At 55.3% G+C, this 115,343-nt stretch carries 93 protein-coding genes and 7 tRNA genes (2 of these 100 only partly in view); 74 read left to right on the top strand and 26 right to left on the bottom strand.

Annotated features, from left to right (window positions below):
• The 8 genes from A3224_RS08905 to A3224_RS08870 all read left to right on the top strand — a co-directional run.
• A protein-coding gene (locus A3224_RS08905) for a Wadjet anti-phage system protein JetA family protein (protein WP_067153549.1) crosses the window boundary here: on the top strand, positions 1-314 show its final stretch. The gene continues 1,111 nt to the left of window position 1, outside the view; 314 of the gene's 1,425 nt are visible here — the last part of the coding sequence; its start codon lies beyond the left edge, outside the window; the stop codon is at positions 312-314.
• Entirely contained in the window at positions 307-1,023 is a 717-nt protein-coding gene (locus tag A3224_RS08900; protein WP_067153547.1) for a DUF4194 domain-containing protein, read from the top strand. Before A3224_RS08905 ends, A3224_RS08900 begins: the two co-directional genes overlap by 8 nt.
• 160 nt (positions 1,024-1,183) lie before the next feature.
• A complete protein-coding gene (locus A3224_RS08895) occupies positions 1,184-4,810 on the top strand; it encodes an ATP-binding protein (protein WP_067153545.1) in 3,627 nt (1,208 codons plus the stop codon).
• A 77-nt stretch (positions 4,811-4,887) separates the two neighbouring features.
• Positions 4,888-6,105, top strand: coding sequence for a Wadjet anti-phage system protein JetD domain-containing protein (locus tag A3224_RS08890; RefSeq protein ID WP_175487750.1), 1,218 nt, complete (start codon positions 4,888-4,890; stop codon positions 6,103-6,105).
• 372 nt (positions 6,106-6,477) lie between these two features.
• Entirely contained in the window at positions 6,478-6,915 is a 438-nt protein-coding gene (locus tag A3224_RS08885; RefSeq protein WP_067153540.1) for a hypothetical protein, read from the top strand.
• A gap of 94 nt (positions 6,916-7,009) precedes the next feature.
• On the top strand, positions 7,010-7,489 hold the full coding sequence (locus A3224_RS08880) for a GAF domain-containing protein (protein ID WP_067153538.1): 480 nt from the start codon (positions 7,010-7,012) through the stop codon (positions 7,487-7,489).
• Positions 7,490-7,502: 13 nt separating this feature from the next.
• Positions 7,503-8,249 carry a spermine/spermidine synthase domain-containing protein gene (locus tag A3224_RS08875; RefSeq protein ID WP_067153536.1) on the top strand — a complete coding sequence of 249 codons (747 nt, stop codon included), beginning with the start codon at positions 7,503-7,505 and terminating at the stop codon, positions 8,247-8,249.
• Positions 8,250-8,353: 104 nt separating this feature from the next.
• The gene (locus A3224_RS08870; protein ID WP_067153534.1) at positions 8,354-8,809 is read left to right on the top strand and encodes a hypothetical protein; all 456 of its coding nucleotides are present in this window, start codon (positions 8,354-8,356) and stop codon (positions 8,807-8,809) included.
• A 10-nt stretch (positions 8,810-8,819) separates the two neighbouring features.
• Here A3224_RS08870 and A3224_RS08865 read toward each other — a convergent pair whose 3' ends face one another.
• The 3 genes from A3224_RS08865 to folD all read right to left on the bottom strand — a co-directional run bounded on the left by A3224_RS08865 (position 8,820) and on the right by folD (position 11,620).
• Entirely contained in the window at positions 8,820-9,842 is a 1,023-nt protein-coding gene (locus A3224_RS08865) for a class I SAM-dependent methyltransferase (RefSeq protein ID WP_067153532.1), read from the bottom strand.
• Between the two features lie 67 nt (positions 9,843-9,909).
• Positions 9,910-10,602 (bottom strand): 16S rRNA pseudouridine(516) synthase RsuA, encoded by a 693-nt coding sequence (gene rsuA, locus A3224_RS08860; protein ID WP_067153530.1) that lies wholly within the window; start codon positions 10,600-10,602, stop codon positions 9,910-9,912.
• Positions 10,603-10,771: 169 nt separating this feature from the next.
• The gene (gene folD, locus A3224_RS08855) at positions 10,772-11,620 is read right to left on the bottom strand and encodes a bifunctional methylenetetrahydrofolate dehydrogenase/methenyltetrahydrofolate cyclohydrolase FolD (protein ID WP_067153528.1); all 849 of its coding nucleotides are present in this window, start codon (positions 11,618-11,620) and stop codon (positions 10,772-10,774) included.
• A 392-nt stretch (positions 11,621-12,012) separates the two neighbouring features.
• Between folD and A3224_RS08850 the strand changes: the two genes are divergently transcribed.
• From A3224_RS08850 to A3224_RS08765, 19 genes are all read left to right on the top strand, one after another.
• Positions 12,013-12,089, top strand: a tRNA-Pro gene (locus A3224_RS08850).
• A gap of 21 nt (positions 12,090-12,110) precedes the next feature.
• Positions 12,111-12,187, top strand: a tRNA-Arg gene (locus A3224_RS08845).
• A gap of 294 nt (positions 12,188-12,481) precedes the next feature.
• Positions 12,482-12,557 (top strand) — tRNA-His (locus A3224_RS08840).
• A 237-nt stretch (positions 12,558-12,794) separates the two neighbouring features.
• Positions 12,795-13,418, top strand: coding sequence for an adenylyl-sulfate kinase (gene cysC, locus A3224_RS08835; protein WP_067153526.1), 624 nt, complete (start codon positions 12,795-12,797; stop codon positions 13,416-13,418).
• Between the two features lie 394 nt (positions 13,419-13,812).
• Entirely contained in the window at positions 13,813-15,936 is a 2,124-nt protein-coding gene (locus A3224_RS08830) for a DUF6351 family protein (protein ID WP_197462965.1), read from the top strand.
• 90 nt (positions 15,937-16,026) lie between these two features.
• Positions 16,027-16,102 (top strand) — tRNA-Val (locus A3224_RS08825).
• A gap of 27 nt (positions 16,103-16,129) precedes the next feature.
• Positions 16,130-16,206, top strand: a tRNA-Asp gene (locus A3224_RS08820).
• A 172-nt stretch (positions 16,207-16,378) separates the two neighbouring features.
• The gene (locus tag A3224_RS08815; protein ID WP_067153522.1) at positions 16,379-16,744 is read left to right on the top strand and encodes an antitoxin Xre/MbcA/ParS toxin-binding domain-containing protein; all 366 of its coding nucleotides are present in this window, start codon (positions 16,379-16,381) and stop codon (positions 16,742-16,744) included.
• On the top strand, positions 16,741-17,526 hold the full coding sequence (locus A3224_RS08810; protein ID WP_067153520.1) for an RES family NAD+ phosphorylase: 786 nt from the start codon (positions 16,741-16,743) through the stop codon (positions 17,524-17,526). Before A3224_RS08815 ends, A3224_RS08810 begins: the two co-directional genes overlap by 4 nt.
• Complete coding sequence (locus tag A3224_RS08805; protein ID WP_156481457.1) at positions 17,469-18,530, top strand: 1-aminocyclopropane-1-carboxylate deaminase/D-cysteine desulfhydrase; 1,062 nt, start codon at positions 17,469-17,471, stop codon at positions 18,528-18,530. Before A3224_RS08810 ends, A3224_RS08805 begins: the two co-directional genes overlap by 58 nt.
• Before the next feature lie 171 nt (positions 18,531-18,701).
• Positions 18,702-19,571 (top strand): NAD(+) kinase, encoded by an 870-nt coding sequence (locus A3224_RS08800; protein ID WP_067157736.1) that lies wholly within the window; start codon positions 18,702-18,704, stop codon positions 19,569-19,571.
• Positions 19,572-19,739: 168 nt separating this feature from the next.
• On the top strand, positions 19,740-20,609 hold the full coding sequence (locus A3224_RS08795; RefSeq protein WP_082817458.1) for an ABC transporter permease: 870 nt from the start codon (positions 19,740-19,742) through the stop codon (positions 20,607-20,609).
• Positions 20,606-21,250 (top strand): ABC transporter ATP-binding protein, encoded by a 645-nt coding sequence (locus A3224_RS08790; protein ID WP_067153516.1) that lies wholly within the window; start codon positions 20,606-20,608, stop codon positions 21,248-21,250. Before A3224_RS08795 ends, A3224_RS08790 begins: the two co-directional genes overlap by 4 nt.
• A gap of 12 nt (positions 21,251-21,262) precedes the next feature.
• Positions 21,263-22,249 (top strand): glycosyltransferase family A protein, encoded by a 987-nt coding sequence (locus tag A3224_RS08785; protein WP_067153514.1) that lies wholly within the window; start codon positions 21,263-21,265, stop codon positions 22,247-22,249.
• Positions 22,250-22,260: 11 nt separating this feature from the next.
• On the top strand, positions 22,261-23,610 hold the full coding sequence (locus tag A3224_RS08780) for a glycosyltransferase family 2 protein (protein ID WP_156481456.1): 1,350 nt from the start codon (positions 22,261-22,263) through the stop codon (positions 23,608-23,610).
• 127 nt (positions 23,611-23,737) lie between these two features.
• Positions 23,738-25,243: a DUF6395 domain-containing protein gene (locus A3224_RS08775; RefSeq protein ID WP_067153510.1), complete on the top strand. Its 1,506-nt coding sequence runs from the start codon at positions 23,738-23,740 to the stop codon at positions 25,241-25,243.
• A gap of 758 nt (positions 25,244-26,001) precedes the next feature.
• Complete coding sequence (gene glf, locus A3224_RS08770; RefSeq protein WP_067153508.1) at positions 26,002-27,150, top strand: UDP-galactopyranose mutase; 1,149 nt, start codon at positions 26,002-26,004, stop codon at positions 27,148-27,150.
• Complete coding sequence (locus A3224_RS16565; protein WP_082817456.1) at positions 27,147-28,034, top strand: glycosyltransferase; 888 nt, start codon at positions 27,147-27,149, stop codon at positions 28,032-28,034. The genes glf and A3224_RS16565 overlap by 4 nt, the downstream gene beginning before the upstream one ends.
• Before the next feature lie 20 nt (positions 28,035-28,054).
• Complete coding sequence (locus A3224_RS08765; RefSeq protein WP_067153506.1) at positions 28,055-29,236, top strand: glycosyltransferase family 4 protein; 1,182 nt, start codon at positions 28,055-28,057, stop codon at positions 29,234-29,236.
• 91 nt (positions 29,237-29,327) lie between these two features.
• On the opposite strand, the gene A3224_RS08760 is transcribed toward A3224_RS08765, so the two are convergent.
• The 6 genes from A3224_RS08760 to A3224_RS08735 all read right to left on the bottom strand — a co-directional run bounded on the left by A3224_RS08760 (position 29,328) and on the right by A3224_RS08735 (position 36,651).
• Entirely contained in the window at positions 29,328-31,097 is a 1,770-nt protein-coding gene (locus A3224_RS08760; RefSeq protein ID WP_231902330.1) for a BatD family protein, read from the bottom strand.
• Complete coding sequence (locus tag A3224_RS08755) at positions 31,091-32,947, bottom strand: vWA domain-containing protein (protein WP_067153504.1); 1,857 nt, start codon at positions 32,945-32,947, stop codon at positions 31,091-31,093. The genes A3224_RS08760 and A3224_RS08755 overlap by 7 nt, the downstream gene beginning before the upstream one ends.
• Entirely contained in the window at positions 32,947-33,978 is a 1,032-nt protein-coding gene (locus A3224_RS08750) for a vWA domain-containing protein (protein ID WP_067153502.1), read from the bottom strand. Before A3224_RS08750 ends, A3224_RS08755 begins: the two co-directional genes overlap by 1 nt.
• The gene (locus A3224_RS08745; RefSeq protein ID WP_067153499.1) at positions 33,971-34,588 is read right to left on the bottom strand and encodes a DUF4381 domain-containing protein; all 618 of its coding nucleotides are present in this window, start codon (positions 34,586-34,588) and stop codon (positions 33,971-33,973) included. The genes A3224_RS08750 and A3224_RS08745 overlap by 8 nt, the downstream gene beginning before the upstream one ends.
• Positions 34,585-35,541 carry a DUF58 domain-containing protein gene (locus tag A3224_RS08740; protein WP_231902329.1) on the bottom strand — a complete coding sequence of 319 codons (957 nt, stop codon included), beginning with the start codon at positions 35,539-35,541 and terminating at the stop codon, positions 34,585-34,587. The genes A3224_RS08745 and A3224_RS08740 overlap by 4 nt, the downstream gene beginning before the upstream one ends.
• A 141-nt stretch (positions 35,542-35,682) precedes the next feature.
• Positions 35,683-36,651 carry an AAA family ATPase gene (locus A3224_RS08735; RefSeq protein ID WP_067153495.1) on the bottom strand — a complete coding sequence of 323 codons (969 nt, stop codon included), beginning with the start codon at positions 36,649-36,651 and terminating at the stop codon, positions 35,683-35,685.
• A gap of 328 nt (positions 36,652-36,979) precedes the next feature.
• Here A3224_RS08735 and A3224_RS08730 point away from each other — a divergent pair, with 328 nt between their 5' ends.
• Together A3224_RS08730 and A3224_RS08725 are read left to right on the top strand one after the other, a co-directional pair.
• Positions 36,980-41,875 carry an NAD-glutamate dehydrogenase gene (locus A3224_RS08730; RefSeq protein WP_067153493.1) on the top strand — a complete coding sequence of 1,632 codons (4,896 nt, stop codon included), beginning with the start codon at positions 36,980-36,982 and terminating at the stop codon, positions 41,873-41,875.
• A 97-nt stretch (positions 41,876-41,972) separates the two neighbouring features.
• The gene (locus A3224_RS08725) at positions 41,973-43,007 is read left to right on the top strand and encodes a quinone-dependent dihydroorotate dehydrogenase (protein WP_067153491.1); all 1,035 of its coding nucleotides are present in this window, start codon (positions 41,973-41,975) and stop codon (positions 43,005-43,007) included.
• A 119-nt stretch (positions 43,008-43,126) separates the two neighbouring features.
• Here A3224_RS08725 and rmf read toward each other — a convergent pair whose 3' ends face one another.
• On the bottom strand, positions 43,127-43,378 hold the full coding sequence (gene rmf / locus A3224_RS08720; RefSeq protein ID WP_067153489.1) for a ribosome modulation factor: 252 nt from the start codon (positions 43,376-43,378) through the stop codon (positions 43,127-43,129).
• 669 nt (positions 43,379-44,047) lie between these two features.
• Here rmf and rlmKL point away from each other — a divergent pair.
• Entirely contained in the window at positions 44,048-46,240 is a 2,193-nt protein-coding gene (gene rlmKL / locus A3224_RS08715; protein WP_067153487.1) for a bifunctional 23S rRNA (guanine(2069)-N(7))-methyltransferase RlmK/23S rRNA (guanine(2445)-N(2))-methyltransferase RlmL, read from the top strand.
• 98 nt (positions 46,241-46,338) lie between these two features.
• Here rlmKL and A3224_RS08710 read toward each other — a convergent pair whose 3' ends face one another.
• The gene (locus A3224_RS08710) at positions 46,339-48,741 is read right to left on the bottom strand and encodes a bifunctional serine/threonine-protein kinase/formylglycine-generating enzyme family protein (RefSeq protein WP_067153484.1); all 2,403 of its coding nucleotides are present in this window, start codon (positions 48,739-48,741) and stop codon (positions 46,339-46,341) included.
• 17 nt (positions 48,742-48,758) lie between these two features.
• Positions 48,759-49,682, bottom strand: coding sequence for a PP2C family protein-serine/threonine phosphatase (locus A3224_RS08705; protein ID WP_067153483.1), 924 nt, complete (start codon positions 49,680-49,682; stop codon positions 48,759-48,761).
• 319 nt (positions 49,683-50,001) lie between these two features.
• Here A3224_RS08705 and A3224_RS08700 point away from each other — a divergent pair, with 319 nt between their 5' ends.
• The gene (locus A3224_RS08700; protein WP_067153481.1) at positions 50,002-50,859 is read left to right on the top strand and encodes an FHA domain-containing protein; all 858 of its coding nucleotides are present in this window, start codon (positions 50,002-50,004) and stop codon (positions 50,857-50,859) included.
• Positions 50,856-51,110, top strand: coding sequence for a glutaredoxin family protein (locus A3224_RS08695; RefSeq protein ID WP_067153479.1), 255 nt, complete (start codon positions 50,856-50,858; stop codon positions 51,108-51,110). The genes A3224_RS08700 and A3224_RS08695 overlap by 4 nt, the downstream gene beginning before the upstream one ends.
• Positions 51,111-51,338: 228 nt before the next feature.
• Here the strand turns inward: A3224_RS08695 and A3224_RS08690 are convergent, their stop codons facing one another.
• On the bottom strand, positions 51,339-53,315 hold the full coding sequence (locus A3224_RS08690) for a transglycosylase SLT domain-containing protein (protein WP_067153477.1): 1,977 nt from the start codon (positions 53,313-53,315) through the stop codon (positions 51,339-51,341).
• Between the two features lie 150 nt (positions 53,316-53,465).
• Between A3224_RS08690 and A3224_RS08685 the strand changes: the two genes are divergently transcribed.
• Positions 53,466-55,337 carry an ATP-binding cassette domain-containing protein gene (locus A3224_RS08685; protein WP_067153475.1) on the top strand — a complete coding sequence of 624 codons (1,872 nt, stop codon included), beginning with the start codon at positions 53,466-53,468 and terminating at the stop codon, positions 55,335-55,337.
• 144 nt (positions 55,338-55,481) lie between these two features.
• Here A3224_RS08685 and A3224_RS08680 read toward each other — a convergent pair whose 3' ends face one another.
• Positions 55,482-55,919: a universal stress protein gene (locus tag A3224_RS08680; RefSeq protein WP_067153473.1), complete on the bottom strand. Its 438-nt coding sequence runs from the start codon at positions 55,917-55,919 to the stop codon at positions 55,482-55,484.
• A gap of 212 nt (positions 55,920-56,131) precedes the next feature.
• On the opposite strand from A3224_RS08680, the gene A3224_RS08675 reads away from it, so the two are divergent.
• From A3224_RS08675 to A3224_RS08660, 4 genes are all read left to right on the top strand, one after another.
• Positions 56,132-56,590 (top strand): hypothetical protein, encoded by a 459-nt coding sequence (locus tag A3224_RS08675; protein WP_231902328.1) that lies wholly within the window; start codon positions 56,132-56,134, stop codon positions 56,588-56,590.
• Between the two features lie 230 nt (positions 56,591-56,820).
• Positions 56,821-59,490, top strand: a complete 2,670-nt coding sequence (gene topA, locus A3224_RS08670) for a type I DNA topoisomerase (protein WP_067153469.1) — start codon at positions 56,821-56,823, stop codon at positions 59,488-59,490.
• Positions 59,487-59,978, top strand: coding sequence for a DUF6586 family protein (locus A3224_RS08665; RefSeq protein WP_067153467.1), 492 nt, complete (start codon positions 59,487-59,489; stop codon positions 59,976-59,978). Before topA ends, A3224_RS08665 begins: the two co-directional genes overlap by 4 nt.
• A 95-nt stretch (positions 59,979-60,073) precedes the next feature.
• Positions 60,074-60,331 (top strand): hypothetical protein, encoded by a 258-nt coding sequence (locus A3224_RS08660; RefSeq protein ID WP_067153465.1) that lies wholly within the window; start codon positions 60,074-60,076, stop codon positions 60,329-60,331.
• Between the two features lie 162 nt (positions 60,332-60,493).
• On the opposite strand, the gene lexA is transcribed toward A3224_RS08660, so the two are convergent.
• Positions 60,494-61,099 carry a transcriptional repressor LexA gene (lexA, locus tag A3224_RS08655; RefSeq protein WP_067153463.1) on the bottom strand — a complete coding sequence of 202 codons (606 nt, stop codon included), beginning with the start codon at positions 61,097-61,099 and terminating at the stop codon, positions 60,494-60,496.
• 159 nt (positions 61,100-61,258) lie between these two features.
• Here lexA and A3224_RS08650 point away from each other — a divergent pair, with 159 nt between their 5' ends.
• Positions 61,259-61,897: an LOG family protein gene (locus tag A3224_RS08650; protein ID WP_067153461.1), complete on the top strand. Its 639-nt coding sequence runs from the start codon at positions 61,259-61,261 to the stop codon at positions 61,895-61,897.
• A gap of 36 nt (positions 61,898-61,933) precedes the next feature.
• On the opposite strand, the gene A3224_RS08645 is transcribed toward A3224_RS08650, so the two are convergent.
• Positions 61,934-62,242 carry a DUF6763 family protein gene (locus tag A3224_RS08645; RefSeq protein WP_067153459.1) on the bottom strand — a complete coding sequence of 103 codons (309 nt, stop codon included), beginning with the start codon at positions 62,240-62,242 and terminating at the stop codon, positions 61,934-61,936.
• Positions 62,243-62,372: 130 nt separating this feature from the next.
• Between A3224_RS08645 and A3224_RS08640 the strand changes: the two genes are divergently transcribed.
• From A3224_RS08640 to A3224_RS08625, 4 genes are all read left to right on the top strand, one after another.
• Positions 62,373-63,002: a TetR/AcrR family transcriptional regulator gene (locus A3224_RS08640; protein ID WP_067153457.1), complete on the top strand. Its 630-nt coding sequence runs from the start codon at positions 62,373-62,375 to the stop codon at positions 63,000-63,002.
• 168 nt (positions 63,003-63,170) lie between these two features.
• On the top strand, positions 63,171-64,175 hold the full coding sequence (nagZ, locus tag A3224_RS08635; protein WP_067153455.1) for a beta-N-acetylhexosaminidase: 1,005 nt from the start codon (positions 63,171-63,173) through the stop codon (positions 64,173-64,175).
• A gap of 134 nt (positions 64,176-64,309) precedes the next feature.
• Positions 64,310-65,425, top strand: a complete 1,116-nt coding sequence (locus A3224_RS08630) for a mechanosensitive ion channel family protein (protein ID WP_407939244.1) — start codon at positions 64,310-64,312, stop codon at positions 65,423-65,425.
• A gap of 291 nt (positions 65,426-65,716) precedes the next feature.
• On the top strand, positions 65,717-65,932 hold the full coding sequence (locus tag A3224_RS08625) for a cold-shock protein (protein WP_067153453.1): 216 nt from the start codon (positions 65,717-65,719) through the stop codon (positions 65,930-65,932).
• 200 nt (positions 65,933-66,132) lie between these two features.
• Here the strand turns inward: A3224_RS08625 and A3224_RS08620 are convergent, their stop codons facing one another.
• The 3 genes from A3224_RS08620 to mfd all read right to left on the bottom strand — a co-directional run bounded on the left by A3224_RS08620 (position 66,133) and on the right by mfd (position 72,506).
• Entirely contained in the window at positions 66,133-67,365 is a 1,233-nt protein-coding gene (locus tag A3224_RS08620) for a DUF819 family protein (protein WP_067153451.1), read from the bottom strand.
• Positions 67,366-68,164: 799 nt separating this feature from the next.
• Entirely contained in the window at positions 68,165-68,890 is a 726-nt protein-coding gene (locus A3224_RS08615; protein WP_067153449.1) for a CsiV family protein, read from the bottom strand.
• Positions 68,891-69,026: 136 nt separating this feature from the next.
• Positions 69,027-72,506 (bottom strand): transcription-repair coupling factor, encoded by a 3,480-nt coding sequence (gene mfd, locus A3224_RS08610; RefSeq protein ID WP_067153447.1) that lies wholly within the window; start codon positions 72,504-72,506, stop codon positions 69,027-69,029.
• A 382-nt stretch (positions 72,507-72,888) separates the two neighbouring features.
• On the opposite strand from mfd, the gene A3224_RS08605 reads away from it, so the two are divergent.
• The 11 genes from A3224_RS08605 to A3224_RS08555 all read left to right on the top strand — a co-directional run bounded on the left by A3224_RS08605 (position 72,889) and on the right by A3224_RS08555 (position 84,001).
• On the top strand, positions 72,889-74,274 hold the full coding sequence (locus A3224_RS08605) for a glyceraldehyde-3-phosphate dehydrogenase (protein WP_407939292.1): 1,386 nt from the start codon (positions 72,889-72,891) through the stop codon (positions 74,272-74,274).
• Positions 74,275-74,667: 393 nt separating this feature from the next.
• Complete coding sequence (locus tag A3224_RS08600) at positions 74,668-76,008, top strand: Na(+)-translocating NADH-quinone reductase subunit A (protein WP_067153445.1); 1,341 nt, start codon at positions 74,668-74,670, stop codon at positions 76,006-76,008.
• Between the two features lie 2 nt (positions 76,009-76,010).
• A complete protein-coding gene (locus A3224_RS08595; RefSeq protein ID WP_067153443.1) occupies positions 76,011-77,222 on the top strand; it encodes an NADH:ubiquinone reductase (Na(+)-transporting) subunit B in 1,212 nt (403 codons plus the stop codon).
• The gene (locus A3224_RS08590; RefSeq protein ID WP_067153440.1) at positions 77,215-77,997 is read left to right on the top strand and encodes a Na(+)-translocating NADH-quinone reductase subunit C; all 783 of its coding nucleotides are present in this window, start codon (positions 77,215-77,217) and stop codon (positions 77,995-77,997) included. The genes A3224_RS08595 and A3224_RS08590 overlap by 8 nt, the downstream gene beginning before the upstream one ends.
• 3 nt (positions 77,998-78,000) lie before the next feature.
• Complete coding sequence (locus tag A3224_RS08585; protein ID WP_067153439.1) at positions 78,001-78,672, top strand: NADH:ubiquinone reductase (Na(+)-transporting) subunit D; 672 nt, start codon at positions 78,001-78,003, stop codon at positions 78,670-78,672.
• A 2-nt stretch (positions 78,673-78,674) separates the two neighbouring features.
• Positions 78,675-79,283, top strand: coding sequence for an NADH:ubiquinone reductase (Na(+)-transporting) subunit E (nqrE, locus tag A3224_RS08580; RefSeq protein WP_067153436.1), 609 nt, complete (start codon positions 78,675-78,677; stop codon positions 79,281-79,283).
• A gap of 18 nt (positions 79,284-79,301) precedes the next feature.
• Positions 79,302-80,525: an NADH:ubiquinone reductase (Na(+)-transporting) subunit F gene (nqrF, locus tag A3224_RS08575; protein ID WP_067153434.1), complete on the top strand. Its 1,224-nt coding sequence runs from the start codon at positions 79,302-79,304 to the stop codon at positions 80,523-80,525.
• Positions 80,526-80,686: 161 nt separating this feature from the next.
• Positions 80,687-81,613, top strand: a complete 927-nt coding sequence (locus tag A3224_RS08570; protein ID WP_231902327.1) for an FAD:protein FMN transferase — start codon at positions 80,687-80,689, stop codon at positions 81,611-81,613.
• On the top strand, positions 81,610-81,858 hold the full coding sequence (gene nqrM, locus A3224_RS08565) for a (Na+)-NQR maturation NqrM (protein ID WP_067153433.1): 249 nt from the start codon (positions 81,610-81,612) through the stop codon (positions 81,856-81,858). Before A3224_RS08570 ends, nqrM begins: the two co-directional genes overlap by 4 nt.
• A gap of 284 nt (positions 81,859-82,142) precedes the next feature.
• Positions 82,143-83,540 (top strand): Si-specific NAD(P)(+) transhydrogenase, encoded by a 1,398-nt coding sequence (gene sthA / locus A3224_RS08560; protein WP_067153431.1) that lies wholly within the window; start codon positions 82,143-82,145, stop codon positions 83,538-83,540.
• Positions 83,537-84,001, top strand: a complete 465-nt coding sequence (locus tag A3224_RS08555) for a thioesterase family protein (RefSeq protein WP_067153429.1) — start codon at positions 83,537-83,539, stop codon at positions 83,999-84,001. The genes sthA and A3224_RS08555 overlap by 4 nt, the downstream gene beginning before the upstream one ends.
• 396 nt (positions 84,002-84,397) lie before the next feature.
• Here A3224_RS08555 and A3224_RS08550 read toward each other — a convergent pair whose 3' ends face one another.
• On the bottom strand, positions 84,398-84,694 hold the full coding sequence (locus tag A3224_RS08550; RefSeq protein WP_067153427.1) for a hypothetical protein: 297 nt from the start codon (positions 84,692-84,694) through the stop codon (positions 84,398-84,400).
• A 153-nt stretch (positions 84,695-84,847) separates the two neighbouring features.
• On the opposite strand from A3224_RS08550, the gene A3224_RS08545 reads away from it, so the two are divergent.
• The 4 genes from A3224_RS08545 to A3224_RS08530 all read left to right on the top strand — a co-directional run bounded on the left by A3224_RS08545 (position 84,848) and on the right by A3224_RS08530 (position 89,881).
• On the top strand, positions 84,848-86,479 hold the full coding sequence (locus A3224_RS08545; protein WP_067153425.1) for an alpha/beta hydrolase: 1,632 nt from the start codon (positions 84,848-84,850) through the stop codon (positions 86,477-86,479).
• 51 nt (positions 86,480-86,530) lie between these two features.
• The gene (locus tag A3224_RS08540; protein WP_067153423.1) at positions 86,531-87,772 is read left to right on the top strand and encodes a lipoprotein-releasing ABC transporter permease subunit; all 1,242 of its coding nucleotides are present in this window, start codon (positions 86,531-86,533) and stop codon (positions 87,770-87,772) included.
• Between the two features lie 95 nt (positions 87,773-87,867).
• Positions 87,868-88,617, top strand: coding sequence for a lipoprotein-releasing ABC transporter ATP-binding protein LolD (gene lolD, locus A3224_RS08535; RefSeq protein ID WP_067153421.1), 750 nt, complete (start codon positions 87,868-87,870; stop codon positions 88,615-88,617).
• On the top strand, positions 88,610-89,881 hold the full coding sequence (locus tag A3224_RS08530) for a lipoprotein-releasing ABC transporter permease subunit (RefSeq protein WP_067153419.1): 1,272 nt from the start codon (positions 88,610-88,612) through the stop codon (positions 89,879-89,881). The genes lolD and A3224_RS08530 overlap by 8 nt, the downstream gene beginning before the upstream one ends.
• A 29-nt stretch (positions 89,882-89,910) precedes the next feature.
• On the opposite strand, the gene A3224_RS08525 is transcribed toward A3224_RS08530, so the two are convergent.
• The gene (locus A3224_RS08525) at positions 89,911-90,435 is read right to left on the bottom strand and encodes a DUF2062 domain-containing protein (RefSeq protein WP_067153417.1); all 525 of its coding nucleotides are present in this window, start codon (positions 90,433-90,435) and stop codon (positions 89,911-89,913) included.
• A 299-nt stretch (positions 90,436-90,734) separates the two neighbouring features.
• On the opposite strand from A3224_RS08525, the gene A3224_RS08520 reads away from it, so the two are divergent.
• From A3224_RS08520 to A3224_RS08495, 6 genes are all read left to right on the top strand, one after another.
• A complete protein-coding gene (locus A3224_RS08520) occupies positions 90,735-91,418 on the top strand; it encodes a GntR family transcriptional regulator (protein WP_175487748.1) in 684 nt (227 codons plus the stop codon).
• Between the two features lie 9 nt (positions 91,419-91,427).
• Positions 91,428-92,306: a methylisocitrate lyase gene (gene prpB / locus A3224_RS08515; RefSeq protein WP_067153415.1), complete on the top strand. Its 879-nt coding sequence runs from the start codon at positions 91,428-91,430 to the stop codon at positions 92,304-92,306.
• Between the two features lie 103 nt (positions 92,307-92,409).
• Positions 92,410-93,537 carry a bifunctional 2-methylcitrate synthase/citrate synthase gene (gene prpC / locus A3224_RS08510; protein ID WP_067157721.1) on the top strand — a complete coding sequence of 376 codons (1,128 nt, stop codon included), beginning with the start codon at positions 92,410-92,412 and terminating at the stop codon, positions 93,535-93,537.
• A 190-nt stretch (positions 93,538-93,727) separates the two neighbouring features.
• Complete coding sequence (gene acnD / locus A3224_RS08505; RefSeq protein ID WP_067153413.1) at positions 93,728-96,334, top strand: Fe/S-dependent 2-methylisocitrate dehydratase AcnD; 2,607 nt, start codon at positions 93,728-93,730, stop codon at positions 96,332-96,334.
• The gene (prpF, locus tag A3224_RS08500) at positions 96,331-97,509 is read left to right on the top strand and encodes a 2-methylaconitate cis-trans isomerase PrpF (protein ID WP_067153411.1); all 1,179 of its coding nucleotides are present in this window, start codon (positions 96,331-96,333) and stop codon (positions 97,507-97,509) included. The genes acnD and prpF overlap by 4 nt, the downstream gene beginning before the upstream one ends.
• Before the next feature lie 135 nt (positions 97,510-97,644).
• Complete coding sequence (locus A3224_RS08495; protein WP_067153409.1) at positions 97,645-99,093, top strand: bifunctional 2-methylcitrate dehydratase/aconitate hydratase; 1,449 nt, start codon at positions 97,645-97,647, stop codon at positions 99,091-99,093.
• 175 nt (positions 99,094-99,268) lie between these two features.
• Here A3224_RS08495 and A3224_RS08490 read toward each other — a convergent pair whose 3' ends face one another.
• Positions 99,269-100,207: a porin gene (locus A3224_RS08490; protein ID WP_067153407.1), complete on the bottom strand. Its 939-nt coding sequence runs from the start codon at positions 100,205-100,207 to the stop codon at positions 99,269-99,271.
• Positions 100,208-100,558: 351 nt separating this feature from the next.
• Between A3224_RS08490 and A3224_RS08485 the strand changes: the two genes are divergently transcribed.
• The 11 genes from A3224_RS08485 (at position 100,559) to pgsA (ending at position 113,296) form a co-directional block, all read left to right on the top strand.
• Complete coding sequence (locus tag A3224_RS08485; RefSeq protein WP_067153405.1) at positions 100,559-103,003, top strand: DNA internalization-related competence protein ComEC/Rec2; 2,445 nt, start codon at positions 100,559-100,561, stop codon at positions 103,001-103,003.
• Between the two features lie 45 nt (positions 103,004-103,048).
• Complete coding sequence (locus tag A3224_RS08480) at positions 103,049-103,669, top strand: MotA/TolQ/ExbB proton channel family protein (protein ID WP_067153403.1); 621 nt, start codon at positions 103,049-103,051, stop codon at positions 103,667-103,669.
• Between the two features lie 6 nt (positions 103,670-103,675).
• Positions 103,676-104,095, top strand: coding sequence for an ExbD/TolR family protein (locus tag A3224_RS08475; protein ID WP_067153401.1), 420 nt, complete (start codon positions 103,676-103,678; stop codon positions 104,093-104,095).
• Positions 104,096-104,220: 125 nt separating this feature from the next.
• The gene (gene msbA / locus A3224_RS08470; protein WP_067153399.1) at positions 104,221-106,044 is read left to right on the top strand and encodes a lipid A export permease/ATP-binding protein MsbA; all 1,824 of its coding nucleotides are present in this window, start codon (positions 104,221-104,223) and stop codon (positions 106,042-106,044) included.
• A gap of 92 nt (positions 106,045-106,136) precedes the next feature.
• The gene (gene lpxK, locus A3224_RS08465; RefSeq protein ID WP_067153397.1) at positions 106,137-107,171 is read left to right on the top strand and encodes a tetraacyldisaccharide 4'-kinase; all 1,035 of its coding nucleotides are present in this window, start codon (positions 106,137-106,139) and stop codon (positions 107,169-107,171) included.
• The gene (gene kdsB / locus A3224_RS08460) at positions 107,161-107,928 is read left to right on the top strand and encodes a 3-deoxy-manno-octulosonate cytidylyltransferase (RefSeq protein WP_067153396.1); all 768 of its coding nucleotides are present in this window, start codon (positions 107,161-107,163) and stop codon (positions 107,926-107,928) included. The genes lpxK and kdsB overlap by 11 nt, the downstream gene beginning before the upstream one ends.
• A gap of 1 nt (position 107,929) precedes the next feature.
• Positions 107,930-108,961, top strand: a complete 1,032-nt coding sequence (gene murB, locus A3224_RS08455) for a UDP-N-acetylmuramate dehydrogenase (RefSeq protein ID WP_067153394.1) — start codon at positions 107,930-107,932, stop codon at positions 108,959-108,961.
• A gap of 40 nt (positions 108,962-109,001) precedes the next feature.
• On the top strand, positions 109,002-109,649 hold the full coding sequence (locus A3224_RS08450; RefSeq protein WP_197462964.1) for an alpha-ketoglutarate-dependent dioxygenase AlkB family protein: 648 nt from the start codon (positions 109,002-109,004) through the stop codon (positions 109,647-109,649).
• Between the two features lie 212 nt (positions 109,650-109,861).
• The gene (gene uvrY, locus A3224_RS08445) at positions 109,862-110,515 is read left to right on the top strand and encodes a UvrY/SirA/GacA family response regulator transcription factor (protein ID WP_067153390.1); all 654 of its coding nucleotides are present in this window, start codon (positions 109,862-109,864) and stop codon (positions 110,513-110,515) included.
• Positions 110,516-110,618: 103 nt separating this feature from the next.
• Complete coding sequence (gene uvrC / locus A3224_RS08440; RefSeq protein WP_067153388.1) at positions 110,619-112,433, top strand: excinuclease ABC subunit UvrC; 1,815 nt, start codon at positions 110,619-110,621, stop codon at positions 112,431-112,433.
• 293 nt (positions 112,434-112,726) lie between these two features.
• Complete coding sequence (gene pgsA / locus A3224_RS08435) at positions 112,727-113,296, top strand: CDP-diacylglycerol--glycerol-3-phosphate 3-phosphatidyltransferase (protein ID WP_067153386.1); 570 nt, start codon at positions 112,727-112,729, stop codon at positions 113,294-113,296.
• An 83-nt stretch (positions 113,297-113,379) separates the two neighbouring features.
• Here pgsA and A3224_RS08430 read toward each other — a convergent pair whose 3' ends face one another.
• The 4 genes from A3224_RS08430 to A3224_RS08415 all read right to left on the bottom strand — a co-directional run.
• Positions 113,380-113,577: a hypothetical protein gene (locus tag A3224_RS08430; RefSeq protein ID WP_067153384.1), complete on the bottom strand. Its 198-nt coding sequence runs from the start codon at positions 113,575-113,577 to the stop codon at positions 113,380-113,382.
• Positions 113,578-113,740: 163 nt separating this feature from the next.
• Positions 113,741-113,827, bottom strand: a tRNA-Leu gene (locus A3224_RS08425).
• Positions 113,828-113,905: 78 nt separating this feature from the next.
• A tRNA-Cys gene (locus A3224_RS08420) sits at positions 113,906-113,979 on the bottom strand.
• A 636-nt stretch (positions 113,980-114,615) separates the two neighbouring features.
• Positions 114,616-115,343, bottom strand: the 3' portion of a protein-coding gene (locus A3224_RS08415; protein ID WP_067153382.1) for a hypothetical protein. The gene runs 487 nt beyond the window's last position; 728 of the gene's 1,215 nt are visible here — the last part of the coding sequence; the start codon falls outside the window, past its right edge; its stop codon occupies positions 114,616-114,618.

The following is a 115,343-nucleotide window of genomic DNA, read 5'->3' as shown; positions in this document are numbered from 1 at the left end:
AAGTGCCGCTCGCTGAGGAAAGCCGGCGGGAAATTCTCTTACAGCAGCTGCTCGATCAGGCGTTCAATTTCAACGGCAGTCACTTGCGTGAATATCTGCACAAAGCCCTGGGCGCAGGGCGCCGTATCAACAGTCGCGATCTGCCGCTGGCAGATGCCCGCGACTTACTGGCGATGAGCCACGCCCTTGAGGCGGCCGCGGTGAGCCAAAACGGAGAAGCGGCGCTCAGGGTGGAATTTACTGGCGAGAGCGCGAGTAACGACTACTTTGACCGATTCGATGAATATATCTTGGAATTGAAAGAAAGTGATTGAACAGGCCTTGGAAGAAGCGCTGGCCGAATGCCGCTTGACCCGTGGGGAATTTTCCGAACTGCTCGTGCGCCTGCTGGATTACGGTGTTATCTGCCGCGATGAAAGCCAGGTGGAGACGGTTTTGTACGACCGTTTCCAACGCTGCGAACAGCTGATCCGGGAATGGCTGGCCCCGCTGGGACTGCGCCTGCAACACGACAGCCGCTTCCAGTTTATTCGTATTTATCCCCCCGGTGCCGAGGTGCCAGGGATGCCGGATCAGGAAGAGCCCCATCACGGCGGTTTCCGCGCGCGCCTTACGCAGCAGGAGGTGGCGGCCATATTGGTACTGCGCGTCGAATATGACAAGGCGCTCAGGGAAGGCCAGGTGGATGACAACGGTTGTGTTGCGCTCTCACTTGAGGCCCTGGAACTGGGATTGCGCAACCTGCTCAAGATGTCGTTGCCAGACAAGATGGCGGAGCGCAAAGGCCTGTTAAAAAAATTGCGGCAATTGCGCCTGATCCAGTTCACCGGTGAGGAAGCGGAATCGATGGCGGAAATCTGGCTGCGAGTACGCCCGACCATATCCCACTTCGTCAGTGAATCAACATTACAGCAGTTGCTCGGTGGGCAGACGCCGGAACTGGAAGCGGAAGAGACGGAACCGGAACGCATTACTCCGGAAAATGAAGATCACAGCCTTTTTGCTTCCGGCGAGTCGCTATAACAATCGGAAGATTTCCGGCTGCTTACCAAGGCGCCGAATAGCAACAACACACCGATTGACAGCGATGCGTTGTGGGCGAACAAGGATCGTAGTACTGCGATCACTGATTGCAAACGGATTCCCGACGGCACTAATGTGCACCTGAGATGGCATCAATAACATGTTTCTGAAAAAGCTGATCTTGATCAACTGGGGAAATATTCCCCAGTTGGAATATGAATTCGGCCCCATCAATCTGTTTTCCGGTGGCAACGGCTCCGGAAAGACCACGGCCGCCGATGCGATCCAAACATTGATGACCGCTGCCCACGACACCTTGTTCACCTTCAACCCGGGGCAGGATGAAACGACGCAGCGGGGCCGCGGTGGCAAGCAGGTGCGGACACTGGCTTCTTATGTACTCGGCTGTGACGATGGCAGTTACGCCCGATTGGCGCCGACGGACTGCTACATCGCTGGTGTTTTTTACCCCACCAGCGGCGAGGACAGCGAACCTTTTACGGCGGTGATGGCAATCCGCGCGCACTTGGACAGCAGTAGCAAGCCGGCGCAGGCACGTCAGGATGACCTGCGTTTCTTTATCTTCCCCGGAGAGCAACTGGCCATCGGCGATTTTATTCGCGAGTACAAGGACGGAAAACACCTGTTGCCGTTGGACAAATTCCACGCGGTGTTGAGCCGGCAATTTGAAAAAGTCGAGCAGTACGACAAGAAAAAGGCCTACCTGCGTCGCTTATACGGCGCATTGCGCGGGCGCCGCGATGCCGTTCCAGATAGGGAAGCCATGCATGCCGCGCGCACCTTTTCTAACTTTATGGCCTATAAGCCGGTCAAGAGTATCAACGACTTCGTTGCCCAGGAAGTGCTGGAAAAGCGCGATCTGGGCGAGGCCATTCGCTCCGTATCGGAGTTGATGAAAACCATCCACGCGATGGAACAGGAAGCGCGTCAGATTGTTGAGCGGGTGACCTCCCTGGAACAGATCGCCAAATCCGCTGAACTCTACCGCGGGCAGTGGCAGCAATTGCGCCTGCAGGAATATTTGCTGGCGCGCCACCGCCAGCTGCGGGTACAGAGAGGCTACCTCGCCGGCAAACAAAATCAGCAGCAGTTACGCGCCGATCAGCAAAACAATGCTCGCGAGGCACGTTTGGCGGCGGAGCGCGCCGAGCAGTTGAACCGGCAACTAATCGAGTTGCAAGCCCAACGCCTCGGCATCGATGCGCTGCGCACCAAGGACGAACTGGAACAGCGCATCAAAAACGCGCACCGCCAGCTGTCGCAGTTGAGCGGCCCGCTGGCGGCTCAGGAGCAGCGCTGGCAGGGCAACCGCAATGCCGCCAGTGAAATGCTGCAACTGCTCTCCGGCAGCGCGGCAATATTGGATATTCCTGCCCTCGGCAACAAAACGTTGACCCAGTGCATCAAGGAGGTCGCGAAAGAGGAGACACTGCCGGACCTGCACAAGCTATTGGGCAAGGATTGGATTGATCTCTCCGCGCTCGATGCGCTGCGGCAGCAGGCGGCGGCGACAGAGGCGCGGCACAACCGGCTGCACGGTCTGGTTACTGATGCCGACAGCGGTCAGCGCTCTCTGAAAGCGTTGATAGAGCAGCAGGTATCGCACTGGGATCAGAAAGTGCAGCAGCTACAAAAGCAGCTGCGCAACCAGGAACAACGCATTCAACACCTGCAGGCCAACCGGGTGCGCTATCCGCAGTCGGTGGAGCAGGCGCTGGCTGCTATCCGCGAGCAGTGTCCCCAGGCCGAGCCGCGGGTATTGTGTGACTATGTGGAAGTGCTGGATGAGCGCTGGCAGATGGCGGTGGAAGGCTATCTCGGCGGCGCCCGCTTCTCCATTATTGTTGAACCCGATTACGAGGCGCAGGCCATCCGTATCGTGCGCAATTTGCCCGGCCGCAACAACCGTGCGCGGGTGATTCAGGGGGACAAGGCGCGCCGGGATGCGGAGCGCGTGCCCCTGCCCAAAGGGTCCATTGTCGAGTTGATGGCGTTCAACCACAAAACCGCCGAATACTATCTGCGCGCCTCATACGGTTCTGTGTTGCAGGTGCGTGACGAACACGAACTGCGCGGTACCCGTCGCGGTCTGACCGCAGACGGCATTGCCAGCGGAAACTACAGCATGTGGCGCTGCGATATCGACGATGCGGAACTGGTCTTCGGCCAAGGGGCCCGCGCGCGCGCGCTGGCGGCGCAGCAGCGGATGCTGGAGCAGATGGTGGTCGAAGCGAAACAGGTCAATGAGCAGCACCAGCTGTACCGCCGGGTTGCCGCCGCGGTGCGGGACCTGAGCGATCTGGAATTGGTGTCGACGGTGGACGCCGCGCTGGCCGCCCAGCGGGAATGGCGCAGTGCCGAGCAGGCGCTGGAAAACCTGGACCTTTCAGATTGCGAACAGTTGGAACGACAGCTGGGGGAATTGACCCAACAGTTGCAGGCACAGCAGAAGATCCAGTTGGACCTTCAGCACGAGGCCGGCAAGCTGGAGCGGGACCTGGAAAATACCGGCAAACAGTTAAAGGCACTCGCGGACGAACTGGAAGCACTCGACGAGACACTCGGCGACTGTGAGGCCGCGTTACATCGCATCGCTCAGACCTCCCCGGAATATGATGTTGAGAAGGTGTTGGAGCTGGCGGATAAACAGGTTGAAGGCGCTGGCGATAACTTTGATTTCGGCGCCGATATCGAGCAGTGGCAGGGGCAGTTGGAAACATATTGCCGCCAGTTGGATCGCTCGGTAATGGAATACAATGCCAACTGTGCCGCCGGTGACACGCTGGTTTTCGAGCCGGATCTGAGTGATGGGCACAACGAGGTGCTGTTTAAACTGGTATGCGGTCTCTGCGATCAGGTGGAGGCGCTGCGCAACCGCTTGAAAAACAATCTGCTAGTGGACCGTCACGAGCAGTTGCAAGGACTGAAAAAGTCCTTTAACACCACTTTCGTCACACACCTTTGCCATGCCATTTATCAATCCATCAATGATGGTAAGCGGGTGCTGGACGACCTGAACAAAGAACTGGAACACCACCGGTTTGGGGCCGACCGCGAACGCTTCCGCTTCGCTTACAGCTGGGTGCCCGAATTCAAGGAGTACTGGAATTTCTTTAAAGCCGTCATTGAGTTGCCAAACCTGGGAGAAGAGCAGAGCCTCTTCGACGCGGATCTGGCACCCAAGCATCAGCAGGTTCGGGACAAACTGCTGGATATGCTGCTCAGTGAGGACGAGCAGTTGGCGCGACGCGAGCTTGAGCGCATCAGTGACTACCGCAATTACCGCAACTACGAAATCTACAAAGAGCCCGAAGGCAAGGAGCCTATCGCGCTCAGCCAGTACGGCACCGGCTCAGGAGGGCAGCTGGAAACTCCGGCGTATATCATCCGCTCCGCCGCGGTGACCTCGGCCTTCCGCTTCAACGAGGGTAGCAGCCATCTGCAAATGGTATTGGTGGATGAGGCCTTCTCTAAGATGGATGAATCCCGTTCCAGAGAGGTGATCCGCTATCTGACCGAGACATTGGGACTGCAATTACTCTTCATTATGCCGAGCAGTAAATCCGGTCCTTTCATGGATTTGATTTCGAATCAATTTGTGTTCAGCAAATGCCCCAGTCCCAAGCCCATTGGCCAATTGAACACGCGCGTCTATGTGGACCGCAAAGTCTGTAACCGGGAAAAAATTGCCGAATTGTGGGCCAACCACCGCCGCACAATTCGCCGTCAGGCGTCGTTGGATTTTATGGAACTGGTTGAGACTTGAGTCGCTGTTGCCAACGCCCAGGAAACAAAGGCAGCACTTATGCGAATAAATCAGAAGTTCCCGAATGGGAGGAGATGATGGCGAGGCGGATTCCCGATCTGGCTGCGGCAAACCCTGTGATTATGGGACTGCTGGAATATGTCCTCGACAAGCGGGACGATCAGATACTCTCAGGAGAAGAAAAAAGCATCGCTATCACCCTGGGGTCGCCCAAAAGTGCTCCCCGGGCACTGAGAGCTGCACTGACCCCATTTACCGATCCCGCCTACGACGACTGCGAACTCTGGGACGAGCTGGTGTGGCTGTCCCGCGATTACCGCTGCTTCAAAATCAAGGAACCGGCGCGGCGACCGTCCGGCTCCGCGCCCTGGCAGGGGGTACGCCTTTTTTTTGAGGACAGCTGTGAGGCGATGATCCGCGAATGGCTGGACAGGCCGCGGCCGCATCGGGTGGACCCGGAGTGGCAGGCGGCGCTGACCCGTTTTGCTACACGTTTTGAAAACCCTGAGGCCTTTCCTCCAGGGGGACTGGAACTGGATGCCGGCTTCGATGGTTACGAGCAACTGCTGGCCTGTTGGGCCCGGTTGGGCGAAGAGTTGGCCCACAGTGGTGGCATGTCATGGCGCCAGTTGTCCGCGCGTTGTTTTTTCGGGGACTCCAAATATCTGGATGCTGATGGGCATCAAGCGCTGGCGCGCGCACTGTTTCCGGAACTCTGCGAGCGGGTACAGGAGCGCCCGCTGCTGATGCATCTGTACTTGCCGTCGCAGTCGGAGCGGGTGGTGATGGTGGAAAACCAGGACTCCTTTCTGATGTTGGCGGACTGTCAGCCGAAAGCCACCGCTCTGGTGTACATAGAAGGTTATCGCGGTGGCGCCGCTCGGGTGAGGTTGCCGGGAGTGGCTCGTTTCAGCACCCTGAACGATATAGCGGAGCCGGCGCGTCGAGAGTTTATCCGCTGGTGGCAGGGGCAGGCCGAGCAGGAGTTGCCGGCATACTTCTGGGGGGACTTGGATTACGAGGGGATGCAGATCGCTGCCGCTTTGCGGCGCAGCTTTACCTCTCTGGACTGCTGGCGTCCGGGGTATGCGCCTATGTTGGAACGACTCTGCAGCGGGGGAGGTCATCGGCCATTGCAGGCAAAGAAGAACCGCCAGCGCGCCATTGAGAGCACCGGTTGTGACTACGCTGACACTGAATTGATCCCAGCACTCTGGCACACTGGCTGTTATGTGGATCAGGAATCGGTCACACCGGAAGAATTGCACGCGGCAGCGGCGAAGGTGGACTTTTGATGGACTGGATTTTGCGCGCTGGCGCTTAGCGGTATTTAAGGAACCTCTGATTAAGTCACTTTCGTTTAGCAGAGGCGCTTCGGGGGTGGATTTGAAGCTCAGGTGATAGGGCGGACATTTCGAAACCGTCGGATACAGGGATGTATCCGTCGGAGCTACAGGGAAGTACTCGTGCGTTTTCGAAATGTCTGTCCTATTGCCTGAGCGCCCCGAAAGCAACCATAGTGTTCACGCGAATTAATCAGAGGTTCCCTAAATAGAACCTCCTGATCATAGCCTGCTATTGCATTTTATGCACAGGTTCTCGGAAGATGGGACCACTTTGCTGTAAATAAAGATTTTTTGCATAAAAGGGAATTCGCGGAGGTTTTTATGCGTCAGTTTTCTATCCTGGTCGTCTTCGCTCTCGCCTTTGGTGGCGCCGCGGTGATGTATGAAAAGGAGAGCCGCAAGGTCAAGGGCGTGCTGACACAGATCACAGAGCTACAGGCGCAGCTGGGGGATTTGCAGGCGGAAGTCAACCGGCTCAGTGGTGAGCTGGAAGCCGTCAAACTGGCGCAGCGCCGCCATCCGGACTTGAAGACAATTTCTCGACGTATCCACAGGAGTGAACGCGCCGCTTCTAGTGTGTCGGAACCGGCGCGAACAGAGGCTAAAAGTCATTCCGGCAAGCTGATAGCCTCCGATGTAACTACGGCACCGCCAGCGATCCACGGGCGCCGCAACGTTGAGGGTGAGGACTCAGAATGGGATGGTCCGACGACGGATGCGGAGCCGGAATCACAAGAGTTGTTGGACCCATACCAGTAGCAAGCGCCCTCTACCTGTGGGAAGACGAACAGCTTTTTGCGGGTATAAGTTTCCCGCTGTCGAATGTTTAAGTACACCTGGATAAGGGTTCCTTATGTCATTGAACGCTTTTTATACATCGCTCAGCGAACAGCTGGCGGCATTGTTGTCCGGTGAGCGGGATTGGCTGGCGAATACCGCCAACGCCAGTGCGCTGCTGTTTATGGAACTCGAAGATATCAACTGGGCCGGCTTCTATTTTTTGCATGGTGACGAATTGCGTCTGGGACCTTTTCAGGGCAAGCCTGCCTGTACGCGTATTGCCGTCGGTGCCGGAGTTTGCGGCACCGCTGTAGCCACTGGAGAGGCGCAGCTGGTGGAGGATGTGCACCAGTTTCCCGGTCATATTGCCTGCGATGCGGTTTCCGCATCCGAGATTGTGATCCCACTCTATGCCGATGGGTGCTGTCTCGGTGTGCTGGATATCGACAGTCCCACCCGGGCGCGATTTACCGGTGAAGATTTGGCGGGTATGCAGGAATTTGCCCGAGTTCTTTTGCGCTGCTCGGACACTCCTTCGGTCTCGGGTATTTGAGGCACCAGAGCCCATGGCATTGTTGTGGCAAAAGCGGGCAGGGGATAATCACTACCAAGTGCGCAGTCACGGCGCCAGTGTGCGTTTGTACAGCAATGGTGTCTTTCACTCGCAGTGGAATCCACGCGATCCCCTGAAGGGATCTCTGTGGGAAATGCTGTTACTGCCGGCTTTTTTTCTCCCGCGGCGGCAGATTCGCTCGGTGCTATTGCTCGGTGTGGGCGGCGGTGCCCTGATACGGCTGCTACAGCGCTATATAACACCGGACAGGATTGTCGGTGTGGAGCTCGATGCGGTGCACCTGCAGATCGCACGCAAGTATTTTGGCGTGCGCGACGTGGAGCTGGTGCATGCTGACGCACGGGATTATGTCGCTGCACAGCTGACAGCCGGGGACAGATGTGCTTTTGATCTGATCATTGATGATCTTTTTGGCCACTGTGGCGGTGCCGCAGAGCGCGCTGTGGTGGCGGATCAGCCCTGGTGCAAACAGTTGTTGCAGTTGCTGAGTCCAGAAGGCTTGTTGGTTGCAAATTTCGGCAGTCGTACCGAACTTCTGGCTTCTGGCTGGCGCGCTGCCGCCATCCGCAGGCAGTTGCGTGGAGCCTGGACTGCGGAGCATCCCGCCTATGAAAACTGCATACTGGCCGCCAGTCGCAGTGTGCTGTCTGTTGCGGATCTCACCGCCCAGGCGCCAGTCCCGATCAGTCCAAGTAATCCCCGCAGCCGCCTTCCCTGCCAATTGAGGCGCCTTCCTTGAGAATTTGCCGGTCCCGGGACCTTTGTAGTGCTACCGTCGATTGGCGCCACTTGTCACCCCGGGCCTATACTGAAGAGAGGCATACTGTGTTCCGGGACCGGGTAATGCGTTATAAGACTGTGGAGGATGTGATTCGGGAGGGGCGAGACTTTCATGCTAGGCTGGCGCGCCAGTACGGCGAGTACGAACAGTTGGCCACCGATAAGCGCATCGAGTTGCTGCTAGATCAGCTGCGGCGGCGGGAGGAGTCGATGAAGTTCTCGCTGGAGAATTTTCACGATGATCTGACTCCGGGTGCTCTGCACACTTGGGTTCAGTTCGCGCCCGAGGGGCGGGAGAAGGAACTCCTTCAAAGACTGCGCAATATCGATATCAACAACCTTGATGAGATTGCCCAAGTGGCGATGGATGTCGAGGTGTATCTATCCGATCAATACCGGGACCTGGCCCAAGGCGCGGAGACTCAGTCGGCACGGGAGGCCTTTGAACGGTTGGAGGAGTTGGAGGAGCTGGAGGAGCACACCTTGTCCATAAACCTGTTTAATCTGCGGGATTATTAAACCTCCACTTCTAGGTGCTCAGTTTGTAAACGCAAAAGCCGTTTTCCTTCGCCAGTAGATGCACTTCGGAAAAATATTCTCCCGCCTTTCTCGGCAGCGGGATAAACGCATTGACCACAAAAAGCGCCGGTGCGCCCGGCTTGAGCAGGCGCGCGGTTTGGGAAAGAAACCGATCGGTCAACTCTCCCTCCACTTGGAACCCCTGGTGAAAGGGCGGATTGCAAATGATCAGATCGGCTGTGCCGCTGGTTAATTCGGCACCTGCATTGGATGGGACCACCACACCTTCGATACCCAGCTCGCGGAAATTTTTACTGCAGGCAAGTAGGGCAGCGGCATTGTTGTCGGTGGCAGTAAAGTGAAAATGTCCCTGCTGGGCAAGTTGCGCACAGAGATAGCCGTAACCGCAGCCGAGATCGACTACACAAGCGCCATCCGAAGGCGTCAGCTCCGCAAAGTGCCGGGCGAGCAGGGCGCTGCCGCGGTCGATTTTATTCCAGCCAAACAGGCCGGGCTTGCTGTGTAGACCGTGCAATTCCTCCAGCGGGCGCAATTGCGTGTAGTTCTGGTCGTCCACCGCCTCACCGCCACTGCGGTGCAGGGGATTGCAGCTGATATATTCGGTGCCGTGTTTCTGCAGCTGCTTCGCGCAGCCAAAACGCTGTGCCGCTTTAGTGGCGTAACTTTTAATACCGCTTTGCTTGCCGCCCAGTAATACCAGTTCGCCCGGATTTCCGCTTTCTTCTTCTAACAGGTGTGGTGCCCGGTTAATGACATGGTGTACCACCGCTTTTTCTTTTGAGACCGGGTAAACAATGCGGCGGTAACTGCGTTCCAGTACCTCAAACGCAAAGTCGTTAAAAAAGCTGCGCCCGACTTTGCCTTCTGCCAGTTTGGCGACATCCCAGCGATTGCTGAGTAGGTCACCGGCGAAGGTGAAGCCCTGCATCAGCAGCGATTTGCTGTTTTCATCGGCGATCCAGAGGGTGTCCCGTGGAGCGACTTGCAGCTCTTGGCTGAGTAGGGTGGCCATTGTTTTTCCTGGTTGTATCGTGGGCAAATGCAGGCTGCGCCGGTGGAATTACGGCAAGAGCTGCCGATTATTTTACCGAGGCGATTTCTTCCGGGGTGAGGGGGCGGTACTCTCCCTCCTGTAGTGTTTCGTCCAGTACTATGTCGCCGATGCGCTCCCGGTGTAGTTCCAGAACTCTGTTTCCGAGCGCGGCGAACATCCGTTTGACTTGGTGGTAGCGGCCTTCACTGATAGTGACGCGCACCTCGTTGGCAAAGAGGATTTCCAGTGTTGCCGGTTTGGTCCGCTTCTTCTCATTTTCAAGCCAGATGCCTTTGGCAAATTTTTCTACCGCGCTTTCATCGATTCTTTCCGCCAGGTGGGCATAGTAGGTTTTGTCGCAGTGATGTCGTGGGGAGGTAACTTTGTGTGACCACTGGCCATCGTCTGTGAGTAGCAGTAGTCCAGTGGTGTCGATATCCAGGCGTCCCGCGATATGCAGTTTGTGTTTGTTGGGCTCATCGATCAGGTCAAGTACTGTCGGGTGCTCACTGTCCTTGGTGGCACTGACGCAGCCCCGCGGCTTGTGCAACATTAGGTAGCGCGGCCCCGGTTCCAGCAGTGGTTCTCCGTCCAGGCAAAGCGTGTCCGTTTCTACCACCTTGGAGGAAGGGTCCGTCACAATATCCCCATTGACAGAAATACGCCCCGCCTTGGCAGCGCGTTTTACGTCTGAGCGCGAGAGATCGGTGACCTGGCTGACTGCTTTATCTAAACGCATGGGTGGTCTGGCTCCCCAATCCAGTGACACAAATTCTGATCAGGTGCAGTGATTCGAGATCTTCCATAGGCCTTATCTCCTGGAATGGGGTGCCCCGGAGGAGATAGGCGTTTGGCTGACTGAGGTATTGCAGCCCTCTCCCCCTCAGTGGAAGAGGGCCGGGACGGGGTTACCCCCCGATCTTGCGCTCACCCGATTCCACGGATTGATAGATCAGGGTATTGATGGTCATAGGGCCGACACCGCCGGGCACCGGCGTATAGGCGGCGACGCGCTCCACCAGCGGTGCCAGTTCGATATCGCCTACGCCGCCGGGGTGGTAGCCGGCATCCACAACCACAGCGCCGTCCTTGATCCAATCGGACTTGATAAATTCCGGTTTGCCAACGGCACCGACAACGATATCCGCCCGGTGGATGTGCTCTGCCAAATCCCGGGTGCGGGAGTGGCAGATGGTGACCGTGGCGTTGGCATTTAGCAGCATCGCGGCCATGGGCTTGCCCAATATGGGGCTGCGACCGACAACCACGGCGTGCTTGCCGGCGATCTCAATACCGTAGGCCTCCAACAGCCGCATAATGCCCTTGGGCGTTGCACAACCGTAGGCTTCTTCTCCCATTGCCATACGGCCGAAACCGAGGCAGGTGACGCCGTCGACATCTTTGTCGAGCGCGATGGCGTCAAAGCAGGCGCGCTCGTCGATCTGAGAGGGTACCGGGTGCTGCAGCAGAATGCCGTGCACATTGGGATTGCCGTTGAGTTCCTCTATCTTGGCCAGCAGCTGTTCGGTGGTGGTGCTTGCGGGCATTTCCACTTGCAGAGAGTCCATACCGATGCGGCGGCAAGCGTTGCCTTTCATTTTTACGTAAGTCGCGGAGGCGGGGTCGTCACCCACGAGGATAGTTGCCAGGATCGGTGTCTGGCCGCCACTTTTTTCTTTCAGCGCGGCTACACGGGCCGAGAGTTCTTGTTCCGTTTTCTGTGCCAGGGCTTTGCCGTCCAGAACCAGTGCAGACATAGATGTATCTCAAACAATGTGAATGTTGGGCTCGGGCCGGATGCGCTCCTCTGGAGCACCAGTGGCTGGGGCGGCTTTCAGGTAAGCCTGGTATAGCCTCCCTCTCGCCGCCAGTGTCCATCAACGCTGAGCCAAGCCGTCCGGCCTAATTGGCGAAGCCGCCTATTTTCGCACAGCCGCCGATTAATTTCTCGATTTGGCCACGCCTTCCGATTGCTCAGCGGGGCGGAGATCTTCGCCGGACTAAACTTCTTTAAAAAGAATGGCTTGGCGCCGTTGACTCCCCGCTAAGCTGTCAGTATTATGCGCGCTCCTCGCAAGGGAGGTGGCTTAAAGATGGCGCTGCAGCAGTTGCCATAAAGCGCGTCCAGAGCGATGGAGCAAAGAGTTTGCGGGGCATAGCGCAGTCTGGTAGCGCGCCTGCTTTGGGAGCAGGATGTCGGGGGTTCAAATCCCTCTGCCCCGACCAGACGCTTACCGGGTTTACCTTGCGCCCGTAGCTCAGCTGGATAGAGCATCCGCCTTCTAAGCGGATGGTCGCAGGTTCGAGTCCTGCCGGGCGTGCCAACCATGTTCGGTGGCGTTGAGCTTGGCGGTTTCGAAAAGCTTACTGCCAGTATCGAGTCGCAGGACTATTCCGGCCAGTCAGCAAGGCTGGCTGGCGCCAGAGCAACCGCAAAGCAATGCTTTGCAGACGGTCGCTCTGACCCTGCCGGGCGTGCCAACCATGTTCGGTGGCGTTGAGCTTGGCAGTTTAGAGGAACTTGCTGCTGGTATTGACTCTGTCTGGTTTTGGTGGGAATTATTGTTATTTCCACCAGTTGCGTCGCCACAAGGCGCAATCATATAGCACTTTCTATGGTGGCCGTAGCTCAGTTGGTAGAGCACAGGATTGTGGCTCCTGAGGTCGCGGGTTCGATCCCCGTCGGCCACCCCATTCACCGAAAGCCCGGTTTCTACCGGGCTTTTTTGTATCCCTATTCCCGTTAGCACCTAAAAGCGCAGCCCTGCTTTTTTGTCATGGATTCAGACCCGAATGCTATAAAAGGGTGCTTTACGCTGCTTGCGCCAGTCCGTGATAATAAGCGCTCCTGAGTTTTGCTGGCTTTTGGTTATAACAATTGCCCACTCGGGAAGGAAGAAGAAATTACAAAGTTGCAATTGGGAGTAACCGGTGACCGTAACTGTTGAACGCAAGGCGACAAATGTACATTGGCACGAGGGCGATGTGACCCGTGAGGACAGGGCCAGCATCCTCGGCCATAAGGGCGTGACCCTTTGGTTCACCGGTTTGTCTGGTTCCGGCAAGAGCACCATCGCCGTTGCCGTGGAGAAGGCGCTCGCTGCCCGTGGGGTACTGAGCTACCGCCTGGACGGCGACAACATTCGCCTGGGAATCAATTCCAACCTGGGCTTTTCTGCAGAAGACCGCAAGGAGAATATCCGCCGCGTGGGAGAGATATCCAAGCTGTTTGCCGACAGCGGTGTGGTGGTGTTGAGCAGCTTTATCAGCCCCTACCGGGAAGATCGTGAAATGGTGCGCCGCATGCACGAGGAAGGCGATCTGCCTTATCTGGAAGTTTTCGTTGACTGCGCTCTCGAAGAAGCGGAGTCTCGAGATCCCAAGGGGCTTTATAAAAAAGCCCGCGCCGGAGAGATCCGTGGCTTTACCGGCATCGATGATCCCTATGAAGCGCCGCTGTCCCCCGAGCTGCATCTACGCACTGACCGCATGAGCCTGGAAGAAGAGGTGGAAACGGTTATTTCCAGCCTCCAGGCCCGAGGAATCATCGCTTAACCGCATCGTGTTTTTGCCCCGCATTCAATTTGCGGGGCAGTGATCATTTCTTATTGAAGTCCCCTTCGGCGCCAACTGCCGATTGGCCCGCCCGTCCGTACATATACTCAATCTGTACCATTTAGCAGCAGTGGAGGCAGATATGTCGGTTCGGAGAGCGGGGTTTCTCTCTGGAGGCCTTTTAGCACTGGCGTTGTCAGTTGGACTTGGCGCCTGGTATGGATACCGTGAGCTGCCCCGGCTACCCGATGTGCCAGATGCGCCTGTAGTCGGAGTGCCAGAGGGAGCACTGGATCACCGTCCCGCACCCGCCTACACCGGTCCACATCCGCGGGTAATGGAGCGCCCGCCTGAGTACTTTCCTTTTCCGATCACAATTGGGGAGGTCGGGCCTGTGGAAACGCTGTTTGCGGGCCCCTCCACCTATCCTTTTTACTGCGGTTCCAATGCCATTACCCGCCGCCAACCGCTGGTGGACAATCAGCGGGGCGAGGGTGTACCCGTCTTTGCCCTGGACGAAGAGGGCAATAAAACCGGAGAAATTATCGGCTACAGCCGTGATTGCAGCCATCCAACAGAGGTTGTCTATTTCTACCGAAGCACGCGCGACGGTAATTTTCACCCGCTGGAAGAGGCCAATGGCGATATCGATCAGGTGACTGTCAACGGTAGAACCACCGATTTCGTGGTGCGCCTCGAGACCGGTACTATCAATCGGTTTTTTTACGCCATTGCCGCGTTGCGGGGAGAGGGGGAATCCGCGGACAGACCCAGCCCCAGCAACTGGAACCGCCGGCTGATCTATCAGATGCGGGGTGGCGTGGGGATAGGCCGTCGTCAGGGCGATATCAGCAAGGGAGATATAGTGACCCGCCGCGCTGATCAGCTGGCGCGGGGCTATGCGGTTGTCTACTCAACCGCCAACCAAACCAGCAACCACTACAATATTTGGCTGGCGGAGGATACGGCGCGCCGGTTGAAGAAACAATTTATAACGCTCTATGGTGAACCTCTGTACACCGTTGGTCTCGGTGGTTCCGGTGGCGCTATCCAGCAGTATTTGTTTGCGCAGAATGCGCCGGGCCTGCTGGATGCAGCCATTCCTCTTTACTCCTATCCTGACATGGTCAGCCAAACCATCTATGTATTTGACTGCGAGCCTTTGGAGTATTTTTTCGATGTGGTGGATGCGGCCAATCCCCGTTGGCGCGACGCGGCCAATCGCACGCTCATTCAGGGGCTTTCCGCCAATAATGAGATAAACAGCCGCTTCCGCTTGTTAACAAGGGCTGCGTCTTTGTTTGACGGCCGCTATCGCCATGTCACGCGGGGAGCTACCGAGTGTACCCAGGGGTGGCGCGGGTTGGTGCCACTTGTGAACAACCCCAACTTTGTGCACTTCATTAAGAACTTTGCCGAAGAGGTGGCGAGCCGCACACATTGGTCCCACTGGGAAGACTTGCGTCAGTTCTATGGAGCCGGTGACGATGGCTATGCCAACAGTGCCTGGGACAATGAGGGTGTGCAGTATGGTTTGCAGGCTTTGGTGAATGGAAAAATTTCTGTGGACACCTTTCTGGCTCTGAATGCCACCATCGGGGGATGGAAGTCGCCGCGGGACCAAAGCAATGAAAAACTTTGGTTCGTCAATGGCGGCCTTTTTCCGGTGGAGTTATCCATTTGGAGTGAGCAGAACATGAACCTGGGAAGCCTGGATAAGCCGGCTGAGCGCACCAGGGCTAGCCGGGAGGCAATAGAGGGAATTTACCGCTCTGGCCACGTATTCCTCGGTGATGTGGAAATACCAATCATTGACCTGCGCCACTACTTGGACACAGATCTGGATATGCACCACAGCGCCGCCTCTTTCGCGGCCCGTGAACGTATCCGCCGTGCTAGGGGACATGCCGACAATCAGGTAATTTGGATCAGCCACAAGAATTACACCCCTCTCAATGAGGCGCTCGACACTATGGACCGCTGGATGATGAACATCATCGACAACCCCGAGGCCGGTGTCGCCGCCAATCGCCCGGAGGACGCCAGCGATCGGTGCTTTGACAAGGAAGGCAATGTGATGGCCGCAGGGACAGGTGTGTGGAATGGGGCCTGGAACCGGCAGGCTGTGGGCGAGTGTATGCAGGTTTATCCGATTTACAGTACACCGCGCCAAGTCGCAGGGGCGCCGATTACCGGGGATGTATTCAAGTGTGCGTTACAGCCGGTGGAGCGGGCTATCGCCAAAGGGATTTACGGTGCGTATACGGAAGAAATCGCTGCTCGAATCGACGATATGCGGCGGATCTTTCCGTCCGGTGTTTGCAATTACAATCAACCGGATATCGCTCGACCGAAAGAAGAGCTGATTCCTGGCGAACGTCCAGTGGAAATTGCCGGACACTTGATAAAACCGGACTACCGCCGTCCCATCGATCAGCTTGCGGAGGAAGATTCAAAAGAAGTGGAGCCGCAGCCTTTGCCCGTGTCTTTTCCACGCGGTGAAAAGGAAAATCCATAGCCGCAAAAATTTTTGGCGTATTTTTGTTGACAGCCCCGCGCAATCCGGTATGATGCGCGTCGCTCGAGGGGCAAGGCCCTGAAGCAATAAGGGTGGTTAGCTCAGTTGGGAGAGCGACGGCCTTACAAGCCGTAGGTCACAGGTTCGACCCCTGTACCACCCACCACTTCCTGATAGGAAGTGCATCTACTGCGGACCGGTAGTTCAGCTGGTTAGAATGCCGGCCTGTCACGCCGGAGGTCGCGGGTTCGAGTCCCGTCCGGTCCGCCATATACGCAAAAGCCCACACAGAAGTGTGGGCTTTTTTTATACCTGTACGACCGAGTGTGTTCTCGGCAGGATCTCAAGCCCGCTTGAGTACCTAAAGCGCTCTTAAGTTGCATATTGACCGTTTTAACCCTATATTCGGTCAAGTGACCAGTCTCAGTTGAGAGAAGGCGCCATGACTTCAATTCCCAATTATCAGCCTCACCCCAGTGGTGACGCGGTACTTCTCGAAGCCCTGTTGAACACCGCTGACCACCTTGGGCTGAAAAAGAAAGAGCTCGGCGAAATCATCCATCTGGACGATCGTACCCTGAGGCGCAGAAGCGGGCTTGACCCGGAAAGTGCCCCCGGCCAACTGGCTCTCCTGCTAGTGCGCGCATACCGAGCGGCCTTTGTGCTGATGGGGGGAGCGGAAGGCGCTCGCTATTGGTTCTCGACACCCAACCGCGCTCTGGGAGGGGTGCCCAAGACACTGGCGTGCCGCATTGATGGGCTAGTCCGAATTGTCTCCTACCTGGATGCCATGCGGGGTAAGGTGTGAGCGGCGATTTATTGCAGCGCATTCACTCCAATTGTCAACGTCTGCTTGGCCGCTTGTATCGGATCGTCGAATCTCAGGAGGAGGTCGCTACCCGTAGCCTGGTCGACAATCTGCAGAAACAGCAAGTGCTGGAAGAACTGCTGGAACAGAGCAAGCCACCGCGTTTGCCCGGCAGTGAAAATCTGCATTATCTCTTGGCAACCCCTTTCCGCTATCCGCCTTTACCTTGGGGTTCCCGCTTCGGCGGTACAGCGGAATCCGGCATATTCTATGGCAGCAAAACAATTCCCACGGTGCTTGCCGAAGCTGCCTACTACCGATTACTGTTTTTCCATGACATGGACCCGGTGCCCCTGCACCCCATTACCAGTTACCACCTTATCTTTTCCGCCAAGTACTGTGCTGATCCCGGTATCCGGCTACAAGACCCGGCCTGGGCAAGTGACTGGTCGAAAGTGACGCACCCGGAGGACTACCAATTTTGCCAAAAGCTGGGCAGTCAGCTACGCCAAGCCGGCATCATGGGTCTTGAGACACCTTCAGCACGTGCTTTGCAAGCGGCGTTGGCACAATTGCCCCCCAGCAACTCAGAAGGCATTAATGTCGCCCTGTTCGAACCCGGGGCGTTGCTCAAGCGTCCGCCCATGCAGGAAGCAGATGTCACAGCGGATACCAGCGAAAAGGAAGTGGTTTTTCTGGTGAAGTTCGGAAACCGAACGGAGACGTGCAGTTTTGCCCTGGAAAGCTTTCAGGTCAATGGACGGCTACCGAGGCCGGCATGATGAGTCCCCGCTACCTGACGCACCTCGATCCGGTATATTTGCAAGAAACTGCGCGGCAGATCCCCTATCAGCGCATCCACTGTGATCTTTTCCCAGCCATAGAGGTGTGGATTCGTCGCGATGATCTGCTAGACCCGGTCATTTCTGGCAACAAGGCCTATAAGCTCCTTTTCAACTTACTCGAAGCGGAAGAGCAGGGGGCCCACACCATAGTTACCTGTGGCGGCGCCTGGTCTAACCATATCCACGCAACGGCGGCCGCGGGGGCACGATTTGGCTTCCGCACAATCGGAATCATCCGTGGTGAACGGCGTCCAGTATTGAGCGCTACACTGCAGGATGCTGAGCGTCTCGGCATGCAGCTTCGGTTCGTCAGACGGGAAACCTATCGCCGACGCAACGAACCGGAATTCCTGAGTGAGTTGGGCCTGGCGCAACCGGGCATTTTGTACATCCCCGAAGGTGGAGCCAATCTTGCTGGTGCCAGGGGGATACAGCTATTGGGGCAAGTAATTGAAGAAACAGCCCCCATAGATTTTGACCAATTGTGGCTTGCTTGTGGCACTGGTTTGACCGCAGCCGGCCTGGCCGCATCAATCACGCGCTTTTCTGTCTGCGGTGTGGAAGTGCTGAAAGCCGGCAGCTCAATTCAGCGGGATGTAGAGCAATGGTTGAAACGACTGCCTAAACCCTATGGCGCCATGCGTGAGCCAGGGTGCACCTCAAATCACACCGAAGCTGATCTTTTTTTGAACAGTACATACCACTGTGGTGGTTACGCGAAAAATCCTCAATATCTGAGAGACTTCCAGAAAGTCTTCGAATGCCAAACCGGTATACCGCTCGATCCTGTGTACACCGCGAAGCTTATGTACGCGTTACATAGAGAAAGCGAGGGAGGGCGAATTTCTTCCGGAAGCCGAATGCTTGTATTGCATTCTGGCGGGCTGCAAGGACGGCGCGGATTTCGGGAAAAAGTCCTGTCGAAAAGGCTACAGAATTGACCCATAACTTCTCATTTGAACTCTCCGGGTCAGTTCGACTCATACTCTAAGCTCAGGCATAATTGCCGGTTCCTAATTAGGGGGGCCTGTCGGCATGCAGAGGTGCACTTACTAGGGCCGGCTAAATAAATGTCAAATGCTGGGCCCGTTATGGGGCACTATGGGGGAGTGGTGTCGGAATTTCATAATATTGGCTTAATTGGTCGTACAGGAAGTGACAGTGCTGTTCTCTCGCTCAAACGTCTGATGGCGTTTCTGGAACGGGAAGGCTATGCAGTGGTTCTGGAGCAGGGAACCGCTGGGGCTGTTTCTGACCACTCTGCCCGTGTTGCTCCAAAAGACAAGCTCGGAGAACTCTGTGATCTGGTCATTGTAGTAGGCGGCGATGGCAGCCTACTCGCCGCTGCGCGCGCTCTGGCCAAATTCAGCGTTCCTCTCCTAGGCATCAACCGTGGACGCCTGGGCTTTCTAACCGATATCACTCCAGATGAGATTGAACAGAAAGTCGGTGAAGTGCTGGCCGGCAAATACATGGCTGAAAGCCGTTTTCTGCTCGATATGTCTGTCACCCGCGATGGGAAGCCGATTGGGAAGGGATCTGCTTTGAATGATGTGGTCATTCACCCAGGTGAATTCATCCGCATGATTGAATTCGATCTCTACATCGATGGTCAATTCGTATACACACAGCGATCGGATGGGTTAATTGTATCCACTCCGACGGGTTCTACAGCATATGCCCTGTCGGGTGGTGGGCCGATTATGCATCCGAAGCTGGATGCGATTGTTTTAGTGCCATTGAACCCGCACACGCTGAGCAGTAGGCCGATTGTGGTAGAGGGTAGTAGTGAGTTCAAGATTGTTGTGAGTGAACACAACACAGCGAATCCGCATGTGACTTGTGATGGGCATGATCAATTGATTACGGGGCCGGGAGATATAGTGCGGATTCATAAAAAGCCACACCGTTTAACATTGATTCATCCTCTAGATCATAACTTTTACGAAACTTGCCGCACGAAACTTGGCTGGGCAGAGTGAAATGTGCGAGCTTGTAAAACTTTTATTTTCTAATAGTCAGCAGAACTTCACTTGGGTGCGGTCCTGGTACGGTTACTCAATTTAAAACATAACTTATGTTGAAGTTGAGTACATTATGTTGGCTAGTATAGATATATGAAATATTTAAAAGGCTAGACAGTTATAATTATGTATTGGCGCAACGTGAAAAGCTCTGATGAGAGCGCTGATAATATTCTTGATAATCAAACGCCTCAGCCAGGGCTTAGATTGTTAAAACCAAGACAGCATAGAAATATTATCGACTTTGCAGATCTTGTTTGGACAAAAGCTCGCCTTAATTTAAAAAGCGAAGCCAATCGTAACTATCTTAGTTATGCTTGGTGGATAATTGAACCAGTAGCTTATATGGTGGTCTTTTATTTGGTGTTCGGGTTATTAATGCAACGTGGAGGCCAAGGGTTTATTGCCTATTTGCTTACTGGTTTGGTTCCGTTTCAGTGGTTTGCAAAAACGGTTAATCAAACTGCCAATTCAATCGTTGCAGGTCGCGGGCTGATGAATAAAGTCCGTATCTCTCCTTTGTTTTTTCCTCTTGTCGGGGTGGTGCAAAATCTGAGCAAGCAGTTTTTCTTGTTCATAGTGCTTTTTATATTCTTAGTTTTATATGGGATTTCTCCGACGATACATTGGTTGGCAATTTTTCCAATTATTATTGTACAGCTTTTGGTGATTATTTTGGTGAGTTGTTTTATTGCCATGCTAATTCCTTTCTTGAGAGACTTGATTAACCTGGTGCCAACAGGTATCCAGTTTGTCATGTTTTCAAGCGGCATTTTCTTTAAGCCGGAAAAAATCCCAGAGGAATGGAGAGATCTATTTTTCATTAATCCTATGGCTAACCTATTACATCAGTATAGAGTGGTGTTTTTAGAAGCGTCCTGGCCGGATTGGGCAGCTCTTTTTTACCTGACTGTTGGTACGTTGATACTACTATCTATTACTCTGCATTTTTATAAAATATTTGAGGGTAGGTTTGCGCGTGTGGTGCTGGAATGAGTATCAATCCTAAAAAAGAAATAGTGATTTCATTAAAAGATGTTGGTATTCAATATCGACGCCGAAGTGGAATTTTTAAGAAGGCTGAAAGTTTTACAGCCTTAGATTCGGTTAGTTTTGATATATACAAAGGGGAAACGCTTGGGATTTTAGGGAGAAATGGTGCAGGAAAGTCTACTCTCTTAAAAGTTATCGCAGGAATAATTAAGCCGGACTTTGGAAAAGTTGAAAATTATGGAGTTACAGTGTCGCTGTTGGCTCTTCAGGCTGGATTTGATTCGGAGCTTACAGGCTATGACAATGCGGTAATTAGCGGGATGCTGATGGGGTTTCGCCGCAAAGAAGTAGAGGATCGTTTAGAGGAAATTAAAAAGTTTTCCGGCCTTGGAGAATTCATGGATAGACCAGTTAAAACATACTCATCTGGAATGCGATCCCGTCTTGGTTTTTCAGTGGCCATGTATCTTTCTCCAGATGTCTTATTGCTCGATGAAATTCTGAGTGTGGGAGATAAAGAATTTCGTGAAAAGGCAGAAGCTGAAATGTTAAAAAAAATACACTCTGAGCAAACAGTAATTCTAGTTTCTCACTCGGAAAGTCAAATTAAACGACTCTGTGATAGAACAATTTCTTTAAATTAGTTTGGAGGAGATATGGGTTCTGCTAGTGAAGTGGCTGTTGTGATTCCTGTTCATAATGAAAGAAAAAGAATCATTGAAGCTATTTGTTCTATTGTTGATCACAACGACGCCTCTGTTAAGTTCTATATCGCTGATGATAATTCAAACGATAATACTGTTGAGGCGGCAACAGACTTTTTAACAAAAAAATCAATTCCATTTGATATTTTTTTCGACAATAAAAAAAGAGGGGCCGGATATAGGAGGAATCAGGCATTTGAGCATGTAATAGAGCCGTATACTTTGTTTTTTGATGCCGATGACTTTGTCTACCCGGGTATGTTAGATGAAGCATTGAAAAAGGCAAAGCATGACGACAGTGAAGTTTTGCTGATGAAATATGAAAGAGTTTTTGCTCTTAATGATAAAAAACTGGGCATGATTCCAGAAGACCAAGTTATTTTTGAGCGGCTAAATAAACAATCTGCAAATAATACATCCTGTTTTTCTACAATAAAGCATGGCTACATTCTGAAGCTCACAAATTACCCTTGGAATAAGCTGATAAAAACTGATTTTGCTAAGCGTATAGGTCTGAAATTTTCAGAAACTCCTGTGCACAATGATGTGTTAGGTCACTGGATCTTGCTGATGAACGCGGAGCGTGTATCAATACTTCCAGCGGCCTTTTGTGCGCATAGAGTATCTATAACAGCAAACCAAATTACCAATATCTTTGATGAGCGGCGTTTAGCTATGCTGGATGTTTTTCAGGATTTGGAAGATTATTTTAGTTCACATGACAATTTTAAATATAGCTACTATCACTTCTTTGTCAATTTCAAGTTAAAACTGTTCTATTGGGCGTGGCAGAGGTTGGATGACGGTCTCAAAGATGATTTTAAATCAGGCTTTTCTGAGAGCTTTAAGTCGATGACAAAGCTTGATTTTATTAGATTGTCTGAGGGAATGCCGGCAACAGCAAATAAAGCATTGCGATTTCGTTTGGGGCTTTCTTGAGTGGTACTTATATGATTTCCGTAATTGTTACTTCGTATAATATAGAAAAATATATTCAGCGGTGTCTACAAAGCATATTATCGCAGACATATAAAGATATTGAAATTATTGTGGTAGATGATGGATCAACGGATGCTACTCCATCTTTAATTAAACAAGCCGCAAACAGTGATAATCGAATTGTCCCTATATTACTGCCGGAAAATACTCCTGGCGGCGTGGCAGTAGCCGCAAATATCGGTCTTAGAAAAGCATCAGGAAAATATATTGGCTTTGTCGATGGAGACGACTGGTGTGAGTCATATATGTTTGAGGAGCTCGTTAAAGCTGCTGAAGAACACCAGGCAGAGGTCATTATAGGGAATTATAAGAATTATGACGAAAAGGAAAATGAATATTACGAACCTTCTGATGCAAAGAGATGGCGGCATGGCTTACCATTAAATACGCATATCTCCAGTTTGGAGGAAAGAAAAGAAATTCTTAAATTCAATCCGGTTCCATGGAGAAAGTTATACCTGAGAGAATTTCTTTTTAACAAAGAAATTTTTTTTCCCGAGGGTGACTATTTCTATGAAGATAATCCCTTTCACTGGTTTTGTGTTACACAAGCCAAGAGCTTTGTGCTTGTGAATAAATGTCTCTGTTATCACCGGATGAATAGAGTTGGCCAGACGATGGGAGCGGCTGATAAACGTCTTTTGGCAATGTATGAACACCATAAAACAATAATGGATTGGTTGCTTGCCTCAGATAGTTACGACACTTTCCGTGAAGAGCTGATTCTTTGGATAGTAAACAATACTTGCTGGATCTATGATGCAATTAGAGATGAACACAAACCTGATGTAGTGCAGTGCTTGTCGGAAGCTTTATCTATGCATGACTTGAACTTTGCATATTCAGTTACTATGTCTGAAAAAATGGGTAACCGAGGCAGGGAGCTGGCGGGATATGCGTTTAATTTAATTAATTTTATGCCAACTGATAAGAATGTTAGAGGATTTAAAGTCTCACTGGTCGGGCAAGCATATGATAATTACAAAGAATATGGATTAAAGGATACTCTAAGAAAGATAAAAGGTTATGTTTACCACAGGTCGCCTGCACCGATAAAAAGAGTGCTAAAGATGATAAGTGGCTGCCTACCTAAGAAAGATATTAGCAATAAGGAAATAATGGGTAAGTTGGAAACGATTAAATGTCAAGTTGAGTTTCAGAAATATATGTTAGCTTTGAATGATGAATTTGAAAAAACTGTTCTTAAAGAGCTTTCACAAATTAGATCTGAAATAGAAGTATTAAAGGCTCAGGGTAGGCAAGTTGAACAAAAAAATGATCTTGACAGTGTGAGTTGCTAACAGATTGATATCTGTGGATATAAGAAAAGCCTTAGCTGTAAGTACGGAGTGCGGGATACAATGCTCACCCGGCAGGGTATTCTCCTGACGGCATAAGATTTGACAGTAACCCTAGGAGTTATTAACAGTGAAAGTATTTTTTAATGAAATAGAAAATAGAATATGGGAATTTTCTGTTGAGCTGGAGGAGGGTGAGTCAAAAAAAGCTTTTAGTTTCAATGCTGGCCGTCAAGAAATGGAGCTTCAAGATACAAGTTGTAGATTTTATTTCGACTTCAAGCCGAATTTCCCGCATCCGGATCTTCTTGCGCTCGGATTATTGAAAATTTTTTCACCCTTTGTGCATAGAAAAATCTCCTTTCCGTATCCTATTAGTCCTGCTTTTAATGATGCGATTAAGCAGCATTATGGTTTTTTCAGCGATACCGTAGATGAAAATTTACTACCAAGGAAAAGCAGCAGTGGGCGTAAAGCTGTTTCTTTTAGTGGCGGTGCTGACTCGGTGGCCGCTGCATCTCTTATGCCAGATGATACTGTGTTAATTCAGTGCTGCCGAGTTAAGCACCAGAATATTCCATTAAGAGAAAGATGGTATAAAGTTGATGCAAATAAGAAAACGTTGGAAAATATGCCAGAGTGCTATAGCAAGATTTTGGTAGAAACGGATTTTGAATATTTGATGTGGAATGGATCCTACTGTGTGTATCCTGATAACTACTCATTCACCATTCCTTGTATTTTTCTTGCGGATCATTTTGATATTGATTTTATTGCTACAGGAGATATTCATGCTGGCTTGACTGGCAATGAGACAATGTTTAATAAGAAATTCGAGCCAAACGGTAAAGCTCTTTATAAGGCTGTTGGTTTGGAGCTGGACTCTCCTGTTAAATCGATTTCAGAAGTTGGGACAACCTTGATTAATGTAAAAACTGGATTGCATGAAATTACCACTACATGTGCTTATGGCGAATTTAAAAAGCCTTGCATGAAGTGTATTAAATGCTTTAGAAAGTACTTGATTTCTGCCGCCGTAGGGGAGGTAAGCTTGGATGAGGCTGTGCTGAGTAGATTTTTTCAACATCCGCCTGTGATTAAATTTTTGACAAATACTTCGAGGCAGGGGATTGAATGGATACCAACGCTTAAGTATATTTTTAATAAAATAAAAAATAAAAATCCTATTATGAGGCTGTTAGAAGAAAAAGTATCTATCTATCCAATTGATCCTGGTTATGTAGATAAGTATTACTCCCCGGCAGTATCTGGTTTATCTGACGTGGATGTAAAAAAATCTGTTCAGTCAAAGATCAAAAACATACTACCTAGCATGACAGATAAAGAGGAGTCAGAATTTCAATCATTAAATACTGTAAAATTTTTTGAAGAAAAAAAATATAATGCAGAATTGGCTGAAAAAGTGAGGGAAATAGAATTTTTCTTGGCGATTGAGCGATATATAAATAATAGAAGTTCAGAAAAGAGAATAAAGTTTAACGATGTGAACTATCTTGTAAAAAAATATTTTTTTTTACAAGGTGATCTTTATCCAAATATTATATCCACGTTAGCGTCGGGTTTGTATAGTAAGGTTGCTGGTCGAATATCCAAAATTTTATTTGGTAGACGATAATCGACTCTACTAAGGAACCTCTGATTAAGTTACTTTCTGGTGGCAGGGGCGCTTCGGGGGTGGATGTGAAACTCAGGCAATAGGACGGGCATTTCGAAACCGTCAGATACAGGGAGGTATCCGTCGGAGCTACAGGGAAATACTCGTGCGTTTTCGAAATGCCCGTCCTATTGCCTGAGCGCCCCGGGAGCTACCATAGTGTTCACGAGAATTAATCAGAGGTTCCCTAAATATTTTGGGATATGCGTGGCCTCTCAGTATATGCCATCTTTCAGAGAAGCTAAGAGTTGTATTCGGAATTCTGAAATGTGCCAGTGTCAACAAAATTTCGAGTGGCATTGTTGTATGAAGATGCAAGTCGGCACATATAAACGTCGGTTAGTTTGCAATGCTGATGCAGTATGCTGAAATAATGGCGGCAATACGAAAGATCTGAAAGAAAATGCAAACTATTGTGCAGAGATGATTGATTATATTATATTTAGGCTTTCGTGGTTTAATAGGAATACAGTCGTATTTTTATGTGTTAGAGATTAAACGCTTTCTTTTTGGTCCAAATGCTTGCTGGCTTGAATTATCTAGGTAGAAGGCCAACAAGATACAGATTGTAGGTATGAAAATAGAGAGCTTTCTGAGGGAATCTATTTGGATATTTGACTTTGATTTAAAGGAGATTTATTTTTTATTTGGCCGGTTGTTCTGATGCTGCTTATATGTGCAGCCAATGCGAAATGATATTTTTTAATTTTTAAACTATTATGAAAATACTACTGGTAGGTGCAGGCCTTAGTAACGCGGTTATAGGTCGAGAGTTAGCTAGTGCAGGTCACTCTATTGTTATTGTTGATAGTAGGTCACATATAGCAGGCAATTGTCACACCGAGCGTGACAGAGAGACGGGTGTTTTAGTTCATGTATATGGGCCTCATATTTTTCATACCGACGATAAGGAAGTGTGGGAATATGTTAATAGATATTCTGCTTTCAAGCCATATACCAATCGAGTAAAAACAACAGTAAAAGAGCAGGTTTTTTCACTTCCTGTCAATTTGCATACGATTAACCAGTTTTTTGAAAAGGTTATGCGCCCTGATGAGGCTCGCGTCTTTTTAGAATCTAAAGCTGACACTTCTATAGAAGAACCGAAAACGTTTGAAGAACAGGCTTTGCGCTTTGTAGGCAGAGAGCTTTATGAAGCCTTTTTCAAAGGGTACACCCAGAAGCAGTGGGGATGTCATCCCAACGAGTTACCTGCAAGTATTTTAAAACGGTTGCCGGTGCGTTTTAACTACGATGATAATTATTTCTTTCATCGTTATCAGGGAATGCCTGAGCATGGATATACAAAGCTTGTTGAAAAAATCCTTGATCATCCTAATATAGAGGTTATTCTGAATAAAAAATTTGAGCGTGGAGACGGAGCTGAGTTCGATCATGTTTTTTATTCCGGGCCGCTTGATGGATACTTTAATTATGAATTGGGGCGGCTGGGCTATCGTACTCTGGATTTTGAGCGTTTTACTTTTGATGGAGATTATCAAGGGTGCGCTGTCATGAATTACGGTGAGGAGTCAGTTCCTTTTACACGTATTACAGAACATAAACATTTTGCACCCTGGGAAGAACATGATAAGTCAGTTTGCTATAGAGAATATAGTAGGGCTTGTGGAAAAGATGATATTCCTTATTACCCTATACGCTTGGTAAAAGAAAAAGAATTGCTTGCCAAATACGTTGAGTTAGCGAAAAATCAGCAAAAGGTTACCTTCGTTGGTCGCTTGGGAACCTATCGCTATTTAGATATGGATGTGACTATTCGTGAAGCACTGGACACTGCCCGAGAGTTTCTTTTGTGTATGAAAAACGGAAGGCAGATGCAATCTTTTTACGTGAACCCGCTAGGATGACTGATATTTGCTCAATAGTTGCGGTTGTGGTTACCCACAACCGTATTGATAAGTTAAAGAAAACTCTACAATGTTATCTGAAATCGCCTATACAAAAAGTATTGGTGGTGGATAATGCCTCAACTGATTCAACAGCCCTCTATCTAAAAGAGTTAGAATGTCTGGAATCTGATCGTATTTCTGTTCTAAGTCTGGAGAAAAATGTTGGTGGGGCAGGTGGCTACTATTATGGGTTGGAATATGTAAAGAATAATTGGGTATGTCAATGGGTGGTTTTGTCGGATGATGACAGCTATCCCGATATTAATGCGATAGATCGATTTCAGAGTAGTGAAATGATCAACAGCAATTATAAACAAATAATTGCTGCAAAGGTACTATTTCCTGATGGCCAAGCCTGTCCAATGAATAGGCCCATGGCCAATCCTACCTTAAGTTTATTGCTGAGAAATTTTATTGCAAGAGATAGTCTATTAGCACTGTCGGATCCATCATGTGAGGGGGATAGGCTGAAACCTGTGATGGCTTCTTCTTTTGTGGGAATGTTTATTCCACTAGAAGCTCTAAAAAACTCTGAAGTCATGCCTTGTAAAGAGTATTTTTTGTACTGGGATGATATTTCATTTTGTTTAGATATGAGAGCTGAAGGTATCATGGTAAATTATTGTGAAGAACTGATTTTTTACCATGATTGTCCCAGGCGGTCTGGGAAAATATCCGGCACTCGTTTTTATTATTTTGTTCGAAACGGATTAAAAACCATCAAAAAGTTCCCGGCTCTTATTCGATATCCCGCATTGGCGATAAAGGGCGCTAGCTGGTTTTTGCAATCTATTCGTCAAAGATCTTTAAAGATTTACCTGCGTGCACTTCGCGATGCATAAAGAAATTTTTAGAGGTAGGTATGAGATTGGCCTCCGAGTCTACAGACTTGACTAAGGAGAGAGTTAAAAGAACTTTGGTTTTTTTGATTAATGTAGACTGGTATTTCTTGTTGCACTGGAAGGAGCGTGCAATTGCAGCTAAATTCGATGGCTGGGATGTCTGTATTGTTACTCGGGTTACAGAAAAAAAGTTTCGAGATGAGATCGTTTCTTTAGGGTTTAAACTCTTAGATGTGCCAATAGTGCGCCATTCTTTTAATCCGTTGTTCGAATTAAAATCATTGGTCTCGATAGCACGTGCGCTGTCATCAATAGATGTAGCGCTGATTCACGCTATAACAATAAAACCAATTTGTTATTCTTTATTAATCAGCAAAGTTTTAAAAAAGCCGATCGTTGCCAGTTTTCCTGGTTTAGGAAAACTTCGGTCAGATGTTTTTATATCAAGAAGTGTATGGCTTTTTTTGAAGGTGCTGTTAAAAACAACAAGTGGGAAGAAAAAGAAAAGGGCTCTGGCCACATTCGAGAATGGTGATGATTATGCTTTGACAAAGAAAAAAGGTCTATTGTTTTCTTCCGTTGAAGTGCTTCCAGGTGCAGGTGTTAATCTAAATGAATACCCTTTACTCTGTCAGCCAGAGAAAGGTGAAACTGTCCGAATATTATTCGCTGCACGCCTGTTAAAAAGCAAGGGCATCAAGTTATTAGAAGATGCTGTGGCTAGGCTGGTTAGAGAAGGATATAAGTTAGAGCTGGTTATTGCCGGTATACCGGATGAATCCCATATTGATAGATTGGATAAAGAAGATATACAGGCTTTAAGGAATAGAGAATTTATCAGATGGCTAGGGCGAGTGGAGGATATGATCCCCACTTTTTCACAATGTGATATCGTCTGTTTGCCTACTTCTTATGGTGAAGGTATACCGAGAATACTGATAGAAGGAGCTGCATGTGGAAGGCCATTAGTCGCAACAGATGTTCCGGGTTGTCGGGAAATTGTACGACACCGTCTCAATGGGTTACTTATCCAGCCGGGTGATGTGGACTCATTAGTTATCGCACTGAAGACTTTGGTGACAAATAAAGATTTACGTTACCAGTTCGGTCTTGCTGGAAGGAAGCTTGTCGAAAATCATTTTTCTAGCGAAAAAGTTATTTCGCAGACACTTAGGCTATACAAGAGTTCAATGAGACTTTAATTTAAACCACGCTTTCTTATAGATCTATTTGACAGATCTTTAATAGTATTTTCGCTTTATGTCATTATGCCCCCAGCTGTTCAGCGGGTAATCAGAGGAACAGATCTGGGAGTGGATTATCACTCGTAATTTTGGCTTTTTTAGGCTCCCGCTTGAGCAACCTCCCCACCAAAATCACCACCTGTTGACGGTTCAGCGGCTTCGGTGGTGTGGCGTATAGGGCCGCGTCCAGTAATCCCTGTAGTTTTTCCAGTTCCTCAAATCCCAGTTGTCGGTTTGCTTCCTCCAGCCCACTTGCCGATATTTCTGGCCAGCGGGCACGCAGCCATTTGAGGGTGGCTTGTTGGATGGTGGCTGGGTCCCCCGTGTCGGCCGCTTTTTCCAGGTTACGGGCTTGTTGATTGGCGTTTGGTTGTTTTTTTGTTGCGCTGCTGTTTTCAGGTTGGACGTTGCGACGCCGCAGGAAGTACAACAGCCACAGCAGGTGAGAGGCGAGGGCGGCGATGGCGAGGTTGCGCCAAAAATTGCTTTGCATTACTGATGGTGCGGCCGTGGTTGAGGTGGCGCCAGGGATAAGATCGGGAGTGGCGCCGGGCTGCTGAGGCATTGTGGCTGTGGCACTGCCGCTGACCGTGAAACGGAAGGCGGGTAGTTGAGTGGCGCGCTGGCGCCCGGTTTTGGTATCCCACCAGGTGAGTGTAATGGGCGGCAACTGGTAGTCGCCTGGTTTGGTGGCGACGATGGCGGTGGTTTCCGTGCGGCTGCCGGTGATGCCGTTGAGATCGGCCTGATCATCCTGTTGGGGTTGATCTGGGTAGGTTTTAAGGCCCTCGACATTGAGTTTTGGCAGCGGTGGCAACTGGGCCGCGCGCAGGCCCTCGGCACGCAGGGTGACGATGCGTGTGATCGGTTCTCCGACGGTAAATGTCTTTGGATCCTGGCTCCAGCTTTGCACTATGCCGAGACTGGCGGCAGGAAGCCAGTGAGTGCCGCTGTATGTATCAGGCTTGGGTTGGACTTCAATGGTTTTTGGCTGCGACCGCAGGCGCAGCCGTTGACTGTTGCGATTGAACAGGGAAAAGGGATCGCGCCTGCCTGCGATAGCAACATAATTGAGCGCCGGTATGGTTAGTTCTCCGGAACTTTCCGGGAACACGGCATAGGTGAGTTCATACACCGCGTGGGCGACACCATTAATGCGGCGCTCATAGCGCTGCTCGTCCACCTTTTCGATATGGGCGCCGGGAATTTGCAGCGGTTCCGTGGCGATATCGTGGAGGCCGATAGTGGTATACAGGCGCACCTTGACCAGAAGCTGTTCCTGCACGTAGAGCCTTTCCTTATCCAGCTCTACTTCGAGAAATGCCTGACGGTTGTCGGCGCCGGGGCCGCTGCCGGCTTCGGTGACAATAACTGGTATCGCATCGGATACCTCTCCTTTGTAGTGTAAGGACGGCACGAATAAGTTGCCCTCACGTTTCGGTGCCAGAGTCAGCATCCATTCGACAAAACTTTCGGCGTGCCCGTTGATGACCCGATACTGGTTGGATTGTTGGCGGGAGAGGATATCGAAGTCCTGTTCCAGCAGTTCGAAATCCGGCTGGCCGCCCGACTCGTCACCGGTGTAGCGCAAGCGCAGGTTCAATGTTTCATCAATGCCGATTTTATTGCGATCCACAGTAGCGGTGAGATTCCCGGCTGCCTGGGCGAAATTGGCCAGCACCATCAGCAGCATTGCCTGGAGGAAAGTGGTTAACCAGTGTGCGTGCTTGCCAAGTCGTTTATTGGACTTGGTGGGTGTGGCACTTGGATTTGCCGCTGCCAATTGCTCCGTGCTCCGCATTTCGCATTTACTTACCATCTCTGCGTGGCTCCGTTTTCCGGGGGTTGCCATTCGCCGCTGCGGTAGGCGCGGCGGCGCTGCAGGCTTTCGTATTTGAATTTTTCGCGCATCAAGCCGGCGGGGTCGTCGGGAATCTGGCGCAACCATTGATCCAAGGCCTGCTGCGTCTCGGGGTCCAGTGGTTGCTCATCCACGCCAACTGGCTGTTGTTCTCCATCTGTCTGTTCCTGATCCTCGCTTTTTTGTTGCGAGGCACTTTGTTCGCGTTTGTTTTGCTCTTGTTGGCTGTTATTTTTGGATTGTTGTTCGGATGATTGCTGGTTGTCGGGCGATTGCTGAGATTGCGGGTTTCCGCTCTGTTGTTGATTCTGTCCCTGCTGCTGATCCTGCTGTTGATTCTGGCCCTGTTGCTGATTGTCGCCCGGCTGTTGTTGTTCCTGTTCTCCGGATTGTTGCTGGTCCTGCTGTGATTGTTGCTGTTGCTGCTGTTGTTGCTGCAGTGCTTTGAGTTTCTCGGCAATTTCTCGATTGTGCTGAGCGTCGGCGAATTGTGGCTGCTGTTTCAGTGCCTCGTTGTAGGCGGCAATGGCTTCGTCGTAGCGGCCTTGGTGAGTCAGACTGTTGCCGAGGTTGTAAAGGCTTTCAGGGGCGTCGCCACGGGCAAAGTTTTGCGCCGCAGCAGGGAAGTCTCCGGCGCGGTAGTTGGCGGTACCACGCCACTCGGGGTTACGGAAGGTTTTTGCGGCCTGCTCGGCTTCGCCTTGTTGCAACAACTGTTGGGCTTGTTGATCTTTGCGCAGCCAGAGATCCTGCCATTCAAAGGCTTCGGACTGCTGGGGAAGCGAGGTCAACAGGACGAAGGGAAGTGCGCAGGCGAGGGTGCCGCGGCGGAAGAGCAGGGCGATAAATGGCAGTAATAGCAATACCAGCCAGGGCCCCTCTTCGCGCCATTGATCGAATTCACGTTCCGTGAGCCTGGCCTGTGTCGGCGTCTCTTTTTCTGGAAGCAGTTGGGCGATATCGGTGTCGTCCACACTGATTGTGGCGTAGTGGCCGCCGCTGCGGCGAGCGAGTTTTGCCAGGGCGCGGGCGTCGAAATTGGAAATAATGATGGCGCCGTTGTTATCCGTGATAAAACCGCCGCCGTCTCCACGGGGAATGGGGCTGCCCTCGCCACTGCCCACAGCGAGGATACTCAGTGCTACTCCCGCATCCGCCACCTGTTTCGCAACCGTGTCTAAAGCTGCATCGTCAATACCGTCAGTTACCACTAGTAGTTGCCCTCGGCCGGTGGCGCCATCTTTGAGCAGGCGAATGCCGGTTTCCACCGCCATTTCGATATTGCTGCCAGATACCGGCACTATGGCTGGCGACAGGGCCGGGACCAGATTGGCGATGGTGGCGGTGTCTTCCGTTAAGGGCGTGACTACGTGGGCCTCTCCGGCATAGGCGACTAGGGCGGTGAGACCGTCTTTGCGCTGACGGAGAATATCGAGAATTTTTAACCGCGCACGGGTCAGGCGGTTGGGGGATAAGTCGGTAGCCATCATCGAAGGCGACAGGTCCAGCAGTATTACCAGTGCGTCCTGGTTGCTGTAGACGGGGGTCGGCAGTTTGCGCCAGCTGGGGCCGGCGAGTGCGACAATCGCACCACAGAGGAGGGCGAAGATGAGCGTGAAGAGCCAAGGCCGCTGTTCTCCACCGCGCAGCAGCAGATGGGGCAGGAGTTCCGGGTCGATAACTTTTTGCAGCTGCCCACTGTTGAGAATGGTGCGCGCCAGGCCCCAGCAGAGCATTACGGCTGGAACTAAGAGCCACAATAGCTGTGGGCGCAGGAAGTGAAACTGATTGAGGTCTTCTATAAACATCAGCTTGTGCGCCTCCGGCTGTCGCCTGCTGTACTTCCCCAGTTAAGACCATTGGCGAGCAGTGGTACTGCAGCCCAGAGGAGGGCAATCGCCAGAGCGGCGCCTAGAGGCAGGATGTAGAGGGATTTTAGCGGACGGTAACTTTCGGCCTCTTGCTCCACGGGTTCCAGGCGGTCCAGTTCAGCGTAAATTTGCATGAGTTCCTGGGGATTGTGAGCGCGGAAATAACGGCCTCCGGTTTTGTCTGCGATAGCCTGCAGCGTTTCACTGTCCAGATCGCGGGAGGGATTGATGCGCCGGCTTCCAAAACGCCCACCGAGCAGGCCAGGCTGTACCATCTCCTCTGCGCCGACGCCGATTGTGTAGACGGTTACTCCCGCCTGTTGGGCCAGTTCGGCGGCCTTCAGCGGCGCAACCTCTCCGGCGGTATTGGCGCCATCGGTCAAAAGGATCAACACTCGGTGTTCCGCCGGGCGTTGGGTCAGGCGCTTTACTGAAAGTCCGATGGCGTCGCCAATGGCGGTGCCCTGGCCGGCAAAGCCGATTTGCGCCTCCCACAACAGGGTACCGACGGTTTCGCGGTCATAGGTCAACGGCGCCTGCAAGTAGGCGCGCGTGCCGAAGAGCACAAGGCCGAGGCGGTCGCCCTGCCGCCGCTGGACAAAGTCGCCGACAACTTGTTTGACCGCATCGATACGCATGGCGGGGTGGCCGCCCAGCAGCATGTCCGGGGTCTCCATGCTGCCGGAAATATCCACCGCCAACAGCAGATCGCGGGCGCTGCTGGTCTGGGTAATGGGTTCCCCGTACCACTGGGGACGGGCAGCGGCGCCGACCAGCAGCAGCCAGATGAGGGAAAGTAATAACAAGTTCAGTAGATTGCTCTGTTCTCCGCCGCCATGCTGTGACAGTTCCGCATAAAAGGGAACCTTCACTGCACTGCTCAGTGGCTTGGCGCGTGGCAGCAACCAACGTGCCAAAAGGGGGAGCGGCAGCAGGAGGAAAGCCCACGGCGAGGCGAATTCAAACATTCTCCGCCTCCATTGCGGTTAAGTTCCCGCCGTTGGCGTTGCGCTGCCCGTGCCGCTGGACCCAATCCACGGCGTAGTCCAGGAAAGCCTGGTTGCCGGAAATATTGATACTGCTCTCCCGGTAAAGATCTTCCAGCAAAATTTTTTGTACTTCCTCCGGGCAGCCAATCGCGACCCTGGTTTGAAGAAATTCAAGCCACTTGCGGCCGGTCAAATTGCCACAAACGCCGCGACCGTAATGAGTGACCGCCACGCGCTTGAGAATTTCGTTGATATCCTGGGTGGCCCGTGCCTGTTTAATGTCTATACCTCGCAGCAATTTTATGGCTTCGGCCCGGTAGCGATTTTTTCGGCGCTGTCGGCGCTTGTGCCGCAACCACAGGAACGCCGCACCGGCACAAGTCAATAGCAACAGGGCGAGGAGCCACCAGCCGGGCGCCGGTGGCCACCACCCGACCGGAGCGGGTTCATGGATATCGCGTAACTGAGCCAGCAGCTCCTGAGCCTCTGGCGACAATTGCGGCTGAAGCGGCTGCTGTTGCGCGAGTACGCCTCCGCTCGCTATCCCGCAGCCAAAAGTGAGTAGAAGAATAGCTGCGGTGAACCTCATCGTTTTGTTCTCCGCGCGGCAAGGGCTGAATCGCGGCTTCCATATTTGGCGACTAATGCCGGTATCAGCGGCTGCGTGTTATCGAAGTCCAGTAATGGCAGTCGGTGTTTGCGGCAAAGCTGTTCCACTCTTGCTCGGACCTGGGTTTGGTGTTCGGCAAAGTGTTCGCGCAGTGGACGGCTGCCGGCGTTTATGAAGGTGCGCTGGCGGCCGTCGGAGATGGTAAGGGATTGATCCGGCAGATGCCGCTCCAAGGGATCACTGACGCGGATCACTTGCAGATCCGCGTGGCGGGTGAGCAGATACAAGGGTTGCGCACAACTGTCATCCAGGTCGTGACAATCGCTGATTAAAAACAGGGCGCTGCCGGGGCGGGCGATACGGCGCGCCTCTTCGAGCATGTTTTTCAGCGGCTGTGAGTTGCCGGTAACAGGACTGGTGAGCTCGCCGGCCCGGGCGACGATATTGTGAATCATGGCCAGCACCGCGTGATGGCTGCGGCGCGGGCGCACTGTGTCTATGTTGCTATCGGTGAACAGCAGAGCGCCAGCGCGATCACTGTGCTGTAATGCGGCCCACCCCAGTGCCGCGGCTATGCCGCTGGCGACTACGGACTTGAAAGCCACTTGGCTGCCAAAGAACATCGGTGCGCGCAAATCGAGCAGGATCACCACCGGACGTTCCCGCTCTTCTTGGTACAGTTTGGTATGTGCCTTTCCGGTGCGCGCAGTGACACGCCAGTCGATGGTACGTACGTCGTCACCCGGTTGGTAGTCGCGCACCTCTTCAAAATTCATTCCGCGGCCGCGATAGCGGGTAAGCAAATTGCCCGCCTGATCACTTCTGGCCAGGCGCGGCTTGAACAGCTGCAATTGACGGGCAATGTGGCGCAGGCGCACCAGGGGTTCCACCTTAGGGTAGGCGCCGCGGATTTCCAATTCTGTGTGGTTCACTGCTTGAAGCAAGGTTCTATTGCCTCTCTCCGCTCCCGTTAGTGCGTAGTGCGCAATCTGATGATCTGCGCCAGAGGACGCCAAAGGCATTCAGCTCTGCTCTGTCGGATTTCGCCCCGCAATAGCGTGGCAGGGATCGTTTCAGATTGCCGGTACTTGCTGCAGAAGTCGCTCAATGACCTGATCAGCCGTTACCCCGGCGGCTTCAGCTTCAAAACTGAGCAATAGTCGATGGCGTAAAATGTCTGGCGCCACGTCCATGACATCGTCCGGAGTGACAAAGTCGCGGCCCGCGAGCCAGGCTCTGGCGCGGGCACAGCGGTCGAGCGCAATAGTTGCCCGTGGACTGGCGCCAAAATCTAGCCAGGAGGCAAGCTCGCTGTCATACTTTGCCGGCTCTCGTGTAGCAATGACAAGTTGGACAGTATAGGTCTCCACCGCTTCTACCATTTGCATCCCTAAGATCTCTTGGCGGGCGCGGAAAATGGTCTCCTGGGTGATGATTTCGGAAGGGTGATTTTCGCCATGGCTTGCCTCGGATCTGGCCAGGCGCAAAATTTTCGCTTCCGCCTCGGCACCGGGGTAGGCAAGATTCACCTGCATCAGGAACCTGTCCAGTTGTGCTTCAGGAAGCGGATAGGTTCCTTCCTGCTCAATGGGGTTCTGTGTCGCCATGACCAGGAATAGTTTGGGCAGGGGGTAGGTCTTGCGCCCCACGCTGATCTGCCGTTCTGCCATGGCCTCCAGCAGCGCTGATTGCACTTTGGCGGGGGCGCGGTTGATCTCGTCGGCCAGTATCAGGTTGTGGAACACAGGCCCGGGTTGAAAGTGAAATTCTCCGGTTTCCGGTCGGTAGATATCGGTACCGGTTATATCCGCCGGCAACAGATCCGGCGTAAATTGGACGCGATGGAAATCACCCTCAATAGCCTCGCTCAATGTCTTGATCGCCTTGGTTTTGGCGAGTCCCGGAGCGCCCTCCACCAAAAGGTGGCCGTCCGCCAGCAGGGCAATCAGTATCCGATTCACCAGCGTCTCCTGGCCGATAATCTGTTGTCCGAGCCAGTCGCCGAGGGCGATGAGGCGCTCCCTGATGTTCTGGTTTTCCATAGTGTCAATTTCACTTCTGTTGTGAGTGGTGCCGCAGTCGTCCGGCCGGGCGGCAATCTATCATCTTCTATATATAGTCGCCGCCGATCCAGCGGCGCGTGTTGATTTTAGCGGCGCTCGTCGGCGAGGCAACCGATGAGCGGCCTATAGACCTGTCTGGTGGCTCAAAGTTCAACCGGGCACGCCGAGTAAACAAATGAGGTTCCGGCAAAGTTTAACGCCTCCACTGTTGATGCCGGGCAAGAGTGGAGACAGAACAACAGTATTTTCGGGCCTGGCGATGACAGGCCATTCGTATAAGAAGTAAATCGGGAGGTTCCCTGTGAATATGGCGACGGTAATTACCGAAAGCCGCGAGGAATTGGTAGAACAGGTCAGCGCCTTGATACGGGAGAAGCTGGCGGATCAGGCGGAGCCAGTGGTGGCCTTCGCACAGCAGTTTTTACACCAGTACCCGCTGGAAGATCTGGCCGGGCGCCGGCTGGTCGATGTGTATGGTTGCATATACACCTGGTGGAACTTTATTCAGCAGCGGCCGGGAGACAAACCGAAGGTGCGGGTGTTCAATCCGCGTCTGGAGGACGACGGCTGGCAGTGCTCGCACACGGTGGTGGGTGTGTTGCAGCGGGATATGCCATTTCTGGTGGACTCAGTACGTATTGAGATCAACCGCCGAGACACGGTTATCCATTCGATCAAGAGCACGGTGATGCGCCTGCAGCGGGATCCATCCGACAAACTGGAGAAGTTGCTTCCGCCGTGCCGCGCGGGGCTGAAAGAAGTATCGGAAGAGAATGCCGTCGACGAGGCGCTCGTCTACGTGGAGATCAATCTGGATACTTCCCGGGCCTACGCTGCCGATCTGTCCGCGGCATTGACGGATGTGCTCGGTGACGTGGAACTGGTGGTGGACGACTATGTCCCTATGCTCGATACCTGCAGCGCTATGGAAGACCAGTTGCGTGCCGGTCTCGGCGGTGGCAACGAGGGCGGGGAAGATGCCAATCTGCAGGAAGCCTGCGCGTTTTTGCAGTGGATGCGAGATGGCAATTTCACCTTCCTTGGCTATCGCGAATACGAGTTCTGCCAACAGGGGGAGAAAAAAGTACTCTGCGAGGTGGAGAAGCGCCGTCTGGGTATATTTAAAAAGCTGCAGGAGCCAGCAGAGCCGACACCGGAAACGGCATTCAACGAGGGAAAGCAAAAGTTTTACCAGGGGCCAAACTTCCTCACTTTCGCCAAGTCGTCTGTTAAATCGCGAGTGCACCGCGCGGCCTATTCCGACTATGTGACCATTAAGCGTTACAACGCCAAGGGCGAGGTGATTGGTGAGTCGGCGTTTATGGGGCTGTACACTTCCCCCGTTTATACCGAAAGTCCCGCCAAAATTCCGATTGTCCGCCGCAAAATGGCGTCGGTGATGGAATCCAGTGGCCTGGCCCCCCAAAGCCACGACGGCAAGGCGCTGCGTCGCATCCTGGATACCTTCCCACGGGACGAGCTGTTTCAAAGCAGCACCCGGGAGCTGTTTGAAACGGTGATGGGTGTGCTATCGATGAACGAGCGCGCCCATATCCGGCTGTTTATGCGCCGTGATCCTTTCGGCAAGTTCGTGACTGCAACCGTGTATGTGCCGCGGGAGCAGTTCAACAGCAGCGTGCGCGAGCAGATTTGCGCGCACATCGCCGACGCCGTCAAGGCCAAGGAATCCGATTTCACAACCTATTTTTCCGAATCCATCCTCGCCCGGGTGCACTTTGTTTTCCGTGTTTCCCCAAGTGAACCGGTGGAGTTCGATGTGGCGCGACTGGAGGCGCAAATAGTGGATATTACCCGTTCCTGGGAAGACGTATTCCAAAAATCCCTGATCGAAAGTCACGGTGAGGAGAAGGGCAACCGTCTTTATGGTATTTACGGTCGGGCTTTCCCCGCCGGCTACCGGGAGGACTTCGAGCCGCGTATCGCCGTGCAGGATGTGGCCGCGATTCAGGATCTGAGCGAAACCAACCGGGTGGCAATGAGCTTCTATCAGCCTGTTGGAGCGCCTGCCGGAAGTCTGCGCTTTAAAGTATTTAACTGGGGTAGCGGATTGACACTGTCCGACGTGATTCCAGTATTGGAAAACCTGGGCCTGAAAGTAATGGGGGAATTCCCTTATACGATTCGCCCCGCCGGCCGTACTGATGTGTGGATGCACGAATTTTATCTGGAGTTTGGCCTGCCTACCCGCATCGACGCCCAAGCCTCCCGCAATCTGTTTCAGGATGCCTTTGCCGCAATCTGGAGTAACGTGGCCGAGAGCGACGCCTTCAACCGCCTGGTTCTGGCGGCGCGCCTCAACTGGCGCGAGGTGTCGATGCTGCGCGCCTATGCCCGCTATCTGAAGCAAACCAAATTCAGCGCCAGCCAGGGTTATATTGCCGCTACTCTGGCCAACCATGTGGAAATTACCCGTAACCTGGTCGCTTTGTTCCGTGCCATGTTCGACCCGCGTATTAGTGCCGGAAAAGGCGACCAGACCCGGGTTGAGCGGCTGATCAAGAAGATCCACGAAGGGTTGGACGGCGTTGACAATCTGAACGAAGATCAAGTGATCCGCCGCTACCTGGACCTGATCTTGGCCACTTTGCGAACCAACTTTTTCCAGAGCGGAAGTGATGGAGAGCCCAAGGACTATATCTCCATTAAATTCAGTCCTCGGGATATACCCGGAATCCCCGAGCCGCGACCGGAGTTTGAGATTTTTGTCTATTCGCCGCGGGTCGAGGGCGTGCATCTGCGGGGCGGCAAGGTGGCGCGGGGTGGACTGCGCTGGTCCGACCGCCACGAGGATTTCCGCACTGAGATACTGGGCCTTGTAAAGGCGCAGAATGTAAAGAACGCGGTGATTGTACCCAGCGGCGCCAAGGGCGGCTTTGTGGTGCGTCGCCCGCCGGCCGACGGCAGTCGCGAGGCCATGATGGCGGAGGGTATCGCCTGCTACAAGACCTTTATCCGCGGCTTGCTGGACATCACGGACAACTTGAAGGGTGGCGAAGTTTTGCCGCCGGAACAAGTGGTACGCCGGGATGACGACGACCCCTATCTGGTGGTTGCCGCAGATAAGGGTACTGCCACTTTCTCCGATATCGCCAATGGTATTGCCGCCGAGTACGACTTCTGGCTTGGCGATGCCTTCGCGTCCGGTGGAAGCCAGGGCTACGATCACAAAAAAATGGGCATTACTGCCCGGGGTGCCTGGGTATCCGTGCAGCGCCACTTCCGCGAGATGGGTATCAATGTTCAGGAGCAGGATTTCTCGGTAATCGGTATTGGCGATATGGCCGGGGACGTGTTCGGCAACGGCATGCTGCTGTCCGAACATATCTGCCTCAAGGCGGCCTTTAACCATATGCACATCTTTATCGACCCGAACCCGGATGCTGCCACCAGCTTTGCCGAACGCAAGCGTTTGTTCGAGCTGCCGCGCTCCACCTGGATGGATTACAACCGCGAGCTGATCTCAAAGGGAGGCGGTATCTTTGACCGCCGCGCGAAATCCATCCGGATTACGCCGGAGATGAAAGAGGCGTTTGCCATAGAGGCGGATCAGCTGAACCCCAATGAGCTGATCAGCGCTCTGTTGCGCGCACCGGTGGATTTGATCTGGAATGGCGGCATCGGTACCTACGTGAAGGCCAGCAGCGAGACTCATGCAGAAGTGGGGGATAAGTCCAATGACCACCTGCGGGTCGATGGCCGGGAGCTGCGGGCCAAGGTGTTCGGTGAGGGGGGCAACCTCGGTATGACCCAGCGGGGGCGTATCGAATTCGCACTCAACGGTGGGCGCTGCAATACGGACTTTATCGACAACGCAGCTGGCGTCGACTGCTCCGACCACGAGGTGAATATCAAAATCCTCCTCAATAAAGTGGTCACCAATGGCGATCTGACAGACAAGCAGCGGAATCAGCTGCTCGAGGAAATGACCGACTCGGTTTCCGAGCTGGTACTGCACAACAACTACGATCAGACCTGTGCGCTTTCCGTAGCAGAGTATCAGGTGGCGGCGCGTTTGGACGAATATCGCCGCACAATTAATGATCTGGAGAGTGAAGGCCGTCTCAACCGGGCACTGGAATTTATCCCCGACAACGAACAGATCACTGAGCGCCACAATAAGGGACAGCACCTGACACGTCCGGAACTGTCGGTACTCATTTCTTACGTGAAGGTGAAGTTGAAGGAAGAGTTACTGCACGCCGAGGTTATCGACAACCCGCAAGTGCAGGAAGCGGTGGAATCCGCCTTCCCGGCAGAATTGGTGGCCCGTTATCGGGAAATGGTTTATGACCACCCCCTGCGTCGCCAGATCGTAGCCACGCAGGTGGCCAATGAGATGGTCAACAGCCTGGGCATCACCTTCTATCACCGTATTGCCAGTGCCACAGGTGCCGACGTCAACGCAGTGGCCGCTGCCTATATCAGTGCCCGCGATGTTTATCTGATGCCGGAGTTTCAACGGCAGGTGGCGGCGCTGGACTACAAGGTTCCTGCGGAACTGCAGATTGAGCTGCTCAGCTCAATGATTGGCCGTGTGCGCCGCGCTACCCGCTGGTTTATCCGCAGCCGGCGCAACGATCTGGAGCCTGCGCAGAATCGCGAACTGTTCCAGGAACCGGTGCAGCGGGTCATTCGCGCGCTGCCGGAAGTGCTCTCCGGCGCACCCCGCCGCGATTGGGAAGCCCGCTATCAAGAGCTGCTGGAGGCCAATGTGCCAGAGCAAATTGCACTGCTGGCGGCATCGCCCACGCACTTGTATTCGGCATTGGGAATTGCAGTGTCGGCGCGCGCCGCTGAGCGCCCGGTGGAGGAAGTGGCCAGCATCTACTTCCGGCTCGCGGATGCTTTGGATTTACATTGGTTCGGCACCCAGATTACCGGTATGCCGGTGGAAAGCTATTGGCAGGCGCAGGCCCGTGAAACGAGTATGGATGACCTGGACAGCCAGCTTTCCACGCTCGCGGTAAATTTGTTGCGCCTGGCCGGAGAAGCGGGGTTGGATGTGGATGGTGCAATGTCCCGCTGGAGCGTTATCATGGCGCCCGCGATTCAACGCTGGAACAGCCTTGTGTCCGAACTCAAGGCGGCACCGGCTGCGGACTTCGCCATGTTTACCGTGGCGCTGCGCGAGCTGATGTATCTGGCCAATGCCACTGCGGACCAGGAGACGCTGGCGGAGTAAACTGAGGCTTGCCAGCGCTCTTCTCCGGCCTTTTAAGGATGGGGAAGAGCGCTGGGCGCAGCGCTTGACAAGTGAAACGACGGAATAAAGGGAAATAATGTACTCATACCTGCGCAAAGCTCTATTCGCGCTCGATCCTGAACTTGCCCATACACTTTCCCTGGATGCGATCGGCGCCGCCGAGCGCTTGCGATTGGTGTCCCTGTTTAACAAGCCGGTAGCGGATGATCCGGTGGAGCTGATGGGACTGACGTTGCCCAATCCGGTCGGTCTCGCCGCGGGCCTGGATAAAAACGCGCAGGCGTTCAACGGACTGGGTGCACTGGGTTTTGGTTTTATCGAAGTGGGCACTGTGACACCGCGCCCACAACCCGGTAATCCGCAACCGCGCCTGTTTCGTATCGAAGAGGCAGAGGCCATTGTCAACCGCATGGGGTTCAATAACCTGGGCGTGGAATATCTGGTGCAGAGGGTCATGCGGCGCCGCTATGGCGGCGTACTCGGTATCAATGTCGGAAAAAATTTTGATACTCCGGTAGAGCGGGCCGCGGATGACTACTGCGTGTGCATGGATAAGGTCTACGCACATGCCGATTACATCACCGCCAATGTCTCTTCGCCGAACACCAAAGGACTGCGCAACCTGCAGTTTGGTGACAGCCTTAACCGGCTGCTGGGTGCCATCAAAGAAAAGCAGCAACGGCTGGCGCAACAACACGACCGCTACGTGCCGCTTGCGGTCAAGATCGCGCCCGATATCGAGAACGATGACATCGAGCAAATTGCCGCGGCACTACGGGAATTTGAAATAGACGGAGTCATCGCCACCAACACCACTATCGACAAATCCTCCGTTGCGTACCTGCCGCACGGCCGCGAAGAGGGCGGTCTGAGTGGAAAGCCACTGCGGGACAAGTCGACCGAAGTCATCGCTCGTCTGGCGAAAGCACTGCGCGGAGAGCTCCCAATTATAGGTGTGGGAGGAATATTCGACGGCGAGAGTGCCGCGGAAAAGATCCGCGCGGGTGCCACTGCAGTGCAGATTTATACCGGTTTTATATACCGCGGCCCGGCTGTAATCCGGGAGGCTGTCGAAGCCATTGCGCTGCTGCGCAGGCAGAGCGCAGATTGAAATCGCTTTTTGCCGATTGGAAGAGCAAGTTTAGCGGCGATGAGTTTTTCACGCCGCTATCTGCGTAAGGCGCGCCGGCACACAGACTCGGCCTGATGTTTCCTCCGGGAAAACCGCAGTTATGTGCTGCTCCAGCCATTCGGGTGGTGCACTTCACTGCTCACCGTTGAATAGATTTCCAGCTTTTGCGCCATGGTTGAACCCCCAAAACCGTTCCAGTAATCCTCCCGGCCCTCGCGCCAGCCGTTGACCCAGGCCTGATGCAGGTTGCCGTTTTCGTAGGGACAGTTTGCCAAGGCTTTGTTTTGCGTGGCGGCCAGGTAGCCTCTGTAGAAGGCCCGTTCGGATGGATCGCGTTTTTGGCGTTTCATTGTTGCAGTACCTCTATACTCGGGTGCGCAGTAGACAGGCTGTGCACAGTCGAAGCGTCACAGGGCGCCTTTTTAAAGTTTTTGTACATCTGCACTTGTAAGCGTAGTCAACCTTTTGGTCCGGTCGGTACAGCGCCTTCTGTTTCTACTTGCGGTGCTGCAAGCCTATTGTCGCTGGTGGAAAATCAAAAAAAGCGCTTATAGGGGCACACTGTTTCATTCACTGAGCCGCGTTTTCGCTCTTGGAGCCGCTGGCTCCTAGAGCGAGCGGCAATATGTGCCGTTTTCAGTAGAACAAAAAGTGATCGGCCTGTGAACAAACGCTTTTGTCTTAGCGTTATGTCTTATAGAAGAAAACTGTATAGGGATTCTCTGATTGCTTCGCTGGCCGCAGGTAAAGAGACTTCAAGGTCAGATGAGAGATCCGGATGGCGGAATAGGCATTTCGAAACCGTCGGACCTGTAGGGACGTACCCGTGCGTTTGCGAAAAAACTATCCCGTTGCCTGAGCGCCCGAAACCAATGACAGTGCCCTGATACATCGATCAGAGATTCCATCGTACTGGCACGGCTGATAATGTTTGACTTTGTACTGAGCGCTTGGAAACTTGCATTGCAAAACTACTGCACCAGCGGTTTCCGCGCTCCGATGCGAGTGAGTAACAAATTTTGACTGAATATTTAGCAGGAACACAGACATTCACCGCCACTTGCCCCAAAGGTCTCGAGGGGCTGCTCGTTGCGGAACTGCGGGATCTCGGCGCAGTGGAAATACGTGAGCAGCCAGCGGCTGTGCATTTCACCGGTCCTTTGGCGCTGGCTTACCGCTGTTGTCTTTGGAGCCGCCTTGCCAACCGCGTACTACTGTGTCTCGCACAGGTGCGTATCGACAACGCCGAAGACCTCTATCATGCGGTGGCCGAACTACCGTGGGAGCAGCATATCAGTCCATCGGGTACGCTGTGGCTGCAGTTCTCGGGGACGAACCGCGAGATTCGCAACAGCCAGTTCGGTGCCCAGAAAGCCAAGGACGCGATCGTCGACCGCCTGCGCAAGCAAAGTGGCGCGAGACCACAGGTGAGTCGTCACAACCCGGATCTGACTGTGGCGCTACGCCTGCACCGGGACAAACTGGATATCGCTGTAGACCTGAGTGGAGACAGTCTGCACAAGCGCGGCTACCGCACGCATATCGGTGCCGCGCCGCTGAAGGAAAATCTGGCCGCGGCGCTGCTGTTGCGCGCGGGCTGGCCGCAAATAGCGGCTGCTGGTGGCGCCTTGTTGGATCCTATGTGTGGCTCCGGCACCATACTCGTAGAGGGGGCGATGATGGCCGCGGACATAGCGCCCGGCCTGCAGCGCGACAGCTTTGGCTTCGAGCGCTGGCTGAATCACCAGAGCGACATTTGGAATTGCCTGCGCGAAGAAGCCCTGGAACGTCGGCGGAGAGGGTTGGAGCGGGAATTGCCGGAAATCCGTGGCTACGACGCAGACGCGAAAGTGCTGTTTGCCGCTGAGGCCAATATTGCCCGTGCCGGCCTCGAGCGACACGTGCGGGTCAGCTGCCGACCGGTATCCGCTTTTAAGGTGCCTACCCACCGGCAGGTCAAACGCGGTTTGGTGCTGACCAACCCTCCCTACGGTGAGCGGCTCGGTGAGCAGGAGGCCCTGCGCGAGACCTACGCGGAACTTGGGCGCCAATTGAAAAGAGAGTTCCCCGGCTGGCAGGTTGGAATCTTCACCGGCAATCCCGAACTCGGTTTTGACACGGGATTGCGCTCCCACAAACAGTACCAGTTATACAACGGCAGTATTCCCAGCCGCTTGTTAATGTTCAATGTTCGCGAGCATGCCGCTGACGCAAAGGTGGAAGAAGGCAAGCCGGCGCTTTCCCCCGAAGCTGAAATGGTGGCTAACCGCCTGCGCAAAAACTTGCGCACTATTGGCAAGTGGGCGCAGAGGAACGGAATCGACTGCTATCGTCTCTACGACGCGGATCTGCCTGAGTACGCGGCGGCAATCGATATTTATCAGTCTCTTGACGGCGGTCGGCACGCCCATGTGCAGGAATACCGCGCGCCGTCTACTGTCGATGAGCACAAGGCGCGCACCCGACTGCGAGACCTTGTGCGGGCGGTACAGCAGGTTTTGGAAATTCCTCAAGATGCTATCAGTATCAAGGAACGCCGCAGGCACAGCCACAAGAGCGGTGGCCAATATCGGAAGCAAACAGAGGCTGCGAAGTCTTTTTGGGTCAATGAATACGGGGCCGAACTGGAGGTGAATCTTTACGCCTACCTGGACACCGGACTCTTCCTGGACCATCGCCCGGTGCGCCAGTATTTGCGCGAACGGGCTCATGGTAAGCGCTTTCTGAACCTCTTTTGTTACACCGCCAGTGCCACTGTGCAGGCGGCACTGGGCGGTTGCCGGCAAAGTACCAGCGTCGATATGTCGAAGACCTACCAGGCCTGGGCGGCTCGCAACTTCCGGCGCAATCACCTGGACGGTCGACAGCACCAACTGGTAGAGGCAGACTGTCTGCGTTGGCTCGATTCCGCTCAGCAGAATCGGCGCGGCGGCTACGACTTAATCTTTCTCGATCCGCCGAGCTTTTCCAATTCCGCGAAGATGCGTGGCGTGCTGGATATCCAGCGGGATCACGCCAAGCTGATTCGCCAGTGTATGAACCTGTTGGGGCCGGAGGGAACCCTGGTGTTTTCCAACAATTTACGCACTTTCAAAATGGATAAGGAGCTAGCGGCGGAGTTTAATGTGGAAGCGTTGCCGCTTTTGGACAGGGATTTCCAGCGCAATCCGAAAATTCACAATGTGTGGGAAATAAAGCATCCCGAGCGTTAGCTGATGAGTGGGTGCGATCATGGATCGCACCGCGTCACACTATTTCCGTACGTTTGCAGTTTATGGATACGGCGCTCACGCGCCGCTCAGGCTCCTCACTATTCGAGCTCCATCACCACGCGAAAGCCCACTTCGCGGGACATGGCGTCTTCGCGTAAGCCTTCGCGGTAGTCGGAACTGATATTTTTGAGCGGCGAGCGCATGGAACCGCCGCGAACTGTGCGCAGCTCACAGTTGGATATTAGGACTGGGCGGGCGTCGCTGCGGTGTTTGCTGTAGCCGCTGGCAAAGCAGTCCTGTACCCATTCGGCTACATTTCCGGCAGTGTCAAATAGGCCAAAACGATTGGCCTGGTAGTGTCCCGTTGGCGCACTGGAGAAAGAAAACAGCCCGTTAAACTCACTGGCACAGCCGCGGCGGCAGTTGGCTTTTCCCCGTGGATCGTCGCCACCCCACCAGAAGGGGGCCTGTACACCACCTCTGGCAGCGTACTCCCACTCCGCCTCACTTGCCAGGCGGTAGCGTTTTCCTGTCTCCTTCGACAACCACTTCGCGTATTGCTGTGCATCGTGCCAGCTGACATTGATCACAGGCCGGCTGCCGCGTCCCCAACCCTCATCACCGGGCAGTGCGGCGCCAGTGGCGTCGGCGAAACGGTCGTAGTCGTCGAAGGTGATTTCGTGTGTGGAGATGGCAAAGGCTTTAGCGATGGTTACCTTGTGCGCGGGGCTGGAGACGGCGCGTTTGTCGTTGCCCATACGGAATTGGCCGCCTTTGACCACGACCATTTCAGGACCCTGTTCACCAGATGACAGGGGAGAACGGAATGTTTTGCCATGGTACCAGGCTCGCTTCAGCTGCACCGGAATTGTCAGGTCGCCGTCTTTGATGGTGATCCAGCGACGAACCGTTGTGTAACCCGGCTTGCTGACTTCCAGATCGTACCTGCCCGGTGCCAATTCGATGCCGGGCTGGTAACGGGGAGCGATGTTCATGATGCGCACTCTCGCGTCCCTGGGATTCGGGTGCACGGTGAGCTGGTAGACTTCCATCTCCGGGGAAGCGGCTTGGGCGGGAGAGGGGGCCTCACTCTCAAATGCGGGGGTGGACTCGGTCGCGGCAGAAATCTGAGCTGTACCTGCGACCTGCTTGTCGGCTTCCCCTTCCTCTGTCCGGGCAGCCGCTTCGCCTGTAGCGGATGTAACTTGCGCGGTATTTGGCACTGTTGGGTGTTCAACAGCTACCGGTGTCATCCGCTCCTGCGGCGTTTCCTTCGGTTTCGGTGTGCCGCTTCTTCCGGTTGTGCCCGGTTGCGGAGATCGTGCGGGAAGGGCGCTGGCCCCGTTCAATAAAGGGTAATTCTGCAGCTGTTGCTGTTCATTACCCCCTGTGCTGAAAAGCAGCCAAGCGGATACCGCGGTGACGCTGACCAGGCTACCGAACAGCCACTGGCGGTGCTTGCGCACAGGCGCTTGGCGGATTACCTGATGGATGCGCATCAGGGTTTCCTGCTCAGCCCGCACTGGTTTTTTGTTTAGTGGCTTGTCGCGCCAGCGGGCCCAGGCTCTAGTCAGCTGGTCACTGATGGTGCCGTAGATAGTTAGAAGAAGGGCGCGCAGCAGGCTGGAGACGCGCACCGGTGTATTGTTGAGTTGCGTGGTTTGGGCAGCGGGTTTGCCGGCCAGGGCTGCGAGCAGCTGGTCTATAGCGTCCACCACTTCCAGGCCCCGCTGGAAGCGGTGTTCGGGATCCTTGGCGAGAAAGTGGTCGATCAGACTCTGGTAAAGAGAGTGCCGTGCCGGCAGCCGGGGTATTGGGTCCGTCAAGTGTTTGATTGCGATAGCGACGGCTTCTTCTGCCTGGTAGGGTACGGCGCTGGTTAACATTTCATAGAAAACCACGCCGAGGCTGTAGAGGTCGGCGCGTCCGTCAATGGCAGCGCCGCGGGCTTGCTCCGGGCTCATGTAATGGGGAGTGCCAACCACCATACCGGAGCTGGTCATACGAGTTGTCCGAGCCACGGCCCGCGCCACGCCGAAATCCGTCAACACTGCGGAGCCGTCTTCGCGAAAGAGGATATTTTCCGGTTTTAAGTCCCGGTGCACGTAGCCTTTACTGTGGGCGTGGTCCAGTGCCATGGCGATTTCACGGACCACATTCAGGGCCTCCAGCGGTTCTAAAGCGCCTTTTGACAGACGGTCGGATACCGATCCGCCTGGCATATAGTCCATGGCGATGTAATTGAGACTGCGGTAGCGGCCGATATCGTGGATGCTGACGATGTTGGGATGGGACAGCTGCCCGACGATATTTGCCTCTCGCTGGAAGCGCTCGCTGAACACCGGGTCTGCGTTGAGCACCGGCGACATCACCTTCAACGCAACTTGGCGGCCCACACTGCGCTGGATCGCGAGATATACTGTGGACATCCCGCCCTGGTTGATTTTTTTCAGGATACGGTAGCCAGGAATTTCCAGAGAGCTGTTGCTGACGACTTCCATCGACCTCTTTCCGTAATTCAAGATGCGCCGATGAGTCTGGCGGCAACGACTGCGACTAGGCCAAGTGTGCCCAGAAGCAACAGTAGTTTGCCGTGCTGTTTCAGTATTTGCGCGGAAGCCCTCAGCGCACTGCCTGTGCGGGAAGTCCACTTTTTATGAGCTGTTGGCACCGCAGTCGGCGCATCGATGACCTGCACGGTGATATTGTCTTTTCCCCCGGCATCCAGAGCCGCTCCGACGAGAAGCTCGGCAGCGCGGCGGTTGTCCCTGTTCTCCGCTAGGATTTGTGCGATCTGATCCGGTTCTACCTCGGAGCTGAGTCCATCGCTACACAGCAGCAGACGCTGTCCGGGAGACCAGGGCGATGACACACGGTCGATTTCGAGCTTGGGATTGGTGCTGCCGCCGATGCAGCGGGTAATCACGTGGCGGTTTGGATGGTTGGCGGCCTCGGTGGAATTGATTGCCCCGGAATCCACCAGCATTTGCACGTAGGAGTGGTCACTGGTGAGCTGCTTCAGTTGACCGTGGCCAGCGCCGGGAGTCCAGAGATAGGCGCGGCTGTCACCGACCCAGTACACATGGAAGTAGCTGTTGTCTTCGGCCACCACTACCGCAGTGGAACCCATATTGCCGGTGCTCTGTTCGTCGCCGAGCAGTAGGGCGTGCGCTCTTTGCAGTGCCCGCTCGTAGTGGCGGTCTGTCGCGGCGGAGCGCTGAATTTCCTCCACCACCGTCTGGCTGGCAATTTCACCGGCCTGGTGCCCCCCCAGTCCGTCCGCTACCACCCAGATACCGAGTTCCTCATCGGCCCAGAAGGCGTCTTCGTTCTGTTCGCGCTTGTAGCCGGGGTGGGTTGCGCCGGCACTGCGCGGGCTGGCGCTGGCGCGCTGGGCTGTTCCTTTGTGCCGCGATACTTCACGTACTTTGGCTTCACTCACGTGCGTGCAACTACCTGTCGTTATTTTTGAGTTTACCCGGCGTCCCGAGGCGACTGTGCCGCGGTCGGCGGGACATCCCTGCGATGCGGCCGATTCCGGTTCCCTGTTCATTGGCCGGAGCGCCGGCTACCGCCCATTATGTCTCTCAATTATCGAACGCGATGCCATTGTAAGCTGCAAACCACATCATACGCTAACGAAAATCCCCGTGATAAACTTGCCGCCATCAGAGCGAGAGATAATAAACAGGCGGTTTTGCCAGGCCGCCGCAATCAAAATCCGTTGGCCCCAGGCCAAAACGGTTAAAGGAAAATGCTCCATGTTCAAACTTTGTGACCTGAAGGATGCCAGCGTGAGTGTGTGGCTGGTAGCACCCAAAGTGACCATTGGGCGCGCCGGTAACTGTGATTTGGCCATCGCCGATGAATCTGTGGCCAAGCTGCACGCTGAAGTAACCGTGGAAGGGGATGTGCTGACATTGCACCACCTCGCAGAAAGTGGCCAGACACTGCTCAATGGCACCCCAGTACAGGGTAGTTGCCCATTGAAGCGCGACGACGAATTGCAAATCGGGGGGCGGACTCTAAGGGTTGTGGACCCCAAAGTGACCAGGCTCAAGAAGGTCGCACCGGCCAGTAGTGTCGCCTGGGCTTTGCGTGCCAATCATCCGGCGATCGCAGGAAAGGTGTTCCCCATCCGCGAGAGCAGTGTGGTGGGGCGTTCGGACGACTGCGATATCACATTTTCTTTGTCTCACCTGTCACGTCGTCACGCACGCCTGGATGTGCGAGAAGGTTTGCTTTTCGTGACAGATCTGGGGTCGGCCAACGGCACTTATCTGAACAATAAGCGCATCACTGAATCCCGGGTGCGCCGTGGCGATGAACTGCGTTTTGATACCCTCAGCTTCAGTGTGGTTGGCCCAGCGGATGACCGGAATAAGACCAGTGTGCGCCCGGCGCTGGCCTCGTCTCCCGTTAAAAGTGAGGTGGGGAGTGCGAAAGTGGTTAAGCCCGCGCAGACCGCTGCCGGAGAGCCGACCCGGGAGCGCCGCAAGTACGAAAATGGCGGCGAACTGGCGGATAGTGGTGGAAGTCTGTGGCTCTGGATGGGGGGGCTGCTGATTGCTGCGGCGGCTCTGGGCTTTTTTTGGGCGCGCCACCAGGGACTTTTATGACAGCAGTACCCCGCGAGCTGATTCTCTATACCACTTTGGGTTGCAGCCTGTGTGAAAAGGCAAAGGTGGAAATCTGGCCGCTACTGGAGCAGTTTCAGCTGCGCCTGCGGGAAGTGGATATTGCCGATGACCCATTGCTGATGGAGCGCCTTTCCACCCGTATTCCGGCTGTGGGGCTGGGGGATCCCAACCAAGTTTGTTGCTGGCCTTTTGACAGTGCGCAACTGCGAGAGTGGCTGTGCCATCAATAGGCTATTTAAGGAACCTCTGATTAATTCGCGAGAACACTATGATAGCTTCTGGGGCGCTCAGGTAATAGGACGGATATTTCGAAAACGCACGAGTACTTCCCTGTAGCTCCGACGGATACATCCCTGTATCCTTCGGTTTCGAAATATCCGTCCTATCACCTGAGCTTCACATCCACCCGCGAAGAGCCTCTGCCACCAGAAAGTGATTTAATCAGAGGGTTCCTTAAATTAAAGCTTGCTGGTTGCTTCGTTCTTCCGCAGCAGTGTCAACTTGGTACCGCTGCGGTAGGCGTAGATGACTGAATAAGCCAGCACGTTTTGCACGTAATGGCGGGTCTCTCTGTACGGAATCGTCTCTATCCAAACATCGAAAGGCAAGCGGTTCTTAGTTTCTTTAAGCCAGTTGGCCACTCGCGTGGGGCCGGCATTGTAGGCCGCCGCGGCCAGTATGCGGTTGTTGTCAAAGCGGTCCAGCAGCGTATTCAAATAAAAACTGCCCAGTGCGATATTGGTATTGGGGCTGAGAAGATCCCAACTGCGCCGGTATTTCACGCCGGCGCGGCGGGCAGTTGCGCGTGCTGTCGATGGCAGCAGTTGCATCAGTCCCAAAGCGCCAGCCTGAGACTTTGCATCGTGGCTGAAGTGGCTTTCCTGCCGGGCCACGGCGTAGATAAAGTAGGGGTCAAGGGCTGTTTTGCCCCCGATTCTTTTGCTGACATCATCAACTATATCGGCAAACGCCAAGGGAAAGCGCAGCTCCAGATCGTCCAGATAGTCAGCGGCCAGAACTGATTGAATCGACTTGTGGTACCAGCCCCAGGAGCTGGCGAGTTTGCTGGCCGTGAGCAATTCTCCATGGGACATATCTCTGGTCGCGTAGTCCCATTCTCTGCGCGCGTGATAGAGCTCGCCGATGGCTTGTAACTCCCGTGCCCGTCGCATGGCCGGCCGCGCGGCCATCTCTTCGACTTGTTGAGGATTGATGGGAACCGGGCGGTCGATAAAACTGTAATTTAACCCCAGTGTATCGGCTGCCAAAAATCCGTAATAGCTGCGGTTTTGCGCGGCTTTCCTGTACAGTTGCACTGCTGCGCTGGCCCGCTCCCGGCCGTATAGTTCTTCCAAGGCACGCGCTTTCCAATAGAGCCAGCGCTCATGCTGTTGCTGCTCTTCCGGCATGCGGTCGATCCAGAAGGCGAGCTGCTCCCAGTCCAGCTCCCGCAACGACTGGCGCGCCAGCCACTCGATGGAGCTGGCATCGGTGAACTGCCGCTCTTTTACCAATTGCAACAGACCATTGAAGTTATCCTGGCGTGCGAATTGTCGAGCCAGGTATCGGAGCATCCTTTCCTGTGTTTCATCGCTGAACAGGTAGCTTGCTTGATAGCGTTGCCAAGCCTGATTGGCGCTGGTGGCGTCATTTTGAGCCAGTCGTTGAAGACCGTGTACAACGATGGCGCGGTACTCCCTTGAATAATCGCCGGGCGAGAAACTGGCGAAGCGCGGATAGTCGAGAAGTTGCTCTGGATTTTTGTGTACCGAACGCATCAGCGCCGCCAGCTTCGCGTAGGTTCCCGTCATTTTGGTGGCGATATATGCGGCCAGATCCAGGTTGCCCTTCTGTAGTGCGAGTTGATGTCGCTGCCAAGCCAGTTCCTGGGTGAGGCCTCCGTCCTGCATCCACCGCCGGAATACGGGATCGCACTCGTCTGCTTGGGAGCTGCCCACGAGCCATAGTTCTTCTACCAGCCTGTAGGCAACTGCTTTGTCGCCGTGGCGGGATAGGGCATCAGCGTAGTAACAGCGCAGCGAAGCCCGGGTTATCTTTTCTGGCCGATAGTACTTCAGGTAGGCGCGGAAGCGCGCCCGGCTGCCGAGCTCGCGCAGTACCCGGACGCGTAACCAGTCACCAATGGCGGTGTTTTCGTTGTCGGCGAGAAATTTGTCGATTTTGTCGTACGGGAGCCGGGAGAGCTCCTTGCTAAGCGCCCAGTAGTCTATGTAGGGAAGAAGAGGGTGGCCGTTCAAATCCGCTTTGAGCTGCTTCAAGCGGTTTAGGTCACCGCGGGCTATAGCCATGCGAGCGGCGCGCAGCTTTTCCCTCTGGGCGACGGCATCTTCCGCTTCACCGGCCAGTCCCGAAGTGGGAACGGCTGTCAGTAGTAGCGTAATGAAAAACGCGAATCCCTTTGCGCCAATCGACATTGCAATTACCCGATTGAAAGCTGTCCGGTCAGGCTAGCAGAACAGCGCGACAAAAAATGCGTAAAATACCCAGTTTTAGCTCGCGCTCTTTGTTGCGCACGTTCGAGCGGTGAGTGCCGCCGGTTCAATTAGTTATTGTAGTGGTTATTTATGTTGCTTCAGTTGGATGACGTAAGCCTGCGATACGGGGCGCAGGTACTTGCGGAGAACGTCAGCGCCAAAATAGAGCGCGGCGACCGCATCTGCCTGGTGGGGCGCAATGGCGAGGGCAAGTCGAGCCTGCTGAGGCTGATTGCCGGAGACATTGAGTCGGACGAGGGTGAAATTGTGCGCCCCGGGGGGATCGTATTGGCGACCTTGGGCCAGGAGCTGCCCTCGGATTGTACCGACAGTGTCTACCGCTACGTAGCCGGTGGTCTCGGTGAGGTGGGGCTGTGGCTGGTGGATTATCGCGCGGAACCAGATGCGGATCTGCAGACGCAAATCGAAGCAGCGCATGGCTGGGAATTGCTGCCGCGCATCGAGAGCGTAATAGACCGGCTCGGGCTCGACGGAAATCACATAGTTGCCGAGTTGTCTGGCGGCTGGCAGCGGCGTGCCGCGCTGGCCCGGGCACTGGTGACGCAGCCGGATCTGCTGATTCTGGATGAGCCCACAAACCACCTAGATATTTCCGCAGTGGAGTGGCTGGAAAATTTTCTCGGCGGATACCGTGGCGCTCTGTTGTTTGTCAGCCATGATCGCGCGCTGGCGCAGCGTCTTGCGAAGACGGTGTGGGATCTGGATCGCGGACACTTGCGCGTGTTCCGTTGCGACTTTGACCGTTATCAGCGGGAAAAGGAAAAACTGTTGGAGGAAGAGGCCAGGAGCGAAGCTCTATTCGATAAGAAGCTGGCTCAGGAAGAGGCCTGGATTCGCCAGGGGATCAAAGCCCGCCGCACCCGCAATGAAGGCCGGGTGCGCGCCCTGCAGGCGCTGCGCCGGCAGCGGGAGGCGCGCCGCAATCGACAGGGCAGCGCCAAGATGGCGCTGGATGCTGGAGAAATGTCCGGCAAACTGGTTGCGGAACTGACAGACGTATCCTTTGCCTATCCCGGCGAGCCGCCATTGATCCGCGATCTGTCCTTTACCTTGATGCGCGGTGACAAGGTGGGTCTGATCGGCCCCAATGGGGTGGGTAAGAGCACCCTGATCCGGATTTTGCTGGGCAAGCTGCAGCCGGGCGGGGGCAAGGTTCGCCTGGGCACAAAGCAGCAGGTGGCTTACTTCGACCAGCGCCGTCAGCAACTCAATCCCGAGCTGACTGTGCTGGACAACATTGCCGGGGGGCGGGAGTCCATCAGTATCGGTGGCAAAAGCCGTCACGCCATGTCTTACCTGGCGGACTTCCTGTTTAGTGGTATTAAGGCGCGCACTAAAGTCGGGGCTCTCAGTGGTGGTGAGCGCAACCGCGCGCTATTGGCCAAACTGTTCAGTCAGCCAGCCAATATCCTGGTACTCGATGAGCCTACCAATGACTTGGATGTGGAAACGCTAGAGCTGCTTGAACAGCTGCTGCTGGATTTTCCCGGTACAGTACTGCTGGTTAGCCACGACCGCGCTTTTCTCGACAACGTGGTGGATTCCTGTCTAGCGTTCGAGGGCGGTGGCATCGTGCGTGAATATGTTGGCGGTTATGCCGATTTCCTGCGTCAGGGAGGCAGTTTTTCGCTGCCGGAAGAAAGCGGCAGTTCCGCCGATAAATCGACGGTGGAGAAAGTGAAAAGCAAGCCCCAGTCAGCGCCCAGAAAGCAAAAGCTCAGCTATAAGCTACAGCGTGAGCTGGACAGCCTGCCGGGCCTGATTGAGCAACTGGAAGGGGAGATTGCTGAATTGGAATCGGCCATCGCACAACCGGATTTTTATCAAAGGGAGCAAGCGTTGGTCGAGGAGAGCTTGCGGACACTGGCAGCAAAACAGGCGCAGCTGGACGCCGCCTTTGAGCGTTGGGCTGAGCTGGACGGCATGGCCGGGGGCGCATGAAGCGGTGTACCGGCTCGCAATATGCGGTCGTGTGTCCGCCAGCGAGTCAGGGCGAAAGTGATCGCTGTGTGTGGCTGCGTGCAAGCGTCCCCTGGCGAAGTATCCGATTGTGTTTCACGCTTCGGTTACACCGTGAAAGCGGTTTTATTCGCTCTGGACTCTAACCGCCAGTACGTCGCAACCGGCACCGTGCAATACGCCGTTGGCGGTGGAGCCGAGTAGCAAAGCCAAACCGTGTCGGCCGTGGCTGCCTATGATAATCAGATCCGCTTCAAGCTCGTCCGCCAGCCTGTGTATTTCCGTGGCTGGCTGCCCAAGAATGACGTGCTGGCGTTCTGTCGGCACATCCAGCCTCTGAGCCGCCTTACTTAGCTGCTCCCTGGCTTGGGTCTGCAGCTGCTCTTGAACCTCGGATAAATCCATCGGAATATCACCGCCGTAGGCGAAGGTCAGCGGCTCAATCACATGGGCGAGGCTGACTTCGGCGGCGAAGGCCCTGCTGATCTCCCCGGCTTTTTCCAGTATCTGCGAGGATTCCTCCGAAAGATCTAAACCGACGAGAATGCGTTTGTAACCGGCCATAAGTCCTCCGCTCCTTCCTATTATTTCAAGTTTTTGCTGTCTAGATGCGGTTGTTCCCTAAGTCTACTGTAAAAAAACCGGTTGACATAAATAGCGCGGCGCATCGCAAAATAGGCGTCAATTCGCGCTGACAAGGAGTGATTATGGCCGGCTGGCTTCCTTTGCTCATCCTATTATTTGTGCTTGCCCTTGTCGTGGGGCCGGTGATGTGGATGAAACCGAGCGCACGCGACCGGCGTCTTGCCGCGATGCGTGCTCGGGCCGCTGCCAGCGGACTCGCGGTGCAAATGCAGGCACTGCCAGCGGCGTTGGGGCAGGGGACAGCTGCGGTTTACAGCAGCCGCTGGGGAGATGGACGCCGGTTGCAATTGGGCTGGATATTGGAGTTGCAGCGAGTCGAGCATGAATTGCATTTTGCCGGCCGCTGGGACTGGCGGAATGGCCGGCCTGCGGCACCGAAATCGGCCTGGGAGCCGCTTCGCCAAATGCTAAAAAACTTACCGGAGGACGCCTGTGCCGTAATCGCGCAAGAAAACGGATTGGGTATACAGTGGCGGGAATCCAGCGGTGACGCAGGCTTTCATGCGCTGGAAGCGGCGCTCGCGGAATTCCGTCCGCCAATAGAGGAAGCGATACGGCAAGCCGCCCCAGCGCAACCAGGGGATGCTTAATCGGTTTTAATCCTATCGGAATTGCCTTGAATTGTTGCAAATATGCCGCTATTTGAAGCGATTCTTGCCATGTGGGCGAGTGCACAAATTGTAACCTCTGTTTAAAGATTTTGTTTTACTCGCTTGACCGCACAAGGAGCGGAGCTTATATATTCGCGCAACGCTGGTGGCCCCCAACTGGGGGACGGGTGGCGGAAGGCAGTAAATTTTCTATTTGAAATCAAGAGCTTATGGGTAAATCACTGGTCATTGTCGAATCACCGGCCAAAGCGAAAACCATCAACAAATACCTCGGCAAGGACTTCGTGGTTAAGTCCAGCGTCGGCCATATTCGCGATTTACCCAGCGGTGGGAAACAGGCGGTGGATCCCAAGGAGCGCGCTCGCCGGGCTGCGGAGACGCGCAAACTCTCCCCCGAGGCCAAGGAGGCCTACAAGCGCAAGAAAAACCGCGAGCAACTGATTAAGCGCATGGGCATAGACCCGGACCACAACTGGGCAGCCCACTATGAAATCTTGCCCGGCAAGGAAAAGGTGGTCACTGAATTGCGCAAGCTTGCCGCTGAGGCGGATCACATCTACCTGGCCACGGACTTGGACCGCGAGGGAGAGGCCATTGCCTGGCATCTGCGCGAGGCCATCGGCGGCGATGACGAACGGTATCGCCGAGTGGTGTTCAACGAGATTACCAAATCTGCGATCCGGGAGGCCTTCCAGGATCCGGGCCGCCTGAATATGAACCGTGTAAACGCTCAGCAGGCGCGGCGCTTTTTGGACCGCATTGTCGGCTACATGGTATCGCCGCTTCTGTGGGAGAAGGTTGCCCGCGGTCTCTCCGCCGGGCGGGTGCAGTCAGTGGCGGTGCGTTTGGTGGTGGAGCGCGAACGCGAGATCCGCGCATTTGTTCCGGAAGAATACTGGACAATTAACGCCGACACAGAGACCACTCGGGCAGAAGCGCTCCGCCTGGAGGTAAAAAAGCAGGCCGGGGAAAATTTCCGTCCGACCAATGAGGCTCAGGCTAGCGCTGCGGCCCAGGCCCTGCAGGCCAGTGACTTCGTCGTCAGCGCAAGGGACGACAAGCCGACCAGCTCCAAGCCTTCGGCACCCTTTATTACCTCCACACTGCAGCAAATGGCCAGTAACCGCCTGGGGTTCAGTGTCAAGAAAACCATGATGTTGGCGCAGCGCCTCTACGAGGCGGGCCACATCACCTATATGCGTACCGATTCCACGAATCTGAGTGCAGAGGCGGTGGAATCCGTTCGCGAGTTTATTGGCGAGCAGTACGGTGACAGATATCTGCCGGAGCGCCCCAATGTATACAGCAGCAAGGAGGGGGCTCAGGAAGCGCACGAGGCGATACGGCCGTCGGATGTGCGTGTGCAGCCGAATATGCTGCCTGGCATGGAACGGGATGCCGAGCGGCTATACAACTTGATCTGGCAGCAGTTCGTGGCTTGCCAAATGACCCCAGCCCAGTTCACCTCCACGTCGATCGTGGTCAGTGCCGGGGACTTTGAGCTTCGCGCTCGCGGTCGAGTGATCCGCTTCGACGGCTTTATGAAAGTGGCACCACCGGCTGGCAAGAAAGATGAAGATCTGGTGTTGCCGGACGTAAAAGTTGGCGAAAAGCTGGCGCTGAAAAAGCTGGATCCAAAACAGCACTTTACAAAACCGCCGGCGCGATACAGTGAGGCGGCGTTGGTAAAAGAGCTGGAAAAGCGCGGTATCGGCCGTCCTTCCACCTACGCATCCATCATTTCCACAATCCAGGAGCGAGGCTATGTACGCTTGGAGAACCGCCGCTTCTACGCTGAAAAGATGGGGGACATAGTCACCGACCGGCTGAACGAAAGCTTCCAGAATCTGATGGATTACGGCTTCACCGCCAACCTGGAAGAATCTCTGGACGCTGTCGCAGAGGGCGAGAAGGGGTGGAAGGAGTTGCTCGACGACTTTTACCAGGATTTCTCCGCACGGCTGGAAAAAGCCCAGGCGGCAGAGGGAGGAATGCGCCGCAACACGCCAACAGACACAGATATTGAGTGCAGCAAATGCGGCCGCCACATGCAGATTCGAACTGGCTCCACCGGGGTATTTCTCGGCTGTTCCGGCTATGCATTGCCGCCCAAGGAGCGTTGCACGAACACCATGAACCTAGTGCCCGGTGACGAGGCGGTGGATGCGGACAAGGATGAAGAGGCCGAATCCCGTCTGTTGCGTGAAAAGCGCCGGTGTCCCAAGTGCGGTACCGCCATGGACAGCTATCTGTTGGACGAGCACCGCAAGCTGCATATCTGCGGCAACAACCCGGACTGCCCCGGCTATGAAGTTGAGCAGGGCACATTCAAAATCAAGGGCTACGATGGCCCCGTCATTGAGTGCGATAAGTGCGGTTCGGATATGCAGTTGAAATCCGGCCGTTTTGGCAAGTATTTTGGCTGTACCAATGAATCCTGCAAAAACACCCGCAAGCTGCTTAAAAACGGTCAGCCAGCGCCGCCGAAAATGGATCCGGTACCCATGCCGGAACTTCCATGTCAAAAGGTGGACGACCACTATATCTTGCGTGACGGCGCCACCGGTCTATTCTTGGCCGCCAGTCAGTTTCCGAAAAACCGCGAGACCCGTGCGCCTCTGGTAAAGGAACTGCTGCCGCACAAGGATGAGATAGATCCGAAGTATAGCTTTCTGTTTTCCGCGCCAGTCGAAGATGACGAAGGGCGCGATACGGTAGTGCGCTTCAGCCGCAAAACCCAGGAGCAGTATGTGCAATCCGAAGAAAATGGCAAAGCCACGGGATGGCGCGCCTTCTACCGCGATGGCAAGTGGCAGATAGACGCAGGTAAAGCCAAGCGCGCGCCCGCGCGCAAAAAGGCGATGGCGAAAAGCAAATGAGTAATCCTTATACCGGGATTGTGGCTTCGTCGCTGCGCAAGGCTGCGTTGCTGTTGGAGACTGAGAACGCCGCTCCGCTGGCGCGCACTGCGTTGTATGAGGCGGTAGTACTGCAGTTGTGGCGCGCCTATCGCGCATTTCTTGCCGAGTTGGCATTTCAGCTGCAATTGATGACCGAACCGGAGTCCGCCCAGACACTTGCCGAGTGTGCACAGGCTGCGGGTAAAACCTGCAGCCAGGCGGTGGAGCTCCAAGAGTTGTTGGCCAATCGCAACAGCTGGTTGGCGCAGATGCAGGCGGCCTGGAGGCAGTTGTGGCACTTCTCCCAAGAGAAATGCGGCGACCGGCCCCAGGGCGACAATCTGATACCGGTACAAGACATCTCGGCATCTGCCGCCCCGGTGCTGAATGATAGCCTGCTGTGGGAGTGGCACGGGGCTTTGGGGGAGCTGGTGCAACGCCAGCGCGCACAGGCGGAGGAATGGTAACGCCATTTCACCGCAGACCTGTCCTTCTTTTTCCTGTCACTGAATGATTGCCCCTGTGTTACACTGCGTGGAAATCGATGTAGAGGGAGAAGTCCATGTCCTCCGAAACTTTTGAAATTGTCGAACTGGCCAACGGCGATGTGGCATTGCGCCGGGCCGGGCACAGGGAGGACCCGCTGGTTCGCATCCATTTTTCGGCAGAAAGTCTGGAATTCCTGCGTGAACACAAAGTCGCTGTGGCGAGAGCAATGCTGGAGGCTGGAATAGAGGCTGTTCAGTATATGGAGGAGCAGGGGGCTGAGTATCTCGAGGAAGAGGAAGAAGAGGTACCGGTTAATCACACGGTACACTGACTGATGGGTGCGGAATGTTCGGTCGCGCGCAGGAGGGTGGTCTTTCCGTGCCCGGCTAGTTACTTCCGGGCCCCCGCAAGCAATGCCCCCGCGTAAGTTTTGCAAAGGCCGAGCGATCGATTAGCAAGCAAAGACTCGGCCTGAATATCAGATGTTCCGCGTCTACGGGTTTTGGCGGATCACGCCCACCGCAAGTCCTTCAATCGCAAAGTTTTTGTCCCGCATATCCACCTGTATTACTTCAAAGTCCTCGTTTTCCGGCAGTAACTGAACGGTTGCCTGATTGCCTTTGCGGCGGAAGCGTTTGACAGTCACTTCGTCTTCAATGCGGGCGACCACAATCTGGCCGTTGCGAGCCTGGTCAGTTTTTTGGACCGCGAGCAGGTCGCCGTCGAGGATCCCTGCGTCACGCATGCTCATCCCGTGTACCCTCAACAGATAATCCGCTGGCGGGTGAAAGAAATTTGCCGGCAGATCGCAATAATCCTCGATATTTTCCTCCGCCAGGATCGGATTGCCCGCCGCCACGCGGCCGACAATGGGGAGGCCTGTCTGATGATCCGGTATACGGATACCCCGGGAGGCGCCTGCCACCATTTCGATGGCGCCCTTGCGGGCCAGGGCCTTGAGGTGTTCCTCCGCAGCATTGGGAGAGCGAAAACCCAGTTCCTGGGCGATCTCTGCCCGCGTGGGCGGGTAACCTGTTTCCTCCAGATACACCTTGATCAGTTCAAGTACCTGGGCCTGGCGTGCAGTGAGGTTTGTCATGGAATCACCTGATCTTTGTCTGTATTTTTATACAGTTGCTGGGATTATATACAGATTTGACAGCAGTGCAATCCTCGGGGTGCAGCTGCTACATTGAGAAGGAAATGCAAAGAAAAGTATGTATTCTGACGATAAGTGCGACAATGAGGGAACACAATAATGTTAGATGCGAAAATGCCCGAAGCGTGGCGTGTGTTGCGTATTCAATCAGAATTGGTGGACGGCATAGAACGCCTGATTGCTCTGAGCGGTGCCGTCACCGTGTTCGGCAGCGCCCGTTTTGCGGAAGACAGCCCTGAATACAAGCAGGGCGTACGGCTGGGGGAATTGCTGGCCGCTGAGGGTATCCCGGTGATAACCGGCGGTGGTCCTGGGGCCATGGAGGCCTGTAATCGCGGCGCTTATCCGCAGCCAGGAACCTCCATAGGCCTCAATATAGAATTACCCTTCGAGCAGAAAGCCAATCCTTATCAGGACATCAGTTTACATTTTCGCTATTTTTTCGTGCGAAAATTCATGTTTGTCAAGCATGCGGTGGGCTTTGTCGGTTTGCCGGGTGGCTACGGGACTCTGGATGAACTATTCGAGATTTTGACTTTGGTACAGACCCAAAAAGTGCGCCGTTTTCCCATTGTACTGGTGGGCAAGCGCTATTGGTCTGGGTTGCGGGATTGGTTGGTGGATACAGTTTTGGAGAGGGCGTGTATCGATTCTTCGGACCTCGACTTATTCAAAATTGTGGATACCGTCGATGAGGCTGCCGAGTTGATTATCGAGCACATCAAAGAACGGGAATAAATCCGCTGTGGCCAGCTTGCTGGATGGCGGGTGATGTCAGTGATCAAGCTCGTCAGTTCCCGTAAAGCTCTCGCCTTCCAGGGTATCCAGCGGGTTGGCTGGTTCCACCGTATTTGCGTCCTGTTCATGAGCGGTGGTGCCAAAGGCGATATTGGCATCTTCAGGCGGTTCAGCGTCGACGATCGGCAAAGCCGGCCAGTGGTCCCGCTCGAACTCGCCGACGGCGCCATCCAGGTACTGTACTTCCACGGTCCCGTGTACTTCGTCGATGGCCACCACCTCGAATAACTCGCCGCTGTCGATATCTTCGTACCAATCGCCAATATCGGGTTTAGGATGTGCCATGGCTGCTTCTCCCAGTTGCTTTCCTTTCAATCTAGGGTCGGTCCACCCGTGGCAACAAGGCGCCATCCAAGCAGGAATATGCTAATCTGGCAAAACCAAACAGTTGTTTTAAATGATGGTTTAAACAGGCATGAGTCAGACGGATACCGTTAGCCGGATCCTGGATGCGGCGGAGATACTTTTCGCCGAACGTGGGTTTACCGAGACATCACTACGCACCATTACCAGTACAGCCGGTGTCAATCTCGCTGCGGTTAATTATCACTTCGGGTCTAAAAAAGAACTGATACAAGCGGTATTCGAGCGGTTTTTAACACCTTTCACCCAAGCTCTGGCTGTCGAATTGGACAGGCGTGTCGCTACCGGAGAGCCACTTACTGTGGAGGATCTTCTGTCGAGTATTTACCAAGTGGCCATAGGCAGCCTGGTGAAGCGGGGCAGGGATCCGCAGCGGTTTATGCGCTTGCTCGGGCTGGCCTATACCCAGTATCAGGGACATCTGCGCCGTTTTATCGTGTCCCGTTATGGCGATAGCTACCGGCGCTTCGCCGGTCTCCTGGCCCAGGCGCTGCCTGGATTGGACCCGGTGACCTTTTACTGGCGCCTCTATTTTATGCTTGGGGCCACTATTTTTACTTTGTCGAGCTTTGATGCCATCGAGGCTATCCTGAGGGAGGATTTCGGGGCGGAGAGCAGTCTCCAGGAGACGCTGGAACGCTTGGTACCCGCGGCATCGGCAATGCTTAAGGTCAACGGCTAGGACGCCATTGCAATACTATCTGACTCAGCGGGAAGGGAGTGGAGCGTGAAGGGGGGATAGAAGCGCACCCCACAACAGTAGCGTCAGAAAAGGGTGCAATCGGGCGGATTTACCTGGTGTCTGGCTGCCCCCTGCTGTGTCGTTCACATTTAACGAAGAGGATATTCCATGATCGGCCCGGTAATGATCGATATCGAGGGGCTGGAGTTGACTGGGCAAGATTGCGAGTTACTGCGGCACCCGCTGGTAGGTGGATTGATTTTTTTTGCGCGTAACTACCGCGATAGAGTCCAGCTGGAAGAATTGGTTGCGGCGATTCGCGAGGTGCGTCCCGAAATCTTGTTGGCAGTGGACCAGGAAGGTGGCAGGGTGCAGCGTTTCCGTAATGAATTTACCCGGCTGCCATCCATGCAAGCGCTGTGTGGTCGCGCAGATAGCGGCCAGTTACAGGACGTCGGTTGGTTGTTGGCGGCGGAACTGTTGGCGGTTGGCTTGGATTTCAGCTTTGCCCCGGTGCTGGATGCGGACGATCATCGCAGCCGCGTCATTGGGGATCGCAGCTTTTGCGCCGACCCTAGACGCCTGGCCGAGCAGGTGCGGCCTTTTATGCGGGGAATGCGGGAGGCCGGCATGGCGACCACCGGTAAGCACTTTCCCGGTCATGGCCATGTGATCGAGGACAGTCATGAGGAGCTGCCCGAGGACGGGCGCCCGCTGCAGGAAATTATGGCGACTGATGCGCAGCCCTTTATTGACTGTATAGAGGCAGGGGAGCTGGATGCGATCATGCCCGCCCACATCCGCTTTGTTCAGGTGGACCGCCGGCCGGTGGGATTTTCCCCGGTCTGGCTCCAGCAGACGTTGCGCGGGCAACTCGGTTTCAGTGGCGTTATCTTCAGTGATGACCTTTCCATGGGCGGCGCGGCTATCGCGGGAGGGTACGCAGACAGGATTCGAGCGGCTTTGGAAGCCGGGTGTGATATGGGGGTTGTCTGCAACTGCCGTGCCGGGGTTATTGAAATACTCGAGACGCTGGACGGCTATTCTCCCCGCCGCGAATCCAGCGAGCGGTTGAAAATAATGCGAGGTAGACCGGTGATTCAGTCCTGGCGGGAGCTGAAATCCTGTGAGCGCTGGCATAAAACACGTGATTGGCTGGCGTCCTGGATGTAGGGGGCTCGAGGCCGGGTTGCCGCTTTGTGAAGTATCGGCAACAAAGATGAAGCTGCCCACTGAGCGTGAAGGGGTGGCTATAGAGAGCCGTCCGGGCGGGGTAAGATATAGCGATAAACAGCGTGTAGCGGGAGTTGTATTTCGTGGAATCAGCTAAAGAACTCATGTTGTCCTGGATTGGGGACAATCGCTTCTGGATTTTGTCCATTTTTTTGATCGTTCTGGTAACGGCCCTGTCCTCCTGGTTATTGGGCCGCTTTGTTCACCGGCTCGCCGAGCGGGCGGAGCGGACTGTAAACCCTTGGGACGATGCTTTGGTCGGCGCTTTGATGCCTCCTGGGTCGGTGTTGATCTGGCTGCTCGGCCTCAGCGTGGCTGCCAACAGAGCCGGTGTAGTGACAGGGGCGGAAATTTTTTCCCTCGCGGTGCCGGCGCGGGAGATTGGCCTAATACTGGTGTTGGCCTGGTTCGCCTGGCGATTCTCGCGCAATGTGGAACACAATCTTCGCGATCCCCGTTATATGGGTAAACCCATGGACGCGACCACAGTGCGGGCAGTGGGCAAGTTGGTGCGCGCCTCAATCGTAATTACCGCCGCGATGGTGATTATGCAATTCCTTGGCTACAGCATCAGTGGTGTCCTGGCTTTTGGCGGTATCGGTGGACTCGCGGTGGGTTTTGCGGCCAAGGATTTACTGGCTAATTTTTTTGGCGGCTTGATGATCTATTTGGATCGCCCGTTTGCCGTCGGCGATTGGGTCCGTTCGCCGGACAAGGAAATTGAGGGTGTGGTTGAGGATATCGGCTGGCGTCTCACCCGTATCCGCACGTTCGACAAACGGCCCCTCTATATCCCCAATGGTGTTTTCACCCAGATTGCGGTGGAAAACCCCTCGCGTATGTTGAATCGGCGCATATACGAGACCATTGGCATCCGCTATGAGGATGCGCCTCTGATGCCGGCCATTATCGCCGACGTGAAAGCAATGCTGCAGCAGCATCCTGAAATCGATACTAATCAAACGTTGATTGTCAATTTCAATTCGTTTGCTCCGTCATCGCTGGACTTTTTTATCTATACCTTCACCAAAACCACCGATTGGGTGCGATATCACGAGATAAAGCAGGACGTCCTATTAACAATATTAAAGATTATTGAAGGTCACGGGGCTTCTTGCGCCTTCCCGACCTCAACGCTGCATATTGCCGAACTGTCTTCGCTAAAGCGCGAAGTTGCCTTGGATACTTGATGTCAATCAGAGGGTGAAAAGTATATTTTTTCCATTTACAGCGGATTTAAATCAAATTTTGACGATTTGTTGCATGTAATCGTTGAATCTTGGTATTTATTTCGCATCGAGCCCTAGACACTGGCGCCGATTTATCTAAGAATCGGAGTTCGTACACCAAGCTTGTGCTCGGTGGACGGTTCGAAACCGTAATCGCTGTTTGGGGTGATTACTGATAATGGGGTGGCGCTTGGCCTAACGCCTTTCTCGGGTGAGTGGGGTGGGCGCAATAACAATAATGAGGTTGTCTCAATGAGTGATCGCGTTACAGGTACTGTGAAGTGGTTCAATAACGCCCGGGGTTATGGCTTCATTACCTGTGGAGAAGGAACTGAGGATATTTTCGTTCACTACCGCAGCATTCGCGGCGATGGTTATAAAACATTGAACGAAGGCCAAGCGGTAGAGTTTGAAATGCAGCGGGGCGATAAGGGATTGCTGGCGGAAGATGTTGTTCCTTGTGAGTGATTCCCGCTGAATTTACTCGTTGAAATAACTTTTCTGCAAAATGGAATCCAAGGGACAGAGAAGCCCTGAGTTCCCACTGGTGTAGCCTGAAAGGCGGGTCAAAGACCCGCCTTTCTTTCGTTTTTCTCCGGCTTGTGGCCACCGGTGTATTGCCCCTTATTGCTGCGACGGGGCGTACTGGTTGGCCGCCGCCCCTGAGATCAGCCTCCGATCACCCGCAGCAACTGGCCGCAGAACCAGGATGCATAGGTGCCGAGCGCGTAGCCCAGTACTGCCAGTAGAACCCCTACAGGCGCCAACGCGGGGTGGATGGCTGCGGCTACTACCGGAGCTGAGGCTGCGCCGCCGACATTAGCTTGGCTACCTACCGCCAAGAAGAAGGTGGGGGCTTTGATGAGTTTCGCCACCAGCAGTATTAGCCCCGCGTGTACTGCCATCCAGATGGCTCCGAGCACAAATAGCTCGGGGCTATCTTTTAGAGCGGCGATATTCATGTGCGTGCCTATGGTGGCCACGAGGATGTAAATAAATACCGATCCTACGCGGGAGGCACCGGCCCCTTCCAACTGTTTTGCGGGCGAAAAGGCCATCGCCACGCCAAGGGTGGTGGCGATAACGATTACCCAGAAAAACTGACTGGTAAAGCTGAATCGTGCCAGTTGCGGGGCATTATTTTGGAACCAAGGGGCGAGTTGATCCGCCATTACATGGGCAATACCGGTGATGCCGAAGCCGACGGCGGCAATCAACATCAGGTCCGGCAGGCTGGGAATGCGTTGGTGTTTCTTCTGCAGCGCCTCCACTTTTTCTCGAAGCTGGGTGATGGCTTCAGTATCGGCACCGCGGCGCTGGTCCAGTGTCTTGGCGTTGCCCGCCATAATCAGGAGCACGGCCATCCATAGGTTTGCAATGATCACGTCCACGGCCACCATGGCGGAAAAGATCTGATCGCCCACGCCAAAGATTTCTTTCATCGCCGCTTGGTTGGCCCCGCCGCCGATCCAGCTGCCAGCCACGGTGGTCATGCCGCGCCAAACTGCATCGGGGCCGTCGACACCGATCATGTCCGGGTTTACCGCGGACACAATCAGCAGTGCCACAGGGCCACCGATCACAATACCCAAAGTCCCGGTCAGAAACATAATCAGCGCTTTCGGCCCCAGATTGATAATGCCTTTGAGATCTATGCTCAGGGTCAGTAACACCAGGCTTGCCGGTAACAGATAGCGGGAAGCAACGTAGTAAAGGTTTGAGTTTTCCGCATCGATAATGCCGAATGTGGTAAGCAATGAAGGAAGGAAATAACAGAGTAGTAGAGCCGGCACGAAGCGGTAAAAGCGCTTCCAAAACGGGTGCTCGCTACCGGCGGTGTAAAAGACAAAGCCCAGAATGGCGGCAAGCATGCCGAGAATTGTTGCATCGTTGGTAATCATGGAAATACTGGCTAGTTGTTAGGGGTTTTATAACTCTGTGTCTGCCATAGCGCTCGATGAACTGGCTTTTGCTCCGAGCGGTTGGGAAGGTTAAACCTCAGGAGTGACAGCATTTTATCCTAGAGAACCCGTGATGAAATCGCTAACTGGCACGACAGAGACTCCAGGCGCAGATGGGATCACTCGGCTGTTTTCAAAACTGTCGGATACATGACCTTATCCGGTGGAGTCTTGTGTTTTCCAAACGCCGATCTCTTTGCCTGAGCGACCCTGCGAATTAATCAAAGGTTCCCTGTATGGGATGCTTCTATCACTCGGAAGTTTTTAGTATACCGGAGTGCAACAGCTTGGGTAAGTTATTCGAACCCCGTGCCTGTTGTTTGCTGCCACACTACCTATTGGTCAAGGTATTTTTCAGTCATCATCGATAAAAGCAAGAGAATCGTGATACTTCTGCTAACCGTGAAAGCACTGACGTGGTTGCGGGATGTTCTGGCTATCGGGCTGCCAGCGGAGATGGGCTGGCAGACTTTCGCCTGTGCGGAGAGCTAGAGTGAATCAGCGTATTGGGCGCTCTACAAGCGCTAGGGAACCTCTGATTCATTCGCGCGCACACTATGAGGTTCCGGGGCGCTCAGGCAATAGGATGGCCACTTCGAAAACGTACGAGTATTTCCCTGTAGCTCCGACGGATACATTCCTGTATCCGTCGGTTTCGAAATGGCCAGCCTATCACCTGAGATTCTCATCTGGCTCCAAAGAGTTTTTACCGTCAGGAAGTGAATTAACCAGAGGTTCCCTAGGTGCCCGAAGCTTCCTCTGCCGAGGTTATTGTTCTGACCTCGATAAGCACGCCGAAGGCGGGGTGATCGATGTAGTGCAGCTCACCGCTGCGCATGCGCCGCTCGGCTTGTAACAGGGCCACATGGCGCGCGTAGGTCGTGTCTGGGGCCAAGGCTCTGTCTGCCATTGCTGGCCGAAAGTCTGCAGTGCTCATCAGGTCCAGAGGTTCTTCCGTAGCTGCTTTCGGGGGTAGAGGCAGCGGGATACCGGTGTTGTCATCGCTGGGTTCGCTTAACCACAGGTTGGTGCTCAGATGGAGATAGCGCGCCACACTTAGTGTCACGCTACCGCCCAGACGACTTTGACTTCCCGGGTTCTCGCCGCTGTCAATAATAATCGCCGGGGAGTTGCGCTTCTGTTGCAGCACCTGGCGCCAGGCTTTATGGAAAAGTACCCGCATGTCACCGCTGCGGTTCAGTGCCGCTGCTTTGTTACTCAGTTGTGTGGCCGCCGGGACCAGAAGGGGGGCACCGCCAGTAGCGGTATCGAAATCCACCCATTTGTCTGGGTAGCGCAGTCGTGGCGCTGCGGGCCAGTCTTCACTGGAGTTTTCCATGCCGCCAATGCGCTCGAAGACGATCATCTCTATCTCGAAAGTGGTGCCCGCATAGTTGACAGCTTGGGCACTTGCCGCCGTTGCTGCCAGCAGCAAGGCGGCGCAGAGTCTTAGGATGTTTGTCATGGAGTTACCGCTTTCTGGTCGTCTCGTTACTGAATCTACCGCGAAACAAGGCTGGTGCCGCGTTCGAGGACTTTGCTGCATTCGACGGCCGAAATCAGTTGGGCCATGGATGCAAGCTCCTTGCGAACGGATAGTATCACTGCGCCAGCCGTTCCAACACTCCGCTTACTTGTTGCAGGCGCTCGCTGGGCCCGCCTTCGTCGAGGGCAAAGTTCAACTGGTTGGCGCCCGCGAGCTGATAGCGTCCCGGTTCCCTCTGCACCATTTTTACCAATGTTAGCGGGTCCACCCGGGTGTCGTCCGCAAACTCGATGCGTCCCTGAGCTGCCGATGCTTCCAGCTTGCGGATACCCATGGCGTCCGCTTTGAGTTTGATCTCGGTGGTGCGAAATAGATGCTTAACCGGTTCCGGCAGCAGGCCGAAGCGATCAATCATCTCTACTTGGAGCTCCTTGAGCTCCCGGCTGTCAGCCGCATTGGCGATACGTTTGTACATGATGAGCCGCCCGTGTACGTCTGGGAGGTAATCGTCCGGGATCAGCGCCGGTACCCGCAGGTTGACATCTACGGCAGGGGATTCGAGCGGCTCATCGATATTGGGGGTTTTGCCGCTGCGAATAGCTTTAACCGCGCGGTCGAGCATTTCCATGTAGAGGTTGAAGCCGACGCTCTGGATCTGGCCGCTCTGTTCCTCGCCGAGCAGTTCGCCGGCGCCGCGGATTTCCAGGTCGTGCGTGGCCAAGGTGAAGCCTGCCCCCAGATCTTGGGCCTCGCTGATGGCTTCCAGGCGCTTGACGGCATCGGCAGTCATCGCGCGCTTGTTTGGGGTGAGCAGGTAGGCGTAGGCCTGGTGGTGGGAGCGCCCGACGCGGCCGCGCAGCTGGTGCAGTTGTGCCAGACCGAATTTATCCGCGCGCTCGATAATGATGGTGTTGGCGGTCGGTACGTCTATGCCGGTTTCAATGATGGTGGTGCAGACGAGCACGTTGAAGCGCTTGTGGTAGAAGTCGCTCATTACCTGCTCCAGCTCCCGTTCGCGCATTTGTCCGTGGCCGATTCCGACCCTGGCTTCCGGCACCAGATCCTGCACTTCCCGCGCGATCCTTTCGATACTTTTCACTTCGTTGTGCAGGAAATAGACCTGACCGCCGCGCAGTATCTCGCGCAGTATCGCCTCTTTGATCAGAGCGTCGTCGCGTTCGCGCACGAAGGTCTTTACCGACAGGCGCCTGGCGGGTGGGGTGGCGATCACCGACAGGTCGCGGATACCGGACATGGCCATATTCAGGGTTCGCGGGATCGGTGTCGCGGTGAGCGTAAGGATATCCACTTCCGCACGTAAGCTCTTCAGACGCTCCTTCTGGCGCACACCGAAACGGTGCTCTTCATCGATGATCAGCAGGCCCAGGTTGCGGAAGTCCAAATCGCTGGAGAGCAGTTTGTGGGTGCCGACCAGAATGTCGACCTTGCCATCGGCTACTTTTTCCTTGACGTTGTCGATCTCCTTGCCGGAGCGGAAGCGTGAAAGCACTTCGACGGTAACCGGCCAGTCGGCGAAGCGGTCCTGAAAGGATTGAAAATGTTGTTGGGCGAGCAGTGTGGTGGGGACGAGCATTGCCACCTGCTTGCCAGCGTGCACGGCGACGAAAGCGGCGCGCATGGCGACCTCGGTTTTGCCGAAGCCCACATCGCCACAAACCAGGCGGTCCATCGGTTTCTCCGCGAGCATATCTGCAATTACGGCTTCTATCGCCTGCTGTTGATCTGGCGTTTCCTCGAATGGGAAACCGGCGGCGAACTCGCGGTAGGCGAGCCCCGGGTCGGCAAAGGCATGGCCGCGGCGCGCCTCGCGGCGGGCGTAAATGTCGAGTAGCTCGGCGGCAGCGTCGCGGACCTTTTCCGCTGCCTTGCGTTTGGCTTTTTGCCACTGTTCGCTGCCGAGGCGGTGCAGTGGTGCCAGAGCTTCGTCAGCGCCGGAATAGCGGCTGATCAAGTGTAGGTTGGATACGGGCACATAGAGCGTGGCCTCATCGGCGTATTCCAGGGTCAGGAATTCCGCTGGTTGGCCATCGAACTCCAGGTGCTGCAAACCGCGGTAGCGGCCGACGCCGTGATCAATGTGCACCACCGGGGTGCCAATACGCAGCTCTGCCAAGTTCTTGACCGCAATCTCTGCGTCGTCTTTGGCTTTCTTGCGCCGGCGCTGTTGCATGACCCTTTCGCCGAACAATTGCGGCTCCGCCACAAGCGCGACAGGAGGTTCGCTGAGGACCATTCCCTGATCCAAGGGGGCGACGGTAATACCGTGGGGTTCGCCGCTATCGAGGAATTCGGACCAGCTTTCGAACTGCACGGGTCTCAGATTGATTCCAGCGAGCAATTCCAGGAGAGCCTCGCGGCGACCGCCACTTTCGGCACAAAAAAGAACCCGCCCCGAATAGCTCGCCAGGTGGCTCTGCAGTGCCGCCAGAGGTTGCTCGGATTTTCCGTCCACGGGCAGTGACGGGGGCGTTTCGCTGGCAAAGTTGTAGTTCCCCTGGGCGTTCGGCAGTGTATCCGGGGAAAGGATCGCCCGGGGCCGTTTTTTCAGTGCGGCATTAAATTCTGCTACGTCCAGCAGTATCTGCCGCGGCGGCAATATCGGCCGGTGCAGATCTCCGCGGCGGCTCTCATAGCGGTTGTTGACCTCGCGCCAGAAGTTTTCCAGTGGCTGTTGAATGTCTCCGAGGAGAAAGATCTGGCTGTCGGCGGGCAAATAGTCGAACAGGCTCGCGCAATTGCCGCCGAAGAAGAGCGGCAGATAGTACTCTATACCGGCGGGGGCGATGCCGGCGCTGATATCCTGATAGATGGGCACCTGGGTGGGATCGCCTTCAAAGTGCTCGTGCCAGTTCTGCAGAAACTCCGCCAGAGCTGCCTTGTGCAGTGGAAACTCCCGCGCTGGTAGCAGGTGAATACTGTCAACTTTATCGACGGTGCGTTGGCTTTCGGGGTCAAAGGTGCGCAGAGAATCTATTTCGTCATCGAATAGATCAATGCGGTAGGGCAGGGGGCTGCCCATCGGATAAATATCCATCAGCGCACCGCGCACCGCAAACTCACCGTGTTCATAAACGGTATCCACACAGTGGTAGCCGGCCTGTTCGAGTTTGATTCGCTGCGCGTCGATATCGAACCGCTGTCCCTCGTGCAGTATCAGAGCATTGCCGGCCACATAGTCGCGCGGCGGAAGCCGGTGCATTAGTGTGCTGACAGGCGCTATCACGATGCCACTTTCCATTTGCGGCAGCTGATAGAGGGTTGCGAGACGGTCCGAGATGATGTCCTGATGGGGGGAAAAGGTATCGTAGGGCAGTATCTCCCAGTCCGGGAAATGAAAAATTTCTACTTGCTCACGGCCCGCGCCATCTCCCCCGGGCTTGTTAAAAAATTTCAGCTGCAGCTCCATGCGGTGCGCTTCGAGGCTGTCGCGGGTGACCAGCAGGGTGGGGGTTGCGCGTCTACGGGCGGCATTTAATACGGCCAGCGCAGCGGCGGCGCCGTGCAGTTGCCCCCAGAATTGGCGGTCACTGGAGGAGCGGAAGGCCGGTGGGGCGACGGGATCAAAATCAGTCATCTTTCCTTAATATATCCGCATTTTTTGGGCTGAGAAGTGGTTTGGGGCGTTATTGTAGCGGTGAATGTTCTATGCTGCAGATAATCCGTAAAGGCTGCATTTTTGGCGGTCGTGAAAAGCCGCGGCCCGGGGTGGGAAACGGGCGCTTGGCAGAGGAATAAATTGGTAGTTTTACTACAATTTTTAGGCTCTTTTTTGCTCAGTTGCGCGCTTTTAGGTGAATGCTTATATTGCGCAGCCACGCGGCACTGGGGCAGATTTTTCCCGCCGCTAACCCCCGCCATCAAACACATTGCAGAGGTGTCTGACAGTGAATCAGAAGCGACCGAAGCCCGCGGATTTTTTCAAGGACTGGAAAGAGCGCGAGGCCCTCGCCGAATCCATGATCCCGATGATTGGCAAGCTCAACCGCGAGCGTAATGTCGGCATTTACATGTATGGCCGTAACCTGGTAAACCGCTCTGTGCTGAGCATTATGAAAGCGCATCGCTTCGTACGTCAGGTTGAGGAGAACGAGCTCTCTGAATTCGAGTCTTTCCCGGTGCTGGAAGCGATCTGCAAGTTGGATTTAGGGCCGGTGCATATCGACTTGGGTACCTTGACCAACAAGTATATGCGCGACAACCGCGGCCTGTCCGTGGACGAGTTTGTCAGGGAGGAGCTCGCCGATGCTGAGGGTGCCGGTAAACCACTGCCCGAGCCGCGGGATGTGGTGATCTACGGCTTTGGCCGCATCGGGCGCCTGGTGGCGCGGGTGTTGATTGACAAGGCCGGCAGTGGCGATGTGCTGCGCCTGCGCGCGATTGTGCTGCGCAAAGGCAAGGCGGATAACGACCTGGTCAAGCGCGCCTCCCTGCTGCGTCGCGATTCAGTACACGGCGCTTTCAAGGGCACTATTCGCGTGGATGAAGAGACCAACACTTTGATCTGCAACGGCAACGAGATCAAGGTGATCTATGCTAACTCGCCGCAAGAGGTGGACTACACAGCCCACGGTATTCACGATGCCATCGTTGTGGATAGCACCGGCGTGTGGCGCGACGAGGAGGGGTTGGGGCAGCACCTACAGTGCCCTGGTGCCGCCAAGGTGATTCTGACCGCACCCGGCAAGGGAGATATCAAGAATATCGTTTACGGTATTAATAATTCTGATATCAAGCCGGAAGACAAAATTTTGTCCGCTGCTTCCTGTACCACTAATGCGATTGTTCCGGTACTGAAGGCAGTGATGGATGGGTTTGGGGTGGAGCACGGGCACGTTGAGACTGTGCACGCCTACACCAATGACCAAAACCTGATCGATAATTATCACAAGGGGGAGCGCCGGGGGCGCGCAGCACCTTTGAATATGGTGCTGACGGAAACCGGTGCGGCCAAGGCTGTGGCTAAGGCTCTGCCGGAACTGAAGGGTAAACTGACTGGTAACGCCATCCGTGTGCCTACGCCCAACGTCTCCATGGCGATTCTAAATCTGACTTTGGGCAGGGAAACCACCAAGGAGGAGTTGAACGAGTATATGCGCGGGGTGGCTTTGCACTCGCCGCTGCGTCAGCAAATCGATTACACCAACTCCCCAGAAGTGGTGTCCAGTGACTTCGTGGGTTCCCGCCGAGCCTGTGTTTTCGACTCTATAGCCACTATCGTCGATGGCCGCAACGCCGTGCTTTACTGCTGGTACGACAATGAGTTTGGCTACAGTTGTCAAGTGGTGCGCTGCCTGGAGGATATGGCGGGGGTTAGATACGAACTATTTCCCAAAAAGGACTGATTCGCAGCCCGCAGTATAATTGGCCGGGCACACCTCAGGGGTGTGCCCGGTACTCCATAGCCCTCCGACACCGCTCCACCCCTGGATCATTCCTGACCAATATCCGCTCAACTGTCTGTTTTTTCAGTAATAATTTTCTCTATCCAGCTCAATTCGACCATTTGCGCACTGGTAAACCCCCAAGCCCGTCTTTATAATGCGCGCGATTTTGGCGGGGCCGCCGTGCGCCGAGAAGTTCTCTCCTCACCCGAGTCCGGGATCAAGCGGTTTAAGCCCCCGCAACGCGGGAATTCTTCAATGCAGCCCGCCGAACGGGCGCCGGCTGATGTTTGGCTGCGATCCGGTCGGCGGGCTGCATTGCATATTTTCAAACTAGAAACTAGGCATAGGCGTATGAGAAAGATCCGTCGGGGATTGGATTTACCCATATCCGGCGCGCCCGAGCAGGTCATCCACGATGGCCCTGCGCTCAAGACCGTCGCTGTGCTCGGCCCCGATTACCACGGGATGAAGCCGACCATGGCGGTGGCCGAGGGGGATAGCGTCAAACTCGGACAGCTGCTGTTTACCGACAAGAAGACCGAAGGTGTGCGCTACACAGCGCCCGCCGCAGGCCGTGTCGTGGCGATCAATCGCGGTGCCCGCCGTGTGTTGCAGTCTGTGGTGATCGAGATCGATGGCGACGAGGCTGAGCAGTTTGCCAGTTACGACGCGGGACAGCTGGCCGAACTCACCCGCGAGCAGGTGGTGCAAAATCTAGTGGAATCCGGCCTCTGGACTGCACTTCGCACCCGCCCCTACAGCAAAGTGCCGGCTCTGGATGCTGAACCCGCCGCTATTTTCATCAACGCCATGGACACCAATCCGCTCGCTGCGGACCCGCAGGTGGTGATTGCCGGGCAGCGCGATGCCTTCCAACAGGGCGTGGAAATTTTGTCCAAGCTGGCGGAAGTCACCTATGTGTGCAGCGCGCCGGATGCCGATTTGCCGTTGCCGAGCGCGAGCAATGTTCGTCACGAAACCTTTGCCGGTCCCCATCCGGCAGGATTGTCCGGTACGCATATCCATTTCTTGAGCCCGGTTCGGGCGGGCCGCAGCGTGTTCACGATCAATTGTCAAGACGTGATCGCTGTCGGTAAGTTGTTTACCACTGGGGTGCTTTTTACCGAGCGCGTCGTCGCTTTGGGTGGTCCGCGGGTCAAAAATCCACGGCTGCTGCGGACCCGGCTTGGTGCGAACTTGTCCGAATTGACCGCGGGTGAGTTGGAGGAAGGCGAAAACCGGGTTATTTCCGGTTCGGTATTCGGTGGTAGCACTGCTGTGGGGCCACTGGCTTATCTCGGGCGTTACCACAACCAAGTCAGCGTTTTGGAAGAGGGCCGTGAACGTCCCTTCCTGCACTACTTGCATGCGGGCAGCAACCGCTTCTCCATATTGCCGATTTACTTGTCGCGTCTGTTTAAGAACCGCAAGTTCAACTTCACCACCAGCACAAACGGCTCTGAGCGTGCCCTGATGCCAATCGGCACCTACGAGCGGGTTGTGCCTCTGGATCTGATGCCGACTCAGCTGTTGAGAGCGTTGATTGTCGGTGATACCCAGACCGCCCAGCAGCTGGGTGCGTTAGAGCTGGACGAAGAAGACTTGGCGCTGTGCACCTTCGTGTGCCCCGGCAAATACGAATTCGGCCCAATCCTGCGGGACAACCTGACCCGTATTGAGAAGGAGGGGTAAGGATGTTGCGCAAATTCCTCGACTCTATTGAGCCGCACTTTCACAAGGGCGGTAAATACGAGAAGCTTTATGCTCTCTACGAGGCGGTTGACACCGCGCTGTTTCAGCCGGCGGCGACCACCAAGACCACCGCTCACGTGCGCGATGGTATTGACCTGAAACGCATCATGATCACAGTGTGGGCCTGTGCATTGATTCCGATGTTCTACGGTATGTGGAATGTCGGCTTCCAGGCCAACACCATCATCGAGGGGATGACCAACCCCGAGCTGTCAGGCTGGCGTCACGCCATTATCGGCGCCCTGGGCGGTTATGATCCCAACAGTACCTGGGACAACTTCTTGCACGGAGCCGTATACTTCCTGCCCATCTATTTCGTCACCTTCGTGGTAGGTGGATTCTGGGAAGTGCTTTTTGCGGCAGTACGCGGACACGAGGTCAACGAAGGGTTCTTCGTGACCTCCATTTTGTTCGCGCTGACCTGCCCGCCGGATCTGCCCCTGTGGCTGGTGGCTATGGGCATCAGCTTCGGTGTGGTGATCGGTAAAGAGGTTTTCGGCGGTACCGGCAAGAACTTCCTCAACCCGGCACTTACCGGCCGCGCTTTCCTATTCTTCGCTTATCCGGCCGCCATGTCTGGTGATGCAGTGTGGACCGCGGTGGACGGTTATACCGGCGCGACTGCCCTGTCCGTACTGGCAAGCGAAGGTCTTCAGGGCGGGGCCGTAGGTGTACCTACCGGTCAGCTGACCTGGATGGATGCCTTCCTCGGCAATATGCACGGTTCCATCGGCGAGACCTCCACGCTCGCGATCCTGATCGCTGGCGCTATCCTGCTGCTGATGAAGATTGCCAGCTGGCGCATTGTCGCCGGTACCATGCTGGGCATGATGGCCACTGCCTTCCTGTTCAACACAATCGGATCTGAAACCAACCCGATGTTCAATGTGCCCTGGTACTGGCACTTGGTGGTGGGTGGTTTCGCCTTCGGCCTGATCTTCATGACCACGGACCCGGTTTCCGCCGCCATGACCAATACCGGTCGCTGGTGGTACGGCATCTTGATCGGGGTAATGTGTGTGTTGATTCGCGTGGTGAACCCGGCCTTCCCGGAAGGCATGATGCTGGCGATCTTGTTCGCCAACCTGTTCGCACCGTTGTTCGACCACTTCGTGGTGCAGTCCCATATCAAACGGAGGTTGGCACGTGGCTAATAAAGATTCCGTCAAGGGCACGCTGCTGGTTGCCCTGGCACTCTGTATTGTCTGCTCCGTTGTGGTGTCCACCGCAGCGGTGATGCTGAAGCCGGCGCAACAGGCTAATGCCGCGCTGGATATGAAGCGCAACGTGCTGATGGCTGGCGGCCTGATCAAGGATCCCCGCACAAGTGCCTCGGAGGTTGAAAAACTCTTCGAGAGTGTGGCCATCAAGTATGTAGACCTGAAAACCGGAAAATTCACCGATGAAGCCCCCGCTGGAGGCAGTGGACGCGCTGCGGCCAAGGTGCCGTCGGCCAGTGAAAAGCTGTCTCCAGAGAAAGACAAAGCCAAGTTGATTCGCCGGGAAAACATCAAAGAGGTGTACCTGGTGGAGCAGGGCGGTGAACTGCAAAAGATCATTCTGCCGGTGCGTGGCTATGGTCTCTGGGGTACGCTCTACGGCTTCCTGGCACTGGAAAGCGATCTCAATACAGTTGCCGGCCTGGGCTTTTATGAGCACAAAGAAACGCCCGGACTCGGTGGTGAGGTCGACAATCCCATCTGGAAAGCCAAATGGCTGGGTAAAAAGATCTACGATGCCAACGGCAATGTCGCGATTGACTTAGTCAAAGGCGGCGTCGACTTGAACAGCCCCAATGCGGAATTTCAGGTGGATGCACTTTCTGGTGCAACTTTGACCAGTAATGGCGTGGATAATCTTCTGCACTTCTGGTTGGGCAGTGAGGGCTTTGGCCCCTTCCTGAAAAACTTGAAAGCAGGGGAGGCGTAAGCGATGAAACTGAAAGAGACTCTGTTCGATCCGATTTTCAATAACAACCCCATCGCGCTACAGATCCTCGGCATCTGTTCCGCGCTGGCGGTGACCAGTTCACTGAAAGTGACACTGGTAATGTGTGTGGCGCTGACCCTGGTAACCGCCTTTTCGAACTTTGCGGTATCCACCGTGCGCAACCAGATTCCGAACAGCATCCGCATTATCGTGCAGATGACTCTGATCGCCTCTCTGGTAATTGTGGTTGACCAGATCATCAAGGCTGTTGCGTACGACATTTCCAAGCAGCTGTCAGTGTTCGTTGGCCTGATCATTACCAACTGTATTGTGATGGGGCGGGCGGAAGCCTTTGCTATGAAGAACCCGCCGGTGGCGAGTTTTCTGGACGGCATCGGTAACGGCCTCGGTTACAGCGCCATGCTGATTACTCTGGCGACCATCCGCGAGCTTTTCGGAGCAGGCAAACTGTTCGGCTTTGAAATTCTGCCAACGGTCAGCAATGGCGGCTGGTATCAGCCCAACGGTTTGTTGCTGCTGCCGCCCAGCGCATTCTTCCTGATCGGTTTGATTATTTGGGGGCTGCGCACCTGGAAGCCGGGTCAGGTGGAACAGGATGAGTTCAAAATTGCGCCCAACACTAAACCTCTACCGGCACAAGCGCAGGAGGCCTGATCGTGGAGCATTTTATTTCATTGATTATCCGCGCCGTTTTTGTGGAAAACATGGCGCTGGCCTTCTTCCTCGGTATGTGTACCTTCCTGGCCGTATCGAAGAAAATTGAAGCGGCCATTGGCTTGGGTGTGGCGGTTATCGTTGTTCTGACCCTGACGGTACCGGTCAACAACCTGATCTATACCTATCTGTTGAAAGATGGTGCTCTGGCTTGGGCCGGTTATCCAGACGTGGACTTGAGCTTCCTCGGCCTGCTGTCTTATATCGGCGTTATCGCCGCTTTGGTACAGATCCTGGAGATGTTCCTGGATAAATATGTCCCCGCTCTCTACAACGCGCTGGGTGTATTTCTGCCGTTGATCACTGTGAACTGCGCCATTATGGGGGCCTCTCTGTTCATGGTGGAGCGTGAATACAATTTCGGTGAAAGTGTGGCCTATGGCTTCGGTGCCGGTCTCGGCTGGGCCTTGGCAATTACCGCTCTAGCCGGAATTCGCGAGCGCCTGAAGTACAGTGATGTGCCCGATGGTCTGAAAGGCCTGGGTATCACGTTTATCACCGTAGGTCTGATGTCTCTGGGCTTCATGTCTTTCGGCGGCATCGACATCTAAGCGGGGGAGCACGATAGCATGAATATTGAAATTATCCTCGGCGTAGTCATGTTTACCCTGATCGTGCTGGCGCTGGTGGCGGTTATTCTCGTCGCCCGCTCACGCTTGGTGAACACTGGCAACGTCAACATTCTGATCAATGGGGAAAAGACCCTCACGGTGCCCGCTGGCGGCAAGCTGCTGCAGACACTGGCGGCGAACAATCTCTTCCTGGCCTCCGCCTGTGGTGGGGGCGGCAGCTGCGCCCAGTGTGTGTGTATCGTGAAATCCGGCGGTGGCGATATGCTGCCCACTGAGGCTGCGCATTTCACGCCGCGCGATGCCAAAGAGGGTAAGCGCCTCTCTTGTCAGGTCGCCGTGAAGCAGGATATGGAGATCGAGGTTCCGGAGGAGGTCTTCGGGGTGAAACAGTGGGAGTGCACTGTGGAAAGCAACCCCAACGTGGCCACCTTTATTAAAGAGTTGACCCTGCGTTTGCCGGAAGGTGAAAATGTTGACTTCCGCGCGGGGGGGTATGTACAGCTGGAAGCGCCTCCCCATCACGTGAAGTTCTCCGACTTTGATATTGAGGAGCAGTACCGGGGTGATTGGGAGCACTTTGGCTTCTTCAATCTCGAGTCCAAGGTGGACGAGCCGATAGTACGAGCCTACTCCATGGCCAACTATCCAGAAGAGAAGGGTATTGTGAAATTCAATATCCGTATCGCAACTCCGCCTCCGCGTACTCAGGGAATCCCCCCGGGCAAGATGTCCTCCTACGTCTTCAGCCTGAAGCCGGGTGACAAAATCAAAGTGTACGGTCCATTTGGTGAGTTTTTCGCCAAGGATACCGACAACGAGATGGTGTTTATCGGTGGCGGCGCGGGTATGGCCCCAATGCGTTCTCATATCTTCGATCAGCTCAAGCGCCTGAAAACCACGCGCAAGATCAGCTTCTGGTATGGTGCGCGTTCTTTGCGGGAAATGTTCTATCAGGACGAGTACGACAAGCTGCAGGAAGAGTTCGATAACTTCGAGTGGCATGTGGCTCTCTCAGACCCGCAGCCCGAGGACAACTGGACCGGCTACACTGGCTTTATTCACAATGTGGTTTATGAGAACTACCTCAAAAACCACCCGGCGCCGGAAGACTGCGAGTATTACATGTGCGGACCGCCCATGATGAACGCCGCAGTGATCAATATGCTCAAGGATCTGGGCGTTGAGGATGAAAATATCCTCCTGGATGACTTCGGCGGCTGATCGGAGTGTCCAGATTGCAAACTGCATTGAAAGTGCCGACAACCATAAAAACAGGGTCCGCTATTCGGACCCTGTTTTTGCTTTTTGGAGCGGTCGTAATAACGACATTGGTTTCCGGTTGTACCCCCGCACCGCAGGTTTGGCGGCTGAGCGGCGCCACGATGGGAACCAGCTACCACATAACGTTGGTCGATGTGCCTGCGACATTGGATAAGACTGGGCTGCAGCAGGAGATCGATGCGGAGCTAGTGCGGGTTAACCAGGAAATGTCGACTTATATCGACGATTCCGAGCTGATGCGTTTTAACCGTGGGCCGGTCGGTGAGGCGGTACCGGTCAGTGCTCCCCTCGCGGATGTTGTAGCGCTATCACTCGATATTTACCAGCGCAGTAGCGGCGCGTTTGATATCACTGTCGGCCCGTTGGTGAATCTCTGGGGTTTTGGTCCTCAGCCGGAACCCGACCAAATACCGACTGCTGTGGAGATAGAGACACTACTGGCACAGATAGGGTCGGATGCGCTGACCGTTGAGCGCAATCCCGATCGCATTACACGAAGCCGTCCGGTTGAGATTGACCTGTCCGCTATTGCCAAGGGCCACGGTGTCGATCGTGTTGCGCTGTTGCTGGAAGCCCGGGGCGCTCGCAATTATCTGGTGGAAATAGGTGGTGAGCTGCGTAGCCGGGGCAAGAATCCGCAAGGTCTGGATTGGCGCATCGGTATCGAAAGTCCCGATCCGTCAGGACGCGTAGTGCAGCGGCCAATTGCGATCAGTGGCAAATCCGTTGCCACCAGTGGCGATTACCGCAATTATTACGAGCGCGACGGAGTGCGCTACGCGCACAGTATCGACCCGCGCACTGGTCGTCCGTTACAACACAGATTGGCCTCAGTTACCGTAATCGCAGACGACTGTGCAGAAGCGGATGGTTTGGCGACAGCTCTGAATGTACTCGGTGCTGAGGCGGGGTTACAGTTGGCCGAGCGGGAAAATCTCGCCGTATTTATGCTGGTAAAAACTGATAAAGGGTTCGAAGAGCGTTACAGCAGCGCTTTTGCCCCCTACCTGGAGAAGTCTGAATCATGATGGTATTTGTTTTAGCTTTCGTGGCCCTGCTGCTGATTGTTACCGGTATGGCGCTGGGTGCAATTTTTCAGAACAAGCCGCTAAAGGGCTCTTGCGGCGGTTTGAATAGTCTCGGTCTGAAAGATGGCTGTGAGATCTGCGGCGGCAATGACGATGAATGCAAAAAGGAGCAGGAGCGCCAAGCCAAACGGACTGAGCTGGCTTATGATGCGACAGCGGTCGGCCCGGGTGAGAATGTGCGATAAGGTATAGCGGGCGCTGATTGTTCCTGATCCTGGCTATGGAACCTTTGAGGAATTCACTATCTGGTGGTTAAACGTCATCGGGGCCAAATGAAAAGCTCAGGTGATGGGATGGGTATTTCCAATTTGAGGTAACCCTATTGTCTTAGCGCCCCGAAACCAATGGCAACGCTTATTTCAATTCATCAGTGGTTCCCAATTAGTGGTACTTGCGAGCCTGCGGTAGAGAACATTCAAACTGGGTTCCAGTTGCCGTAGCAAGCGACAAAAGTTGACAGAGCAATTGAATGGCAGATCAAAAATACGACTTGGTAGTAATCGGTTCTGGTCCCGCTGGCGAAGCGGCAGCGATGAGCGCCGCCAAGAAAGGCATGCGCGTGGCGGTGATCGAAAAGCGGCCTGCGGCGGGGGGGAACTGTACACATAAAGGCACAATTCCGTCCAAGGCCCTGCGGCACGCGGTTAAGCAGCTAATGCGCTACAACACGCAAAGTGTTTTCCGGGCATTGGGTGAGCCTCGCCGTCTAACCTTTCCGCAGGTCATGCGCACTGTCAATAAAGTCATCAACTATCAGGTGGAAATGCACACCGCTTTTTATGCGCGCAATCGTGTCGAGCTGATTTTTGGCGAAGCCCGTTTCCGCGATGCTGGAACACTGGAAGTGCTGTTGCCCGATGGCGCCACCGAGACGATTGCGGCGGAGAAGTTTGTTATTGCCACGGGCTCGCGTCCCTATCGCCCCGGCGATGTCGATTTCTCTCACCCGCGTATTTACGACAGTGATACCATCCTGGAAATGCAGCATACGCCGCACTCTATTATGATCTATGGCGCTGGCGTGATTGGATGTGAGTATGCCTCCATCTTTGCTGGTCTTGGTGTCAAAGTGGATTTGATCAATACCCGCGGTAGCCTGCTGGAGTTCCTCGATGACGAGATTTCCGACGCGCTCAGCTATCACCTGCGCGACATGGGCGTCACCGTGCGTCACAAGGAAGAGTATGCAAGGGTAGTGCCTAGCGATACGGGCGTGATTATGGAAATGCAATCCGGTAAGCGAATTCATGCCGACGCGCTGCTTTGGAGCAACGGCCGCACCGGTAATACGCGCGGACTGGGCTTGGAAAATATCGGTTTGGAGGCCAATCACCGCGGCCAGTTGGCTGTCGATGAGCACTATTGCACGGAAGTGGAGAATATCTACGCGGTGGGGGATGTGATCGGCTGGCCCAGTCTCGCCAGCGCCTCCTATGACCAAGGTCGCGCTGTGGCGGCCGCGATAGCCGGCCGAGGCCATCGAATCATCGAGGATGCGCCCACGGGTATTTACACACTGCCGGAGATTTCATCGGTCGGAAAAACGGAGTCCGAGCTTACAGATGCCAAGGTGCCTTACGAAGTGGGGCGCGCTCTGTTCAAACACACAGCCCGGGCGCAGATTTCCGGTGAGCGGGTGGGTATGTTGAAGATTCTTTTCCACATTGATACCCACGAGATCCTCGGTATTCACTGCTTCGGCGCAGAGGCGGCGGAGATTGTGCATATCGGACAGGCGATCATGAAGCAACCTGCGCCGAATAATGTAATTGACTATTTTGTTAATACTACATTCAACTACCCGACTATGGCTGAGGCGTACCGCAGTGCCGCCCTGGATGGGCTCAATAGGGTAATGCGCTTGTGAGTGAACCTTCTCCCGGTGAATTCCGCGATTTGGTTAAGGGGTTCTTTGAGCAGATCCCCTTTAACCGTCAGATAGGGCTGGAAATGCGCGAACTGGATCTGGAAGCGCTCAGGCTCTCGGCGTCTTTTGAGCTGCGCCCGGAATTGATCGGTAATGTGTGGAAAAATATCCTGCACGGCGGTGTGATCGCCACGGCGCTCGACACCGTTGGTGGTCTTACCGCTATGGTGGCCGCCTACCAGCGCCTGGGGGATATCAGCTGGCGGGAGAAGACCGAGCGCTTGTCGAAGCTGGGAACTGTGGATATGCGGGTGGATTATTTAAAGCCGGGCAGGGGACAACACTTCATTTGCCAGGGCAGCATATTGCGTACGGGTAACAAGCTGGTGGTGGCGCGGATGGAGCTTGTTAACGACGCCGGTGAGCTGATTGCAACCGGTACTGCAACCTATCTTTACTGACCCACATTAAGATGTGTGATTCCTTCCGCCCGCCATTGCGCGAAAGTTTTTAGTCTAGTCCTTGGGAAGCCGCGTTTTCTCTCTCCAATTCATCTTCGGCGATGCGAACAAATGCTATGCCATCAAAGGTCGCACGGGTTGCGCGCGAATTTATCTATACCGAGAAATTGTTGAAACACTTGTCGAGGATTTGTGCCAGGCGCTAGCGTCGCATGCAATGTGGGACCGCTTACCCTGGGTGTAGACCATTCAGCTGACGCCCAGGTGGAGGAAATTGTTTGCTGTAGAATGACTGGACGGGGCCGGCGGGCTTGATCCGAGCAGAGAATTGGTAACGCCGGCACGGGAGTGCAGTCCCGCGCCCGCGCAGCAGGGGCAAACAGAAGAGGGCGCGGGTTAACCGCGGTGCTTCTTCACGGTATGCAGCGCCACGTCCCACTCGAAGTACACGTAGAAGTCCGGATATTCCCAGCGGGTGATGGCAGGATCACCCACGGGGCCCTCTATGCTGAGCGGCTCGCCTAGACGGGCGTTGACTTGATCTTTCTTCAGGCCGCGCAGCTGTTCGACGTGCACTTCACTTCCCTGGGCGCCGACGGGCACTTGCAGGCTTTCCGCCCGCGCTCCAAACGACAGGGAGAGGACGGCGGCGCTGATTAGGAGGGGAATGCGGCTGCGGAGTCTGATAACCATGGATTCTTCTCCGGGATTATTCTTGGTTGTCGCCAATTAAAGCAGATATTGTGCCGAAACAATTGGATTTATTCACGTTTTTTGCGTGTGGTACGTCCCCAGCGCGGCTTGCGTCTATTCTGTAGACAAAAGGAATACCCCCAGGTGGTAGGGATGCGGCGTGGACACTTTTTTTCCCCAGCAGGATTGCTGCTTGGCAGTCTCTTTTTTGCCCTTTCCCTGACGCCCTCTCTGATTCCTCGCAGTGACATCGTCCAAGGCGGTATATCCGGCGTTTCTTTGGCCGCAGGCTACGCTGTTGGCGTATTACTCAGCTGGCTGTGGTTCTTTCTCGGCCTGCCGCTGCCGGGACGGCGCGTCAGGCGGTGGTTACTGTTGATCTCAGGCGGGGTCTGCATGTTCGTAGCGCTGGCCTTTCTTTTTCGTGCCAGCCACTGGCAGAATACTGTCCGCGCGCTGATGGGCCTGGAAGCGGTTTCTGGCGAAAGGCCTTTCACTGTGTCATTGGTGGCGCTGGCATTTTTTCTCGCGATTCTGCTCATTGCGAAGTTATTTCGGCGCACCTACATTTTCCTGACGCAAAAGCTGGAAAGACTGATTCCTCGGCGGGTTTCCATTTTGCTGGGGCTGGTTGCCGCCTTTGCGCTGTTTTGGGGGATTATCAACGACTTGCTGTTAAGTGCCGCACTGCGCACGGTGGACTCCATTTACCAGCAGCTGGATGCGGGCATGGAACCGGAGTTGGCCGCGCCACAGGATCCGATGAAGGCCGGTAGCGCCCAGTCTCTGCTGCGCTGGCGGGATATGGGGCATCAGGGGCGGCGCTACTTGGCACTGGGTCCCACCGCGGCAGATATTGCAGCGGTGGCCGGTGAGGGGAAAGAACCGATCCGTGTGTACGTGGGGTTGAACGCGGCGGATACGCTGGCGGAGCGCGCGCAGCTGGCTTTGCAAGAACTCAAGCGGGTGGGGGCTTTTGAGCGCTCTCTACTGCTTCTCATCACACCCACGGGCACGGGTTGGGTGGACCCTGGGGCCATCAATTCGGTGGAGTTTTTACACCGGGGAGATATCGCGAGTGTCGCGGCCCAGTATTCCTATCTGCCGAGTCCGATCGCATTGATGACGGAGAATGCCTACGGCCGGGAGTCTGCGCAGGCGCTGTTTCGTGCGGTCTATGGACATTGGCGCCAGATGCCGGCGGACGCAAGGCCCAGGCTCTATTTGTTCGGCCTCAGCCTGGGGGCCCTCAACTCCGACCGTTCATTCGATTTTTACGACATTATTGATGACCCCTTCGACGGCGCCCTATGGGCCGGCCCGCCGTTTCGCAGCGATACCTGGCGGATGGTGACCGCACACCGCGATCCAGGCTCACCGGCATGGCTGCCGGTGTTCCGCGACGGCGCAGTGGTTCGCTTTGGCAATCATTTCGGCGGCTACGACCAGGGCGGGTTGCCCTGGGGGGCTTTTCGCCTCGCCTATCTGCAGCACGGCAGCGATCCCATCGTTTTCTTTGATCCCCGCGCACTGTACCGCAGGCCCGACTGGATGGAGCAACCGCGGGCGCCGGATGTATCGCCGGACCTGCACTGGTATCCGATTGTGACAATGTTTCAGTTGGCGGCGGACATGCACGCGGGTGCTGCGCCCATGGGCTTCGGACACAGCTATGCGCCGGCGGACTATGTACGCGCGTGGCTGGCACTGACGGAGCCGGACGGGTGGGGCGAAGTGGACCTGCGGCGGTTGCGGGACCGGCTGGCCAAGTTCAATGCGAAATAAATGTGTGGAAATATTTGGATTTCCCGCCACTTTTCCGCTTAAATCACGCCTATGATCAAACCAGTCCCTCTCTTTATTGGCCTGCGTTATGTGGCCGCCCGCCGTCGCCGGCAGTTTATCTCTTTTATCAACGGCTTCTCGTTGCTGGGCATGGCGTTGGGCGTTATGGCCCTGATCGTGGTGACCTCGGTGATGAATGGTTTTGACCGGGAGCTCAAAACCCGCATTCTCAGTGTTGTACCCCATGGCTTTATCGAGAAGGATGGCGGTCTGGAAGAGTGGCGCAGTGTTGCGCAACAGTTGGAACGGCAGGCGCACGTGGAGGCGGCGAGCCCCTTTGTGCGCGGTTTCGCTCTTCTGAGTGCCGGTGGGACCAGCCATGGCGTGGAGTTCCAAGGAGTGGATCCGAAGGCGTTGCGCGGCGTGTCTGAGGTGGGCGAGCACATGATGATGGGCAGCCTGGACGCACTGCAGTCGCGCGGTTACCGCATTGTGCTCGGCCGTATTCTGGCGCGGAAGTTGAACGTGATTCCTGGGGATACCGTGGTGCTCACCCTGCCGGAGGTTGTGGTAACGCCGGCCGGCATTTTCCCCCGCACCAAGCGATTTACCGTGGCCGGAGTTTTCTCCGTGGGCGCCCAGGTGGACCAGAGCATGGCCCTAATGCACTTGGACGATGCGGCACGACTGCTGCGTATGCCGGGTAAAGTGCAGGGGCTGCAGCTGCGTTTCGACGACATGGACAATGCCCTGGGACGTGTATCCGCTTATGCACAGGCACTGGGCGAGGACTTCAAGGGGGAAGACTGGAGCTTGTCTCAGGGCAGCCTCTTTCAGGCGGTGAAGATGGAAAAAACCGTCGTCACTTTGATGCTGATGATTATCGTTGCTGTGGCAGCCTTTAATATCATTTCCGCACTTGTACTGATGGTGGCCGACAAGCGTTCGGACATCGCAGTGTTGCGCACGCTCGGACTTACCTCCAGGCAAATAATGTCAATTTTTGTTGTGCAGGGCAGCGCCATCGGAATAATCGGCGCTTTAGCTGGTGCGTTGCTGGGGATCCTGATCGCGCTGAATCTGACGGACGTAGTCAGCTGGGCGGAAAATCTTCTGGGCGCGAAGATTTTCGACCCAAGAGTATTTTTTGTCAGCTTTTTGCCCTCGGAATTTCGCGCCTCCGATGCCGCTGTGGTACTCACCGCCGCGGTGCTGATGAGCCTTCTGGCAACGCTCTTTCCGGCCTGGCGCGCGGCACAAATAGAGCCGGCGGAAGCTTTGCGGTACGAATAAACAGCCACGGTGGCCAGCAAATGCTCGGGTGCCCAATGAACGCAGGGCGGACGAGAAGGTCAGTGTGAAGATCAACCAAAAAGTGAATTGAATTAATGAACAGCCAAGTGGAAATCCATACCGAGCAGGCTGTGCCCGTCAATACCGGCGGCGCCGACGTCGTACTCGCCTGTCGCGGCTTGCGCAAGAGCTACCGGCAGGGCAACCGTGAGCTGGAGGTATTGCGCGGCGTTGAGTTGGAAGTAAAACGCGGTGAAAAGCTGGCGATAGTGGGTGCTTCTGGTTCGGGCAAATCGACACTGCTGAATTTGCTAGGCGGGCTGGATACCCCCAGTTCTGGCGAGGTGTGGGTCGCGGATCAAAATCTCTCCGAGCTCGACGCAAACCAACGCGGTTGGCTGCGCAACCGCAGTTTGGGCTTTGTCTATCAATTCCACCATTTGCTGGGCGAATTCTCTGCGCTTGAAAATGTCGCTATGCCTCTGTTGATCGGTAAACAGGCGGTGTCCCGTGCGCGTGAAGAAGCGACGGAGATGCTGCGGGCGGTGGGGCTCGGTGAGCGCCTGACCCACAAGCCATCGCAGTTGTCCGGCGGTGAGCGACAGCGGGTGGCCATCGCCAGGGCGCTGGTGACCAGGCCCGCTTGTGTTTTGATGGATGAACCCACCGGCAATCTGGATCGCGCCACTGCGAAAGAGATCCACAAGCTGATGGAGAGGCTGAACGGGGAGATGGGCATTAGCTTTGTCATCGTTACGCACGACCCGGACCTGGCGGCCGCTTTGGACCGCTGTCTGCATTTGATAGACGGCAAACTGGAACACGCCGGGGAAAACCGTGTTTAAGCCTCTGCCCGTTTTTATCGGCCTGCGCTACGCCGGCGCTCAGCGCCGCAATGGAGATACCGGCGGCCTGGTGTCCTTTATTTCCGGTTTGTCGATGGTCGGTCTGATTCTCGGCGTGGCATTGATGATTGTGGTGATGTCGGTGATGAACGGTTTTGACCGGGAATTGCGCGAGCGGATCCTTGGAATTATGCCTCACGCCACTATCTATAATTCCGCTCCGGACATTGACTGGCCAGCGGTACGCGATCAGTTGGCTGCCGACCCCGAGGTGGTAGCTGCCGCGGAGGTGTGGCAGATCAACGCTTTGGCCCGTCAGGGCAGCGCGGTAGCGCCGCTTTTGGTGCAGGGTATTAATCCCGATACGATCGTCCGCGTGTCAAACATTGACCGCTTTGTGACCCCCGCAGCCTTCAATGCGTTGGCGGACTCCGCCGAGCCTGGGATAGTTCTCGGCAAGGGGATTGCAGAGAAACTCGATGTTCGGGTAGGTGAACATTTATCCCTGATTGTGCCGAGCAACGCCGACGGCGAGCAGGAAGCAGGCGGGCGGCATGCCGCGCGTCTGGCTGGGTTTGTGGTGGCGGATATCTTCCACTCCGGAACAGAGCTGGACCAATCACTGGCACTGGTTTCCTGGGATCAGGCCTCGGCTCTGGCGGGCGGTGGTAGTGGTGCCGGGGTGCAGCTGCGTTTTCAGGAGATGCTGGCAGCCAACTGGACATTGCGCCGACTGCTCAAGGATCTGCCGGCGCAGGGCTTCTACGGTACTGACTGGAGTAGCACCCACGGCAACCTCTACCAAGCTATACAGATGTCCCGCAATCTGGTGGGATTGCTGGTTTTACTCATTATTGCCATCGCCGCTTTCAATGTTGTGTCCACCCTGGTCATGGTCGTGATCGATAAGCACGCCGATATCGCCATACTTCGCACTATGGGTGCCAGTACCCGGGAGATTCTGCTGACTTTTGTCAGTCAGGGCGCGTTGGTAGGACTGGTCGGCGCTTTGTTCGGCGGGCTGTTGGGGATCATGGGTGCCTTGACAGTCACTGATTTGGTGGCGGGACTGGAGTCTCTGCTTGGCATTCAATTTCTGAAGTCCGATGTCTATCCGGTGGATTATCTGCCATCCGAATTGCAGTGGGGCGATGTGGCACTGGTGGTGGGCGCGGGCTTTCTACTCAGTCTTTTGGCGACACTCTATCCGGCGCTGCAGGCGAGCCGCGTTCAGCCAGCGGCGGCATTGCGCAATGAACAGTGAGATTTGAAGGGAGAGAAGAGACGGAGAGTTCAATTGGCGGTGGAGCGCCGATTAATTCGCATTTTCCAGCGTTTCACCACATGCCAGCGCCATAGCGCCTGCATCGCAAAGTAAGACACAGTCGCAAAGAAAACGCCCGCCAGTAGTGAGCCAAAAAAGAGCGGTAGCCAGATTTTCCCGATCTCTTCAGTCAGCCATTCCCAGGAAAGCTCTATTTTGAAGTCCAGCGGCGGTGTGCCGAGTATCCAGGCGCCCAGCTTGTAGGTGCTGTAGAAGATTGCCGGCATGGTTACCGGGTTGCTGATCCAAACAAGAATGACTGAAAGCGGCAGGTTACAACGGAACCACAATGCCAGTAGGGCGGCGATGACCATTTGCCCGGGCAACGGCAGGAAACTAGTAAAAACCCCTACTGCAAAGGCCACAGAAACCGAGTGGCGGTTCAGGTGAAAAAGGTTGGGGTCGTGTAGAAGAGTGCCGAGAAACTTCAGGCCGCTGTTAGCGCGAACCTGTTCTGGTGTAGGCAGCCATCGCCTGATAAAACTCTTCGGCATAATTCAATCAATCCGGATACTGGCAGCCTTAATCGCCAATACAAAGTGTCAAACAGCGTGACACACCTTTCCCCCGGGCCTATCTAAGCATAGGGTGCTGCGCGAGGGGGCGTGCCGGCGCGGGCGCTATTATGCCCCCTTCGTTGTTACAAGACTACCACTCGCCCAAAGGTCAGTTATTTCCACTGATTGTCAACACTTTGCAGGTGTTGAACGCTATTGACCTACATTTTTTCCTGGTTTATGGTCTTTCTGGATTAAAGTTGTCGACAATTAAGAGCCGATTGAGAGAGGTAAGTGTGAAAGGTGCGCAGCTGCGGGTACCGGGGACAAGTCAGAGTCTGGCGGAGCGCCTGTTTGTGACCCTGCGTGGTGAAATTGTCGAAGGGCGCATTGCGGCCGGGAGCAAAATCAGTGAACCGGAACTTGCACGGCGCTTTAATGCCAGCCGCGGCAGCCTGCGCGAGGCGCTGATGCGCCTGGAGTCCCTGGGGCTGCTCGAGCGTCGCGTGCACGTGGGGGCACGGGTGGTGGAACTGAGCGAGCGGGGCCTGTTGGAACTGTATGAGGTGCGGGAGGCGCTGGAGGGCATGGCCTGCCGCCTGGCGGCGGCGCATCGCAGTGACGAGGACTTGGCGGAATTGCAGCAAATGCTGGACCGCCACGAGCAGCAGGAAGAGTTGCAGGCAGGCAAGGCTTACTTCCAGCCGGAGGGCGATTTCGATTTCCACTTTCGCATTGTGCAGGCCTCCAAGAATCAACTGCTGATCGATACTTTGTGCAACCGGCTCTACCACCGTGTACGCATGTACCGCTATCAATTGGGAATGCCCAGCCCCCGGGCCAAGCGGGCTTTCCGTGAACACAGCCATATTATCGAAGCCATCGAGGCGGGAGATGGTGAGCTGGCCGAGCTTCTGATGCGCCGGCACATCCGCGCTTCCCGGCACAATATCGAACAGAAACTGACACAAGATAACTGAGGTAGACCCATGAAGCAGAAACTTAGCCCCGGCGCTCGTTTTCGCCGCGCACTGGAAGAAAACAAGCCGCTGCAGGTAGTGGGCACCATCAATGCCTACGCGGCCATCATGGCGGAGCGCATTGGCCACAAGGCGATTTACCTGTCCGGCGGCGGTGTTGCCAATGCGTCATACGGCTTGCCGGACCTGGGAATGACCAGTCTCGACAATGTGCTCGAGGATGTGCGGCGTATCACTGCGGCCAGTAGCCTGCCACTGCTGGTGGATATAGATACTGGCTGGGGCGGCGCTTTCAATATCGCCCGCACCATCAAGGAGATGATCCGCGCCGGGGCCGCAGCTGTGCATATCGAAGACCAGGTGGCTCAGAAACGCTGCGGTCACCGCCCCAATAAAGAAATTGTTTCCAAGGAAGAAATGGTCGACCGTATCAAGGCGGCAGTGGATGCACGTTCGGATGATGACTTTTTTATCATGGCCCGCACCGATGCTTTCGCACAGGAGGGGCTTGAGGCTGCAATCGACCGTGCACAAGCCTGCATTGAAGCGGGTGCCGATGGCATTTTTGCCGAAGCGGTTACCGAGCTGTCGCACTACCGTGCTTTTAAGGATGCCCTAAATGTGCCCATCCTCGCGAATATCACCGAGTTCGGTAAAACAAAGTTGTACAACGCCAAAGAACTGGGGGAATCCGGGGCGGACATTGTTCTGTATCCACTGTCCGCATTTCGCGCTATGAGCCGGGCCGCGGAAAATGTCTATACCAGTATTTTGCAAAACGGCGACCAACAGGCCGTGGTTGAGACTATGCAGACTCGCGAAGAGTTGTATAGCTATCTCAATTACCACGACTTCGAGCAGAAGCTGGACGAGCTGTTTAAGAAGTAAATACTGCGATGAGTGCAGGTATACAGAGACTGCTTGTTCCCGCATCAGCCAATTGGGCAATGCCTAACAGAACCTTACATAAAATCGACAAGGGGAAATGAAGATGGCAGAGAAAAAAATTGGAGGCGCAGGCCTGCGTGGCCAGGTCGCCGGTAAAACCGCGCTGTCCACCGTGGGGGTTTCCGGCTCCGGATTGACTTACCGAGGCTACGACGTTAAGGATCTGGCGGAAAATTGCGAATTCGAAGAGGTGGCCTACCTGATTTTTTACGGTGAGCTGCCTACCAAGGCGCAGTTGGCAGACTATAAAGGCGTGCTCAAAGGCATGCGCGGGCTGCCGCAGGCGCTGAAAGAAGTGCTCGAACGCATTCCCGCAGATGCTCACCCGATGGACGTGATGCGCACCGGCTGCTCCATGTTGGGTAACCTGGAAGGCGAAGCGTCTTTTGATCAGCAGCAGGAAAAAGCCAATCGCCTGCTGGCTGCCTTCCCGTCGATTATTTGCTACTGGTACCGCTTTACCCACGATGGGGTGCGTATTGAAACCGAGACGGATGACGATTCCATCGGCGGTCATTTTCTGCATATGTTGCGGGGCGAGAAGCCCAATGCGCTGCACGAGCAGGTAATGAATGTTTCCCTGATTCTCTACGCGGAGCACGAGTTTAACGCCTCCACTTTCACCGCGCGCGTCTGTGCATCCACACTTTCCGATCTGTTCAGCTGCATCACCGGTGCCATTGGCTCGCTCCGCGGTCCGCTGCACGGCGGCGCCAACGAGGCGGCGATGGAATTGATCGAGAAGTTCTCCAGCCCCGACGAAGCCGAAGCGGAACTGCTGAAAATGCTGGAGCGCAAGGAAAAAATCATGGGCTTTGGCCACGCGGTTTATACCGAGTCTGACCCGCGCAATGCCATTATTAAACAGTGGTCCGAAAAATTGGCCGCGGACGTTGGGGACCAAGTGCTCTATCCGGTTTCTGTACGTTGCGAGGAAGTCATGTGGCGAGAGAAAAAATTGTTCTGCAACGCCGACTTCTTCCATGCTTCCGCGTATCACTTTATGGGCATTCCGACCAAACTGTTTACACCTATATTTGTCATGTCCCGGGTAACCGGCTGGGCTGCGCACGTCTTTGAGCAGCGCGCCGATAACCGCATTATCCGCCCGAGCGCGGAATATATCGGACCGGAATTGCGCAAGGTCGTACCGATTTCCCAACGCGGTTAAGGATTGCCGCAGGCTGGCGCGCCGCTGGGGCCGGTGCGCTCAGGCATGGACTGGGGTTTGAAAAGTCACGAGTACTGCCTGTACTTTTGCCGGTTACCTCTATGTAGCCGAGGCTCTGGAGCTACTCATTCCAGGATCAGGGATGGCTGTAGATTTTCGGCAGTGCAAATCGCTAATGCAGTGAGTTGATATGAATACTGATTACCGTAAAAAGCTACCCGGCACGGATCTGGATTACTTCGATACCCGCGCCGCTGTTGACGCTATCGAGCCCGGTGCCTACAGCAAACTGCCTTATACCGCGCGTATTCTGGCGGAAAACTTGGTGCGTCGCTGTGAGCCGGAGATATTGGTCGACTCACTCAAACAGATTATCGAGCGCAAGCGCGAGCGGGACTTTCCCTGGTTCCCGGCCCGCGTCGTCTGCCACGATATACTTGGGCAAACGGCTCTGGTGGATCTCGCCGGCCTGCGCGATGCCATTGCCGAGAAAGGGGGGGACCCTTCCAAAGTGAATCCAGTGGTGCCCACCCAGCTGATTGTCGATCACTCGCTGGCGGTGGAGCATGCGGGTTTTGAGAAAGACGCTTTCAAAAAAAACCGCGCGATTGAAGAGCGGCGCAATGAAGACCGTTTTCACTTTATCAACTGGACCAAGACCGCGTTTGAGAATGTCGATGTCATCCCGCCCGGAAATGGCATCATGCACCAGATCAATCTGGAAAAAATGTCTCCTGTTGTGCAGGTTCGCGATGGGGTGGCTTTTCCGGATTCCTGTGTCGGCACTGACAGCCATACGCCGATGGTGGATGCACTGGGCGTGATTTCCGTCGGTGTCGGCGGCCTCGAAGCGGAGAGTGTTATGCTCGGTCGGGCGTCCTGGATGCGGTTGCCGGATATTGTCGGCGTCGAGTTGACCGGTAAACTGCAGCCCGGTATCACTGGTACCGACCTGGTGCTGGCATTGACGGAATTTCTGCGCCGGGAGCGAGTGGTCGGTGCTTATCTGGAGTTTTTCGGTGAGGGTGCTGCCAATTTGACCTTGGGGGACCGCGCCACCATCTCCAATATGACTCCCGAGTACGGCGCCACTGCGGCCATGTTCTATATCGATGAACAGACCATCGACTACCTGAAACTGACAGGCCGCGACGACGAACAAGTGCAGTTAGTGGAAGTTTTCGCCAAGCAGGCCGGCCTATGGGCCGGTACATTAAAAGAAGCGGAATACGAGCGGGTGCTGCGCTTTGACCTGTCGTCGGTGAGCCGCAACCTGGCCGGCCCATCCAACCCCCACGCCCTCTTGCCGGCATCGCAACTGGCGAGCCGCGGTATTGCTAAAGCGTGGAAGGAGGAAGAGGGCCTGATGCCAGATGGTGCCGTGATCATCGCCGCGATCACTAGCTGCACCAATACCAGCAATCCGCGCAATATGATTGCCGCCGGCTTGCTCGCCCGTAATGCCAACCGCTTGGGGCTGATCCGCAAGCCGTGGGTAAAAACCTCTCTGGCACCGGGTTCCAAAACGGTGAAAATGTACCTCGAAGAGGCCGGTTTGCTGACGGAACTGGAACAGCTGGGCTTTGGTGTGGTGGCCTTTGCCTGCACTACCTGCAATGGGATGAGCGGTGCGCTGGCACCAGAGATCCAGCGGGAAGTGATCGAGCGCGATCTCTATGCAACCGCGGTGTTGTCCGGCAACCGCAACTTCGATGGTCGGATCCACCCCTATGCCAAACAGGCCTTTCTGGCCTCGCCGCCATTGGTGGTGGCTTATGCCATTGCCGGCACCATCCGCTTCGATATTGAAAAAGACACCCTGGGCTACGACCCAGATGGCAAGCCGGTTACGCTCAAGGATATTTGGCCGAGCGACGAGGAGATAGACGAAATCGTCCGCCAGAGCGTCAAGCCGGAACAGTTCCGCCAAGTCTATATTCCCATGTTTGAAGTGAAGGAAGCGTCGGCGACGGCCGCCAGCCCACTCTACGACTGGCGCCCGAAGAGCACCTATATCCGCCGTCCGCCCTACTGGGAAGGAGCCTTGGCCGGCGAACGCACCATGCGCGGCATGCGCCCGCTGGCGGTCCTTGGGGACAATATCACCACCGATCATTTGTCGCCGTCCAACGCCATTCTGCCGGACAGTGCCGCCGGTGAGTATCTGGCCAAAATGGGTCTGCCGGAAGAGGACTTTAACTCCTACGCGACGCACCGCGGAGACCACCTGACTGCCCAGCGTGCCACCTTCGCCAATCCAAAACTGCTGAACGAAATGGTGCGGGATGAAAAGGGCGAGGTCATTCAGGGCTCTCTGGCGCGGATAGAGCCGGACGGTCGGGTAACCCGTATGTGGGAAGCGATTGAGACCTATATGGAGCGCAAGCAGCCGCTGATCATTGTCGCCGGTGCCGACTACGGCCAGGGTTCTTCGCGCGACTGGGCTGCGAAAGGCGTGCGTCTGGCCGGCGTCGAGGTCATCGTCGCCGAGGGGTTTGAGCGCATTCATCGCACCAATCTGATCGGCATGGGCGTGCTGCCGTTGGAATTCCAGCCGGGCACTACCCGCAAGACACTGGGAATTGATGGCACCGAGACCTTTGATGTGATCGGTGAACGCAAACCACGCGCCACTTTGACACTGATCATTCACCGCTCCAATGGGGAAAGTGTCGACGTGCCGGTGACTTGCCGTCTGGATACAGCGGAAGAGGTTTCCATTTACGAAGCCGGCGGTGTATTGCAGCGTTTTGCCAGGGATTTTCTCGAAGCTGAGGCCAAGGGGGCGCAATCGTGAGTTTCGTTCCGCAAATCAAGGTGCCCGCGACCTATATGCGCGGAGGCACCAGTAAAGGGGTTTTCTTCCGCCTGCGGGATCTACCTCAGGCTGCCCAGGTCCCCGGCGAGGCGCGGGACAAGTTCCTGTTGCGGGTCATCGGCAGCCCCGACCCCTACGGCAAGCAGACTGATGGCATGGGTGGCGCCACCTCCAGTACCAGTAAAACAGTCATCCTGTCCGAAAGCACAAAGCCAGATCACGACGTGGATTACCTCTTCGGCCAGGTTTCCATCGATAAGCCCTTTGTGGATTGGTCCGGCAACTGCGGCAATTTAACTGCGGCCGTTGGTGCATTTGCCATCAGTTCCGGGTTGATCGACAGCAACCGGATTCCGGATAACGGTATCTGCACGGTGCGCATCTGGCAGGCCAATATCGGCAAGACCATCGTTGCCCATGTCCCCGTCACCAACGGCGAGGTACAGGAAACCGGCGATTTCGAACTGGATGGGGTCACTTTTCCCGCCGCGGAGATACGCATAGAGTTTATGGACCCTGCGGACGGTGAGGGGGCTTTGTTTCCCACCGGTAACTTGGTGGACCAACTGGAGGTTCCCGGTGTCGGTACTGTACAGGCGACCATGATCAATGCTGGGATCCCCACTATTTTCCTCAGCGCGGACGAGATCGGGTGTACCGGTACGGAGTTGCAGGAAGCTATCAATGGCGACGACAAGGCGCTGGCTATGTTCGAGACCATTCGCGCCCACGGTGCGGTCAAAATGGGCTTGATCGAAAGGCCGGAAGATGCAGCCATACGTCAGCATACCCCCAAGGTAGCGTTTGTTGCGCCGCCCAGGGATTATGTTGCCTCCAGCGGAAAGCCCGTTGCGTCGAAGGATATCGATCTGTTGGTGCGTGCGCTCTCCATGGGCAAGCTGCACCACGCCATGATGGGCACTGCCGCTGTCGCCATTGGCACTGCGGCCGCTATTCCCGGTACGCTGGTGAATCAGGCTGCTGGGGGAGGGGGGCGCAACTCAGTCACCTTCGGCCACCCCTCTGGATCCCTGAGCGTCGGCGCTGAGGCCGAGATTATCGACGGCAGCTGGCGGGCGACGAAGGTGGTCATGAGCCGCAGCGCGCGGGTACTGATGGAAGGCTGGGTGCGGGTGCCCGGCGATTGCTTCTAAAAACACAATCCCCGCCGGGGGCCCATCCGAGGCTCCCGTTTTTATCTATCCTCTGCCAAGAAATCTCTCATTCGTTTATGCCCGGGTTTTCAAGACGCGGCACCAAGCGGCGTTGAACGCTCGAAGGAAACCAAAATGCGTGTCAATTCCAGGCAAAATAGCCGTCCGGAATACGATGGCGTGATCCAGGATATCGCCGATTATGTCCTGAAGTACCGGATAGACTCAGAAGTAGCCTGGGATACGGCGCGTTACTGCCTGATGGATACCTTGGGGTGCGGATTCTTGGCGCTGCGCTACCCCGAATGTACCAAACTCCTGGGGCCAATCGTTCCGGGGACCTGGGTACCCCGGGGAGCGAGGGTTCCGGGTACCCAGTTTCAACTGGATCCCGTCAAAGCTGCCTGGGATATCGGCTGCATGGTGCGCTGGCTGGATTACAACGACACCTGGCTTGCTGCAGAGTGGGGCCATCCCTCGGACAATCTCGGCGCAATTTTGGCGGTCGCCGATTATCTGTCGCAGAAGAATACGGCTCTGGGCCGCCCCCCTCTGATGATGCGGGCAGTGCTCGATGCAATGATCCGGGCACACGAGATACAGGGTGTACTGGCGCTGGAGAACAGCTTCAACCGGGTCGGGCTCGATCATGTGCTGCTGGTGCGTGTTGCCTCCACGGCAGTGGCCGCCAGACTAATGGGTGGTACGCGCGAGCAGATTATGGCGGCGCTCTCCCAGGCTTGGGCAGATGGCGGCGCACTACGTACCTATCGCCATGCGCCCAATACCGGTTCACGCAAATCCTGGGCGGCTGGTGATGCCACCTCACGCGGGGTGTACTTGGCGGATATTGCTATGCGCGGGGAAATGGGAATTCCGTCCGTGCTGACCCGGAAACAATGGGGGTTTTACGATGTGTGTTTCTCTGGCGGGCGTTTCCGTTTTCAACGCCCCTATGGCAGCTATGTGATGGAAAACACACTGTTTAAGATCTCTTTTCCCGCGGAGTTTCATGGCCAGACTGCCTGTGAGGCTGCGGTACAGCTGCATCCGGTGGTGAAAGAACGTATCGACGAGATCACTCGGATCGTAGTCAACACCCAGGAATCCGCCATCCGCATCATCTGTAAGGACGGGCCATTGGACAATGCCGCCGACCGGGATCACTGTTTACAGTATATGACGGCGGTAGCGCTACTCTTTGGTGAACTGCGGTCGGAGCACTACGAGGATAGTTTTCATCGAGCGCACCCGCAGATTGACACTTTGCGCAACAAGATGGAGGTGCGGGAGGACCCTGGCTATTCGCGGGACTATCTGGACCCGCACCGTCGCTCCATTGCCAATGCGGTGCAAGTGTTCTTCAATGACGGCTCTGCGACGGAGAAAGTGGAAGTGGTGTATCCGGTAGGACACCGCCGGCGCCGCAAAGAGGGCATCCCACTTCTGGAAAAGAAATTTACAACGAACCTGGGGACGCGCTTTCCTCGGCACCGCTGCGAGGAAATTTATGCGTTGTGCAGTGATCGGAAACAACTGGAGCAGACGCCGGTGGATGCGTTTATGGCTTTATTTGTCACTTGAGCAATTTCCGGTCGGCCGCAGAAATACCCGTGCGCCAGCTATAGTGCACATGCTAATCGCTCAGAGTTCTCTTGGCGGAATACAGGCATAGTATTCTCGCGCTCATTCGGTTTCCTTTGCCAAAATAAACAGCCCCGGTTTCCGGGGCTTTTCTCAGTGTTGCGCGTGCTACTGATCAGAATTTCAACTCAGTGCCTATGCCGAAATAACTGCGGTCGTAATCGTCTGCCGCGGTTTCATCGGTGTAAAATCCGAATACCTTGACCGCTCTGGAGAAATGGAAATCAAGGCCCAGGCTGAAGGTTTCCGCATCGGTTACAACAATATCCGATTGCCCGTATTGTGCTTTTACAGTCCACTGGTTGATTTTGTACGCGGCGGAGGCTAGCCAACCGTCCTGGGTGCTTCCGTCTGCCTTTTCCTGTTCTTCGAAGAGAGCGCCCACCTGTACCGGGCCTATGCCGTATTGGGCGACAAATCGCTGTACATCCCAATCATTGGCCTCGACACTCATGTCGTAGGCATAGGCTAAATATACCCCGTTATTGTCATAGGCCACAGATACGGAGGTGCCGTCGTCGCGGGTAATGTCGCTGCCCGAGTCATCAGTGCCGATCACTTCTTCACGATTGCTGATGTAGGCTGCGGACAACCTGAATCCACCAAACGATGGGGTCGTGTACTGCAGGTTGTTGGACTCCCTGTTGTCGCTTCTGGTGATAACGCTCTTGATATCGCCTTCAAGATCATTGAACTGGTCCACCTTGTTTTGGGCGACTTTCAGAGGGGTATCAAACTTGCCGGCAATGACCTGACCGAAACCGCCTTCCAGACCAGCGTAGATATTGCGTTGCTCGAAGGTCTCTTCGGCATCGCCATCGATATCCACTTGGTACTCCATCTTGTAGATCGCCTTGACACCATTATCCAGGGGCAGGGCACCCTTAATACCCAGGCGAGAGGCGTTGCTCTTGACATCGGTGACAGAACTATCGCCTTCGTCGGCGGACTGGAAGGCCACATTGGCCTTGCCGTAAAAGGTTATTGTATCGTCTTGGGCCGCAGCCAGCGCCGGTACCATGGCGACAGCCAGGTAGATTACCGTCTTTTTCATCAGTGTTCTCGCGCAGTTTTTGGTTTTTTAATCGAGAGCGGCCATGTGATGTCCAAATGTCGGCCTGCCTCGAATTGCGCGGATTTTGAGCGGGAATTATTACAAATGTGTTAAAAATGGCATTTTTTTTAAAGTTTTGTGACTTTGTAATGCCTTTTGGTGGGGCGGCAAATGACCGTTTAATGTGGTTGTTTTTTGGTCTTTTCAGGTAGATTTTGCATTCTCGGTTCGGTTTACAACGTCTAAAGGGGTAAATCAGCAGTTCCCTATAAAAGTGGTACAGCATCAATAGCGCTGATCAGCAGAGCAGGGGCCATGGAACAGGCAACTAGTGCAGTCAGACAAAGGGTAATGTCACCAACGGCCTTGCTTTGGGCCTATGCTCTGGCCATTGTCTTTGTGGGCAGTTTGCCGCAGCTCCCTTCCTGGAGCGAGCTGGCCACCTTCGGCGTCGTAATACTGGCTCCGGTACTTATACTTCCGGGCCGCGGCTGGTTGTCGGTTCCGTTTATCGCCACGTTGCTCGGGGCTGGTTGGGGCTTGTGGCACAACCAGCATGCGCTGGAACAGCGTCTACCTCTGTCTGCCCACGGTGCGAATTTCCTGGTGGAAGTGCAAGTGGTTTCCCTGCCCCGGCCAAGTTTGACCGAATCCGCGTTTGACGAGGCAGCAGCTACGAGCAGTGTACGTTTCAGTGTGCGGGTACTGCGCGTTCATGGTCGTGACTTGTCGCCGCCCTTGCAGGGGCAGCTGTTGGATCTCACTTGGTACAGTATCGACGAGGGTGTGTTGACGCAGCTGCGTGGCGGCAGCCTCTGGCTGCTGCCAGTGAGACTGAAACCTCCGCGGGGCAGCGTCAATCCACACGGCTTCGATTACGAGGGGTGGTTGTTACGGCGTGGAGTTTACGCCACCGGCTATGTGCATCCGCAAGTTCAACCGCCACAGTACCTGGGGCTCCAGCCGGGGATACCGGCGCTGCGCCACTGGCTGCGCGACAAGCTGTTGGAGACTGCAGAGACGCGGGGAGAGCTGTTGAGCGCGCTGCTGCTCGGCGACAGAGGTGGTATTGATGCTGGCGACCAGCGGTTGTTGCGGGAAACGGGAACCGCTCATCTGCTGGCGATTTCGGGTCTACACGTTGGCATGGTCACCGGTTTTTTTATGCTGGTCGGCGGCCTGCTCGGGCGGGCGATCGGAATCTGCACTGGGGCCACGCCCAGGGGCATAACGCTACTATTCGCGCTCAGCGCCTCTCTGATTTATACCCTGTTGTCCGGCGCGCCACTTTCCGCACAGCGCGCGCTGGTCATGACCTGGGTGCTGTTATTGGTTTGGCAGTGGCGGCGCCGTATCAGTAGTGGTTTCGCCTATGCCCTGGCCCTGGCTCTGGTACTGACAATTCAACCTCTGGCGTTTTACGGTGCCGGCTTCTGGCTCTCATTCATCGCTGTTGGCGCCCTCTTGTTGGGGTTCCGGGGCCGCCAGTATCTTTGCCAAGCGCACAAACGCGGGGGGCGCTTACTGGGAAGCACCGCGGGTCTGTTGCGCAGCCAGTGGCTGGTCACTGTGGCCCTGTTATTACCATCATTGGTGTTTTTTTCCGGTTTTAGTCCGGGAGGACTGCTGCTCAACCTGATTGCAATTCCCTGGCTCGGATTTTTGGTTTTGCCACCCTTGATGCTCGGCGTACTGCTGCTGGTCACGACCCCCGGGGCCTGGTGCATCAACTTTGCCGCCTGGCAGCTGGACGCGTTGATGCATTTTCTCGGCGGTGGACACAATCTACTGCCTTCCTGGCAGATATTGGGGCCTCCGGCTGAGGTGGGCTTGCTTGTGCTTTCCGCCTTGGGGGCGGTGTTGCTTTTGTTGCCACCCGGTTTGCCTGGGCGCAACCTCGGCTGGCTGCTTTTATTGCCCCCATTGCTGCCGTTTTTGCCAAGGGTGGGGGAGGGGGAATGGCTCCGTGTGACCGTGCTGGATGTTGGGCAGGGGCTGGCGGTGGTGGTGCACACGCCGCGACAGCGGCTGCTTTACGACACCGGGCCCATTTCCGGTTCGGGTTGGAGCGCGGGTAGAGAGATCATCGTTCCCTATCTGATCGGAGAGGGGGTGCTCGCTCTGGATACGGTAGTGGTCAGTCACGGGGATAGGGATCACGCCGGCGGCTTCGCGGGGCTGGCGGAATCGTTGCCGGTGGCACACTTGATCGCGCCCGGTCGACTGGAGCGCCGGTTGGGGGAAAAAGCCCGGAGGACAAGCCCTTGTGTGGCTGGTGGTGAAGAAATTTTGGGCGATTTACGGTTGCGTTGGCTCTGGCCTGATTCGACAGATATCACTGGGGAAGAAAACGATCACAGTTGCGTTGCCGTGATCGAGTGGCACGGCGTTCAAATATTACTGGCAGGAGACGTACCCGCGGAAGTGGAGCGGCAGTTAGCCAAGTCCTATCCGCTTTCGGGCCCGGTGGACCTGTTGCTGGCGCCCCATCACGGATCGCGCAGTTCATCGTCGAATGCGTTGATCGCGTGGGCCGCGCCGCGTAGGGTGGTTTTCAGCGCTGGTTTCCGCCATCACTTCGGTCATCCGCACCCGGATGTCGTTGCCCGTTATGCGGCCAGTGGTGCGGCGCTGTTTAGTACCGCTAAAAGCGGGGCATTGGTATTTACCTGGATGCGGGGCGCCGGGGCGCCTTTGGTGGAAGTCGCGCGGGCGGCACCGCGGTTTTGGTATGCGGATCACACGGATGGGGCAGATGCCGAGTGGAGACTTAGCCGCCGGAGCCAGCTGTGGTAGAGTCTCCATCCAATTTTTTCATCCGCAGTCAAGGATCTGAGAAAAGTGTTAGAGATAATAAAATCTGGCGGCTGGCTGATGCTGCCGATATTGCTTTGTTCCGTCGCTGTTATCGCCATCTGTATCGAGCGCTTGTGGAGCCTCAATCCACGCCGTGTCGCGCCGCGCACTCTGCTCGGTGACGTTTGGGGTTGGTTGAAAAATAATCAAATTAATGGTGAAAAATTGAAGGAGCTGCGGGATTCTTCGCCGCTGGGGCGCATTTTCGCCGCGGGCCTTTCCAACTCCCGTCACGGCCGCGAAGTGATGAAAGACAGTATCGAAGAAGCGGCTGGCCAAGTGGTGCATGAGCTGGAACGTTTCCTCGGCGCACTGGGTACCATCGCTGCGGTGGCGCCGCTGATTGGTCTGCTGGGTACCGTCCTCGGCATGATACAGGTGTTTACCGCCATTATGCTTGAGGGGACCGGGAATGCCGGCATACTGGCTGGAGGCATCAGTCAGGCACTGATCACCACCGCTGCGGGGCTGACGGTCGCCATTCCCGCCTTGATGGCCCACCGTTACTTCCAGCGCCGCGTGGATACCATTGTCGTCACCATGGAACAGGAAGCGGTTAAGCTGGTGGATGCGCTGCACAGTGACCGCCGTATTGAAGCGGAGTAGTGTGCAATGCAGTTTCGCCGTCAGCCCAAGGAGCAGGATGGGGTCAACCTGACGCCGTTGATCGACGTGGTCTTCCTGCTGCTGATTTTCTTTATGGTTTCCACCACTTTTACCAAGGAAAGCCACCTGAAGCTGAATTTGCCTGAGGCGGCGGGGCCTCAGGCTCAGGAGCAACCCCGAGCGCTGGAGATACTGATCGCTGCGGACGGTTCCTATTCGGTCAACGGGCGCGCCTTGATCAATAAAAAACTGTCCACGTTGAAATCGGCGCTGTCAGAAGCTTCCGCGGGCGAGTACAATCGACCTCTTGTCATCACGGCCGACGCCACCGCCCAACATCAGGCCGTGGTGCGGGCCATGGACGCCGCGGGGCAGCTGGGCTTTGTGAACCTCAGTATCACCACGCGGCAGCCGGAACAGGATTAACTGCCCAGTTGGTTTTGGAGCAATTCGCAGGTCGTACATTTGGGTATGTCCAGCCTCCGCTGGCGTGCGTGTGCTGATGCCTGTCCATGCGATAAAACCGCGAGTGGGCCCAGCCACAATATTGCATGAATAGAGTCAACACGCCCCCGAGCAAACCGCGGCGCGGGGCGGAAACCTACCGCCGTTTGCTTTCCTACGCGCTGCCGCACTGGCCGATCTTTGCCGTTTCTGTGTTCGGCTTTTTGCTGTTCTCCACTATGGGGGTCAGTCTGATTGCGGTGACTGAGCTGCTGCTCGACGCGGTTGGCGCCGGGGTTCAGGAGAGTCGCGGTTTTCTCGCCAAGTATGTCGCCGCCTGGTTCCCTGGCGGTGTAATGCCGCAGCCGACGGCGCGTTGGCTCATTCCGCTGGCCATGTTGTTGATAATTGTGCTGCGGGCCTGCGGTAATTTTATTGGCAGCTACGGACTCGCCTATGTGGCGCGGGCGGTGATTCATCAGTTGCGTACGGCGCTGTTCAAAAGTATCGGTCAGCTGCCCAGCGCTTACTTTGACCGCTACACCGGTGCTTATCTGATCTCCAAAGTTTCCTACAACGTGGAGCAGGTGACCAACTCCATCACCAAGGCGGTGAAGGTCTTGATCCGCGAGTCTTTCACCACGATTGGCCTGCTCGTTTATCTACTATTGGTGAATTGGAAACTGACACTGACTTTTTTCCTCTTTGCGCCGTTTATTGCCTTCATTGTACGTAGTGTCGGCAAGCGTTTTCGCAAACTGAGCCATCGGATTCAGAACACCATGGGGGATGTGACACATGTCACTCAGGAAGCCATCAACGGCTATCAGGTGGTGCGTATGTACGGTGGCCAGCAGTATGAAAATGCGCGTTTTGAAACTGCCAGCGACAATAACCGCCAGCAGTTTATGAAGCTGGTTGTTGCGGATAACGCCAGTGTCTCGGTGATCCAGATCCTCGTCGGGCTGTCCACCGCGACCATTGTCTGGTTGGCCCTGGCGCCGGGAATGGTTGAAGCGATGACAGCTGGCGTGTTTGCGGCGTACATCGGTGCTGCGGCGTCACTGGCAAAACCGGTGCGCAGCTTGTCGGAGGTTTTTGCCGACATTCAGAAGGGCATTGCCGCGGCAGAGAGTATCTTTGAAGTGATGGATGCGCCCAAGGAACCGCAGGGGGGGAGGGCACAGCTGCGGGAACCGGTGCGCGGTGAGGTCACCTTCGAGAATCTCGGTTTCAGTTACGACAGTTCCGCACCGCCGGTGTTGACGGATATCAACTTTTCCGTAAAGCCGGGGCAGACGGTGGCGCTGGTCGGAGCCTCGGGATCAGGCAAGAGCACGTTGGTCAGCCTGCTGGCGCGCTTCTACGAGCCGAGCAGCGGCCGCATACTGCTGGATGGGGTCGATACCGGGGAGCTTCGGCTCGCTGATCTGCGCCATCAAATCAGTATGGTGTCTCAGAATATTGTGCTGTTCAACGATACGGTTTATCGCAATATCGCTTACGGTGAGTTGGAAGGTGCCAGCCTGGAAGATGTTCAGCGCGCGGTAGAACTGGCCCACGCGCGGGATTTTATCGAAGAGTTGCCCCAGGGCTTGCAAACGGTGTTGGGCGATAATGCACAGATGTTGTCCGGCGGACAGCGCCAGCGCCTGGCGATTGCCCGAGCATTACTGAAAGATGCCCCTATATTGATTTTGGACGAAGCAACATCGGCCTTGGATAATGAATCGGAACGCGCGATTCAATCGGCCCTGGCGGAAGTAATGAAAAACCGGACTACTTTTGTCATAGCCCACCGCCTGAGCACCATCGAAAACGCTGACTGCATTCTGGTGATGGAGCAGGGCAGAGTCGTTGAAAGCGGTGATCACGCCTCCCTGCTCGCCAAAGGTGGCCGCTACGCGGCGCTGCTACAACAGCAACGTTGAGTTTGTGACGGACGGAAATCACCACAAGGGGTATCCAAGGGGCTGATTCATTATCCGCGCCTGTGATTTCTCACAAATTGTGCAACTGATATATGTCACTGGAAAACTGGTTCAACAGACGCTGGTATCCACAGGGAGGTGAGGGGAACTCGCTGCCGCTGCTGGCGCCCCTGGAACATCTGTATCGGCAGGTGAGTGCGAGACGCCGGCGAGCGGAGCTTGCGGAGCCGCCAGCGCCATTGTCTGTTCCTGTCATTGTGGTCGGAAATATAACCACCGGCGGTGCGGGCAAAACCCCGCTGGTGGCCGAACTGGGCCGGTGGCTGCGGGAGCGAGGCTGGAACCCGGGGATTATCAGTCGTGGCTATGGTGGTCGGGCCAAACGCTATCCCTATCAGGTCACTGCGCAGTCCCATCCTCTCGAATCCGGCGATGAGCCATTGATGCTGCACCTGATTACCGGTCTGCCGGTGATGGTATCGCCGAACCGCACAGAGGCTGCGCAGGCCTTGATAGATTATCACCAGTGCAATGTCATCTTGTCTGACGATGGCCTGCAACATTACAAACTGTGGCGCAGCCTTGAAATTTGCGTTGTGGACGGCCAGCGCGGCCTCGGTAACGGACGTATGCTGCCCCGGGGCCCCCTGCGTGAGCCGCCGGAGCGGCTGCGGGAAGTGGATCTGGTGGTGTCCAACGGCGAGGCGGCGGAACATGTCAGAGAACAGTGCGGTGAGCTGCTGGCTTTCTCAATGCAGCTGCAGCCCGCTGCCTGGCATCAATTCAACTTGGATCAGATTTCGCAACTGAAGCTTGCATCGGGGCCAGGGCCGGGGCCTGTTTACGGGGTCGCCGCCATCGGCAATCCCCAGCGTTTTTTCCACGAGCTGCGCCAAATGGGTTATCAGGTGATGGAGCGGCCTTTCCCCGATCATCACCAGTTCAGTCCGCAGGAATTGCAATTCGACGGCGTGACACCGGTGATCATGACAATGAAAGACGCGGTCAAGTGCCGCGATTTTTGGCAGAGCCACTGGTGGGCGCTGGAAGTCAGTGCCCGACTGCCCGATCTTTTTTACCAGAAAATTCACCAGCATCTGAAGCAGTTTTCCGAAGATGACCAATAGTCTTTCTTTCGATGTCGTTATCCCCGCGCGCTTCTCATCCAGCCGCCTGCCGGGAAAACCATTGGCGGATATCGCCGGTAGTCCGATGATTGAACACGTCTATCGGCGTGCGCTGCAGAGCAGTGCTGATAGGGTTGTTGTGGCCACCGATGATGAGCGTGTGGCGGAGGCGGTGCGCGCTTTTGGCGGTGACGTGTGTATGACATCCCCGGACCATGCGTCGGGTACTGACCGCCTGCAAGAGGTTGCCACTATCCTCGGCCTCTCGTCTGACCGCATCCTGGTTAATGTGCAGGGGGATGAACCACTGATCCCGCCGAAGGTGATTGACCAAGTGGCGGCCAATCTGTCGGCCAATCCCCGTGCGGGTGTTGCCACCTTGGCTGAACCCATCAAAACATTGCAGGACTTCCACAATCCGAATATCGTCAAGGTAGTCGCCGCTGAATCCGGCCTCGCCCGTTACTTCTCCCGCGCCCCGGTGCCCTGGCCCCGCGATGCTTTTTCCGGCGATGCATCTGAGTTGCCCGCAGGTCTGAATGCGCGCCGCCATATTGGAATCTATGCTTACCGGGTGGCACTGCTAAATCGTTTTGTCTCCTGGCCAGTGGCGCCGTTGGAGCAATTTGAAGCGCTCGAGCAGCTGCGTTTTCTGTACCACGACGAAAATATTCACGTTGCGGATGCCTGCGAAGCGGTTCCCGGTGGGGTAGATACTGAGGCGGACCTGCATCGTATGCGGGAGTTGTTGGGCTAGTATGAGGCAGCAATTGCGCTTGGAAACCAATGTCGACCTGCAACCCCTGAACACCCTGGCCATAGCGGCGCGTGCGGCCTATTTTGTTCGGGTGGAAAGTCTCGAGCAGCTAAGGGAGGCACTGGCGTTTGCGCAAGAGAAAAAATTGCCGATTCTTCCCTTGGGTGGCGGCAGCAATATTGTGCTGACAGGTGATTATCCTGGTCTGGTGATCCATATGGCCCTCCGCGGGGTGTCGCTGGAAAAGGATTCTTGTGGCACACGTCTGTGCGCGGCAGCTGGAGAGAACTGGCACCATCTGGTTATGCATACAGTAAAGCAGGGGATTGGAGGGCTGGAAAATCTGGCCCTGATTCCCGGTAGTATGGGCGCCGCACCCATCCAGAATATCGGTGCTTATGGGGTGGAGTTGCGTGATACGTTTGAGTGTTTACAGGCAGTGCATATTGCCACCGGAGAACTGCGGGAATTTCCCGCCGCCGATTGCCAGTTCGGCTACCGCGACAGCGTCTTTAAAAGAGCAGCCCGGGACCGCTATATCATCACCCGCGTGTCCCTATTTTTGCCGAATGACTGGCGGCCGAAGCTCGATTACCCGGCCCTGGAGCGACATTTGGCCGAGCGGGGAGTGCAGACCGGCGAGCTCCGTCCCGCGGATGTCGCGCGTGCGGTGATTGAGATCCGCAACAGCAAACTGCCGTCCCCAGACGACATCCCCAATGTGGGCAGTTTTTTCAAAAACCCGGTGGTAGGCGCGGATTTCTACCAGAACCTTAAGAAGTCTTATCCGGACTTGGTGGCTTTCCCCTCAGGAGATGGGTGGAAACTGGCCGCCGGCTGGCTTATTGATCGTGCAGGCTGGCGGGGTGTGCGCCGAAACTCGGTGGGCGTGCACGATCGTCAGGCGCTGGTCCTGGTAAATCCGGGTGGCGGATGTGGGGCAGAGGTTACCAGCCTGGCGGAGGAGATAGCGGCGGATATCCGCGCAAAGTTCGGTGTCGATCTGGAACCCGAACCGCGTTACTACCCCTGAAACCGCGATGGGGATGGCTTTTGAAGTGTGCGGGGGTGTAATGCACGAGGCCGCTTTTGCCACCCGCGCGGCCGCGTTAAAGGCGTCCTATGCGGACAGCTATTGGATCAAGCTTCCTCCCGGAAAAGCTTTACTCATTCCCACCTGGATTTCGCCTCTCGAAACCGCGGTTATTTACCGGAATTGTTTGCAGGAGTTGTTATGGGAGCAGCCGCGGTTGCGTCTGTTCGGCAAGCAATATCCGATACCGCGTCTTCATGCGTTCGTCGCTGATCCCGCAGTAATCTATCGTTGGTCTGGTCTTGAGCTGAGACCGCAGTCTTGGAATGACTGTCTTGCCGCGCTTCGGTCACGCTTGCGCGCGGAAGGTTTTCAGTTCAATTCGGTATTGGCGAATTACTATCGCGGGGGCGAGGACAGCATGGGCTGGCACGCCGATGACGAAAAGGCGCTGGGAGATTGGCCGGTGGTGGCCACCGTCAGCCTCGGGCAGGAACGCAGCCTCGGGTTTAAGCCGCGTGCGGGAGGGAAGCGCCTTTCTGTTTTACTTCCCAATGGTTCTCTGTTACTGACATCCGGTGCCGTACAACGCCATTGGCTGCACGGAGTGTCAAAAAGTGCGCGCAAATTGGGCGGCAGAATCAGCTTGACTTTCCGCGCTATTAGAACCGGTTTTACCAAAAACTGAATACTGTTCCAGCGTCTAAATTTGGCGGACTTTGAACCGCTTGCTTCGCTTTGCAGCGGCTTATTTGTCTGGTATGTTGCAGCCAGCACTGTAGGTAAATTGATAGCGGGCAACAGACTCGCTGAGCAAAACAAGAAAGCAGTTAATAGAACGCATGCGGCCGCAAAGAGCGCGCAGCGTGGCCGGTGCATATATCCGTAGTTGGGGCTAATTTGATCAAAGTCTTAGTGGTGGACGATCACGACCTCGTGCGTATGGGGATTTCGCGCATGTTGGGTGACGTCAACGGCATACAAGTCGTCGGCGAAGCGAACTGTGGCGAAGAGGCACTCGCTTTCCTTCGCCAAACGGAGGCCGATGTGATCCTGATGGATGTCAGGATGCCGGGCATGGGCGGATTGGAAGCGACCCGTAAGCTGTTGAACCGTTGCCCTGAGACCAAGGTGATCGCGGTCAGTGCATTGGATGACGACCTCTTTCCCGGCCGGCTGATGCAGGCTGGTGCGAAGGGGTATGTCACCAAGGGCGCGGACCTGGAAGAAATGGTCAAGGCGATTCGCACAGTGTACGCGGGTGACGTCTACATCAGCACCTCCATGGCGACCAAATTGGCGCTGCGCAATGTCAGCGGCAATAGCGAAAAAAATACGCCGTTCGACGCGCTGTCGGAGCGTGAGCTGCAGACTGCTATTATGATCGTCAATGGCAGCAAAGTCGCGGAAATTGCCGATACCCTTTCGGTGAGTCCGAAGACGGTTAACAGTTACCGCTACCGGATTTTCGACAAGCTCGGCATCCACAGTGACGTGGAATTGACTTTACTGGCGGTAAAGCATCAGATACTGGATCCTGAGGCCGCCTTGTAAATTTCCGTATCCGATTGGCGGGGCTGTGCTCCACGTTAGCGCCCAGCGGCGTTAGCGTGGTAGCAATCGATGCGGCGGATCCGCCATCTTCAGTTGATTTTTGATGTTCGACAGCAAGCGTTTTCTGCAAACCGTTACCCGAAAACCTGGCGTCTACCAGATGTTTGATGCCGACGGCTGCATTCTTTATGTAGGTAAGGCAAAAAATCTTCGCAACCGTCTGTCCAGCTATTTTCGCGCCTCAGGTCTTACCGCCAAGACAATGGCGCTTGTTCAGCGCATCGATAGCATCGAGGTGACGGTTACCCGCAGTGAAACCGAGGCCCTGGTGCTGGAGCAGAGCCTGATTAAATCCCAGCGCCCGCCTTACAATGTCATGCTGAAAGATGACAAAGGCTATCCCTATATTTTTCTCTCCAGCCGTGACACCTTTCCGCGCATCGCCTTTCACCGCGGGGCGAAGAGAAAAAAAGGGCAGTATTTCGGGCCGTTTCCCAATGCATCGTCAGTGCGCGACAGCTTGAACTTTCTACAGAAAACCTTCCGTATCCGCTCCTGCGAGGACAGTGTTTTTCGCAACCGCTCGCGCCCTTGTTTGCAGTACCAAATCCAGCGCTGTACAGCGCCCTGTGTCGGCTTGGTCAGTGAAGAGGAATACCGTCGGGACGTCCGCCATGCGGAGATGTTCCTGGCCGGTAAAAGCGACAAAATTCTCCGCGAATTGGCGGATGAGATGGATGCTGCCGCCAGGGCATTGGAGTTCGAAAAAGCGGCGCGCCTGCGGGATCAAATCTCAGCTCTGCGTCGTCTGCAGGCAGACCAGGTCGCAGAACGGTCCCACGGCGATGTGGATGTTCTGGGTGTGGCGAGTCAGGGCGGCTCCTGTTGCATACATATTTTATTTGTCCGCCAGGGCCGCATACTGGGAAGCCGCAGTTATTTTCCCGAGGAGCGCCTGGGCCTGTCGAACTCCGAGTTGTTGTCCGCCTTTATCCCTCAGTTCTATCTTGGCAGTCAGCGCGAGGTGCCTCGGGAAATTCTCGTCCCGGAGCCCCTGGAGGATGAGGGGGTATTGCAAGAAGCGCTGAAGTCGCAAAGCGGTCGGGATGTAAGTATTGTGTATCGCCTGCGCGGCAGTCGGGCCACCTGGGTCGCCATGGCCGGCCAGGCGGCGGAGCAGAATTTGAGTAGCCGTACAGCGGCACAGCAGAAATTGCAAAGTCGATTTGAGGCGTTGCAAGACGCCTTGGGCCTCGAACAGTTGCCGGAACGGCTGGAGTGCTTCGACATCAGCCACTCCAGCGGCGAAGCCACCGTTGCATCCTGTGTGGTTTTTGATACTGGGGGAGCGGTGAAGTCAGATTACCGCCGATTCAACATTGAAAATATCCGCCCAGGGGACGATTACGCGGCCATGGGGCAAGCCCTGAAGAGGCGCTACACGCGTTTGTCGAGTGGAGAGGGTAAGTTCCCCAATATTCTTTTGATCGACGGCGGCAAGGGCCAAGTGCGGCAGGCGGTGGAAGTATTGAATCAGCTAGGTATTGTCGGTGTACAGATTGTCGGTGTCGCTAAGGGAACGACCCGCAAGGCCGGTTTTGAAACGCTGCATGTGGTTTCCAGCAATAAGGAAATGGTATTGTCCGCCGATTCGCCGGCACTCCATTTGATCCAGCAGGTGCGTGATGAAGCACACCGCTTTGCCATCACTGGTCATCGTCAACGCCGCGACAAGAAACGCAGGGAGTCACCGCTAGAAGGAATTTCCGGCGTCGGCCCAGCGCGGCGCCGGGCTCTTTTGCGCCACTTTGGCGGCTTACAAGAAATCCGCCGTGCCTCAGTCGATGAAATCGCTGGCGTGGAGGGAATCAGCTGCAAACTGGCCCAAGAAATTTACTCCGCCTTGCATAATGAGTAGGGGGGAATTACTCGCCCCAGTGAGCGGGAGTAGGGCTATAATGTTCGAATTCGCGACGGTGCTTGCCGGGTCCAGCACCGACGCAATTCAACAGTCAAAGTGGAGGCCGCTGCTCCATAATAGGTCAAATCGCGCTGCCTATCGCACATCTAGTTTAAAGTCAAACTCCTCGCGCCTTCTTCCGGCCGCCTGGAGCCTTACCGCGACTATTGAATTTAGCGTGATCAGGCTCTAAGTTACGCCTCAGTTTTTAGGAGCCTGTTTACAGGTGAAATAAAGGACCAGCAGTTAGCATGACACTCGCCAATCAACTGACACTCCTTCGCGTCGCGCTTATACCTGTATTTGTGCTGGTCTTCTATCTGCCGTATAAGTGGAGCTACCTCGCGTCCGCCATCATTTTTGCCGCTGCCGCGGCCACCGACTGGCTTGATGGTTACCTGGCGCGCAAAATGAATCAGAGCACCCCGTTTGGTGCTTTCCTCGATCCGGTTGCCGATAAGCTGATGGTTGCCACCGCCTTGGTTTTATTGGTTGGGTTGCACAAGAGTCCGTGGTTCACCATTGCCGCCGCTGTCATTATTGGCCGGGAAATTGCCGTGTCTGGTCTAAGAGAGTGGATGGCGGAGCTGGGTAAGCGCAGTAGCGTGGCCGTTTCCTATATTGGGAAGGTAAAGACAACCGCGCAGATTGCGGCGATTATCGTTCTGCTTGCCTTTGATGTGCGTGAATACCCCCTGATGGAAATCCTGGGGTATGTGCTCCTCTATGTGGCCGCCGCACTTACTCTGTGGAGCATGATGCTCTATTTGCGTGCGGCCTGGCCTGCGCTGACAAGTGAAGGGAGTGGCGACCAATCCTGATTTCCGGTTCGCCAAATGCATTGCGACAGTGTGCCGCGCGTATCGTCCAGAGGCCAAGCGGTGAATTTGTGGGGCGTGGCTTGCTACTGAATGCCCTCGATTCTCACTGGATACATTTTGCCGCCGCACTCGCCAACAGCGCAGTGGAATAGGTTTTCCCCTCTATCAAAGTCTTCCCGTAATTGGCGGATCAGCGCCCTCGCCGAGATGTCGTCTCTGGCATCGATGGGTTTGCGGCTCTCCGTGCCGCATTCCAGGCATGCCCAGGTGATTGTCGCCATAGCGCGATGCTCCCTTTTACTGCATCCGGCCTGTACTTTAGACCGCTATTTTCAGTATAGGAGGTCGTAGTTCCGCCATTTCACGGTGCGTGGAAAGTTGGTGGTTTGGGTGTGCCGGTCTAGGGATTGAATTGGGTACAATACACGCTTCTGAAAGGATTTTTGGTGCCCGGGGCCGGACTTGAACCGGCACGGCCGTGAGGCCGGGAGATTTTAAGTCTCCTGTGTCTACCGATTCCACCACCCGGGCGGGCAGCTGGGTGAGGTAGTGTGTATCTATTGCCTCACCATTTACAGACTCCACAGGGGTAAGCCTGCAAAAAGAAAATGGAGGCTAGGGTCGGAATCGAACCGGCGTACACGGAGTTGCAGTCCGCTGCATAACCACTCTGCCACCTAGCCATTGTGTCGAGATTCGAGCTATTGCTCTGCCGGTTTGATACGACCGGCGCATTATTTGCGCTCCGGATGCGAATTGCACTTCGCAGCGCACTTCGGTACCGGCGACCGGGAAGGCCCCTCCCGGAGCGGAAAACGCTGCGGATTTTATCGGATTGAAACCAAAAATCCTAGCATTTTCTTATACTTACGCGCCGCTGGCGGGTAAGAAGGCGCTATTCTAGGGGCTGGTTTGGATTAGTCAAGCAGAGCTTGAGTAATTCGGCTTTTCCATAGGCTGATATTCCGCCGGATACAGTCCCACAGCTTGAGGAAGCCGTGGAGCGGGGTGGTGAGTGGTGATTTTTTATGCAGGGCGTCTACTTAATAACGATTTGTTTTAGATGGCGGGCAGCTATTTCTAATTGTTCTAAATTTCTTTAAGACAGTGCTGGCAATTTATCAGCCTTGATCGATACTTGAATTTAACTGGCTAGCACGATTCCCCCCAAGCGTGCGCGGTAATGCCGGTAGGGCGCTCTGCTAGGTACTCGCCCGCTGTGTAGTAAGGATGAAATCCTCCAAGTTTCACTCCTAATGGTCTTGGCCCTGACGCTCTCCCCCCCCGTCGTCAGGGCTTTTTTTTGTCTGTCTGCTGGCTTAGGAATTGCGCTCGCCCAAATTTTCAATGTTCAGGGCTTCAACGGGATGTCCGGCAACTTCCTCGGCCAGTTTCTGTAGTCGTTGGAGTGTCACTTTGCCTCGTTTTTCCGCCAAGCGCCGGGCGATGTCGTCAATACAGGCCTTGCCATCAGTCGCTGCACGAATTTCCTGATCCAGCTGGCGCATAACACCGACGGCGCGCGCGGTGATCGGGCCGGAGGAACGCTTGACCAGCAGGCTGGGTGCTTGTTGGCCCCACTTGGCCAGTTTGTCCATAGCCTCATCGTAACGGCGCTGGCCGATACCGTTGGTTCGGCGCAGGATTTCCACCGCGTAGAATTCCGCTAAACCTTCGACAATCCAGTCGCTTTGGTCATCTCCGGCGCTGATCCCCGTCGCCACGTGCACCAGTTCATGAATGGTGCTGCTGGTGCGGTTGCCGCTGATCAAGGGTCTGTCGGCGTGCATAAACAGTGAGCGGGTGCCAGACAGGCCGCCGCGCCACATTGGGTTGCCTGCACTGACGATCAACAAGCGATCCGGGAACTGGGGAAATACCTCTTTCAAGGCCGGCAGGGTCCAATTGAGGAACGCCAGGGTATCCTGACGGCGAACCTTTTGCTCCTTAGGGGCGGCCACTTTTGTATAGACACCGGCGATGGTGTCCTGGCGGCTGCCGATCTCACCGATAATCATCCACCCCTTGGGGCGCACAAAGCGGCGCC

The organism is Microbulbifer thermotolerans, assembly GCF_001617625.1.
In the GTDB taxonomy this organism is placed as follows: domain Bacteria; phylum Pseudomonadota; class Gammaproteobacteria; order Pseudomonadales; family Cellvibrionaceae; genus Microbulbifer; species Microbulbifer thermotolerans.
The sequence above is the reverse complement of the archived record's forward strand: the minus strand, read 5'-3'. Positions and strand labels throughout refer to the sequence as shown.

Bases quoted from the DNA above. Each gene is read 5' to 3' on its own strand.
- A3224_RS08895 (WP_067153545.1), top strand. From the start codon at position 1,184: ATGTTTCTGAAAAAGCTGATCTTGATCAACTGGGGAAATATTCCCCAG.
- A3224_RS08890 (WP_175487750.1), top strand. From the start codon at position 4,888: ATGGCGAGGCGGATTCCCGATCTGGCTGCGGCAAACCCTGTGATTATG.
- A3224_RS08885 (WP_067153540.1), top strand. From the start codon at position 6,478: ATGCGTCAGTTTTCTATCCTGGTCGTCTTCGCTCTCGCCTTTGGTGGC.
- A3224_RS08880 (WP_067153538.1), top strand. From the start codon at position 7,010: ATGTCATTGAACGCTTTTTATACATCGCTCAGCGAACAGCTGGCGGCA.
- A3224_RS08875 (WP_067153536.1), top strand. From the start codon at position 7,503: ATGGCATTGTTGTGGCAAAAGCGGGCAGGGGATAATCACTACCAAGTG.
- A3224_RS08870 (WP_067153534.1), top strand. From the start codon at position 8,354: ATGCGTTATAAGACTGTGGAGGATGTGATTCGGGAGGGGCGAGACTTT.
- A3224_RS08865 (WP_067153532.1), bottom strand. From the start codon at position 9,842: ATGGCCACCCTACTCAGCCAAGAGCTGCAAGTCGCTCCACGGGACACC.
- rsuA (WP_067153530.1), bottom strand. From the start codon at position 10,602: ATGCGTTTAGATAAAGCAGTCAGCCAGGTCACCGATCTCTCGCGCTCA.
- folD (WP_067153528.1), bottom strand. From the start codon at position 11,620: ATGTCTGCACTGGTTCTGGACGGCAAAGCCCTGGCACAGAAAACGGAA.
- A3224_RS08815 (WP_067153522.1), top strand. From the start codon at position 16,379: ATGACTTCAATTCCCAATTATCAGCCTCACCCCAGTGGTGACGCGGTA.
- A3224_RS08795 (WP_082817458.1), top strand. From the start codon at position 19,740: ATGTATTGGCGCAACGTGAAAAGCTCTGATGAGAGCGCTGATAATATT.
- A3224_RS08790 (WP_067153516.1), top strand. From the start codon at position 20,606: ATGAGTATCAATCCTAAAAAAGAAATAGTGATTTCATTAAAAGATGTT.
- A3224_RS08785 (WP_067153514.1), top strand. From the start codon at position 21,263: ATGGGTTCTGCTAGTGAAGTGGCTGTTGTGATTCCTGTTCATAATGAA.
- A3224_RS08780 (WP_156481456.1), top strand. From the start codon at position 22,261: ATGATTTCCGTAATTGTTACTTCGTATAATATAGAAAAATATATTCAG.
- glf (WP_067153508.1), top strand. From the start codon at position 26,002: ATGAAAATACTACTGGTAGGTGCAGGCCTTAGTAACGCGGTTATAGGT.
- A3224_RS16565 (WP_082817456.1), top strand. From the start codon at position 27,147: ATGACTGATATTTGCTCAATAGTTGCGGTTGTGGTTACCCACAACCGT.
- A3224_RS08765 (WP_067153506.1), top strand. From the start codon at position 28,055: ATGAGATTGGCCTCCGAGTCTACAGACTTGACTAAGGAGAGAGTTAAA.
- A3224_RS08760 (WP_231902330.1), bottom strand. From the start codon at position 31,097: ATGGTAAGTAAATGCGAAATGCGGAGCACGGAGCAATTGGCAGCGGCA.
- A3224_RS08755 (WP_067153504.1), bottom strand. From the start codon at position 32,947: ATGTTTATAGAAGACCTCAATCAGTTTCACTTCCTGCGCCCACAGCTA.
- A3224_RS08750 (WP_067153502.1), bottom strand. From the start codon at position 33,978: ATGTTTGAATTCGCCTCGCCGTGGGCTTTCCTCCTGCTGCCGCTCCCC.
- A3224_RS08745 (WP_067153499.1), bottom strand. From the start codon at position 34,588: ATGAGGTTCACCGCAGCTATTCTTCTACTCACTTTTGGCTGCGGGATA.
- A3224_RS08735 (WP_067153495.1), bottom strand. From the start codon at position 36,651: ATGGAAAACCAGAACATCAGGGAGCGCCTCATCGCCCTCGGCGACTGG.
- A3224_RS08730 (WP_067153493.1), top strand. From the start codon at position 36,980: ATGGCGACGGTAATTACCGAAAGCCGCGAGGAATTGGTAGAACAGGTC.
- A3224_RS08725 (WP_067153491.1), top strand. From the start codon at position 41,973: ATGTACTCATACCTGCGCAAAGCTCTATTCGCGCTCGATCCTGAACTT.
- rmf (WP_067153489.1), bottom strand. From the start codon at position 43,378: ATGAAACGCCAAAAACGCGATCCATCCGAACGGGCCTTCTACAGAGGC.
- A3224_RS08710 (WP_067153484.1), bottom strand. From the start codon at position 48,741: ATGGAAGTCGTCAGCAACAGCTCTCTGGAAATTCCTGGCTACCGTATC.
- A3224_RS08700 (WP_067153481.1), top strand. From the start codon at position 50,002: ATGTTCAAACTTTGTGACCTGAAGGATGCCAGCGTGAGTGTGTGGCTG.
- A3224_RS08695 (WP_067153479.1), top strand. From the start codon at position 50,856: ATGACAGCAGTACCCCGCGAGCTGATTCTCTATACCACTTTGGGTTGC.
- A3224_RS08690 (WP_067153477.1), bottom strand. From the start codon at position 53,315: ATGTCGATTGGCGCAAAGGGATTCGCGTTTTTCATTACGCTACTACTG.
- A3224_RS08685 (WP_067153475.1), top strand. From the start codon at position 53,466: ATGTTGCTTCAGTTGGATGACGTAAGCCTGCGATACGGGGCGCAGGTA.
- A3224_RS08680 (WP_067153473.1), bottom strand. From the start codon at position 55,919: ATGGCCGGTTACAAACGCATTCTCGTCGGTTTAGATCTTTCGGAGGAA.
- A3224_RS08675 (WP_231902328.1), top strand. From the start codon at position 56,132: ATGAAACCGAGCGCACGCGACCGGCGTCTTGCCGCGATGCGTGCTCGG.
- topA (WP_067153469.1), top strand. From the start codon at position 56,821: ATGGGTAAATCACTGGTCATTGTCGAATCACCGGCCAAAGCGAAAACC.
- A3224_RS08665 (WP_067153467.1), top strand. From the start codon at position 59,487: ATGAGTAATCCTTATACCGGGATTGTGGCTTCGTCGCTGCGCAAGGCT.
- A3224_RS08660 (WP_067153465.1), top strand. From the start codon at position 60,074: ATGTCCTCCGAAACTTTTGAAATTGTCGAACTGGCCAACGGCGATGTG.
- lexA (WP_067153463.1), bottom strand. From the start codon at position 61,099: ATGACAAACCTCACTGCACGCCAGGCCCAGGTACTTGAACTGATCAAG.
- A3224_RS08650 (WP_067153461.1), top strand. From the start codon at position 61,259: ATGTTAGATGCGAAAATGCCCGAAGCGTGGCGTGTGTTGCGTATTCAA.
- A3224_RS08645 (WP_067153459.1), bottom strand. From the start codon at position 62,242: ATGGCACATCCTAAACCCGATATTGGCGATTGGTACGAAGATATCGAC.
- A3224_RS08640 (WP_067153457.1), top strand. From the start codon at position 62,373: ATGAGTCAGACGGATACCGTTAGCCGGATCCTGGATGCGGCGGAGATA.
- nagZ (WP_067153455.1), top strand. From the start codon at position 63,171: ATGATCGGCCCGGTAATGATCGATATCGAGGGGCTGGAGTTGACTGGG.
- A3224_RS08625 (WP_067153453.1), top strand. From the start codon at position 65,717: ATGAGTGATCGCGTTACAGGTACTGTGAAGTGGTTCAATAACGCCCGG.
- A3224_RS08620 (WP_067153451.1), bottom strand. From the start codon at position 67,365: ATGATTACCAACGATGCAACAATTCTCGGCATGCTTGCCGCCATTCTG.
- A3224_RS08615 (WP_067153449.1), bottom strand. From the start codon at position 68,890: ATGACAAACATCCTAAGACTCTGCGCCGCCTTGCTGCTGGCAGCAACG.
- mfd (WP_067153447.1), bottom strand. From the start codon at position 72,506: ATGACTGATTTTGATCCCGTCGCCCCACCGGCCTTCCGCTCCTCCAGT.
- A3224_RS08605 (WP_407939292.1), top strand. From the start codon at position 72,889: ATGATCCCGATGATTGGCAAGCTCAACCGCGAGCGTAATGTCGGCATT.
- A3224_RS08600 (WP_067153445.1), top strand. From the start codon at position 74,668: ATGAGAAAGATCCGTCGGGGATTGGATTTACCCATATCCGGCGCGCCC.
- A3224_RS08595 (WP_067153443.1), top strand. From the start codon at position 76,011: ATGTTGCGCAAATTCCTCGACTCTATTGAGCCGCACTTTCACAAGGGC.
- A3224_RS08585 (WP_067153439.1), top strand. From the start codon at position 78,001: ATGAAACTGAAAGAGACTCTGTTCGATCCGATTTTCAATAACAACCCC.
- nqrF (WP_067153434.1), top strand. From the start codon at position 79,302: ATGAATATTGAAATTATCCTCGGCGTAGTCATGTTTACCCTGATCGTG.
- A3224_RS08570 (WP_231902327.1), top strand. From the start codon at position 80,687: ATGGGAACCAGCTACCACATAACGTTGGTCGATGTGCCTGCGACATTG.
- nqrM (WP_067153433.1), top strand. From the start codon at position 81,610: ATGATGGTATTTGTTTTAGCTTTCGTGGCCCTGCTGCTGATTGTTACC.
- sthA (WP_067153431.1), top strand. From the start codon at position 82,143: ATGGCAGATCAAAAATACGACTTGGTAGTAATCGGTTCTGGTCCCGCT.
- A3224_RS08550 (WP_067153427.1), bottom strand. From the start codon at position 84,694: ATGGTTATCAGACTCCGCAGCCGCATTCCCCTCCTAATCAGCGCCGCC.
- A3224_RS08545 (WP_067153425.1), top strand. From the start codon at position 84,848: ATGCGGCGTGGACACTTTTTTTCCCCAGCAGGATTGCTGCTTGGCAGT.
- A3224_RS08540 (WP_067153423.1), top strand. From the start codon at position 86,531: ATGATCAAACCAGTCCCTCTCTTTATTGGCCTGCGTTATGTGGCCGCC.
- lolD (WP_067153421.1), top strand. From the start codon at position 87,868: ATGAACAGCCAAGTGGAAATCCATACCGAGCAGGCTGTGCCCGTCAAT.
- A3224_RS08525 (WP_067153417.1), bottom strand. From the start codon at position 90,435: ATGCCGAAGAGTTTTATCAGGCGATGGCTGCCTACACCAGAACAGGTT.
- prpB (WP_067153415.1), top strand. From the start codon at position 91,428: ATGAAGCAGAAACTTAGCCCCGGCGCTCGTTTTCGCCGCGCACTGGAA.
- prpC (WP_067157721.1), top strand. From the start codon at position 92,410: ATGGCAGAGAAAAAAATTGGAGGCGCAGGCCTGCGTGGCCAGGTCGCC.
- acnD (WP_067153413.1), top strand. From the start codon at position 93,728: ATGAATACTGATTACCGTAAAAAGCTACCCGGCACGGATCTGGATTAC.
- A3224_RS08495 (WP_067153409.1), top strand. From the start codon at position 97,645: ATGCGTGTCAATTCCAGGCAAAATAGCCGTCCGGAATACGATGGCGTG.
- A3224_RS08490 (WP_067153407.1), bottom strand. From the start codon at position 100,207: ATGAAAAAGACGGTAATCTACCTGGCTGTCGCCATGGTACCGGCGCTG.
- A3224_RS08485 (WP_067153405.1), top strand. From the start codon at position 100,559: ATGTCACCAACGGCCTTGCTTTGGGCCTATGCTCTGGCCATTGTCTTT.
- A3224_RS08475 (WP_067153401.1), top strand. From the start codon at position 103,676: ATGCAGTTTCGCCGTCAGCCCAAGGAGCAGGATGGGGTCAACCTGACG.
- msbA (WP_067153399.1), top strand. From the start codon at position 104,221: ATGAATAGAGTCAACACGCCCCCGAGCAAACCGCGGCGCGGGGCGGAA.
- lpxK (WP_067153397.1), top strand. From the start codon at position 106,137: ATGTCACTGGAAAACTGGTTCAACAGACGCTGGTATCCACAGGGAGGT.
- kdsB (WP_067153396.1), top strand. From the start codon at position 107,161: ATGACCAATAGTCTTTCTTTCGATGTCGTTATCCCCGCGCGCTTCTCA.
- murB (WP_067153394.1), top strand. From the start codon at position 107,930: ATGAGGCAGCAATTGCGCTTGGAAACCAATGTCGACCTGCAACCCCTG.
- A3224_RS08450 (WP_197462964.1), top strand. From the start codon at position 109,002: ATGCACGAGGCCGCTTTTGCCACCCGCGCGGCCGCGTTAAAGGCGTCC.
- uvrC (WP_067153388.1), top strand. From the start codon at position 110,619: ATGTTCGACAGCAAGCGTTTTCTGCAAACCGTTACCCGAAAACCTGGC.
- pgsA (WP_067153386.1), top strand. From the start codon at position 112,727: ATGACACTCGCCAATCAACTGACACTCCTTCGCGTCGCGCTTATACCT.
- A3224_RS08430 (WP_067153384.1), bottom strand. From the start codon at position 113,577: ATGGCGACAATCACCTGGGCATGCCTGGAATGCGGCACGGAGAGCCGC.